The sequence below is a fragment of the Planococcus sp. SE5232 genome (genome assembly GCF_050686535.1).
Lineage (GTDB): Bacteria > Bacillota > Bacilli > Bacillales_A > Planococcaceae > Planococcus.
This window is the reverse complement of record NZ_JBOGCP010000001.1, coordinates 1153432-1268774: the sequence shown is the minus strand read 5'-3', so window position 1 is coordinate 1268774 and position 115343 is coordinate 1153432. Positions and strand designations below refer to the sequence as shown.

The 115343-nt window shown below is 44.7% G+C and carries 111 protein-coding genes, 1 riboswitch and 1 other annotated feature (2 of these 113 only partly in view); of the genes, 33 read left to right on the top strand and 78 right to left on the bottom strand.

What is annotated here, in order from left to right:
- From pepF to ACRC6Q_RS05830, 10 genes are all read right to left on the bottom strand, one after another.
- Window positions 1–157, bottom strand: partial view of an oligoendopeptidase F gene (gene pepF / locus ACRC6Q_RS05875; RefSeq protein WP_223633906.1) — the beginning only. 1652 nt of this gene lie to the left of the window's left edge; the window shows 157 of its 1809 coding nt (coding positions 1–157); the start codon lies at window positions 155–157; its stop codon lies off the left edge, out of view.
- Between the two features lie 45 nt (window positions 158–202).
- Window positions 203–1309, bottom strand: a complete 1107-nt coding sequence (locus ACRC6Q_RS05870; RefSeq protein ID WP_431466051.1) for a competence protein CoiA — start codon at window positions 1307–1309, stop codon at window positions 203–205.
- A 70-nt stretch (window positions 1310–1379) separates the two neighbouring features.
- Window positions 1380–2036, bottom strand: a complete 657-nt coding sequence (mecA, locus tag ACRC6Q_RS05865) for an adaptor protein MecA (RefSeq protein WP_223633912.1) — start codon at window positions 2034–2036, stop codon at window positions 1380–1382.
- Between the two features lie 245 nt (window positions 2037–2281).
- The gene (gene spxA, locus ACRC6Q_RS05860) at window positions 2282–2677 is read right to left on the bottom strand and encodes a transcriptional regulator SpxA (RefSeq protein ID WP_006829729.1); all 396 of its coding nucleotides are present in this window, start codon (window positions 2675–2677) and stop codon (window positions 2282–2284) included.
- Window positions 2678–3102: 425 nt separating this feature from the next.
- On the bottom strand, window positions 3103–4311 hold the full coding sequence (locus ACRC6Q_RS05855; RefSeq protein ID WP_223633914.1) for a putative glycoside hydrolase: 1209 nt from the start codon (window positions 4309–4311) through the stop codon (window positions 3103–3105).
- 311 nt (window positions 4312–4622) lie between these two features.
- On the bottom strand, window positions 4623–5561 hold the full coding sequence (locus ACRC6Q_RS05850) for an ABC transporter ATP-binding protein (RefSeq protein ID WP_223633916.1): 939 nt from the start codon (window positions 5559–5561) through the stop codon (window positions 4623–4625).
- Window positions 5561–6616, bottom strand: a complete 1056-nt coding sequence (locus ACRC6Q_RS05845) for an ABC transporter ATP-binding protein (protein ID WP_223633918.1) — start codon at window positions 6614–6616, stop codon at window positions 5561–5563. Before ACRC6Q_RS05845 ends, ACRC6Q_RS05850 begins: the two co-directional genes overlap by 1 nt.
- A 15-nt stretch (window positions 6617–6631) precedes the next feature.
- Complete coding sequence (gene opp3C, locus ACRC6Q_RS05840) at window positions 6632–7660, bottom strand: oligopeptide ABC transporter permease (RefSeq protein ID WP_223633920.1); 1029 nt, start codon at window positions 7658–7660, stop codon at window positions 6632–6634.
- Window positions 7660–8595, bottom strand: a complete 936-nt coding sequence (opp3b, locus tag ACRC6Q_RS05835; protein WP_223633922.1) for an oligopeptide ABC transporter permease — start codon at window positions 8593–8595, stop codon at window positions 7660–7662. Before opp3b ends, opp3C begins: the two co-directional genes overlap by 1 nt.
- Before the next feature lie 186 nt (window positions 8596–8781).
- On the bottom strand, window positions 8782–10485 hold the full coding sequence (locus ACRC6Q_RS05830) for a peptide ABC transporter substrate-binding protein (RefSeq protein WP_223633924.1): 1704 nt from the start codon (window positions 10483–10485) through the stop codon (window positions 8782–8784).
- Between the two features lie 243 nt (window positions 10486–10728).
- On the opposite strand from ACRC6Q_RS05830, the gene ACRC6Q_RS05825 reads away from it, so the two are divergent.
- Window positions 10729–11070, top strand: a complete 342-nt coding sequence (locus tag ACRC6Q_RS05825) for a DUF3899 domain-containing protein (protein ID WP_263298528.1) — start codon at window positions 10729–10731, stop codon at window positions 11068–11070.
- Between the two features lie 43 nt (window positions 11071–11113).
- Window positions 11114–11327, top strand: a binding site (T-box leader).
- A gap of 45 nt (window positions 11328–11372) precedes the next feature.
- The gene (trpS, locus tag ACRC6Q_RS05820) at window positions 11373–12362 is read left to right on the top strand and encodes a tryptophan--tRNA ligase (protein WP_223633929.1); all 990 of its coding nucleotides are present in this window, start codon (window positions 11373–11375) and stop codon (window positions 12360–12362) included.
- A 36-nt stretch (window positions 12363–12398) separates the two neighbouring features.
- Here the strand turns inward: trpS and ACRC6Q_RS05815 are convergent, their stop codons facing one another.
- The 8 genes from ACRC6Q_RS05815 to ACRC6Q_RS05780 all read right to left on the bottom strand — a co-directional run bounded on the left by ACRC6Q_RS05815 (window position 12399) and on the right by ACRC6Q_RS05780 (window position 22932).
- Window positions 12399–14129: a peptide ABC transporter substrate-binding protein gene (locus tag ACRC6Q_RS05815; protein ID WP_431466050.1), complete on the bottom strand. Its 1731-nt coding sequence runs from the start codon at window positions 14127–14129 to the stop codon at window positions 12399–12401.
- Window positions 14130–14377: 248 nt separating this feature from the next.
- Window positions 14378–16201, bottom strand: a complete 1824-nt coding sequence (opp4A, locus tag ACRC6Q_RS05810; RefSeq protein WP_431466049.1) for an oligopeptide ABC transporter substrate-binding protein — start codon at window positions 16199–16201, stop codon at window positions 14378–14380.
- A 119-nt stretch (window positions 16202–16320) separates the two neighbouring features.
- The gene (locus ACRC6Q_RS05805; protein WP_431466048.1) at window positions 16321–17232 is read right to left on the bottom strand and encodes an ABC transporter permease; all 912 of its coding nucleotides are present in this window, start codon (window positions 17230–17232) and stop codon (window positions 16321–16323) included.
- A 25-nt stretch (window positions 17233–17257) separates the two neighbouring features.
- A complete protein-coding gene (gene opp4B / locus ACRC6Q_RS05800) occupies window positions 17258–18220 on the bottom strand; it encodes an oligopeptide ABC transporter permease (protein WP_431466047.1) in 963 nt (320 codons plus the stop codon).
- A 5-nt stretch (window positions 18221–18225) separates the two neighbouring features.
- Window positions 18226–19161: an ABC transporter ATP-binding protein gene (locus ACRC6Q_RS05795; protein ID WP_263298529.1), complete on the bottom strand. Its 936-nt coding sequence runs from the start codon at window positions 19159–19161 to the stop codon at window positions 18226–18228.
- Window positions 19148–20164 carry an ABC transporter ATP-binding protein gene (locus ACRC6Q_RS05790; protein ID WP_431466046.1) on the bottom strand — a complete coding sequence of 339 codons (1017 nt, stop codon included), beginning with the start codon at window positions 20162–20164 and terminating at the stop codon, window positions 19148–19150. Before ACRC6Q_RS05790 ends, ACRC6Q_RS05795 begins: the two co-directional genes overlap by 14 nt.
- A 566-nt stretch (window positions 20165–20730) precedes the next feature.
- Window positions 20731–21966 (bottom strand): beta-ketoacyl-ACP synthase II, encoded by a 1236-nt coding sequence (fabF, locus tag ACRC6Q_RS05785; protein WP_431466045.1) that lies wholly within the window; start codon window positions 21964–21966, stop codon window positions 20731–20733.
- A gap of 27 nt (window positions 21967–21993) precedes the next feature.
- The gene (locus ACRC6Q_RS05780) at window positions 21994–22932 is read right to left on the bottom strand and encodes a beta-ketoacyl-ACP synthase III (protein WP_431466044.1); all 939 of its coding nucleotides are present in this window, start codon (window positions 22930–22932) and stop codon (window positions 21994–21996) included.
- A gap of 186 nt (window positions 22933–23118) precedes the next feature.
- Here ACRC6Q_RS05780 and ACRC6Q_RS05775 point away from each other — a divergent pair, with 186 nt between their 5' ends.
- Window positions 23119–23304, top strand: a complete 186-nt coding sequence (locus ACRC6Q_RS05775; protein ID WP_223633946.1) for a YjzD family protein — start codon at window positions 23119–23121, stop codon at window positions 23302–23304.
- 32 nt (window positions 23305–23336) lie between these two features.
- On the opposite strand, the gene ACRC6Q_RS05770 is transcribed toward ACRC6Q_RS05775, so the two are convergent.
- From ACRC6Q_RS05770 to ACRC6Q_RS05760, 3 genes are all read right to left on the bottom strand, one after another.
- On the bottom strand, window positions 23337–25478 hold the full coding sequence (locus ACRC6Q_RS05770; RefSeq protein WP_223633949.1) for an ATP-dependent Clp protease ATP-binding subunit: 2142 nt from the start codon (window positions 25476–25478) through the stop codon (window positions 23337–23339).
- A gap of 157 nt (window positions 25479–25635) precedes the next feature.
- Complete coding sequence (locus tag ACRC6Q_RS05765; RefSeq protein ID WP_223633952.1) at window positions 25636–25944, bottom strand: metal-sulfur cluster assembly factor; 309 nt, start codon at window positions 25942–25944, stop codon at window positions 25636–25638.
- 67 nt (window positions 25945–26011) lie between these two features.
- Window positions 26012–26779: a prolyl oligopeptidase family serine peptidase gene (locus ACRC6Q_RS05760; RefSeq protein WP_431466043.1), complete on the bottom strand. Its 768-nt coding sequence runs from the start codon at window positions 26777–26779 to the stop codon at window positions 26012–26014.
- Window positions 26780–26998: 219 nt separating this feature from the next.
- Between ACRC6Q_RS05760 and ACRC6Q_RS05755 the strand changes: the two genes are divergently transcribed.
- Genes ACRC6Q_RS05755 through ACRC6Q_RS05745 form a run of 3 tightly spaced genes read left to right on the top strand, consistent with a single transcriptional unit; the run spans window position 26999 to window position 30025 of the window.
- Window positions 26999–27805 (top strand): Cof-type HAD-IIB family hydrolase, encoded by an 807-nt coding sequence (locus ACRC6Q_RS05755; protein WP_223633958.1) that lies wholly within the window; start codon window positions 26999–27001, stop codon window positions 27803–27805.
- 19 nt (window positions 27806–27824) lie between these two features.
- Window positions 27825–28676 (top strand): DegV family protein, encoded by an 852-nt coding sequence (locus ACRC6Q_RS05750; RefSeq protein WP_223633961.1) that lies wholly within the window; start codon window positions 27825–27827, stop codon window positions 28674–28676.
- A 14-nt stretch (window positions 28677–28690) separates the two neighbouring features.
- Window positions 28691–30025, top strand: coding sequence for a CoA-disulfide reductase (locus ACRC6Q_RS05745; RefSeq protein ID WP_431466042.1), 1335 nt, complete (start codon window positions 28691–28693; stop codon window positions 30023–30025).
- Window positions 30026–30090: 65 nt separating this feature from the next.
- On the opposite strand, the gene ACRC6Q_RS05740 is transcribed toward ACRC6Q_RS05745, so the two are convergent.
- The 7 genes from ACRC6Q_RS05740 to ACRC6Q_RS05710 all read right to left on the bottom strand — a co-directional run bounded on the left by ACRC6Q_RS05740 (window position 30091) and on the right by ACRC6Q_RS05710 (window position 42637).
- A complete protein-coding gene (locus ACRC6Q_RS05740) occupies window positions 30091–31554 on the bottom strand; it encodes an alpha-amylase family glycosyl hydrolase (RefSeq protein ID WP_223633967.1) in 1464 nt (487 codons plus the stop codon).
- 742 nt (window positions 31555–32296) lie between these two features.
- The gene (locus tag ACRC6Q_RS05735; protein WP_223633969.1) at window positions 32297–32668 is read right to left on the bottom strand and encodes a YisL family protein; all 372 of its coding nucleotides are present in this window, start codon (window positions 32666–32668) and stop codon (window positions 32297–32299) included.
- Window positions 32669–32736: 68 nt separating this feature from the next.
- Complete coding sequence (locus tag ACRC6Q_RS05730) at window positions 32737–33636, bottom strand: fumarylacetoacetate hydrolase family protein (RefSeq protein WP_298826828.1); 900 nt, start codon at window positions 33634–33636, stop codon at window positions 32737–32739.
- A gap of 43 nt (window positions 33637–33679) precedes the next feature.
- The gene (locus ACRC6Q_RS05725) at window positions 33680–34858 is read right to left on the bottom strand and encodes a DUF418 domain-containing protein (protein WP_431466041.1); all 1179 of its coding nucleotides are present in this window, start codon (window positions 34856–34858) and stop codon (window positions 33680–33682) included.
- Window positions 34859–34868: 10 nt separating this feature from the next.
- Window positions 34869–38477 (bottom strand): helicase-exonuclease AddAB subunit AddA, encoded by a 3609-nt coding sequence (addA, locus tag ACRC6Q_RS05720; RefSeq protein ID WP_431466040.1) that lies wholly within the window; start codon window positions 38475–38477, stop codon window positions 34869–34871.
- On the bottom strand, window positions 38455–41931 hold the full coding sequence (gene addB / locus ACRC6Q_RS05715) for a helicase-exonuclease AddAB subunit AddB (protein ID WP_431466039.1): 3477 nt from the start codon (window positions 41929–41931) through the stop codon (window positions 38455–38457). The genes addA and addB overlap by 23 nt, the downstream gene beginning before the upstream one ends.
- Window positions 41932–42007: 76 nt before the next feature.
- Window positions 42008–42637 carry a TVP38/TMEM64 family protein gene (locus ACRC6Q_RS05710; protein ID WP_431466038.1) on the bottom strand — a complete coding sequence of 210 codons (630 nt, stop codon included), beginning with the start codon at window positions 42635–42637 and terminating at the stop codon, window positions 42008–42010.
- 138 nt (window positions 42638–42775) lie between these two features.
- Between ACRC6Q_RS05710 and ACRC6Q_RS05705 the strand changes: the two genes are divergently transcribed.
- On the top strand, window positions 42776–43468 hold the full coding sequence (locus ACRC6Q_RS05705) for an AzlC family ABC transporter permease (RefSeq protein ID WP_223633985.1): 693 nt from the start codon (window positions 42776–42778) through the stop codon (window positions 43466–43468).
- Window positions 43468–43773 (top strand): AzlD domain-containing protein, encoded by a 306-nt coding sequence (locus ACRC6Q_RS05700; protein WP_431466037.1) that lies wholly within the window; start codon window positions 43468–43470, stop codon window positions 43771–43773. The genes ACRC6Q_RS05705 and ACRC6Q_RS05700 overlap by 1 nt, the downstream gene beginning before the upstream one ends.
- 19 nt (window positions 43774–43792) lie before the next feature.
- Here the strand turns inward: ACRC6Q_RS05700 and ACRC6Q_RS05695 are convergent, their stop codons facing one another.
- From ACRC6Q_RS05695 to hpf, 12 genes are all read right to left on the bottom strand, one after another.
- Window positions 43793–44050 (bottom strand): CsbA family protein, encoded by a 258-nt coding sequence (locus ACRC6Q_RS05695; protein ID WP_223633991.1) that lies wholly within the window; start codon window positions 44048–44050, stop codon window positions 43793–43795.
- Window positions 44051–44062: 12 nt separating this feature from the next.
- Window positions 44063–45214: a PDZ domain-containing protein gene (locus ACRC6Q_RS05690; RefSeq protein ID WP_431466036.1), complete on the bottom strand. Its 1152-nt coding sequence runs from the start codon at window positions 45212–45214 to the stop codon at window positions 44063–44065.
- A gap of 90 nt (window positions 45215–45304) precedes the next feature.
- A complete protein-coding gene (locus tag ACRC6Q_RS05685) occupies window positions 45305–46411 on the bottom strand; it encodes a trans-sulfuration enzyme family protein (RefSeq protein ID WP_431466035.1) in 1107 nt (368 codons plus the stop codon).
- 11 nt (window positions 46412–46422) lie between these two features.
- A complete protein-coding gene (locus ACRC6Q_RS05680) occupies window positions 46423–47001 on the bottom strand; it encodes a redoxin domain-containing protein (protein ID WP_431466034.1) in 579 nt (192 codons plus the stop codon).
- Between the two features lie 132 nt (window positions 47002–47133).
- Complete coding sequence (locus tag ACRC6Q_RS05675) at window positions 47134–48582, bottom strand: murein hydrolase activator EnvC family protein (RefSeq protein WP_223634001.1); 1449 nt, start codon at window positions 48580–48582, stop codon at window positions 47134–47136.
- Window positions 48583–48699: 117 nt separating this feature from the next.
- A complete protein-coding gene (ftsX, locus tag ACRC6Q_RS05670; RefSeq protein WP_431466033.1) occupies window positions 48700–49584 on the bottom strand; it encodes a permease-like cell division protein FtsX in 885 nt (294 codons plus the stop codon).
- A complete protein-coding gene (gene ftsE / locus ACRC6Q_RS05665; protein ID WP_223634007.1) occupies window positions 49574–50260 on the bottom strand; it encodes a cell division ATP-binding protein FtsE in 687 nt (228 codons plus the stop codon). Before ftsE ends, ftsX begins: the two co-directional genes overlap by 11 nt.
- A gap of 269 nt (window positions 50261–50529) precedes the next feature.
- Window positions 50530–50880: a cytochrome c551 gene (gene cccB, locus ACRC6Q_RS05660; protein WP_223634009.1), complete on the bottom strand. Its 351-nt coding sequence runs from the start codon at window positions 50878–50880 to the stop codon at window positions 50530–50532.
- 49 nt (window positions 50881–50929) lie between these two features.
- On the bottom strand, window positions 50930–51802 hold the full coding sequence (locus ACRC6Q_RS05655) for a YitT family protein (protein WP_223634018.1): 873 nt from the start codon (window positions 51800–51802) through the stop codon (window positions 50930–50932).
- Between the two features lie 291 nt (window positions 51803–52093).
- Window positions 52094–53195, bottom strand: a protein-coding gene (prfB, locus tag ACRC6Q_RS05650) for a peptide chain release factor 2 (protein ID WP_431466324.1) whose coding sequence is annotated in 2 segments (ribosomal slippage) — window positions 52094–53122 and window positions 53124–53195 — 1101 coding nt in all. Because the reading frame shifts where the segments join, the coding sequence is not laid out codon by codon here.
- 64 nt (window positions 53196–53259) lie between these two features.
- Window positions 53260–55776 (bottom strand): preprotein translocase subunit SecA, encoded by a 2517-nt coding sequence (gene secA / locus ACRC6Q_RS05645; protein WP_431466032.1) that lies wholly within the window; start codon window positions 55774–55776, stop codon window positions 53260–53262.
- 337 nt (window positions 55777–56113) lie between these two features.
- Window positions 56114–56683 (bottom strand): ribosome hibernation-promoting factor, HPF/YfiA family, encoded by a 570-nt coding sequence (gene hpf, locus ACRC6Q_RS05640; RefSeq protein ID WP_298826876.1) that lies wholly within the window; start codon window positions 56681–56683, stop codon window positions 56114–56116.
- A gap of 126 nt (window positions 56684–56809) precedes the next feature.
- Here hpf and ACRC6Q_RS05635 point away from each other — a divergent pair, with 126 nt between their 5' ends.
- Entirely contained in the window at window positions 56810–57517 is a 708-nt protein-coding gene (locus ACRC6Q_RS05635) for an SDR family NAD(P)-dependent oxidoreductase (protein WP_431466031.1), read from the top strand.
- A 464-nt stretch (window positions 57518–57981) separates the two neighbouring features.
- Here the strand turns inward: ACRC6Q_RS05635 and ACRC6Q_RS05630 are convergent, their stop codons facing one another.
- The 5 genes from ACRC6Q_RS05630 to ACRC6Q_RS05610 form a co-directional block, all read right to left on the bottom strand.
- Window positions 57982–58341 (bottom strand): PilZ domain-containing protein, encoded by a 360-nt coding sequence (locus tag ACRC6Q_RS05630; protein WP_431466030.1) that lies wholly within the window; start codon window positions 58339–58341, stop codon window positions 57982–57984.
- Between the two features lie 41 nt (window positions 58342–58382).
- Window positions 58383–59039, bottom strand: a complete 657-nt coding sequence (locus ACRC6Q_RS05625; protein WP_431466029.1) for a ComF family protein — start codon at window positions 59037–59039, stop codon at window positions 58383–58385.
- Window positions 59036–60364, bottom strand: a complete 1329-nt coding sequence (locus ACRC6Q_RS05620; RefSeq protein WP_431466028.1) for a DEAD/DEAH box helicase — start codon at window positions 60362–60364, stop codon at window positions 59036–59038. Before ACRC6Q_RS05620 ends, ACRC6Q_RS05625 begins: the two co-directional genes overlap by 4 nt.
- A 39-nt stretch (window positions 60365–60403) precedes the next feature.
- On the bottom strand, window positions 60404–61237 hold the full coding sequence (locus ACRC6Q_RS05615) for a DegV family protein (RefSeq protein ID WP_431466027.1): 834 nt from the start codon (window positions 61235–61237) through the stop codon (window positions 60404–60406).
- Window positions 61238–61339: 102 nt separating this feature from the next.
- The gene (locus ACRC6Q_RS05610; protein ID WP_431466026.1) at window positions 61340–61909 is read right to left on the bottom strand and encodes a DUF4440 domain-containing protein; all 570 of its coding nucleotides are present in this window, start codon (window positions 61907–61909) and stop codon (window positions 61340–61342) included.
- Between the two features lie 131 nt (window positions 61910–62040).
- Here ACRC6Q_RS05610 and ACRC6Q_RS05605 point away from each other — a divergent pair, with 131 nt between their 5' ends.
- Window positions 62041–62649, top strand: a complete 609-nt coding sequence (locus ACRC6Q_RS05605) for a 3'-5' exonuclease (RefSeq protein WP_223634058.1) — start codon at window positions 62041–62043, stop codon at window positions 62647–62649.
- A gap of 652 nt (window positions 62650–63301) precedes the next feature.
- On the opposite strand, the gene ACRC6Q_RS05600 is transcribed toward ACRC6Q_RS05605, so the two are convergent.
- Both ACRC6Q_RS05600 and ACRC6Q_RS05595 read right to left on the bottom strand, forming a co-directional pair.
- Window positions 63302–63976, bottom strand: coding sequence for a response regulator transcription factor (locus tag ACRC6Q_RS05600; RefSeq protein ID WP_223634061.1), 675 nt, complete (start codon window positions 63974–63976; stop codon window positions 63302–63304).
- Between the two features lie 27 nt (window positions 63977–64003).
- On the bottom strand, window positions 64004–65149 hold the full coding sequence (locus tag ACRC6Q_RS05595) for a sensor histidine kinase (protein WP_223634064.1): 1146 nt from the start codon (window positions 65147–65149) through the stop codon (window positions 64004–64006).
- Between the two features lie 155 nt (window positions 65150–65304).
- Between ACRC6Q_RS05595 and ACRC6Q_RS05590 the strand changes: the two genes are divergently transcribed.
- Together ACRC6Q_RS05590 and ACRC6Q_RS05585 are read left to right on the top strand one after the other, a co-directional pair.
- Window positions 65305–65940, top strand: a complete 636-nt coding sequence (locus ACRC6Q_RS05590) for a YigZ family protein (RefSeq protein WP_223634067.1) — start codon at window positions 65305–65307, stop codon at window positions 65938–65940.
- A 164-nt stretch (window positions 65941–66104) separates the two neighbouring features.
- Entirely contained in the window at window positions 66105–67154 is a 1050-nt protein-coding gene (locus ACRC6Q_RS05585) for an LCP family protein (protein ID WP_223634070.1), read from the top strand.
- Window positions 67155–67271: 117 nt separating this feature from the next.
- Here the strand turns inward: ACRC6Q_RS05585 and ACRC6Q_RS05580 are convergent, their stop codons facing one another.
- Together ACRC6Q_RS05580 and ACRC6Q_RS05575 are read right to left on the bottom strand one after the other, a co-directional pair.
- Window positions 67272–68348: a glycosyltransferase family 4 protein gene (locus ACRC6Q_RS05580; RefSeq protein WP_223634087.1), complete on the bottom strand. Its 1077-nt coding sequence runs from the start codon at window positions 68346–68348 to the stop codon at window positions 67272–67274.
- A gap of 206 nt (window positions 68349–68554) precedes the next feature.
- Entirely contained in the window at window positions 68555–69517 is a 963-nt protein-coding gene (locus ACRC6Q_RS05575; protein WP_431466025.1) for an NAD-dependent epimerase/dehydratase family protein, read from the bottom strand.
- A gap of 101 nt (window positions 69518–69618) precedes the next feature.
- Here ACRC6Q_RS05575 and ACRC6Q_RS05570 point away from each other — a divergent pair, with 101 nt between their 5' ends.
- The 3 genes from ACRC6Q_RS05570 (at window position 69619) to brnQ (ending at window position 71614) form a co-directional block, all read left to right on the top strand.
- Window positions 69619–69912: a hypothetical protein gene (locus ACRC6Q_RS05570; protein WP_223634096.1), complete on the top strand. Its 294-nt coding sequence runs from the start codon at window positions 69619–69621 to the stop codon at window positions 69910–69912.
- Between the two features lie 72 nt (window positions 69913–69984).
- Window positions 69985–70170 carry a CsbD family protein gene (locus ACRC6Q_RS05565; RefSeq protein WP_223634099.1) on the top strand — a complete coding sequence of 62 codons (186 nt, stop codon included), beginning with the start codon at window positions 69985–69987 and terminating at the stop codon, window positions 70168–70170.
- A gap of 118 nt (window positions 70171–70288) precedes the next feature.
- Window positions 70289–71614, top strand: a complete 1326-nt coding sequence (brnQ, locus tag ACRC6Q_RS05560; protein WP_223634102.1) for a branched-chain amino acid transport system II carrier protein — start codon at window positions 70289–70291, stop codon at window positions 71612–71614.
- A gap of 36 nt (window positions 71615–71650) precedes the next feature.
- On the opposite strand, the gene ACRC6Q_RS05555 is transcribed toward brnQ, so the two are convergent.
- Together ACRC6Q_RS05555 and ACRC6Q_RS05550 are read right to left on the bottom strand one after the other, a co-directional pair.
- A complete protein-coding gene (locus tag ACRC6Q_RS05555; protein ID WP_223634105.1) occupies window positions 71651–72523 on the bottom strand; it encodes a general stress protein in 873 nt (290 codons plus the stop codon).
- A gap of 149 nt (window positions 72524–72672) precedes the next feature.
- Window positions 72673–73266 (bottom strand): general stress protein, encoded by a 594-nt coding sequence (locus ACRC6Q_RS05550; RefSeq protein ID WP_223634108.1) that lies wholly within the window; start codon window positions 73264–73266, stop codon window positions 72673–72675.
- A 367-nt stretch (window positions 73267–73633) separates the two neighbouring features.
- Here ACRC6Q_RS05550 and ACRC6Q_RS05545 point away from each other — a divergent pair, with 367 nt between their 5' ends.
- From ACRC6Q_RS05545 to ACRC6Q_RS05535, 3 genes are all read left to right on the top strand, one after another.
- Complete coding sequence (locus tag ACRC6Q_RS05545) at window positions 73634–75055, top strand: helix-turn-helix domain-containing protein (RefSeq protein ID WP_223634111.1); 1422 nt, start codon at window positions 73634–73636, stop codon at window positions 75053–75055.
- Between the two features lie 12 nt (window positions 75056–75067).
- Complete coding sequence (locus ACRC6Q_RS05540) at window positions 75068–75400, top strand: hypothetical protein (protein ID WP_223634113.1); 333 nt, start codon at window positions 75068–75070, stop codon at window positions 75398–75400.
- 84 nt (window positions 75401–75484) lie between these two features.
- Entirely contained in the window at window positions 75485–76078 is a 594-nt protein-coding gene (locus ACRC6Q_RS05535; protein WP_431466024.1) for a DUF3267 domain-containing protein, read from the top strand.
- Window positions 76079–76115: 37 nt separating this feature from the next.
- Here the strand turns inward: ACRC6Q_RS05535 and ACRC6Q_RS05530 are convergent, their stop codons facing one another.
- The 9 genes from ACRC6Q_RS05530 to ACRC6Q_RS05490 all read right to left on the bottom strand — a co-directional run bounded on the left by ACRC6Q_RS05530 (window position 76116) and on the right by ACRC6Q_RS05490 (window position 84314).
- Complete coding sequence (locus ACRC6Q_RS05530; protein WP_223634116.1) at window positions 76116–76850, bottom strand: gamma-glutamyl-gamma-aminobutyrate hydrolase family protein; 735 nt, start codon at window positions 76848–76850, stop codon at window positions 76116–76118.
- A gap of 197 nt (window positions 76851–77047) precedes the next feature.
- A complete protein-coding gene (locus ACRC6Q_RS05525; protein ID WP_223634120.1) occupies window positions 77048–77371 on the bottom strand; it encodes an MGMT family protein in 324 nt (107 codons plus the stop codon).
- A gap of 28 nt (window positions 77372–77399) precedes the next feature.
- On the bottom strand, window positions 77400–77876 hold the full coding sequence (locus ACRC6Q_RS05520) for a hypothetical protein (protein WP_431466023.1): 477 nt from the start codon (window positions 77874–77876) through the stop codon (window positions 77400–77402).
- A 53-nt stretch (window positions 77877–77929) separates the two neighbouring features.
- Window positions 77930–78940, bottom strand: coding sequence for a GNAT family N-acetyltransferase (locus ACRC6Q_RS05515; RefSeq protein ID WP_223634126.1), 1011 nt, complete (start codon window positions 78938–78940; stop codon window positions 77930–77932).
- A 28-nt stretch (window positions 78941–78968) separates the two neighbouring features.
- Window positions 78969–79607, bottom strand: coding sequence for a YveK family protein (locus tag ACRC6Q_RS05510; protein WP_431466022.1), 639 nt, complete (start codon window positions 79605–79607; stop codon window positions 78969–78971).
- Between the two features lie 427 nt (window positions 79608–80034).
- Entirely contained in the window at window positions 80035–80334 is a 300-nt protein-coding gene (locus tag ACRC6Q_RS05505; RefSeq protein WP_223634132.1) for a replication/maintenance protein RepL, read from the bottom strand.
- A gap of 252 nt (window positions 80335–80586) precedes the next feature.
- Window positions 80587–81888, bottom strand: coding sequence for a M20 family metallo-hydrolase (locus ACRC6Q_RS05500; RefSeq protein WP_431466323.1), 1302 nt, complete (start codon window positions 81886–81888; stop codon window positions 80587–80589).
- 32 nt (window positions 81889–81920) lie between these two features.
- Window positions 81921–83099, bottom strand: coding sequence for an amidohydrolase (locus ACRC6Q_RS05495; RefSeq protein ID WP_431466021.1), 1179 nt, complete (start codon window positions 83097–83099; stop codon window positions 81921–81923).
- An 18-nt stretch (window positions 83100–83117) separates the two neighbouring features.
- On the bottom strand, window positions 83118–84314 hold the full coding sequence (locus tag ACRC6Q_RS05490) for a hypothetical protein (RefSeq protein ID WP_223634138.1): 1197 nt from the start codon (window positions 84312–84314) through the stop codon (window positions 83118–83120).
- 329 nt (window positions 84315–84643) lie between these two features.
- Here ACRC6Q_RS05490 and ACRC6Q_RS05485 point away from each other — a divergent pair, with 329 nt between their 5' ends.
- Window positions 84644–86068, top strand: coding sequence for an NAD-dependent succinate-semialdehyde dehydrogenase (locus ACRC6Q_RS05485; RefSeq protein ID WP_223634141.1), 1425 nt, complete (start codon window positions 84644–84646; stop codon window positions 86066–86068).
- A gap of 65 nt (window positions 86069–86133) precedes the next feature.
- Here the strand turns inward: ACRC6Q_RS05485 and thrB are convergent, their stop codons facing one another.
- Genes thrB through ACRC6Q_RS05470 form a run of 3 tightly spaced genes read right to left on the bottom strand, consistent with a single transcriptional unit; the run spans window position 86134 to window position 89386 of the window.
- Window positions 86134–87039, bottom strand: coding sequence for a homoserine kinase (gene thrB, locus ACRC6Q_RS05480; protein ID WP_223634144.1), 906 nt, complete (start codon window positions 87037–87039; stop codon window positions 86134–86136).
- Window positions 87036–88097 carry a threonine synthase gene (gene thrC, locus ACRC6Q_RS05475; protein ID WP_223634147.1) on the bottom strand — a complete coding sequence of 354 codons (1062 nt, stop codon included), beginning with the start codon at window positions 88095–88097 and terminating at the stop codon, window positions 87036–87038. The genes thrB and thrC overlap by 4 nt, the downstream gene beginning before the upstream one ends.
- On the bottom strand, window positions 88094–89386 hold the full coding sequence (locus ACRC6Q_RS05470) for a homoserine dehydrogenase (RefSeq protein WP_223634150.1): 1293 nt from the start codon (window positions 89384–89386) through the stop codon (window positions 88094–88096). The genes thrC and ACRC6Q_RS05470 overlap by 4 nt, the downstream gene beginning before the upstream one ends.
- A gap of 127 nt (window positions 89387–89513) precedes the next feature.
- On the opposite strand from ACRC6Q_RS05470, the gene ACRC6Q_RS05465 reads away from it, so the two are divergent.
- Together ACRC6Q_RS05465 and ahlS are read left to right on the top strand one after the other, a co-directional pair.
- On the top strand, window positions 89514–90878 hold the full coding sequence (locus ACRC6Q_RS05465) for an aspartate kinase (RefSeq protein ID WP_431466020.1): 1365 nt from the start codon (window positions 89514–89516) through the stop codon (window positions 90876–90878).
- A 117-nt stretch (window positions 90879–90995) separates the two neighbouring features.
- A complete protein-coding gene (ahlS, locus tag ACRC6Q_RS05460) occupies window positions 90996–91844 on the top strand; it encodes an AhlS family quorum-quenching N-acyl homoserine lactonase (RefSeq protein ID WP_223634155.1) in 849 nt (282 codons plus the stop codon).
- A gap of 84 nt (window positions 91845–91928) precedes the next feature.
- On the opposite strand, the gene ACRC6Q_RS05455 is transcribed toward ahlS, so the two are convergent.
- The 7 genes from ACRC6Q_RS05455 to ACRC6Q_RS05425 all read right to left on the bottom strand — a co-directional run bounded on the left by ACRC6Q_RS05455 (window position 91929) and on the right by ACRC6Q_RS05425 (window position 98513).
- Window positions 91929–92423, bottom strand: coding sequence for a cupin domain-containing protein (locus tag ACRC6Q_RS05455; RefSeq protein WP_223634157.1), 495 nt, complete (start codon window positions 92421–92423; stop codon window positions 91929–91931).
- Between the two features lie 72 nt (window positions 92424–92495).
- Window positions 92496–93653 carry an aminotransferase class I/II-fold pyridoxal phosphate-dependent enzyme gene (locus tag ACRC6Q_RS05450; RefSeq protein WP_431466019.1) on the bottom strand — a complete coding sequence of 386 codons (1158 nt, stop codon included), beginning with the start codon at window positions 93651–93653 and terminating at the stop codon, window positions 92496–92498.
- A gap of 33 nt (window positions 93654–93686) precedes the next feature.
- On the bottom strand, window positions 93687–94976 hold the full coding sequence (locus ACRC6Q_RS05445) for a TRAP transporter large permease (protein ID WP_223634161.1): 1290 nt from the start codon (window positions 94974–94976) through the stop codon (window positions 93687–93689).
- The gene (locus ACRC6Q_RS05440) at window positions 94973–95467 is read right to left on the bottom strand and encodes a TRAP transporter small permease (protein ID WP_223634163.1); all 495 of its coding nucleotides are present in this window, start codon (window positions 95465–95467) and stop codon (window positions 94973–94975) included. The genes ACRC6Q_RS05445 and ACRC6Q_RS05440 overlap by 4 nt, the downstream gene beginning before the upstream one ends.
- A gap of 128 nt (window positions 95468–95595) precedes the next feature.
- The gene (locus ACRC6Q_RS05435) at window positions 95596–96624 is read right to left on the bottom strand and encodes a DctP family TRAP transporter solute-binding subunit (RefSeq protein ID WP_431466018.1); all 1029 of its coding nucleotides are present in this window, start codon (window positions 96622–96624) and stop codon (window positions 95596–95598) included.
- Window positions 96621–97286, bottom strand: coding sequence for a GntR family transcriptional regulator (locus ACRC6Q_RS05430; protein WP_431466017.1), 666 nt, complete (start codon window positions 97284–97286; stop codon window positions 96621–96623). Before ACRC6Q_RS05430 ends, ACRC6Q_RS05435 begins: the two co-directional genes overlap by 4 nt.
- Window positions 97287–97490: 204 nt before the next feature.
- Window positions 97491–98513: a DctP family TRAP transporter solute-binding subunit gene (locus ACRC6Q_RS05425; RefSeq protein WP_223634171.1), complete on the bottom strand. Its 1023-nt coding sequence runs from the start codon at window positions 98511–98513 to the stop codon at window positions 97491–97493.
- 101 nt (window positions 98514–98614) lie between these two features.
- On the opposite strand from ACRC6Q_RS05425, the gene ACRC6Q_RS05420 reads away from it, so the two are divergent.
- Entirely contained in the window at window positions 98615–99979 is a 1365-nt protein-coding gene (locus ACRC6Q_RS05420; RefSeq protein ID WP_223634173.1) for an FAD-binding oxidoreductase, read from the top strand.
- Window positions 99980–100033: 54 nt separating this feature from the next.
- On the opposite strand, the gene ACRC6Q_RS05415 is transcribed toward ACRC6Q_RS05420, so the two are convergent.
- A complete protein-coding gene (locus ACRC6Q_RS05415) occupies window positions 100034–100684 on the bottom strand; it encodes a LytTR family DNA-binding domain-containing protein (protein ID WP_431466016.1) in 651 nt (216 codons plus the stop codon).
- Between the two features lie 211 nt (window positions 100685–100895).
- Here ACRC6Q_RS05415 and aceB point away from each other — a divergent pair, with 211 nt between their 5' ends.
- Both aceB and ACRC6Q_RS05405 read left to right on the top strand, forming a co-directional pair.
- Window positions 100896–102497, top strand: coding sequence for a malate synthase A (gene aceB / locus ACRC6Q_RS05410; protein ID WP_431466015.1), 1602 nt, complete (start codon window positions 100896–100898; stop codon window positions 102495–102497).
- 19 nt (window positions 102498–102516) lie between these two features.
- The gene (locus ACRC6Q_RS05405; protein WP_431466014.1) at window positions 102517–102645 is read left to right on the top strand and encodes a protein YhfH; all 129 of its coding nucleotides are present in this window, start codon (window positions 102517–102519) and stop codon (window positions 102643–102645) included.
- Between the two features lie 167 nt (window positions 102646–102812).
- Here ACRC6Q_RS05405 and ACRC6Q_RS05400 read toward each other — a convergent pair whose 3' ends face one another.
- Entirely contained in the window at window positions 102813–103106 is a 294-nt protein-coding gene (locus tag ACRC6Q_RS05400) for a hypothetical protein (protein WP_431466013.1), read from the bottom strand.
- 154 nt (window positions 103107–103260) lie between these two features.
- Here ACRC6Q_RS05400 and ACRC6Q_RS05395 point away from each other — a divergent pair, with 154 nt between their 5' ends.
- Window positions 103261–103920, top strand: a complete 660-nt coding sequence (locus tag ACRC6Q_RS05395) for an HAD family hydrolase (protein WP_431466012.1) — start codon at window positions 103261–103263, stop codon at window positions 103918–103920.
- 424 nt (window positions 103921–104344) lie between these two features.
- Here ACRC6Q_RS05395 and ACRC6Q_RS05390 read toward each other — a convergent pair whose 3' ends face one another.
- The gene (locus ACRC6Q_RS05390; RefSeq protein WP_223634197.1) at window positions 104345–104953 is read right to left on the bottom strand and encodes a pyroglutamyl-peptidase I; all 609 of its coding nucleotides are present in this window, start codon (window positions 104951–104953) and stop codon (window positions 104345–104347) included.
- 200 nt (window positions 104954–105153) lie between these two features.
- Here ACRC6Q_RS05390 and ACRC6Q_RS05385 point away from each other — a divergent pair, with 200 nt between their 5' ends.
- From ACRC6Q_RS05385 to ACRC6Q_RS05365, 5 genes are all read left to right on the top strand, one after another.
- Window positions 105154–105930, top strand: coding sequence for an ABC transporter substrate-binding protein (locus tag ACRC6Q_RS05385; RefSeq protein WP_431466011.1), 777 nt, complete (start codon window positions 105154–105156; stop codon window positions 105928–105930).
- 28 nt (window positions 105931–105958) lie between these two features.
- Window positions 105959–106618, top strand: a complete 660-nt coding sequence (locus tag ACRC6Q_RS05380) for an amino acid ABC transporter permease (RefSeq protein ID WP_223634203.1) — start codon at window positions 105959–105961, stop codon at window positions 106616–106618.
- On the top strand, window positions 106611–107333 hold the full coding sequence (locus ACRC6Q_RS05375) for an amino acid ABC transporter ATP-binding protein (protein WP_223634205.1): 723 nt from the start codon (window positions 106611–106613) through the stop codon (window positions 107331–107333). Before ACRC6Q_RS05380 ends, ACRC6Q_RS05375 begins: the two co-directional genes overlap by 8 nt.
- 193 nt (window positions 107334–107526) lie before the next feature.
- Window positions 107527–108369, top strand: a complete 843-nt coding sequence (locus tag ACRC6Q_RS05370; protein WP_223634208.1) for a hypothetical protein — start codon at window positions 107527–107529, stop codon at window positions 108367–108369.
- Window positions 108370–108606: 237 nt separating this feature from the next.
- Complete coding sequence (locus ACRC6Q_RS05365) at window positions 108607–108777, top strand: hypothetical protein (protein WP_223634211.1); 171 nt, start codon at window positions 108607–108609, stop codon at window positions 108775–108777.
- Window positions 108778–108857: 80 nt separating this feature from the next.
- On the opposite strand, the gene ACRC6Q_RS05360 is transcribed toward ACRC6Q_RS05365, so the two are convergent.
- The 5 genes from ACRC6Q_RS05360 to ACRC6Q_RS05340 all read right to left on the bottom strand — a co-directional run bounded on the left by ACRC6Q_RS05360 (window position 108858) and on the right by ACRC6Q_RS05340 (window position 112090).
- Entirely contained in the window at window positions 108858–109865 is a 1008-nt protein-coding gene (locus tag ACRC6Q_RS05360; protein ID WP_223634213.1) for an LLM class flavin-dependent oxidoreductase, read from the bottom strand.
- Between the two features lie 151 nt (window positions 109866–110016).
- Window positions 110017–110784, bottom strand: a complete 768-nt coding sequence (locus ACRC6Q_RS05355) for an STAS domain-containing protein (protein ID WP_223634216.1) — start codon at window positions 110782–110784, stop codon at window positions 110017–110019.
- The gene (locus ACRC6Q_RS05350) at window positions 110762–111418 is read right to left on the bottom strand and encodes a cobalamin B12-binding domain-containing protein (protein ID WP_431466010.1); all 657 of its coding nucleotides are present in this window, start codon (window positions 111416–111418) and stop codon (window positions 110762–110764) included. The genes ACRC6Q_RS05355 and ACRC6Q_RS05350 overlap by 23 nt, the downstream gene beginning before the upstream one ends.
- A gap of 16 nt (window positions 111419–111434) precedes the next feature.
- Window positions 111435–111788 (bottom strand): hypothetical protein, encoded by a 354-nt coding sequence (locus ACRC6Q_RS05345; RefSeq protein WP_431466009.1) that lies wholly within the window; start codon window positions 111786–111788, stop codon window positions 111435–111437.
- Window positions 111785–112090 carry an antibiotic biosynthesis monooxygenase family protein gene (locus ACRC6Q_RS05340; protein WP_223634228.1) on the bottom strand — a complete coding sequence of 102 codons (306 nt, stop codon included), beginning with the start codon at window positions 112088–112090 and terminating at the stop codon, window positions 111785–111787. The genes ACRC6Q_RS05345 and ACRC6Q_RS05340 overlap by 4 nt, the downstream gene beginning before the upstream one ends.
- 252 nt (window positions 112091–112342) lie before the next feature.
- Window positions 112343–112446, top strand: a riboswitch (SAM riboswitch).
- Between the two features lie 75 nt (window positions 112447–112521).
- On the opposite strand from ACRC6Q_RS05340, the gene ACRC6Q_RS05335 reads away from it, so the two are divergent.
- The 3 genes in view from ACRC6Q_RS05335 to ACRC6Q_RS05325 are tightly spaced (at most 35 nt apart) and all read left to right on the top strand, a layout consistent with a single transcriptional unit that may run on beyond the window.
- Window positions 112522–113646, top strand: coding sequence for a methionine biosynthesis PLP-dependent protein (locus tag ACRC6Q_RS05335; RefSeq protein WP_223634231.1), 1125 nt, complete (start codon window positions 112522–112524; stop codon window positions 113644–113646).
- On the top strand, window positions 113639–114811 hold the full coding sequence (gene metC, locus ACRC6Q_RS05330) for a cystathionine beta-lyase (RefSeq protein WP_223634234.1): 1173 nt from the start codon (window positions 113639–113641) through the stop codon (window positions 114809–114811). The genes ACRC6Q_RS05335 and metC overlap by 8 nt, the downstream gene beginning before the upstream one ends.
- A gap of 35 nt (window positions 114812–114846) precedes the next feature.
- Window positions 114847–115343, top strand: partial view of a 5-methyltetrahydropteroyltriglutamate--homocysteine S-methyltransferase gene (locus ACRC6Q_RS05325; protein ID WP_431466008.1) — the beginning only. It continues 610 nt past the right edge of the window; only the first 497 of its 1107 coding nucleotides appear in the window; the start codon lies at window positions 114847–114849; its stop codon lies beyond the right edge, outside the window.

Here is a 115343-nt window from a genome sequence, read left to right as displayed (position 1 = left end):
TTTCTTGCAATTTCCCTTGATACGATTCCGCTTTATCTCCTAAAGCAGCGACTTCAACGAACTCTTTTTCCCAAAGCTCATCGGTTTCAAATATATCTTCTAATCTCCAAGTCAATTCTGTTGGAACTTCTTCTCTCGTCAATACTTTGTTAACCATTTAGCTTCCTCCTCTGTCCCGTTCTTTCGGGAAACGAACTACACCTTATTTTCTCAATTTTCTCAAGTTTTTGCAATAGATATCATAAGCGCTGTCCAAAAGCTTCGAATCGGTCGAATCCAGATTGTTGAACGACAAATATAGGCCCAGATACTCTGTCATGAGCGATGATGCCTGGCCTGTTACATCTGGATTCATTAGGGGCACTCTTCCGGAAGCGACCAGCGCTTCCATGGAGATGCCGTTCTCCCAAGCAGCGACAGTCTGCAATTGCCACACTAACGCTGGAGACTTCATACATTCAGCGCCCAACATCGGAATTCCAAACAAATCAGGCACATCCGCCACATCTATCCGCAGTTCATAGCACAAGCGGCAAAACTTGTTTTTGATCCGATTTTCTGTGTACAGCTGATTGCGGATATACCGGCGCTTTACATTCTGAAAAATTCCCATTACGCTCCTGAATTCTTCTTTGGTCAAACGTTTTGGAATCGCGAATGGAAAAACCTGCCGGGCTGACTGAATCGATTTGGTTTTCCCCACCCAACGATTCGGGCTGATATAAAACAAATTCGAATGATAATAAAACCGGTTTCCGGGCGGATGGAACAAAAGGATAAAGGACATCGGACCGCTCTGTTGCCGCATCGCAATTTCAAAGGATTTTAAAGGCACAATCCCAATTTCTTCACGGCAAGGCTGTTTTAAGCCCTTTATCCAGATTGGCTGCATACCAAGCAGCCGATAGCCTTCAGAACGCTGGTTAAGCTGTGTGGCTGGAATGGTGCTGCATTGAAACTCAATCGCATAGTGCCCGTCGACCAAAAGGTCTGCGCGTTGCCGGATCGCTGATAGATGTTTCTCTAATTCAACATTGAGGTCTAATTGTTGGAAGAAATGATAAAGATGAAGTTTTCCGTGTAGATGTAAAGAGGATTCAGGTTCGCTGAAATGGTCGCAGTCTGAAAGACTTTTATGTGCGAAATGAGGGATGTTGATTTCTCCGATTTTCAAAAGCAGCGGAGCTTGGCAGGAAGGGCAGAAAAACTGCTCGCGCGAACGAATTTCCCGAAGTTCTTTTCGTGCATACCTTCCGGTTAAATAAAACAATTCCTGTTGCTTTGTTTTGGCCACTAATATATTGTTCACTCTCCTTTCTTCCATTCTATGGAAGGAAAGAAGTTTTGGCAATAAAAAAAGACCTCCCGTAAAGGAGATCTCATCCAAAATAATGCAAGACATTTGAGAGCGCGTCTTCTTTGAAAATACGGTTGCCGTATTCTTCAAGACGGTGAACAGTGACAGGTGACATACGCAAATATTCAGTGATGATGCTGACATTGTTTTTGATGTCTTCTTCTGAATGAAGAATCTCATCAAAACTTGTGTAGAGGTAATACTTGTTCTCGAAATGGTAGACAGCTGATTCAATTGGCACGTACATTAAGCGGCGCGCAATCGGCAACAGTTCCTCCACTTCCGAGAAGACAAATGTATATTCAAGTTTCTTAACGTCAGGTTCATCAAAGACCGGTTCGAATTCATCAAACTCCGGCGTAACCGCATCTTCACTTGCAAACATTTTGCGGCGTTCTTCTATATCATCAGGCAAATCAAGCTTTTGCCCATCTTTAGTTAATTGAGCACGTGTTACGGTTACTTCAAGACCTTTATCCATCGCCTGGACTTGGATCCAAAGTGGACCTTCCATTACGAAATCGGCTTCTTCGTTGACTTCATCCATCATTTCCCAAAAAAGCTCTTCGCTCTTATCTCTGTTAAACCAGATTTCGTCACGGCTAAACCCTCGCTCTTCAACGTCGAGATAGGAAATGTAAAATTTAACTGTGTTGTCGTTGATACGTTCTATTTCCATTTTACACCTCTCCTTTACGGTTTGGACTAAGAGAACATTCCTCAGAGCCGTGCTGTATTACTTTAAACAAGTATAACTTCTTTCATAGATAAAGAAAAAGTTTATGCCTATCCCCTAAGACAAGTTACAAGTACATAGAGTTTAATTCACTTAACTGATTTATGCAACTAATTTAAGATAAAGAAAAGCTGCCCCAGGATCTCTTATGAAATACCATAAAGACCGGACAGCTAGTGTACTTATTGTTAGTTGACCATTCGCTGAGCTTCAAGCAATTGATATGCTCTAACTTTACGTGGTAGGAAGCGGCGGATTTCATCTTCGTTGTAGCCCACCTGCAGGCGTTTTTCGTCCATAATAATCGGACGGCGCAGTAATCCTGGATGCTCCTGGATTAGCTCATATAAACGCTGAAGCGGTAAACTTTCAACATCTACATTCAATTTTTGGAATATTTTAGAACGGGTAGAGATGATTTCATCTGTGCCGTCTTCAGTCATACGTAAGATTTCTTTAATTTCGCTGATTGTCAATGGTTCAGAGAAAATATTGCGTTCTGTATATGGAATTTCGTGTTCCTCAAGCCAAGCTTTTGCTTTTCTGCAAGATGTGCAGCTTGGAGAAGTAAATAATGTAACCATCATAGTGGAGCACTTCCTTTCGGATTCATGAAAACTTCGTGTAGTACTTTTCTCAAATTAGAATCATTATAGTTTAGAGGCTCTACATTCATTATACAATGTATGGGATCAATTTAATAGTGTATCTCAATAAAAAATTTAGAAAACGAGCTTTTTGTCACATATTAGCTATATATTCTTTATACTTTTATAGCTATACATTCTAAATTTACCCCTTTATCATCTGTCGTAAACTTCCAAACTAAAATTAATTATTCTCAGTTACTTCTTCTTTTTGAAAATAGTTAGTACACTTATATACTACGTTTCAGAATCAAAATAGTTTCATTAAGAACAACAATATAAACAGATGAATTATTTTCAATGGCTACATCGATTTCCGGATATCCCCAAGCCTTCTCTAAAGCGCATTCTTTGAGAAGCAATCAAGGTGTATAGTCTACGCCCTCTGTATAAGAATTGCCGGCGTTCCATAGAAGAAACTCCTCTATCCCCTGGTCATTCAAAGCTTTGATCTGTGCTTCCACTTCTGCTTTTCCATACCGCTTGTAATTGCCTGCCCCCAGGTAACTGGCTGTGAAATCCTGGAGCCACGGCCGTGAAACTGGCGGATTGTCTAAAGCGGCCAAGACCTGATTTTCCACCTTCGCATACTCAGCTACCAGATTATAGGGTTCCAAATCCGGTTTGGCAATTCCAAAATAAGAAGTCCAGTGGCTTGGATAGATCATGGATGAAATAACATCTACATTTTCAGAGATTTTGGAAAAGTTCTGGCCAATGCCCGGTGCTTCCGGCAAAGTGGCAGCATAGCCGAAAATGTCGACAGAGACTTCCACTCCATAGGGCTCTAATTGTTCTCTAGCATATGCCACAAAATCAGTCACCGCTTCCACTCTTCTCTGCACAGGATCAGCATCTGATTCTGCATAGTCGCCAAGCGAGTAGCTTAAATCATCCGCACGGTGTTCGAACCCTTCTGGGAAGCGGACGTAGTCAAATTGGATTTCCTTGAACCCTAGCTTCGCTGCTTCGATGGCAACTTGAACATTATGATCCCATACCTCTTGCAAAAATGGATTGACAAATGCATCTCCACCATTGTTTTTCCATACCTGGTCTCCGTCCATAAACGTCAACTCCGGATTTTGTTCCGCCAATACAGTATCTTTAAAAACCACCACACGGGCGATTGGATAGATCTCTTCTTCTTCTAATTTTTCCAACATTGCTCTTGGATCCTTTATGAAAGGTTGGCCTATATTAAGCTCTGCCAAGGCCGATCCTTCTTCAGGTATGTATGTCAGGTGGCCAACATCTTCTTTTATATCGATGACCATCGCATTCAGTTCTGTTTGATCAATAAGGTTGATCAACGAATCGAACCGTTCTCCTCCGGCAGAATGCGCTGTCACAAAAATCCCCCGAACAGCATCCGGATAGTTGAAGTCCAGACCAGAGTCGAATTTATATAGTTGCGAAGACGCCAGCACTTTCGAGTCAAGTTCAACTGTATGATAAGTCCGCGGTGTAAAATCCGGTGCCTTGTCCCCTTCGGCTGCATAACCATTTTCAGCACTCATCAAACTAAAGCTCACTGCACAAATCGCTGCCAATTTCCACGATTTCACCATTCCACTGCACCCCTTTATCCTGCTTTAACAGCCAAACTACTCCTCCGACTAGAAGAAGGATTACTGACCGTAAAAGCCCGATTTGATTGTTAACCCTCAAAGTGGTTCGAGAAGCTCCTTGACGGTGATTTTCATCATTCATTGTTCTTCCATTCTATCATTTATCTGACTAATTGAAATAAGAAAATCATAAGGGTGCGAAATAGTTTTGACTGTCATTCAACAAGCGAGGATAAATAGAATTCGACTTGCGACCGAGACCTTATTCAAGCTAAAAAAAGAACGATGCCCGTAAGGACATCGTTCTTTTATCATTTGGTCAAAGATGACGCTTTAATGGATTCGAATTCACGTTCTGAGCATTGTACGAAATGCCCTGGACTGATTTCTCTCATCCGAACATCATCAGCTTTATTATAATCATGAACGGCAGGGTCGTAAGATTTACGGACCCGGTTACGCTCATAGTTCGGATCCGGCAGCGGAATTGCCGACAATAAGGATTGCGTATAAGGATGCAATGGGTTATTGTACAATTCTTCAGCAGGAGCCAATTCCACTAACTTTCCGAAATACATAACACCAATGCGGTCTGAGATGTATTTAACCATCGACAGGTCATGGGCGATGAACAAGAAAGTCAATCCTTTTTCCTCTTGCAGTTCTTTCAGTAAATTGACGACCTGCGCCTGGATGGAAACGTCCAATGCAGAGATCGGCTCATCAGCGATGATGAAATCCGGATCTACAGCCAAAGCACGGGCGATTCCAAGACGCTGGCGCTGACCACCTGAGAACTCATGCGGATAGCGGTTGGCGTGCTCTTTGTTCAAGCCCACTGTCTCCAGCAGATCATAGACCATCTTTTTGCGTTCTGTCTGGTTTTTTGCCAAGCCATGGATATCGATGCCTTCAGCAATAATATCCATTACTTTCATGCGCTGGTTCAATGAAGCATATGGATCCTGGAAAATCATCTGCATTTTGCGGTTGAATTTCTTCAAATCCTGCTTGGACTTTTTGCCGTGGACATTTTCACCTTCATAGTAAACATCACCATCAGTTGCATCGTATAAACGGATGATGGAGCGGCCGGTTGTGGATTTACCACAGCCGGACTCGCCAACCAATCCGAGAGTTTCACCTTTGTAGATGTCAAAGCTGATATCATCCACCGCGCGGACTTCGTTTGCTTTACCGATATTGAAATACTGTTTAAGGTTTTTGATTTCCAGTAATTTTTCAGCCATTACACCGCGCCCCCTTCATAATATCTGCTTCCCGGGAATTTCTTCATTCGTTCAATGACAGTTACAGGCGGTTCCACCTGTGGCGCATCCGGATGCAGTAACCATGTAGCAGCCGAATGGGTATCACTGACTTTAAAGAATGGAGGATTTTGCTCCATATCAATGCTTAGTGCATATTCACTTCGAAGCGCAAAAGCATCCCCCTTCGGCGGGTCCAATAAATCAGGAGGAGTTCCAGGAATCGCATACAATTTCGCATCTTCCGTATCCAATGACGGCATCGAACTCAACAAGCCCCACGTATAAGGATGCTGTGGGTTGTAGAAGATTTCATCAACCGTGCCGATTTCAACGATTTTCCCACCGTACATCACCGCTACACGATCTGCTACGTTTGCAACGACACCTAGATCATGTGTGATGAAGATAATGGATGTATCAATTTTCTTCTGTAAGTCTTTCATCAATTCCAGAATTTGTGCTTGAATGGTAACATCAAGTGCAGTCGTCGGCTCATCTGCAATCAAGATTTTCGGATTGCAGGCAAGTGAGATAGCAATAACGATACGCTGGCGCTGACCGCCTGAGAATTGGTGTGGATATTGTTTCATACGCAATTCCGGTTTCGGCATACCGACCAGCCGCAGCAAATCGATCGCTACTTTTTTCGCTTCATTTTTGCTGATTTTCTGGTGCTTTAACAAAGGTTCTGTTAATTGACGGCCAATCGGCATTGTTGGATTCAAGGAAGTCATCGGATCTTGGAAAATCATCGAGATTTCTTTTCCACGGATTTTCTGCATTTCCTTGTCGCTCAACTTCGTCAGATCACGGCCGCCAAAAAGGATTTCGCCGTTTTTGAATTCAGCTGAACTTTCAGGCAACAAACGCATGATGGATTTTGTCGTAACAGATTTGCCTGAACCCGACTCTCCAACGATCGCTAAAGTTTCGCCTTTATATAGATCAAAGTTAACCCCTCGTATCGCTTTAACTTCCCCGGCTTGGGTGTTAAAAGAAAGCTCAAGGTCTTTTACTTGTAAGATTTTCTCCATTATCAACGTTCCTCCTTAATCTTTCATCTTCGGATCGAGGGCATCACGAAGTCCATCACCGATCAAGTTGAATGCAATCATGATTAAACTTAAAAGAATCGCCGGGAATGCTAAAATATGTGGTGAAAATTGAATCAACGCATAACCATCGTTAATCAATGTTCCAAGCGAAGCATCCGGCGCCTGAAGCCCCAGTCCGATAAAGCTTAAGAAAGCTTCAAAGAAAATTGCACTCGGAATAGTGAACATCGTATTGATGATGATTACACCTAAAACGTTCGGCATTAAATGTTTCCAAATGATGCGGCTGTCACTGGCACCTAATGTGCGGGCAGCCAACACAAACTCCTGGCTCTTATATTTAAGGACCTGACCACGGACGACCCGGGACATTCCCGTCCATCCGGTGATGGTCAAAGCGATAATGATGGCGAGTATCCCCGGATCCATGATGAGGATAAATAGGATAACCACAACCAGGTTAGGAATACCTGTCAAAATTTCAACGATCCGCTGCATAAAGTCATCGACGCGGCCGCCAAAATAGCCGGAGATTCCTCCATAGATAACGCCGATCAGCATATCAATTGCGGCTGCCACAAAGGCGATGAACAAGGACACTTGAGTTCCTTTCCAGACACGCGAGAACATGTCACGGCCAAGGCCGTCTGTTCCGAACCAATAATTGACTTCAACATTCTTCATTTCATATAAGTCGACTTCCTGTCCGCCTAAAGTTCCGACACCATCAAGAATCCCGAGATTTTCGATGACCGGAATTTTCGGCGGCAGGTTCGCATGAGTGATTGTTTGTGCATTCGGCTCATAAGGACTGATGATGGGCCCTAAAAATGCCATGATAACGATTAAGCCAAATAAGATCAGGCTGAACAAAGCACCTTTGTTTTTGCGGATACGGTACCACGCATCCTGCCAGAAGCTGACGCTCGGCTTGGTGATGCGTTCCGCCTGATGGGCATCCAATGTGATGCGCTCAAACGAGCCTTTCGGCAGTTCGGGAATTTTATCGATTTTTTGAGTCATTAACTTTTACCTCCTGAAAGACGGATACGAGGATCAATAACACCATATAGAATATCCACCAACAGGATGATCAAGATCAAGAACACTGAGAAGAAGATAGTAGTTCCCATGATGATGGAGAAATCACTGACGATAATCGATTTAACGAACTGTTCCCCGATGCCTGGAATTGCGAAAATCTGCTCCACTACAAGAGATCCTGTAAGAATGGATACAGCCATCGGCCCGAGAACCGTAACCAATGGAATCAACGCATTGCGGAATGCATGCTTGAATGCGATTTCAGATCCGCTTGCGCCTTTAGCTTTCGCTAACGTAATATAGTCTGAACCCAAGACTTCAATCATTTCAGTACGGATAAACCGTGCTGCTGTAGCAAGTGGGAACATTGCCAACGCGACGGATGGCAACACACTGGACATGAAGCCGTCCTTCCATAATGCCACCGGGAACAAGTCCCATTTCAAACCGAACCAATATTGCAGCAATGAAGCGAAAACGAAGGAAGGAATCGATATTCCGACAATCGCTACGAATGTACTGGTGTAATCAACCCAGGTATTCTGCCTTAGGGCGGCAATCATTCCTAAGAGGATTCCCAATACTGTTCCTAAAACCATACCTTGAAAACCAATTTGAGCAGAAGGACCCATTCGACTTAAAATAACATCCGTAACTTCCGCTCCTTTGAATTGGTTAATCGAAATTCCTAGGTCACCTTGCACTAGACCAAACATGTAATTGAAATACTGAACCGGAAGAGGGTCATTCAATCCATATCTAGCTTCTACGACTGCCCTTTGTTCTGGAGACAATTTATCTGCGGAAGCGACGGGGGATCCTGGTAAAACTTTCATAAGGAAAAAAGTGAAAGTAGCGATCAGCGCTAAAGTGATCACCATATAGATTAAACGCTTGCCAATATATTTCGCCATAGTGCACCTCCAAAATTAATTCTATTTGACAAGCCCTTAGCATAAGGATGCGGACTTGCAACATTCAAAAGTTAGCAGAAAATGGTCAATTTTCGGTTAATTCCTTTACATTAGAAAAGAGAGTATATCGACCTAAAAATGCGATATACTCTCTTTCTATTTTGTTTTCACAGTAGCGGGTTTATCTTATTCTTTACCCGAAATGTATGCCCACTTGTAGCTGAAATCTCCACCGAATGGGTGTTTGATAATGCCATTAACGTAAGGCTGTTGAAGTGCCATTGCTCCACGCTGGTAAATCGGCGCGATTGCAGCGTCATCTTCAAGAAGGATTTTTTCAGCCTGTGCCATTGCTTCCCAACGTGCAGCAGGATCTGTTGCCAATTCGCCTTTAGCTGATTCAACTAAAGCATCATACTCAGGGTTAGAGTAAGACATTTTGTTTTGTGCAGATCCAGTAACGAACAAGTCGATGAACGTCATAGGATCCTGATAATCCGGTCCCCATCCAGCAGTTTGGATGTCGTAGTCCTGAGCTTCATCAAGTTCTAAACGAACTCCAAAAGGTACTGCTTTAAGGTTGATGGTCAAGCCTTCAAGATTTGTTTCAAGTTGTTCTTTAAGGTAAGCATCCATGTTTTTAGCAGTTTCAGTGTCTCCACCTAGGATTTCAAGAGTAACTTCTTCCACTCCCAATTCTTCCATACCAGTTGCGAAAAGTTCTGCAGCTTCTTCAGCGTTGAACTCAATCAAATCTCCATTAACTTCACGGAAGTCTGCATTGCTTTCATCGAAAGCAAATTCAGTAGGTACTAAGAAGTTAGCAGGCAATGATCCGTTCGCTAAAACTACGTCCACTAGATCTTGCTTGTTGAAACCTTTTGCAATTGCCTGGCGGATATTAACGTTTTTAAGAGCATTTTCTTCGCCGTTACGCTCTTGGTTAAGTTTGAAGTAGAAAACAGTTGGTTCCAATTCAGTAACCAGGTTTTCATCATTTGCGTATTGCATTGCAAATTCTCCGCTCAAACCAGCGCGGTCTTTTTCTCCAGAGTTGTAAAGGTTAACTGCAGTAGCAGGTTCTTTTACAACATCAACGTTGATTGTTTCAAGTTGAACAGTTTCAGCATCCCAGTATTCAGGATTTTTTTGCATTTTCCAAGTCAAGCCAGTTCCGTCCCAGTCAGTAAGTGTGAATGGTCCGTTGAAAATCAAGTTTTCAGAGTTAGAAGCATAAGCGTCGCCTTTTTCAGTTACGAAAGCTTCGTTCTGTGGGTAGAAAGTTGGGAAAGACATTAATGACATGAAGTAAGGTACTGGACGTTCCAGTTGCACTTCAAGAGTGTTGTCGTCTACAGCAGTAACTCCAAGTTCAGTCGGTTCCATGTCTCCTGCAGCAATTTCAGTAGCATTAACAATCGAACCAGCCATCATGTAAGCTCCGTATGGAGAACCTGTAGCAGGATCAATTGAACGTTGCCAAGAGTATACGAAATCATTGGCAGTAACCGGTGTACCATCTGACCAGTTAGAGTCGCGCAATTTGAACGTGTAAGTCAAACCATCTTCGCTGACTTCAGGCTCGCCTTCAGCGAGTGCAGGTTCAGCAATGTTTTCTTGATTTAAGCGGAATAGGCCTTCATTAACATTATTGAAAATGTTGAATGCGACTGCATCCTCAGCTAATGAAATATCCATAGTTGGAATTTCAGCGCTTTCCATCAAGTTAAGGACTTGCTCTGAGTCTAAATCCCCAGCTGGTTCTGTACCTTCCGTGCCGTCTGTAGTTTCAGTACTTGTGTCAGTATCGTCTCCGCCGCCACATGCCGCTAGAAAAGCACTTAGTACTAGAACTAGGCTTAATAGCCAAAAAATCTTGCTGTTTCTCACTAAATTGACCCCCTCGAATTTTCTGAAAAATTGGTACAAGGCTAATTATACATAATATTTTTTTCTTGTACAGTTCTTTTTTTGGAAATTTTTACACTCTTGTAACAATTGCGTTACATTCACATTACACGAATCCGCAAGAATATTGGATTTGTAAGCGTTTTCGGCGTCTAAGATAAATGAAGATTTTTTTGATTTTTTTTTTAACTTCTTCTACAATTGATAAGAATCGAGGTGCGAAGTTTGAAGAAAATCGTTTTATCTTTAGGGATTATCCAAGTTTTGATCTTTATCACAATATTTTTTCGGACAGATGACCTGTCCCTGCTGTCTTATATTAATAATTCATTTGTTTACGGCGGGATCTTGTTATTTTTCGGATTATGGGTTTTTGTAGTGCGGACAGGTGTGTTTGATATATTCACCATCAGTATGAGAAAAGCATTTAAAATAAAGTCCACACTAGAAGATGAAGAAATGCGGCCGCCTTCTGAAGCTTTAGGTTTTTCCAGCTCGCTCCTGCTCATTACAGGAGCTGTCACTTTGCTGATCATGGGGATTTGTCTGGTGATTTATAACCTCTAGTATTGCTTCCCGAAACGCTTCTGTATTATAATAATAGGACATATTATGAGCGATGAAAAAGAAGAGTAAATGCAGTTCCTTCTATAAAAGAGAGTCTGTGGGTGGTGGAAACAGATGAAGTGCTGCATTGAATGGACTTTTGAGCTGAAGCGGTGAACGAACAAGTAGCCGGTTCCGTGTTCTTCACGTTATGAAGAAGAGTGGCCGGCGACGGCAACTAGGGTGGTACCGCGGAAAACACATCATTCGTCCCTTTTTTTAAGGGATGTGTGCTGTGTTTTTTACTTTGAGGAGGAATATTGATGAAGAAAATCTTTTCAGGCGTTCAGCCTACCGGTACGGTAACACTCGGAAATTACATAGGAGCGTTCAAGCAATTTACGGACCTGCAGGATGAGTATGACTGCATCTTCTGCATCGTTGACCAACATGCAATCACGATGCCGCAAGACCGTTTGGAGCTCCGGAAAAACATCCGTGCTTTAGCAGCCCTTTATCTGGCTGTCGGAATCGATCCCGAGAAAGTCACCCTGTTCATCCAATCGGAAGTTCCGGCGCACGCCCAGGCTGGATGGATGCTGCAATGCGTTTCGACCATCGGCGAACTTGAGCGGATGACCCAGTACAAAGACAAATCTGCTAAAAACGCATCTGTTCTTGCTGGATTGCTGACTTATCCCCCATTGATGGCAGCCGATATTCTTTTATATCAGACGGACATCGTACCTGTTGGAGACGACCAGAAACAGCATATCGAACTGACACGCGATCTGGCAGAAAGATTCAACCGGAAATACAACGATATCTTTACGATTCCTGACATCCGCGTCCCTAAAAATGGCGCGCGCATCATGTCGCTTCAGGACCCATCGAAAAAAATGAGTAAATCTGATACCAATAAGAAGGCGATCATCACGTTATTGGATGACCTGAAAACGATCGAAAAGAAAATCAAGAGTGCTGTAACCGATTCTGAAGGAGTGGTCAGCTACGATCCGGTCAACAAGCCTGGTGTCGCAAACCTGTTGACCATCGAAGCGGCCTTGACCGGTGAAAGCATCGACAGCCTGGTCGCCAAATACGAAGGCTCCGGCTACGGTGATTTCAAAGCTTCCGTTGCCAAAGCTGTCACCGAACATTTGGCACCGATCCAGGAACGCTATGCTGCGCTTCTAAACTCTGAGGAATTAGACAAAATCCTTGATGCCGGAGCTGAAAAAGCCAATCACCTGGCCAACAAAACCTTAAAGAAAATGGAAAACGCCATGGGTCTTGGACGTAAAAGAAAATAAACAAAAAAGGGCTGCTCTGATTGCAGCCCTTTATATTTACTCTTTTCCAGAAATATAGGTCCATTTAAGACTATAATCACTTCCAAATGGATGTTTCACGATATTTTTCACGTAAGGTTTCTTCAAGGACATAGTCCCCATCTGGAAGATAGGGGCAATGGCCACATCTTCTTCAAGCAGGATTCTTTCAGCTTCGGCCATAGCTTCCCACCGGGCAACCGGATCTTGTGCCAGCTCCCCTTTAGCAGATTCGATCAACGCATCATACTCTTCATTTGAATAGGACATCAAGTTGAGTGGAGAATCCGTCACAAATAGATCCAGGAATGTCATCGGATCCAAATAATCCGGTCCCCATCCTGTATGCAAAAGATCGTAATTCTGTGCGTCTTCAAGCGCCAGGAGTTCTTCAAACGGAACTGTTTTCAGTTCAACAGTCAGCCCTTCCAGATTTTCTTCCAAATGAACTTTCAACTCTTCATTCAGTTGAATAGCAACGTCATGATCCTCTCCCAAAAGTTCCAGCGTGAGTTCATCCAACCCTTCTGCTTGTAATCCCTGGCTCCATAATTCAGCTGCTGCTTCAGCATCAAACTCAAGCATTTCTCCGTTTATCGAACGAAAATCTTCGCCGTTTTCATTGACAGCGAATTCCGATGGCACTAGATAGTTTGCCGGCAATGAACCATCTGCTAAGACTTTCCCAACGATGTCCGCTTTATCGAAGGCTTGTGCCAGAGCTCTGCGAATGTCTTCATTTGCGAGAGCTGTTCTTTTCCCGTCACGCAGCTGGTTGAATTTAATGTAAAATACATTTGGACTCTGCCCTTCCATCACTTCTGGATCATCCGCATACTGCTCGGCGGCTTCACCTGCAAGAAATGCAATGTCTTTTTCACCGGAAGTGTATAAGTCAACAGCAGCCGCTGGATCTGTTACAACATCTACGTTGATCGTTTCAAGCACAACTGTTTCCGCATCCCAATATTCTTCATTTTTTTCCATCGTCCAGCTTGATCCCTCACTGCCATCCCATTCTGTCAATTTGAATGGCCCATTGTAAAGGACCTGATCTGCGTTTGTGGCATAAGCATCTCCAGCCCCTGCCACAAAGGCTTCATTTTGAGGATAGAAAGTTCCGAACGCCATCAGGGAAAGAAAATATGGGATGGGGCGCTCGAGTGTAACGGTCAATGTGCTGTCATCTGGTGCTACCACGCCTAACTCCGTAGGATCCATCTCACCTGCAGCAATAGCCTCAGCATTTGCGATAGTTCCCGCCATCATATAAGGTCCATAAGGCGACTCGGTGGCCGGGTCTATGGCGCGTTGCCAAGAATAGACGAAATCAGCTGAGGTAATCGGTGTCCCATCCGACCAATTAGCCTTCCGTAACGTGAATGTGTAAGTCAATCCATCTTCACTGACCTCCGGCTCTGCCGCAGCAAGCGCCGGAATCGCCTGGTTGTCTTCGTCCAGCCGGAAAAGTCCTTCATTAACGTTGTTCAGTACATTAAACGTACCCACGTCCTGAGCAAGTGCCGAATCCATCAATGTCAGTGGCCCCATCTCCATTAGGTTAAGAATTTGTTCGTCATCCTTCTTGGAATGATTTTCTCCGTCTCCACTCTCCTTTTCTTTTGTTTCTTCACCGCCGCTCTGTAGTGCATTCGTCTCTGTGGCCATGTCTTGTTCGCTGCAACCAGATACAATGACAATTGCCAGCAAAATCAATACCAGAAACACAAAAACTTTGGTGATCTTCACTTCTTCTCCTCCTTTGCTTTAAGTCTCTATGTATGGCTTCATTATACGCTGATTCCGTTAAATTTCTATCATTTATTTGATAATTCAGATAAATAAATCAAATGTTTATTAAAATAAAATCTTATAATTTTATCAGGATAGCAGTTTATACAGAGGAGTGAATTTGCATAAATGGACATGGATTACCAAGTTCACATGGATTCGTTCATCCATAAAAAAAAACAACCCGAGGGTTGCTTTTTCTTTTATTATTCTGCAGTAACTGGTGATTCTTGGTTTACAGCAAGGTCTGACAAGTAGACGCCAGTGCCGTCACCGATTGCGTAGTTTAATACACGGTTATTGACTGGGCTGAGTAAAGCACGGTAAAGAGTAGGGAATACCGGCACTTCATCGACCATCAATTGCTGCCATTCGTTGTAGATATCCTGGCGGTATGCAAGGTCAAATGCTTCTTCTGAACGGCCTGCTTCAAGGAGACGTTCGTTTTCTTCATTTTCCCAGCGTGCGAAGTTGTACAATGTATCAGCACTGTAGAGCCCTGAAGGATCTACATCGATTCCAACTCCCCAAGCCGCCTGATAGACATCCACTGATGGATCATCTTCTCCACCGTTACCGACACGGTCGTAGAATGAGTTGAATTCAACCATTTCCAAATTGACGTTTAAACCGACTGCTTCCCAAGACTGAACATAGTATTGTGCTAAAGGTTCAGCAATATCTCCGCTAGTCATTGAAATGAAGTTGATTTCCAGCGGTTGACCTTCCGGATTTTCGCGGAAACCGTCTCCATCTGTATCAGTGTATCCCGCATCATCCAACAGCTGTTTTGCCGCTTCCGGATCGTACTCTCTTCCTTCATTGTTTTCATCATGGAATTCCGGGTGGGATGGTGGAATCAATGTTGTTGCATTCCAGCGCAAACCATTATAGAAACGTTCACCGACAGCGGTATTGTCCACTGCATGCCACATTGCCTGGCGCAGTTCCACATCGCCCATTTTCGATTCCGGGTTGTAGTCAACACGGTTGTTTTCTGCATCCCATGTTCCTAGTTTGAAGCCGATATACGTATAGGCACGATCAATCGTTCCCAGGTATTCAACGTTCGACATTTCAGCATTATCCGGGAATTGTTCTACCGGGAATTCACTGACCAAGTCCACTCCGCCAGCTTCCAATTCCTGAACAACTGTTGAAGTACCGATTACTTTAATCGTTACTCCATCAAGGTTTGGTTCGCCGCGCCAGTAGTCTTCGTTTTTAGAAAGAGTCAAAGACTCTCCGGGTACGATGCTGTCCACTTTAAACGGCCCAAAACCAATTGGTTTCTCACGCACTTCAGGTGAAGAAGAAATATCAGCAACTGCCATGTCTCCAAAGATGTGTTTAGCCAATGGGTAAGTCCAAACGCCTCCTGTCAATAGAGACGGGGTTGACTTGATATACGTAATCGACAACGTTTTTTCGTCGATGACTTCAATACCTGAAATCGTATCAGCCGCTCCGCTGTTATACTCCTCCATTCCTTCAATGTTTGTGAAATCGGAGTTATAACGCGGACCGTCATAAGCAGGATCGCCGATTACTTCGTGCGCAAACAGCCAGTCTTCCGCAGTAACCGGTTCGCCATCATGCCAATTGACATTATCGCCGATTGTTAATGTGAACGTACGGCCATCTTCTGAAACTTCATATGTTGCTGCTCCATCATTTGTGTATACATAGTTTTCATCCCAAGTTAATAAGCCTTCATCAAACCACGTAAGGATGTCACCATCCGGTCCGCCAGAGTAAAAATTGAAGTTTAATGTTCCTTCAAAAACCGTGTCCGATACTAAACCGAATGTCACGGTGCCTCCATCAATGGCTTCGCCTTCATTTGTTTTTATATTGCTGAAGTCGTCGATTGAATACATGCCGTCGTTCTCAAATTCCTGTCCGCCGTCAGTATCTGTTTCTCCGCCGCCTTCTTCTGTAGACGTGTCATCACCAGTACATGCTGCCAAGACCATAACAAAAGACAACATCGGTAAGGCTAAATATTTGGTCCATTTGTTTTTCGCCATTCTCTGTTTCCTCCTCTTTTCTCTTGAATAAAGCTCTTTCGGACTACTGTTGTGCTTGAATGGAGTTGTTTCTTTCTGGTACCGAGAACCCTACTCCCCCTTTTCCCCTGCTTTTTTTGTTACCCTCTGCGCTGTCGGGCATCGGTAGCGCGTTTTAAAGCTTGCCCGACATTATTTATACTAAGCATCAAAACAAAAATCAGAATTGATGCAGGTAACCAGATCCACCATCTCAATTCCAGTGTTTGAGGGTTTCTAGCATAACTGATCAAGGTCCCCAAACTTGGAGTCGATTCCGGAAAGCCGAATCCTAAGAAGGACAGCCCAGACTCGATCCCGATATTGCCTGCCAAATTCAACGTCATCGTCACGATGATAATTGAACTGAGATTTGGAAGTACTTGGAAAAACATGATTTTGAAATCGGACGTACCTAAAGTCTTGGAAGCTTTAACATAATCCAATTCTTTTTCCTGCAATGCCTTGGAACGGATCAACCGTGCAATACCCATCCATAGGAAAGCCGTCATAATCAATGAAAAAGAGAGGATGCTGTATCCAGGTACAGCTGTTACGAATGCGATAACGATCATTAAAATCGGCAAAACCATGAAAAAGTCAACAAAGCGCATAAAGACATTATCCACCGTGCCGCCGTAATATCCGGAAATCAGTCCGACCAATATACCGATGATTCCCGTTAACAACGTGACCAATAAACCGATGGCTAATGAGTTGCGCGTTCCAATGATCAATTGGCCGAAGATATCCCTTCCCCCATAATCAGTGCCCAGCCAATAAGTAGCCGAAGGCGGTTCATATAGAGCAAAAAGATCGACTTTTATAATTTCAGATTGATCCATGATGATCGAAGTACCGAAGACACCGGCAATGATCAAGAACAGGAACAGGAGAGAGCCGAATGCAACTTTATCCCGTATCAGCTCTCTTAGTAATATACTAAATCCGGATGGGCTTTTGCCGAGATCCATATCCGGAACTTGTGTCCCACTGTCTTTATCAATTCTCATATTTACACCTCTACATTGTCATTTATTATTTAATCCGGATACGTGGATCAACTAAACTTAAGATGATATCGGATAACAATGCTCCGATGATTGCTGCTAAGCCGAATAACAGGACAAGCGCCGTCATTACGCTGTAATCACGCAAACTGATGGAAGAAAGGAACAATTCACCCATTCCCGGATAGCTGAAAATGTTTTCAATGAAAATGGTTCCACCGATCAATCCCGTAATTTCATAGCCAAAGAACGCTGCAATCGGAAGCAGGGAATTCCGCAAGACGTGGCGATTGTAGACACGCGATTCAGAAGAACCTTTAGCGCGGGCAGTTACGATAAAATCCTTTTGTTTTGTATCAATGATCTCACTTCTCAAATACTGGACTGTAGAAACGGTCGTGATCAATGCCATGGAAAGTGCCGGCAATAATAAATGATTCAGCTTGCTTATGAAATAGGCGAAAGTTCCAGGTTCTGTCCCTGGTGCTACACTTCCGCTTGTCGGGAACCAGCCCAGCTGGAATCCGAAAATGAACAGCATAACCAAAGCGAAAATGAATAATGGAGCTGCAAATCCGATATACGTATAGCCTGTGATCATACGGTCCAACCACGTGTCGTTAAAGCGGCCGCTGATGATGCCCAGTGGAATCGCGATCAAGTATGTCAAAATCAATGTTGCTAATGATAACCACAAAGTATTGATCATACGGTCGCCTATCAACTCGGAAACCGGCATCTTGAAGCGGAATGACTGCCCGAAATCACCTTGAAGCACTCCCTTGATCCAATCGAAATACTGTACATACCATGGGTTGTTCAACCCAAGGCGTTCGCGCATCGCTTCGATCGTCGCCGGGTCGATGTTCGGGTCGATCAAACCAGTCAAGGCATCTCCAGGCATTGCCTGGGCTAATATGAATACCAAAATACTCAAAATAATAATTTGCGGAATCGTTATAAGTGTTCTGCGTACAATTAATTTCCACATACCATTCAACCTCTCTCAGGCAACGCTACTTGATGGGTAGCTGAAATTGATTTTAACGAGAAAGGCAAACCTTCTTCATCAAAAAAGTCTTTTTCCAGCTTGTCATATTCGGCTTTCACTAACTTACGGTTTTCGTAATGCATCTCCCGATTGCGTGGATTGCTGTCTGGAATTGCCGCAATCAGCCGTTTCGTGTAAATATGCTGTGGATTCGTGAAAATTTCTTCGGATGTACCATGTTCAACATAACGGCCTTTATACATAATGCCGATATGATCGCACATGTGACGGATGATGCCCAAATCATGGCTGATGAATAAATACGTTAAGTTCAATTCTTTTTGAATTTCACGCATGAAATTCAAAACTTGAGCCTGCACGGAAACATCCAATGCAGAAACAGGCTCATCCGCGATAATCAATTTCGGGTTCAGCGCAATTGCCCGGGCAATCCCGATGCGCTGACGCTGGCCTCCGGAAAATTCGTGTGGATATTTATAAATGGCTTCAGGGCTCAGCCCGACCAATTCCATTAGCTCCTGAACACGGATCCGCTCTTCTTTAGCAGACAGGTTTTCGTAATTGCGAAGCGGTTCTGCCACAATGTCCGCCACTCGCTTTTTCGGGTTCAGTGAGGAAAATGGATCTTGGAAGATCATCTGGATATCTTTTCGGACATCTATATATTCTTTTTTGTTTATGGTCGACAAATCCTTGCCTTCAAACAGTACTTTTCCTGAAGTTATATCATTTAATCCAATAATCGCACGGCCTGTCGTCGTTTTCCCTGACCCTGATTCTCCTACAAGTCCATAAGTCTGGCCCTGTTCAATCGAAAACGAGACGCCATCTACTGCACGAACATGGTCTTTGACTGTCTGGAAGATACCTCCACGAACGGGAAAGTGGACTTTCAGGTTTTCAACTTCAATTAGCGACATAATTGCGCTCCTCCTCGGCTTGTTCTGGGAAGTAAAAGTCCTTATAGCATGTGCACCGCACATAATGCCCTGGACTGATTTCATGGAGTTCCGGTGAAGCTTCATGCGAAGATTCTTCGATCCAAGGAATTCTTGCAGCGAACCGGCATCCGGTTCTCGGCAAGTTCTGAAGCGATGGCACTACCCCCTGTATAACGTGAAGCTCTTCTTTTACTTCATTTAATGTCGGGATGGAGTTCAGGAGGGAACGTGTATACGGATGCTGGGGATTTTCCATTAAGGTATAAACATCAGCGATTTCTACAATCTGCCCTGCATACATGACGGCCACTCTATCGGCCATTTCCGCCACTACCCCTAAATCATGGGTGATAAGGATGATGCCGGCATGAATGGTTTCTTTCAGTTCTTTGATCAAATCGAGAATCTGCGATTGGATGGTCACATCCAGAGCCGTTGTCGGTTCGTCGGCAATCAGCAGCTCTGGCTGGTTTGAAATCGCCATGGCGATGACAATGCGCTGGCGCATTCCTCCCGATAGTTCATGGGGATACTGGTCATACGTTTTCTCAGGACGTGGAATACCCACTTGGTTCAATAAATTGATGACTTGTTTTTTCCGCAGGCTCTTGGAGCTTTTAGGATTGTGCAGTAAAATCGCTTCATCAATCTGTGCACCGACCACCATCAGGGGATTGAGTGCTGAAAGGGCATCTTGAAAAATCATCCCCATTTCATTGCCGCGCAATTTTTTCATTTGATTGGCATTTGCCTTTGCAAGATTGATGCCTTTATAATCTATCTCTCCTTCAATTTTGGCTCTTGTATGAAGTCCCATAATCGAAAATGCAAATGCACTTTTTCCAGAACCTGATTCGCCTACGATTGCCAACACTTCATTTTTTCTGACCGTTAATGAAACATCGTCGACCGCAGCATAATAATCATCCTTAATTCTAAAAGATGTTTTTAAATTTTTGATATTCAGCAAAACATCATTCACGTTTATCCTCCTCAAAATGAAGCTGTTTTATTATCACTTTTGTTTGCAGCTGATATCTTTACCGGAAAAGTTTCCAACATTCAGATTTATTACGCCAAAAAAAACATTTTAGAGATTGGTGCATCGTTCTTCCCACAAAATGGCAGACAATCCTTTAGTTCAATTGGACATTAGTTTCTATATTAATTTTATTACAATAAAATTACAAAGACAATATTATTTTTAATTTTGTGAATAATCGTATTATTTAAATTTTTTTTTGAAACTCTTGGTTCTCAATTCAAACCTTGCAGCATCCACACATTCAGCTGACCACTTATCCAAAAATTAATGAAAAGTTTCTGATTTTCTCAAAAGCAGTATATATTGTCTATATAAATTGAATCCGTCTCTAAAATAGTTAAATATTATTACATTTTTCTTTCACAATAAAGTAATGTTTAAAGTAATCGAGAATTTTTTTCAATTATTTTGAAGTTATGTACTTATTTTCTGACTCATTACAGGTAGAATATAAAAAATGGCAATCCGCAATAAATTGCGAATTGCCATTTTTTCAAGTTATTTTAAATTTTCTTGAACACCAGTGAAGCGTTATGTCCACCAAATCCCAGTGAATTGCTCATCGCAAAATTGAGATCTGCTTTACGCGCTTCGTTTGGAACATAATCCAAATCACATTCTTCATCAGGCGTTTCGTAATTAGTCGTTGGAGGCATAATTCCTTCCTGCAGCGCCAAAGCTGTGAAAATCGCTTCAACTCCGCCAGCAGCGCCAAGCAAATGACCTGTCATGGATTTCGTCGAACTCATGCCTAATTTATAGGCATGTTCACCGAATACCGTTTTAACAGCCATTGTTTCGTATAAATCATTATACGGTGTGCTTGTTCCATGGGCATTGATGTAACCAATTTCCGTCGTTTCAACACCTGCATCCGCCAGGGCTTGCGCCATTGCGCGAGCCGCGCCTTCCCCGCCTTCAGCAGGGGCTGTAATGTGATGGGCGTCGCCAGTAGAACCATAACCGACAACTTCCGCATATATTTTAGCACCTCGTGCTTTTGCATGTTCATATTCTTCAAGGATGACGATTCCTGCTCCTTCACCGATGACGAAGCCATCACGGTTTTTATCGAACGGGCGGGACGCTGTAGCTGCATCCGGATTTGTCGTCAATGCTGTGTTCGCTGTAAATCCAGCCACGGACAATTGCGTGATCGGCGCTTCCGCTCCGCCAGAGATCATAACATCTGCATCTCCACGCTGAATAACTTTAAAAGCGTCACCAATCGAGTTTGTCCCTGAAGCACAGGCAGTTACCGAACAGGAGTTGATGGCTTTGGCGCCAAAGTAGATTGATACCTGGCCTGATGCCATGTCCGGAATAATCATCGGAATCAAGAATGGGCTGATGCGTCGGACACCTCTTGTATTCAGTACGTTCATCTGATTTTCAATGGTCTCCATGCCGCCGATACCTGATCCAATCCATACCCCTGTCCGCAAAGCCGTCTTATCGTCCAATTCAAGAGCCGCATCTTTCATTGCCATGATGGAAGCAGCCAACGCATAATGCGTGAAACGGTCCATTTTCCGGGCATCTTTCTTTTCAATATAATTTTCTATCGAAAAATCATTCACTTCTGCTGCGATTTTCGCTGAATACAAATCTGCATCCAGCCTGGTTAAAGGACCAACACCGGACTTTCCGCTCTTTACAGCTTCCCATGTCGTTTCAATATTATTTCCCAATGGCGTTACAGCACCCATTCCTGTAATAACTACACGGCGATTTTCCATTCTATCTTCTTCCTTTCGCATACCTGATTATTTGCCCCACTTCATAGCAATTGCGCCCCAAGTCAAGCCACCTCCGAAACCGACCATGACGATGACATCATCATCTTTTACGCGGCCTTCTTCGATGTCTTCGACAAGAGAAATCGGAATTGTTGCTGCTGAAGTGTTGCCATATTTATGAATTGTTTTCGACATCTTTTCAAGCGGCAGACCCAGACGTTCCCTGGAAGCCTCCATAATGCGGATATTCGCTTGATGCGGAATCAGAAAATCGACATCTTCTTTTTTTAAGCCCGCTTTTTCGATAACGTTTATTGCTGATTCGCCCATTTGGCGTACAGCGAACTTGAACACTTCTCTGCCGTTCATCTGTAAATGGTCTTCTTCGTCCTGAAAAAGGTGTTTGCCTCCAGTACCATCGGCTCCGAGTTCAAAAGATAGAATCCCTCTGCCCTCTGAAACTTTTCCGATTACTGCAGCTCCTGCCCCATCTCCAAAAAGGACAGCTGTATTACGGTCTTCCCAGTTGGTGATCTTCGACAATTTCTCAACGCCAACAACGAGCACATATTTATAAACATCGGAATCGATGAATTGTTTTGCGGTAATGACTCCATACATGAATCCTGCACATGCAGCTGATATATCCATGGCGGCAGCATTGACAGCACCGATCTCCTGCTGAATCACACAAGCCATTGATGGGAAAGGCTGGTCCGGTGTCACAGTTGCCACTAAGATCAAACCGATTTCAGCCGGATCAATACCAGCATCTTCAATCGCTTTTTGCGCAGCTTCGCGTGCCATGTCAGAAGTATCCTGATCGTCTTTTGCAATTCGGCGTTCTTCAATGCCCGTCATCGTACGAATCCATTCGTCACTTGTATCCATGCGCTGCTCTAATTGAAAGTTCGTCAATTTATCTTCAGGCAAACATCTGCCCATACCGATTATTCCAGCATTCATTTATATCCCTCATTTCGATTATCATCATATATTAGTACCTGGTGTTAATAATACGTCATCTACACGCTTATTTCAACTAACTGACATATTTCCGACAAAAAATATTCTTTCTCTGGAATCTTTCTTTCTGTCTGTTACGCCTTATGCTATGATTAATCTAGATATTCTATGTAGAGGTGAAACTAGATGCAATATATTGGAACGTTCTTATGGTCATTCTTTTTGATTTCATTGGTCAACTATGTGGTAAGTGCAGTACAAAACGTGCCTTTCGACTTCATGATCGGCGTTTACATTTCAGTCGGAGTTTCAATCCTGATTTTCGTTATGGCAGCAGTTATTCCTAACGAACCTGCTCCTGAAAAGCATTAATAAAAAAAAGAAGCGTAAACCGGAACCTCGGTTTACGCTTCTTTTTTGTTGATGATGATCTGCTTGTTGTCATCCATGGTCAGTTCCAGTTCCGTATTGGCGACAATCCCACCTTTGATCAATTCACGGGCAATATTCGTTTCGATATTGCGCTGGATAAACCGTTTTAATGGACGGGCCCCGAACACTGGGTCGGTTCCTGCTTCTACAATATAGTTGATGACTGAATCATCTACAGTTAACTTGATTTGCTGCTGGCTGATGCGCGCCGCCAGTTCAGCTATCATTTTCTTGGCAATGCCGTAGAAATGTGTATTATTGAGCGCATGGAAAATGACGATATCATCGATGCGGTTCAACAGCTCAGGTTTGAAGTGTCTGCGCAATTCACTCATGACAATGTCTTCGATATCGTGTTCATTGCTGGTATCGCTGATATAGGCAGATCCAATATTTGACGTCATGATTACTACTGTATTCGAGAAGTTGACTAAGCGTCCCTGGCTGTCGGTAATTCGCCCATCATCCAGGATCTGCAGCAGGATATTGGCGACATCCGGATGCGCTTTTTCAATTTCATCAAGTAAGACAACCGAATACGGATTGCGGCGCACCGCTTCTGTCAGCTGGCCGCCTTCTTCGTAGCCGATATATCCGGGAGGCGCACCAACCAAACGGGATACACTATGTTTTTCCATGTACTCAGACATGTCAATCCGGATGAAGTGGTCTTCCGAATCAAACAGGTTGGCTGCCAATGACTTGGCCAATTCTGTTTTACCGACGCCTGTCGGTCCGAGGAAAATGAATGAACCAATCGGCTTCCGCTCATCCTTGATGCCCGCACGTGCTCTCCACACCGCTTCAGTGACCAGTTCGACTGCTTGATCCTGGCCGATTACCCGCTCCTTCAAGGTTTCGCCTAAGCGCAATAGTTTCTCCCGCTCACCTTCCACCAGTTTCGTGACTGGAATACCGGTCCATCTCGCCACAATTCCAGCAATTTCTTCTTCAGTTACTTCTTCACGCAACAAACGTTCTGTGCCGTCTTTTTCAAGATTGGCTTCGAGTGCCACTAATTCTTTTTCCAACTCAGGAATCTTGCCGTGCTGCAGGACAGCTGCGGCATTCAGATCATAGCGGTTTTCCGCATCTTCCAACTGGCGGCGGTATTGATCCAGTTGTTCGCGCTTTTCCTGAATTTTTTTCAAGGATTCTTTTTCTTCCGTCCATTGCTTCTTCATGTCAGCGGAAGAATCCCTCAGCTCTTTGATTTCTTCGCGTAAAGTTTCCAGCCGTGTTTTGCTTGCAGCATCTTTTTCTTTCATCAAAGCCTGTTCTTCGATTTCTAGCTGCATGAGACGTCGTGTCACTTCGTCGAGCTCCTGTGGCATCGAATCGATTTCCGTACGGATCATCGCGCAAGCCTCATCAATCAAATCGATGGCTTTATCCGGTAAAAAGCGCTCAGTTATATAGCGGTCCGACATGGCAGCAGCAGCTACAATCGCCCGGTCATGGATACGGACAGCATGGTGCAATTCAAAGCGTTCCTTCAAACCGCGTAAAATGGACACCGTATCTTCTACTGAAGGCTCCCGGACCATCACCTGTTGGAAGCGGCGCTCCAAGGCAGGGTCTTTTTCGATATGCATGCGGTACTCGTCCAATGTGGTCGCTCCGATACAGTACAATTCCCCCCGTGCAAGCATCGGCTTCAGCATATTTCCCGCGTCCATCGCGCCTTCAGTTTTACCTGCTCCAACGATGGTATGGATTTCATCAATGAACAGGATGATCTGGCCTTCACTGTCTTTAACTTGCTTTAAAACGCCTTTCAAGCGTTCTTCAAATTCTCCTCGGTACTTGGCCCCTGCAATCAACGCACTCATATCGAGTTCGTAAATGGTCCTGTTCTTCAACCCTTCCGGCACGTCGTTGCGGACGATGCGCTGCGCCAACCCTTCGACAATCGCCGTTTTTCCGACGCCCGGCTCCCCGATCAATACCGGGTTGTTTTTCGTTTTCCGTGATAGGATCCGGATAACATTCCGAATTTCCTGGTCCCGGCCGATGACCGGATCCATCTTCCCTGATTGTGCTTGTTCCACCATATTGCGGCCAAACTGTTCCAACGGGGATTTTTGCTCTGTGCTATTTGGGAATTGAACCATAAAAACCACACCTTCCAATTAGTTTGACTATCTTTGACTAATTAAATTATAATCATTTTTTCTGGAATTAGCAATTATTATAGACCTGATTTTACTGCTTTTATTAAAAGAAAAAAGCCTTCCCAGAAATATCCTGGAAAGGCTCTTGCTGATTCGATTATCTGACGCCAAGCGCCATTTTTGCGTAACGAGACATATGATCTTTGCCCCACACTGGTGTCCAGACGATTTTAACATCGACTTCTTCCACTTCAGGCAATTCATACAAAGCATTTTTGACCATTTCCACAATTTGAGGTCCCATTGGACATCCCATTGATGTTAAAGTCATTGTCACAACTGCAAATCCGTCTTCTGTCACCATTACATCGTATACAAGGCCCAGATTGACAATATCAACGCCCAATTCAGGGTCGATAACTGTTTCTAAGGCACCCATCATGCTGTCTTTCATATCTTGATCCATTCAGAATCCCTCCCTTTACTATTAGTACCATCTTAACAAACTTTCTGCGAAAATGAAATCTACACGCTTATTGTACCAGATGGCGGGCAAGCCATTCTGTTGCTTCCAGCATGCCGTTGCGGCTCACGGCGTGGCCCGCTTCTCTCTCCCGTTTGAAGACGATGTTCTCTGGCACAGCTTCATATTGTTTCTTCAACTCTTTAAAGAGCCGATGCGTCGGTTCAAACGGTACCGTGACATCCTGCTCGCCGTGCCAGAAATAAATCGGGCGGCCATTGAAATTCTCCATGTGATGGCTGCTGTCAAAAACAGCTAATGTCGAAAGCATCTTTTCACGTTCTTCTGCGCTTATCGGCAATTGAAAGCCTCTCGATTCATATTGAGCCATCTGCGCTTGAGCCAGTTCCACATAATTTCCTGCCCCCATCATAATCGCAGCAGCTTTGATCCAAGGATAAACTGTCAACGCGCCCATGGTTGTGATGCCCCCCATAGACGTGCCGCCTACTCCCGGTTCTCCCACCGCCAGACCTTGCTTATGTATTTCTTTATGCAGAAAGGCCAATTCTTCAATTGAGGTCAGTACGATTTCCCAAAACCGCAAGCTGATTTGAACATCATCCAATCCCTCGCTTCGTTCCCCGTGGAGATGTGCATCCGGCAAAATCACCCGAAGCCCTTTTTCAGCCAATTGGTACGCATAATGCAAATTATGCTCTTTGGCACTCATGTGGCCATGAAAAAAAACAACCGTCGGCAACGCCGTCTCCACTTCCTGCTCCGGAATTATATGAAGCAACGGGATATGCCCCCATACTTGCCTTTCGACTTTCATGTAAAATCACTTCCTTTATTAATAATCCTATCAATCTTCACAGTATCCAGCAAACACCAGTACACTTAATAGGTAACAGAAAATTCAATCAAAAGTCGGTTATTTATCTTCATATGACCATTAAAACAGGACTAAAGTATTTTGAATTCCTCAAGATTTTTTGACGAAACCCTTGTATTATCGCTACACTAGTAATATATAGAAAGGAGTCGGCTATTTATGAAGCAACATTTGATTGTTCTTGATTTGGATGGAACATTATTAACAGACCAAAAAGTTATTTCACCTAAAACGAAACTGACTTTAAATAAAGCACTTGAAGCAGGGCACCAGGTAATGATCGCGACTGGCCGGCCATATCGTTCCAGTGAAACTTATTACAGGGAATTGGGCTTGACAACACCTATCGTTAACTTTAACGGAGCATTTGTCCACCATCCCCAAAATCAACATTGGGGGATGCACCATACCCCAATCGGATTGGATGTCGTCCACGAAGTGGTGGAATCGATGCATGATTATGATTTCCATAATATTGTTGCTGAAGTATTAGACGATGTCTATGTTCATCATCATGATGAAAAGCTGATGGATATTTTCCGATTCGGCGATCCTACTATCACCACAGGCGACTTGCGCAATTACTTGAAGACAGATCCAACGTCCATTTTAATCCATGCGCCTTATGAACGGGTCCAGGAAATTCACGACCATCTGTCTTCGGTTCATGCTGAAGTGATCGACCATCGCCGCTGGGGAGCTCCTTGGCATGTCATCGAAATCGTTAAAAGCGGCATGAGCAAAGCTGTCGGGTTGGACCGCGTCTCCAAATCCCTTGGAATTTCACGGGAAAACATCATTGCGTTCGGAGATGAGGACAATGATCTCGAAATGATCGACTTTGCCGGAGTCGGGGTGGCTATGGGCAATGCCATCGATCCTTTAAAAAATATTGCCAATGAAATTACCTTAACTAATAATGACGACGGCATTGCCGAACTGCTGATCGACCGATTGAAACTATAAATCAAAAGGGGAATTCACTATGAGACTATTCGCTGACAGCGCATCAGATCTGCCAAAAGACTTTTTTGAAAAAGAAGACGTCGTTTTGTTTCCGCTCCGTGTCCATATCGGAGACCAGGACTATGAAGATATACGCGGCATTCAATCCATTAAAGTATTTGATACAATCCGTGCAGGCAACCATCCAAAAACATCCCAGGTTTCACCTGAGGAAATGCTGTCTTCTTTTGAGAAGCTGGCAAAGGACGGCGATGAGGGCTATTACATCGCTTTCTCTTCTGAACTTTCCGGCACTTACAGTACAGCTGTGATGGTAGCGGATCAAGTACGCGAAGAATACCCCGACCTGAAATTGACGATACTAGATTCGAAAGCCGCTTCGTTGGGCTACGGATTAATCGTAAAAGAAGCTGCAGCCATGCGAGCCACAGGACAGCCATTGGAAAAAATCATTGAGAAAACCCGTTTTATGGCCGACCACCTGGAAAGCCTCTTTACCGTTGAAGACCTGGATTATATGGCCAAAGGCGGACGCATCTCCAAAGGCAGTGCGTTTGTGGGCGGCTTATTGAACATTAAACCATTGCTTCATGTGGAGGATGGCAAATTGGTGCCGATTGAAAAACTCCGCGGACGCAAGAAAGTCATCAAGCGGATGATCGAATTGATGAAAGAACGCGGCACCCAATTAGATCAGCAAACAGTTGCCATCAGCCATGGCGATGACGAAGAGTTCGCCAATGTCCTGAAACAGGAAATCGAGGAGAACTTCCATCCGCAGAAGATTGAAGTCCATATGATCGGTTCTGTTATCGCAGCACATACCGGACCTGGAACTTTAGCATTATTCTTCTTCAATAAAATCAACTAGGAGCTGATCAGACTGTGAAGAAAATAGTCATCGTAGGCGCAGTGGGCGGCGGCGCAACAGCCGCTGGCCAAATCCGATTCTACGACTCCGAGGCACGCATCACTGTGTTCGACCGCGATTCTACGATGTCGTATGCGGCATGTGGAACACCGTACGTCATCGGCAATGTAATTGAAGACGAACGTTCGATCATCATGACGGACCCTGAGCAATTTAAGAAAAAGCGCGATGTCGACGTTAAATTGCGCCATGAAGTAATGGAAATCGATAGACAAGCTAAAACAGTGCTGGTTCACAATATGGAAACCGATGAACAATTCAGCGAACCCTACGACGCCTTGATCCTTGCTCCAGGGGGTTCTGCCATCGTTCCTGAAGTCGAAGGATTGGATACTTCAACGGTTTTCACTTTGCGCAATTATGAAGATATGCAGCGAATAGACCAATTCATCAAAACTCAACAACCGAAAACCTGCGTGGTTTCAGGTGGCGGTTTTATTGGTCTTGAAATGGCGGAAAATCTGAAAAACCTCGGTTTAGATGTTACGCTGGTGCATAAATCCCCTGCCATCATGTCTATATTAGATCTCGATATTTCCCTGATCATCGAGAAAGAATTGGCACTCCAAGGCGTTAAGTTGCTTACTGGAACTGCGATTGAAAAGTCCGAAGGCAAAAACATCACGTTGACGAACGGCATTGAACTGCAGGCCGATTTCATTATCATGAGCATTGGCTTGAAGCCCAACACCAAGCTTGCCATCAAAGCCGGACTGGACATCGGGGAAACCGGCGGCATCCGAACCAATGAATATATGCAGACAAACGACCCTTCGATTTACGCAATCGGTGATGCTTCAGAGAATTTTGATATGGTGACGGGAGATCCGAAGAGAGTTCCTCTTGCTTCTCCAGCGCATCGCCAGGCATTTATCACAGCACGGCACCTGACCGGGGACAAAATAGCGAAAAAAGGGTTGCTTGGCACTTCAGTATTGAAAATCTTCTCGTTGACCGCTGCCATGACGGGGTTAAACGAGCAGGCGATCAAAGACAAGAACCTGCCATCCGCTTCAGTAACCCATACAGGCAACTCGAATGCCGGCTATTACCCTGAGCATTCCAAAATCACCTTAAAGGTCCATTACAATCCACAGACCCGAAAGATCCTGGGAGCGCAGTGCATCGGTGGCAAAGGCGTCGATAAGCGAATCGATGTTATTGTTACAGCCATTTACGGCGGCTTGACCGTCGACGACTTACAGGCACTAGAGCTTTGTTATGCTCCTCCTTACTCTTCACCAAAAGATCCAATCAATATGATTGGCTATAAGGCCATCAATAAATGATGCCAAATTAAAAACAGGAAGAGAAAAGCATATTGCTTTCTCTTCCTGTTTTATTGTCCAAACGATTAGACAGTTTTTTCATTGGCTCTTTGTTTTGCTGCATCTGCTTTTCGTTGTTTGCCTTTGCGCCAAACAATCCAAAGGAACAGCATGAAGACGACATACATGATAGCAAGGGTCGCAATATAAGCTGAGTTGAGCTTTGTTTCTTCAGTCACATGGAACACTTCCGCTATTTCACGGTCCTGCGTCACCCGATAATCCCCATTGTCTTCCTGGCGGATAATATCGCTTTCAAATAGACCACGTAATTCCTTTCCATCCCCAATGGCTTCAGCAGACAAGTTGATGTTCTTTGTCGAAGAAGAGTCATTGATCGCGATGACCCATGTTTCTTCGTCATTTGAACGCTTGTAGACAAGCCAGCCATCTTCATCATGCAGGACTTCCAATTCCCCTGTCCGCAAAGCTTCAGATGAATTGCGCAATGAAGTCAAATCCGTGATATGGTCAACCAATTCTTTGTCTACCGCCATATCCAGAATTTGATGCGATTCAGGCAATTCCGTTCCATTCATCGCTGATTCCGAACCATACTGAATGACTGGAATACCGGGCATCGTCAATAATTGAGTCAATAACAACGTCCAGCGGGTTGGCGGAAATCCGTTAACGTCCACAATATCCGCTGTAAACCGCGAACCGAATATGGAGTCGACCTGAATCAGTTTTCCTTCGCTCTCGCCCATTAAAGCAGAAACGCCTGTTAAGTCCTGGTCAAAATTCTTATAGGCATCACGCAGCGTTTCTTCTACACCCGGAAGAACCACTGCATCCAATCCAGGCGCCTCTTCCATTTCCTGATCGCTTAAGATGTAGCTGTCCCGAACGTCTTTAATGGCTTCAGAAAAACCACTGATAAATGCAGGATCCAATTGATCTGAATTCTGCAGCCGGAAACCATCAACCTGATAGGTGTCACTGAAATCCGTGAATGTGGAAATCAGAGCTTCCTGAACTTCCGGATTTGCAGTATCCAGCGCTAGGCTGTCGTCTTCATTTTTTGTGAACCATTCTGGATTCTGAGCTGCCCACACATGGTTTTCACTCACCTGCTGCGTAGGGATATCCACTATCACTTTCATATCCTGGTCATGGATCTCAGCCACCAATTCGTTGAACTCCTCTTCGGTTCCAAAATGGCGTTCAAACTCCGTATAGTCCAATACTCTTTTTCCATCGTATGTAGCTGTCGAAAACACAGGTCCTATTGAAAGAGCAGTAAAGCCCATTTCTTTTACGAATAGAATTTCGCTTGCCATCCCATCAAAATCGCCTCCGTTAAAAACGGCTGGGTCTAAGGCATTTACTTCATAATCATTGTCGATCTTTTTGTTGAAATAACGATCAACCAGCGTATCATAGATGAGTTCGTCTTTAAGTTCGAGCTCTTCCTGAGCAGATACTGGATTAACCATTGTCACTATCAACACACTTGCTAACATGCTTGAAATCCATTTTGCCTTCAATCTAAAATCCTCCTTCAATGAGGTTGTTATTGCGTTCCACCCGGTTAATTTTATCAAACTCAGGCTACCGCCGCCATGTTAAGTTGGCAAATCGACAACGACTTCCCGGAGTTTCGTCTAAACTGTGAAAACCTAAAGAAAAGCGGAAGCGATCGTTAAGACCCGACAGGCATAAGGCGTGTTGACGAAGCGGCGTATGTTTGCCGCACAGTCGACGTGACTTATGACCCCGAGGGGCTGATCGCTGTAGCTGGACACTTAGAAAAGCGGAAGCGCCCGTGGAGCTCTGACGGGCATAAGACAGACCGGCGAAGTGGCATGTTTTCAGCCGCATAGCCGGGCTGGCTTATGACCCGAAGAGCTGGGCGCTGGAGTCTGGACAATAAGAAAAGCGGAAGCGCCCGTGGAGCTCTGACGGGCATAAGACAGCCCGGCGAAGTGGCATGTTTTCAGCCGCATAGCCGGGCTGGCTTATGACCCGAAGAGCTGGGCGCTGGAGTCTGGACAATAAGAAAAGCAGAAGCACCCGTTTAGCCCGACAAGCGCTGGAAGCCTTGCCGGTAATGGCGCTCTTTGCCATTTCTGGTAAGGCTGAAGCGACTCGAGGGGCTGGCTGCTGGAGTCTGGACAATCAAGAAAAGCCGAAGCAGCCATCAGCTTGTACACAAAATGAAAAGCCATAAATCAAACTTTCCCAAACCACGAAAAAAGACAGATGCTGGATGCATCTGCCCTGCTTTCATTAAAAGAAATCCAAACCGATCGGCAACATGAATCCGACAAACATCGTGGCAAATAAGAACAATGCAAACAAAGCCCAGAACATCGTAACCGGTTTTTGTTTTTTCGAACGGACCAAAACCATTTCCATCATTCCGATCGTCAATATACCCAATAGGAATTTGATGCCGTATACCATCGGATCTGATGAAGACCATTCGATGAATAAAGTAAGGCCAGTGATGATGATCAAAATGTAGAACAATCTCAAGACCATGTGTAGAATCTTGCGGCCTTTGCTGTCACGCTGCATGAATGCTGCAACTAGGAATAAAATGACGGCTACGACCCATGTAGTGATGTGCAAATGTGTAGTTTGTGTAAAAATGTCCAAAATCTCACCTCTTCTAATAAAGTCCTTTCCAGTTTATCACAAACCGGACGAGTAAAAGGGCTCAGATCTTATGACAAATGTGTGACGAGCGTTCCGATCGATTCGATTGAGACTTTGACGGTGTCTCCCGCCTTCAGGAATTTCGGCGGATTGAAGCCTTTACCGACTCCAGCTGGAGTTCCGGTCAGCAGAACATCACCGGGCTCCAATGCCACATACTTCGAGACTTCCGCTACAAGTTCGTCCACACGGCGGATCATGTTTTCTGTATTGCCATTCTGGCGAACTTCATCATTCACTTTTGTGACGATCGACAAATTCTGCGACTGTGGAATTTCGTCTTTGGTGACGATGTATGGTCCTAAAGGACATGAACCCGGGAAGCTTTTCCCAAGAAAATACTGTTGATGCTTGTCCTGTATATCGCGGGCAGTCAAATCATTAGCGATCGTATAACCGAAAACATAGTCATAAGCCATTTGTTTCGGGATCTTATGGCCTGCTTTTCCAATGATAACAGCAAGTTCCCCTTCGTAATCATAGGAATCGGTTAAATCAGCATGGACAGAAACGGTCTCACCATCTGCAGAAATGCAGGTAGGCGACTTCGTGAATACCACTAGATCTACAGGAGCTTCACTGCCCATTTCTTTTGCATGGTCTGCATAATTCTTTCCGATGCAGATAATATTTTTGGGTGTTCTTGAAATGGGAGCTAACCATTCAATTTCTGAAAAAGAGTGTTTGAATTCTTTAGAGCGGTCAGATTGGACAGCAGCTTCCGTCAATTTACGAATTTGTTCAACAAATTCCATGCCTTGCGGAATTCCTTCCACCAATTTCTCAGGAAACTCGGGTAAGACCTGCAACTGCTGTTGAATGGCAATCAGATCCCATACAGCTTCTTCCTTCTTAACTTTCGGTCCAAATCCTTCTTTTCCTTCGTAGCGAAATGATAACAGCTTCATTCGTCAAACACTCCTTTTCTTTGATTGAATTCATTATACACATTCAGCGTTTTGAATTGTTAGTTTTTTCGAAATTATTTCCGTATGTCCATTTTCTCCAAACCATTTCAAGCGGTCCCCGGGTGAATTTTTCGAACCAAAGTTCTGCGAAAATCAGCTGAACCACGAAAATACCGATGGCGATCAATGTTCCAGTCAACAAGTCAACCTGTCCATATAGACCGAAGCCGTAAGAATAATAGATCGTCGTCGCTAAAATGGATTGTGTAATATATGTCGTCAGAGACATCTGCCCTACTTTGGCGACCGGAGAAAATAACTTCTGCACGATTGTTTTTTGTGCGAGCAGTGCGATGATCGCTGCATAGCTGACAGCAAGAAGCGGGCCTCCAAAAATATCCTGCAAATAGACAAACGCGTAATTTGGCTCAAATAGGATGGGGCCGGATTTCAACAATAAACCGATCAGCAAGGGTCCAATGGCCAGGGCCAACCACAGCTTGTGCTTTTCCTGGGTCCGTTCAATCAGCCGCCATTTTGCCGCCGCCGCTCCGACCATCAGAAATGGCAGAATTGTCGCGATCAAGATGATGTAATTGGCCAAGTTATTGCTATAAGTCCAATCAGCCAATCGCTGGCTGAAGATTTCTGCAAAGCTTCCCGATTGGTAAGCTTGAATCGAGCTTTCAATTTCCATGTACCCCACATAAATATTCGGATCCGCTGCAGCCGCTATAAACATGATGCCGAGCAGCAGGAGATGTGGAATCGTATAGATGATGGCCGCAAAACCCATCAACCAACCTGAAGGCAGCCGAATCATGAAGATCAGAAGGAATCCCATGATGGCATAGGTGATCAGAATATCTCCATACCAGATCAAAAAGGCATGAAGGATACCGAACACCAACAAGATCACCAGGCGTTTGACGGCTAAGGGCATAAAGGGGCGCTTGCTGGCTTCTGCACGCATGTATTGCATCGCCAACCCATAGCCAAATAACATGGCAAATAAGGGGTAGAAGCTTGCCTGTATGAATATATCGATAAACCGGTATATTCCTTCATTCAACGTTCCATTGAACCATTTGTATGGATCGATATACAAAAATGGGGAATGGAAAGTCAGCATATTGATGATCAATATGCCAAAAAGCGAAAAACCTCTCATCAAATCAATCGCTTTTACTCGTTCATTTAGTGAAACGGGCTGTAAGTTCAAAATAATCCTCCTAAATAGTCACTTCTTGGCTTGCTGCAAACAAATACAGCAGACGCTCCTTGATCGGGATTCTGAGGATCGATTCAACCGCTTCCTGATAGACGGTCAACTGAACGCCATATCGCTCGGCCATCTCCGTATTGACATCGCTTATGTGCGATATCCGATCGGTCTTGTAATCCAGCAGAACCCAACCGTCCTGTTCTTCAAAGAGGCAATCGACGATTCCCTGGATAATCTGATGGTCTCCGTCCTCATCCGCTTTTGCGTAAGTAAAAGGAACTTCCCGTTTGATGTTTTTCGCCGAACGAAGACGTGCAGCAGTATCGCTTTCATAAAATCTTTCCAGTTCTTCGATCTTCACCGCTTTTCCCTCGTCGGGCGAAAGGATCTCCATCCCGACCAGCGTTTCGATGAACTCTTTTATTTCAGCGGCATCCATTGTGCGATCCAATGGAATGTGCTGCATGACCGCATGGACAGCAGTACCGACATCGGCCGCTGACAAGCGTTTGTCCATCATGAAATCAGGACGGTGCAACAACACTGTTCTTTCGGGCTTTGCCGTTTGGATAAAGGATTCTGGCTCATCCAGACGCTGCAGCATCTGCAGCCGTTTCATTTCCGTCACAGACTGCTTAGAACGTTTCTCAACCGCTTTTTGGTGCGGATATTGATAGTTGAAGCGATCATTGACCAGCTGCTGATAATTTTCATTGGAATCATCGCCTTCCAGCAGCTCTTCCAAATTCACAACTCCTGGGAGCAATGACTGGGACTCAATAATTTCAATATGGAAGCGGGAGGAATGATCAAGAACATTGCCATTGACATTCAATTGTTCAGCAGCATCCGGATGTCTGGCAAGAGCGGGGCCAATCCAGTCCAAATAACCTTTTGCACGTGACCGCATGAAATCGGGCAGCCGGACATCTTGTGTACCGACTTTCCATTTTTCAAAAAGCTTATCGATTTCCTTAACGGAAGCCGTCAAATACAGACGCTCTTTTGCCCGTGTCATCGCTACATACAAAACCCGCATTTCTTCCGCTTTCATCTGCAGCTGCTTCATTTCTCTGACCGCAAGGAACGGCAAGGATGTATATTCAATCCGCGTATCGGGATTGACCGCCTTAACAGCCAATCCATAATCCTGATCGAACAGGTAGGATTTTCTGAAATCCATTTCATTGAAAGAGCGGCCTGTACCGGCAAAGAATACTACTGGAAACTCAAGTCCCTTCGACTTGTGGACTGTCATGAGCCGAACGACATTTTCTTTTTCGCTGAGCGATTTCGCTGTACCCAAATCATCCCCACGTTCGCGCATGCGATCAATGAAGCGCAAAAAGCGGAACAGCCCGCGGAAAGAGGTTTTCTCATATTCCAACGCCCGGTCATGCAACGCACGCAAATTGGCCTGGCGCTGCTTGCCATTGGTCATGGCGCCTGCCATCTCGTAATAGTTCGTATCCAGGTAAACCTGCCAGATCAATTCCGCCAAAGAGCCTCTGCGGGCCTGGTTGCGCCACCCTTCCAGCTGAATGATAAAGCGTTGAAGCTTCACCGCTGTGCCACGATCAATTCCTGTACCGGCGCGCATGAAGGTTTTCAGCGCTTCATAAAACGAAGCCTGAGGCGCAGCTAAGCGGATCTCGGCCAACTCATTCTCTTTCAAGCCGATGAACGGTGCTCGCAAAACAGAAGCAAGCGGAATGTCCTGATATGGATTGTCGATGACGCGCAGTGTATTGAGCATGATCATTACTTCGAGTGCGTCAAAGTAGCCGCCTGTCAATTCAGCGTATAAAGGAATCCCCGCCATTTTAAATTCGTCCACAAAGTCTCCAGACCAAGTCATGGAGCGCATCAAAACAACGATATCCCGGTATTCAAGTTTTCGTTGCTGCTGGGTCCAGGGGTCATTGACGACCATTTCCTGGTCCATCATCTCTTTGATTTTTTTTGCGATATAACGCGCTTCCCACTGCGATTTCACCAGGTCCTCATCCATAACTTCCTCTTCTGTTTCCGGTTCATGGATCAGAGCCAGTTCAATCGGTACCTGCTGCTCGGGATAAGGTGCTTTCGCTTTTAGCGCCGCTGCTTCGTCATAGTCGATTTCCCCGACCCGCTCTCCCATGATCTGCGAGAATATATAATTGGTGCCATCCAATATTTCCTTACGGCTCCTGAAATTCGCATTCAAATCGATGCGCAGCCCAGCATCTTTTGCATCGTGGCGAAAACGGGAATATTTCCCCAGGAATAGCATCGGTTCAGCGAGCCTGAATCGGTAGATCGATTGTTTGACGTCGCCCACCATAAACAGATTGCCGTCTTGTTCAGCTCCTGACTTCACTAAATTCAAAATGGTTTCCTGCAGCAGATTGGTGTCCTGGTATTCATCCACCAGCACTTCCTTGAAACGATCCTGGTATTCTTTTGCAATGGCCGATGGTTTGCCATCATCCGATAAGATTTCAAGTGCATAATGCTCCAAGTCAGAGAAATCAACCAGTGCCCGGTCGATCTTGAGGGCTTTGTATTGATCCGCAAAAAGCTGCGTCAGTTCCACTAAGGTTTTCATCAAAGGCGCCATTTCACGCATTTCGTCGAGTAGGCGTTTAGGCGACCTCGTAAAATAGGCATCGAACAGGCCGTTGACGATTTTCTTCACTTCATTGCGCATCGCTTTCGCTTCGTCTGCAACTGCAGGGTCACAAGAATCTTTCTTGATACTGGCCGCTTTTTCGAATTTGAAGGACTTTGAAAAAGCATAAAGGCTGTCCCAAGAAGTCTCTAAAGCAGAAAGAGCCGATTGGATCACTTCTGTGTCTGTCTTGAAGGTATTTTCCAGGAGAGCGGGGCCATCCGGCTGTAAAGCCAATTGCAGTCCCTCCTGCGTCAGCTGCAGCGCTTCTTCTAATGCATGACGTATCGTTAGTTTCAAGTCACCGGTAAACGGCAATTCATCGATGCTGGCTGATTTCGGCACCTCGTATAATGCAGGTACTTGCTGCAGCCAGTCTACAGGATCAGGATGGACACGCGAATAATCATAGAGCTTGCTAAGCAGTACCTCCATCGCCTGGTCGCTGCGGTCGGAAGTAAAACTGTCCGCCAACCTATATACTGCCTCAGCCCCTTCCCCCTCATAAGCCGTTTCAAGAACAGCTTCCAGGACATCATCCCGCAGCAAAGCCGCTTCTGTCTCTCCTGCAATCCGGAACCCTGGATCAATTTCAAGCAAATAGGCATATTGTTTCACCACCTGCAGGCAAAATGAATGCAATGTGGAAATTTGTGCTTTATTGATTAGCCGCAATTGCTTACGCAAATGGGTTGAATCAGGGTTTTCTGCAACAGCTTTTTCTAATGCATTCGACATGCGGTGGCGCATTTCAGCAGCTGAGGCATTGGTGAAAGTAACGACCAAAAGTTCGTCCACTGAAATGGGATCTTCCTCGGCCAGCACCTTTTCAATCATCCGATTGATCAGGACAGCCGTTTTTCCTGAACCGGCTGCTGCTGAAACAAGCATGTCCTGTCCTGTTGCCCAAATTGCCAGCCATTGTTCATCCGTCCATGTGGCATCAGTCGGTTTTATCGGTATCATCTTCAGCGGTCTCCTTTCTGATCAACTCTACTGCTTTGTCCGGCGATAATGCCGGTAATTTCCGATAAGTCTGTGTTGGGTCCGCTGGGTCGAACTGGCAGACAGAGCGATAGGAACAGAATTGGCATGGCGTGTCTTCTTTGACCTTATAAGGGGTGATGCTCGTGTTGCCATCCAATATGCCATTACCGGCCTGTTGATGCTTACTGCGGACATATTGGCGGATGGCATGCATATCCTCTTTAGCAACTGTTTTCGACTGGGAAGCGGACACTTCACCGCTTTTATTGAGCCTTACGGGTATGACATTGGAATAGCCGTCAATCCCATCATCCATCGCCTGAATCACTTCCGGATCTTCGACGACCAAACCGTTCATTTTAAAAGATTTGGCCATTTCTTCTTCGAGTTCTTCTGTTGTCATGAGCTTCGTCAATTTCAACATCGGATTATGCATATGGAAATACAATACACCAGCGGGTTCTGCTTCATCTCCAAGCCACCGTTCGGAATGTGTCAGTGCCACATCGAGATATGTGAAAGTTTGCAAAGACAGGCCATGATAGACATTGCTGAGGTCGAGCCCTTGTTTGGACGATTTGTAATCGACGACACGCAAATACGGTTTGCCATGGATTTCAGTCGAATCGATACGGTCGATCCGGCCCCGGACATTCATTTTGCGTCCGTTTTTCAAAGGAATATCGAGGGGTGGAATCGTTTCTTGCGGACCGAATCCAACCTCCAGCGCAACCGGCACAAATCCAGATACTTTGGCATGCTTGCTGAGCATAAATGCTGTCTGCCGGATGATGCCTTCCAATTTATGCTGGATATAGCGATAGCGATGGGAACTGATCAGGATATGGTTGACGAAATAAGGCGATAGCTGCTCAATCGCTTCTTTCGCTAAGTTTTGGCATTGTGTCCGGGTCAGCGATGACCAGGAGACCCCAAGCCTTAGGACTTCGTCCGAGATCCACTTAATTGCCGCATGGAAAAGATCCCCCATAGCGGGAGCAGCCAGTTTGTAATGGCTGCGTTCTTCAAGGCGCAGCCCATATGCTGCATAATGCGCAAACGGACAGCCGTAATAGGTTTCAACCCGCGATACGCTGGACGAGATCGGCGTACCATATAAAGGTTCGGCGATGTCTTCTCGCAGTGGATCCGCTATATTCGGTTTGATCGGCGCTAAAATTCGTTTTATGACCGAAGACCACAACGGATCTTCCTCATAATAGTTCAAGACAGCACGCCATTCAGCTGACAATTTTCCGCCACGGATCTGTGAAGTCAAATAAGCCAGACTTGCCCTCGGGTGTGAAATATAAGCCATTGGAGAAACATCCAAAAGCTCTTCGGGATCGATGACTGCCGGAACGGTGTCAATCGACAGCATATCCTTCAACTTCTGGATATAGAGGGAAGGCAGCAAAGCTTTTCCTTCTTCATCTGCAATCGGGTACGAGACCGTCAACAGATCGGACGCCGACGTAAAGGCACGGTAAACCATATAAGTCTCATCCATCAGACGCATTTTCGAAGTAGGCGCCAGCTCAAATCCGACCTGCGCAAACCACTCGCGGTCCGTATCAGTCAAAAGCCCTTCCTGCTCGATGCGCTTCGGCAATACGCCGTCATTGGCGCCGATGACAAACACCGACTTGATATCCATCAGACGCGCCAAATCGATTTTAGAGACCGTGACCTGATCAAGAGAAGGCGGAATCCGTGAAAATTCAAGCGTTTCAAACCCTTCGTCAAGGATTTTGACTGCTGTCGCCAAGTCGATTTCCTTATCTCCGAACATCAAGACAAACTGATCCAGCACTCCGATCCACTGATTCCATGCCTGTTCGTGTTCAGTAGCTGCCAGTAAACGATGCTCGCTTTCTTCCCGTTCTTTCAAATCCTGGATTTTCGCATAAACGTCCATCTTTTCTATAAACAGAAAGAGAGCTTCTGCGATATCCCTACCTGTTTTGCTGAGCTTCAGCTGTTCCTTTAACTGCGCTAAAGGCTCTCTGATTAGATCGCGGACCGCATGAAGCTCCATTTGAGCCGCCAGTTCTTCATCCGTTTGGATGGATGTATGAAATTCCAGACCCCGGTATTTCTTATAGAACCAGCGCTTCTCTTCAAACCAACGTTCCCCGTAAATGCCATTGGCAATGACAAAGTTCTCCAGCAGATCGCTTCGTTCCCGCCATTTTGTAGCCGGTCCCTGCGGAAAGAACAAATCTGTTTTAACCGCCCGGAAAATGGATTCATAAGAATAATTGGAGACGGTCGCTTCAAGAACCGAACGGCTGAATTCAATCAACGGGTGATGCAGCATCGACTTTTTCTGGCTGATGAAATAAGGGATTTCATACTGTGGAAAAATAGTGTTGATCAGTTCATCATAGATTTCAGGCTGTCTGTACAGAATGGCCATTTCATTGTACCGAAAGCCTTTTCTGGCTTGGTCTCTGATCCTCCTTGCCACTGCGTGCATTTCTGCTCTCCTGTTCGATGCTTCAACAAGGGATACACGGCCCTGGCCTTGAATCTTTCTGGTCGGATAATCATCAAAATGCCGTTCGATGTGCTCCAGTTCAGGATGAGAAAATCTGCGCGGTACAAAAAGATGCACAGCACCATCAATTTCGACACCCTCTTTTGCAGCCTGTTCGCTTAATCGGCGGGCGGTATTGGCAGACTGATAGAACAGTGCCTGCTCGTCGTTCGGATCCGTCTCTTTATCCATCGGCAAGGCAATGGTCACAGATTTGGCGTGTTTCATCAATTCAAATAGAATTTCATATTCTCTTGCCGTAAACGTTACAAAACCATCGATATAGATCGTGGATGATTTGATCAGTTCCGAATATGGTATTTTTTCGCTCAGCAAAGCCAGGTGGCCTTCGGAATCTACGAACACTTTTCCTAAACGGTTTTCAATCTCTGTCAGGATCATTTCCAGATCTTCCGCTTTATCCAACAGCGTTTTCGGCGCTCCCACTTCAGTTAATGAAGAGCGGATTGAACTGAATTCTCCGCAATCCACACAATAGCGGGCAAATTCCTTCACCAATTGTTCTATTTGGTCGGTAAATCCCCTTTTGCCGGCAGCTCTGCGGAACAATTGGAATTCTTCCCGATGTTCTTCCAACAGACTGCGGATCAGCATCCGGTAACCGAAGGTATCCACTTCTTTCCTGCTGATCCCCCCCACTTCCTGCAGCACGCGCCAGGCAAGCCGTTTAAAGGTGACTGCCTGCGCCCGAATCATGCCATTCATGCCATATGCAGCAGAAAGGCGATATTCGGTAGAAAACGACATCTGATCCGGCACGATAAGAAAAATAGGATCCCCATCCGCCTGCCGTTTTAATTCCTCCACTATTTCATCTTGGACAAAACGGGTTTTCCCTGCTCCCGCCCTACCATATACAATGCGTAAAGACACATGATCACTCCCTCAAATAAGAACGTTTGTTCTAATTATACGACTATCCCAAGATGATTGCCAACACCAAAACCATTTATTGCTTCTGCTTTTTACGCTCTTCATTTGCCAGACGATATTCAGCTTCCACTTTTTTATTTAATCGTTTTTCAAGAATTTTACCGATTATATACAATAGAATAATGACAAGGATGACAACGGCAGTCCGAACCGGCTGGGTAAAAAGAGCACGCAGGTCATAACCGACAAATGAAATCGTGAAGACCATGACAAATTTCCCGGCCATGACCGTCAGCAGATAATAATATCTGCGGATGTTTGATAGGCCAGCTACGAGGTTGACCAGAGCAGACGGCGTAAAGGGAAGGCACAACAACAGGAACAGCGGTCCAAACCCGTTCCGCTCCACCCAATGAATGAGTTTTTGCACTTTTTCATGCCTCGTCATAAAGTTCATGAAACGTGCCCTTCCGTATTTGCGGATCAATAGGAACACTGCATAAGCACCTACAACAGAACCTCCCCACGACAATAGGAAACCAAACCATAATCCATAAGCTGTTGCATTGGCGAATACAAAGACAAACAAGGGCAAAAACGGCAGGAACGCTTCAATGAAAGGTAAAAGGAAGCCGATTACCGGACCAAAAGCCCGGTAGGATTGTGTCAATTCAACAATATTCTCCATGGAAAAAAAATCCGACATAAGCTCATTCCTTTTAAGTACCAAATTTTTAAAATGCTGATAATAAATTAAAAGCTTTTATGATATGCTATTATAATTACTTTACACTCTTTCAATGAGTTTGGAAAAGGAAATACTTATACATAAGGAGCGAGAAAAATGGATAGACGTGAGTTTGCTGCTGGGATAAAGGCTGGAACCAGTATAGCAATCGGCTATTTTCCAATAGCATTGACATTTGGTCTATTGGCCAAGACAACCGGCTTGTCGCTATGGGAAGCAACAGCGATGAGCATATTTGTTTTTGCAGGAGCTGCACAATATATTTCCCTTTCTCTCATCACAGCTGGGGTAGCCCCAGCTGTGATCGTTCTGAATACCTTTATCGTCAACATTCGGCATTTTCTAATGACGGCTGCGCTCAATGAAAAGATGCAGCCAGATGACCGGTGGAAAAAAGCTCTCTATGCTTTTGGCATCACAGATGAATCATTTTCTGTATTAGCCACACAAAAAGGCAATAAATTAAGTACCGCTTTCGCTGCCGGAGTCATCCTCATCGCTTATGGAAGCTGGATCATCTTCACTGCAATCGGCCACCTGATCGGCGCCAATTTGCCACAATTCCTACAGGCCTCCATGTCGATTGCCCTTTACGCTATGTTCGTCGGATTATTGGTGCCTTCGATGCGCGGTAATCGCAAAGTAATCAGCTTGGCCCTTATTGCAGGCTTGGTCAATTCCTTCTTCTATTTTACAGAATGGCTGTCCACAGGCTGGGCCATCATGGTCTCGACTTTGGCATCTGCCATTTTCATTGAATGGGTTTCCCGGAAAGAGGTGAAAGAATAATGGGGGCATGGTATTGGTGGATGATACTCGGCATGGCGGTTGTGACTTATATTCCCCGCGCCATTCCGCTGACTTTTCTGGAAGGCAGGGAACTGCCTGAATCGGTTCAAAACATTTTACGCAATATCCCATATGCCGTGTTGGGTGCGTTGATTTTCCCTGCTATCTTTTTTATCCAGGAAAATATTTGGTTTGGGATCATCGGTGCCATTGCTGCATTCGGAATCGCCTTTACAGGTGCGAATGTTATGATTGTCGTCCTTGGTTCCATCGCAGTGCTGGCAATTTACAGCATATTCATATAAAATTGCACAAAAAAAGCCGTTACTCATTTTCATGAGCTTCGGCTTTTTTTCTGCGATTGAACATATTAGTGGAATACCAGAATCCGACAGTAAGAGATGCCGCATTGGCGATGAACAGCAGCCATGTATGGGTATAACCCGCATAAACTGCTGCCGCCATAAGTGCCACAGTCAAAATCAATGCAACAATGTGGTTGAACGTGACTCTCGTAAACAAAATGACGAGCAGTCCCGGCACCAAAAGAGACAGGAAAAATTTCGTTATCATTGATTCCATTTAGTTAGCTCCTTAATTGACCACTAATAATCCCAGGCGATGATGGTCATGACGGAAAATAACATGTTGGCGCAAACGCACTTCCAGGTTATGGTCCAAAACTTCCAAGCGGCAGTGGGCGGCGTTGACCTGAATCGCTTCATACAGCTCCGATTCATTTGAAATGGCGATGCCATTTACTTTGCGGATCACTTCGCCGCGCAGCAAGCCCATCTTATCGGCAGGAGACCCCGGCAAAACATCGACAATCATAACGCCTTGGGACTGCGGTGTTACAGCATAATTGCCGCTGCGTTCCTTCAATGCGAAATGGATTGTGATGGCGATGCGTCCGATCACTCCGGCTGCGAGTGCAACAGCTGCCAGCGGCTGCCATAATAACGCGGCCAATCCGACAACAATGATGCCGATCCCTAAAGTGGAAACGGCTTTACCGACCAACGGATAAAGATATACCGGCAATGTCCGCTGCGAACGTCCCAGGAATCCGAAGACGAATGGGAAAAGAATCAGCGAAAAGCTGGTTTCACCAATCGGCAACTGAGGCCAGTAGGGTGCATACGAATCAATCACCGTACCTGGCACTACCAATAGAATCGGCAATAGCCATAAACGTTTCGATAGATAAGCTGCGGCTTTAAGGCCGCGTCCCGATTTATGCAAACGGGGTGAAGCAGCGTCTGCCGCTGCTTTGTTGATCATTTTTCCTTCTGCGAAGACCAGCGCCCCTGCAATAAGTGCGACAGGAACAAGCCATTCATAAGCAAAGGCCGTACCTTCGAATTCAAATAAGCCAAAATTCAATGACCAGCCATTGGCATTAACTAACCAACTGAGGCCCACTGCTGCTGCAGCCAAGTAGACAAATGACCCTGCCTGATAAAAAGTCGTAGCCATCAAAAGAATGGAGACGATGCTCAAAGCAATCAGCCAATCCACCGGTACAACCAATCCGATTCCGGCAAAAAGCACAGAAAAGACAAGGGCGTACAACCAGCCATCTTTCAACAGCCGTTTGAATTCGGTCAAGCCATAAACAATCCGAATCCTGAATATTCTTCGTTCCTTCTTTACTCGATAATATCCCAACAGCACTGCAGCAAGCAATGCTATGTATAAAACCGGATTTACAAAAAATCTACCAATCGCTAACATTAAATCCATTATCACTATACTTACACCATCCTATCACCGGCAATTGACGCTATCTCTCATTGTAACAAAGAAAACCGGCTTTCTGCATTTCTTTTTCAGTTAAATGAACGCTGAGCCCAATTGCTCCAAAATATCTTCAGTTCCTTCAATTCCAGCAGACAGCCGGATTACTCGGCGAGTTACGCCGATTCGTTCTTTTTCTTCCGCTGACAGCGCTCTGTGGGAAGTTCCGTATGGATACGAAACTGTGGTTTCCACGCCTGCCAGAGTCGGTACAATTTTTATCCAGCCAAGTGAGGAAAAGAACTTCGACACATCAACTGTTTCCGGCAATTCGAAAGATACGATCGCCCCTACGCCTGGATACCAGACACGTGCCTTGTCTTCCAGAAATGCAGCGATCGCCTGCGCATTTTCTGTTTGTGTCTTCATTCGAAGAGCCAGCGTCTTAATGCCGCGGATTGTCAGCCAAGCTTCGAAAGGACTTAAATTCAACCCCAAATTCACGACACGTTTCTCTGCAATGCCGATCAGCTCCGCGTCCCCTACCAAAACACCGGCAGTGACGTCGCTGTGGCCTCCAAGGTACTTGGTCGCACTGTGAGCAACTAAATCCGCGCCAAGCGAATAAGGTGTCATTGTATAAGGTGTAGCGAAGGTGTTGTCGATCATGACCCGGACATCGTAATGCTGCTTCAACTGGCAAAGAACTTCGATATCTTCCAGACGCAAAAACGGATTGGTGATCGATTCACTGAATATCAACTTGATTTCGGGAGTATCAATCAGGATTTGCTCGATTTTGCTGATATTCGAGAAATCGGCAAAATGAACTTGGATTCCCATGAGGACAAGTTCTTCCTTCAATAAATGAAATGTTCCACCATACACATCCTGCGCGGCAAGAACATGATCGCCTGTTTTAACAACCGACAGGATTCCGGCAAGAATCGCCGATGTTCCTGAAGATGCCGAAACGCCTTTCGGTGCAAGCTCCAAATCAGCTACAGTTTGTCCAAGTGCATCGGTATTCGGATTGGCTGTGCGTGAATACAGGTAGGTGCCATTTCCTTCATAATAGCCTTCAAGTTCTTCCAGAGAAGAAAAAGAAAATGCGGAAGTCTGGTAAAGCGGCATAACTTTCGATTGGATCGTCCGTTCCTTCATCGTCGCTGTGTGCACTGATTTCGTTTCAATTGACGCCATTAGTCCATCTCCTATTCCAATTCTGCAATTAGTTTTTCCATCATGGGTTCGTCCATGGGGCCTACCACTTTATTTTGGATGTGCCCATTCGTATCGATCATATAAGAGGTCGGGATGGATGCCGCTTGATAAGTCGAACCTATATCGCCATTTTCATCCATCGGAATCGGAAATTCCAATCCGAATTCTTCAACAAACTCCTCAATTTTCCCAAGGCCTTTATCTTTAGTCGTTAAATTGACTGCCAGGATTACAACATTTTCATCTTCAGCCTGTTCGTCATAATAAGTTTGCATATGCGGCATTTCCGCTCGGCACGGAGGACACCAGGTTGCCCAGAAATTCAGCATTACTTTTTTTCCTTGATAATCCGAAAGCTTAACTTTTTCGCCATCCAAGGTAGTCAACTGAAAATCCGGAGCTTTTTCTCCTATAGCCAACCCTTCATCTGTCGGCAAAAAATCCACATCGCTGCCAAGAGCCATGTTATCCAGTGCTTCGGATTCCGCTATATTATTCTGAACAGCACCGATGATGACGAGCGCCACCATAACAGCAAGCACCAATAAGCCGATTATCTTTTTAGGCATCTGTTATTCACTCCATTCAACTTTCATCATACGATAAATTGGACAGTTTGTTCCACTAAGATTGCTAAAAAATGTGACAGAATAACAGGGATTTAAAAAAACAGCCGACATTAGATGCCGGCTGTCCTAAACTTATAATGAAACATAGCTGGCTGGATTCACGGCATTTGTGCGTCCGCCGTTCCAAGGTCCAACATGGATTTCGAAATGCAGGTGATCGCCGAATGATCTTCCGGTATTCCCCATTCCACCTATGTTTTGTCCTTGTGAAACCTGCTGTCCAACTGACACGCCAATCGAATTCAGATGAGCGTACACAGTTGCATGCGTTTGGCCATTTATCGAATGGGTGATGATGACTACGTTGCCGTAGCCGCCCATTGAACCGGCGTAGGATACAAATCCGTTTGCAGCTGCCACGATCGTGGTGCCTTTGCTGTTGGCAATATCTACGCCCTGGTGAAACTCCGGACCAGAACCGATATCGCGCCAGCCGAATTTAGAAGTAAAACGTCCGGCTGCCGGACGGATAAAACCAGAACTTGCATTCACAGAAACTGCCGGTGCTGGCGCGCTGTATGCTGGTGCCGGCGCAGCGGCAACAGGAGCACTTGGTGCTTCAGGCTTGCTGGCCGCTTTTTGCGAAGCTGCCTTTGCCTTGTCTTCAGCGGCGCGTTCAGCTGCCGCTCGTTCTGCCGCTGCTCGTTCAGCTGCCGCTTTTTCTGCTGCGGCTTTTTCTGCTGCGGCGCGTTCTGCAGCTAACTTACGCAAGCGCTCTTCTTCAGCTTTTCTTGCCAATTCCGCAAGCCGCGCTTGTTCGTTGGCAATTTTTGTTTCAAGTTCCGCACTTACGTCAATCGCTTCTTCGCGTTGCTGGACAAGTGTGGTCTTTTCTTTTGCTAAACGCTCCTGTTCAGCTTTCAGGTCTTTCACATGGCCAGCTTGTTCAGCTTTCTGCCCGTCTAATGATTTCTTGAGGTCAACAAGTTCTGCACGGCGTTGTTCCTGCTCTGCAAGCTTTGTCTCAACTTGTGCTTTTTGTTCACCTAAAAGCTTTTTATCTTCAGCTTGTTCGTTCATGATTTCGCGATCTGCATCAATCAAGGTGTTCACTGCCGAAAAACGGTCAATGAAATCAACAAAGCTGTTTGCACCCAGCAATACGTCTATGTAATCCACAGAGCCGCCGCTCAATTGGATGGCACGTGCACGTTCTTGAAGCAACTCTGTCCGTTCAGCAATTTTTCTTTCCAGTTCTTCAATGGATTTTCTCAGGTCATCGATTTCAACAATTGTCTGATCAATTTCACCTTGAACTCCATTGATTTTTGACTGGGTTTCCTGCATTTGGTTCTCCAGCTCCTGGATTTTAGCCATGATGCTTTCCAGTGTGGATTGGTTTTGATTCATTTCAGTGGATTTTTCACTGATTCCAGAATTCAATTCATTTTCTTTTTGTTCTATTTTTTGCTGCTCTTGCTGCAATTCACTTAAAGTATCAGCGTTTGCTGTTGGAATCAACAAGGTAAGCGATAATACGGATGAAACACCAGTCAACAACCATTTCGACTTTGAGTTCAAGTTTGTGATCCCCTTTCGGCTTTACGCTCTTTTTCTATCTATCTCTAGTTTAAGCTATACCATTCAAACGGTCTGGAGTCTCTTTATAATACCTGCAGACCGTTCTTATATCTATAATTACACACGCAAAAATTTTCTGATTGACATAAAGCTTCCCCAGATACCGATAAATACGCCCATCAATAAGATCAAGGCACTTACCTGGTAGATGAATGGGGTGAACTCCAATAGCTGGAAGAGTTCACCACTTAAACGGGGGTGTGCAAATTCAGTTATTTTTTTGTAAAGCAATGCTACCAGGCCAATCGGAATGAGTGAGCCTAAGATTCCAAGCCACATGCCTTCCAAAATGAACGGAATACGCACGAACCAGTTTGTAGCACCTACTAATTTCATGATTTCGATTTCACGGCGTCTTGCGACAATCGTGATTCGAATCGTATTTGAAATAAGGAACATAGCAGTGAACAACAGCGCCAGGATTAAAATCAGTCCGACGTTCCGTCCGGCATTCAAAAAGTTAAAGAGCTTCTCTATCTTGCCTTCACCGTATTTGACGTCCTCTATACTTTCTAAAGCCGCAATCTCGGTTGCTACTGCTTCAGTTTGCTGTGGATCAAGTGCTTTTACATAAAAAACATCGAACAATGGATTGCTTTGTTCGAATAAACTCAACTCATCCCCGAAATCAAGGACCAAGTCGGTCAGTTCTTCTTCTTTTGTCGAAAAATCAGTAGATTCTACACCAGGCATTTTGACAATCTGAGATTCCAGATCCTCTATTGTCTCTTCTGTAGCATCTAAGGAAACAAATACTTTAATTTCAACATCATTTTCGAGATCGTCGGCCACTTTGTTCAGGTTCATCATAATAAGAACAAATACACCGACCAACAATAGCGTTACCGTCACTGCGCTTACAGACGCGAAAGTCATCCAGCTGTTGCGGCCAATGCTTTTGAAACTTTCCTTGAAATGGCGCATCATCGTTCTAGCCTTCATAACCGTAGTCACCTCCAGCTACATCACGGACAATTAAGCCGCCCTCTATTGCAATTACACGATGTCGCCGTGTATTCACGATTTGCTGATTGTGTGTTGCCATAATAATCGTCGTACCTGCTTTGTTGATGCGTTCGAACAGGTTCATGATATCCCAGGCTGTTTCAGGATCCAGATTTCCTGTCGGCTCATCTGCAATCATCACTTTCGGCATATTGACGATAGATCGCGCGATGGACACACGTTGCTGTTCGCCTCCGGACAATTCCGTCGGAAACATTTTAGCTTTATGTTTCAACCCGACCAGATCCAACACTTCCATGACCCGTTTTTTGATGGCCGCGGGCTTTTCTTCAATTACTTCCAACGCAAATGCTACATTTTCATAGACATTCAGTTTCGTCAGCAATTTAAAATCCTGAAATACGACGCCAATCTGGCGGCGCAGCATCGGGACTTTCCGGTTCTTTAATGTTGCTATGTCAATATCGTCAACGAACATCTGTCCTGAGGATGGACGCTCTTCACGATACATCATTTTGATGAATGTCGATTTACCTGCACCACTCGGGCCTACGATATATACGAATTCCCCTTGCTCAATTTCAACATTGAGACCGTTTAAGGCGACAATTCCATTCGGATACTTTTTGTAGACGTTCTTCATTTGAATCATTTTTATTACCCACCTAATATTAATTGGCATACGCCAACATTATTTCCTTGGAATTTTGCAGCAAACTTATTATAACACCTTAAACATATATTTTTATTACATTTCTGTATCATTTGGAATTCAAATTGAATAATCTGAACTATAAGAAAATTTAATTTTATAGATAGTAATCTATTAAAAAAATCCCATATTATACCTCTATAAGTGTAAAAAAGTATTAAAAACGCTTATATTTTAGCATAAAAAAATAAACCTGCTGTTCGGCAGGTTTATTCCATGTTCGCTAAGTATTCTGCAACCGCTACCGCTTCATCGCCTTCAATGATATTAGCCGGCATTGCACCTTTTCCATTTTCGATGACAGAAAGGATCTCTTCTTGTGATAAACGGGATCCCACGTCATTCAAGGACGGGAAGTTTCCTTGACCCTCCAGATTTTCACCATGACAGGAAATGCAATTTTGTTGAACCACTTGCTCGGCATCAACGGCCGTTGTTTCTCCTCCGCCATCTGCAGGCGCTTCTACAGGAGTTTCTACAGGTTCCGTCGTTTCTTCACCGCCACATGCGCCAAGTATGAGTGCCGTACCGAACAGCATCGCCATCAATTGCTTTTTCATTTGGTGACCTCCTCTTATGAATTCTTCTACATATTAGAGTATACCAAAGTTATGGCCTTTTAAAACCCTCGCCGAGAACTTCAGAAGCATCTGAAACGATTACAAAAGCGCTAGGGTCGATATATTTGACCAGTTGTTTTAGTCTCGTAAATTCTGTTTGAGGAATAACCACCATCAATAATGGCTTTTCCGTCCCTGAATAGCCCCCGGTCGCAGTCAGTTCCGTCACGCCGCGATCAACTTCTTCGTAAATGGCGTCCCGGATTTCCATCTGCTTGTTGGTGATGATATAGACCAGCTTCGATTGGCCGAATCCCACTTGGACCAAGTCGATGGTTTTCGTCGTAACATATAATCCGATCAAAGCGTATAGCCCTTTTTCAATATCGAAGACCAGCGCTGCTGCCAAAACGATAAAGCCGTCAATCATTGCGACACTCGTGCCAAGAGTCAAGCCCGTATACTTCGTGATGATTTGGGCAGCCAGGTCTGTTCCGCCTGTAGATGCTTTCCCACGGAAGACGATGCCCAGCCCAAGCCCAACCATAATCCCGCCGAATAAAGCGCCAAGTAAAGGATCTTGGGTCCAAGGCTCCCACGATTCCGTCAAAAATACGACAAAAGGCAAAAATACTGTCCCTACAGCCGTTTTAATCCCAAAATTCTTACCCAGTAAGATCAATCCTGCAATAAACAATGGAATATTGAAAGCCCATTGAACAAAAGCCGGCTTCCATTCGAATAATCCTTTCAAAATGGTACTGATGCCGCTTACGCCTCCCGAAGCCACTTCATTCGGCAATAAAAACACATTAAAGGAAATTGCCACAATCGCTGATCCAACGATTACACTAGCGTAATCCAGGAACAAGGTCAGCAATGGATGTGGATCTTTGCGGATACGTCGATTTTTTTTAGTCATCTGTTCTTCTTCCTCTTCTCTCTTCTGTTCGGTTAAACCCTGTCAGAGTATACCAAAGGCGCTAAGCTTTGTGAACTTCATCCAGGTAAAGCAAAATTCTGCCTTAGCAGCATGAGGTGTTGACAATTTAAATTGGCGCTATGTAATAGACGAGATGCCTGAACCCTACTAGGAAGGAGTTGAGCCGGAAATTGAGCAGTAAGCACAGGAAAACCACTGTTTATCAAAAAGTTTTCGACAGCAAAAAAAGCCCGAAAGCGGGTAGGCTTTCGGACTTTCTGCATATTTTTGTTAATCCATTTTCGAACGCAAGAGAGAGTTGATAAATCCATCAATGTCCCCGTCCATGACCGCGCCTAAATTACCGGTTTCATAATTGGTTCGGTGATCTTTAACCATTGAATATGGATGGAATACATAAGAACGGATCTGGCTTCCCCAGCCAATTTCCTTTTGTTCTCCACGAATTTCAAGAAGGCGTGCTTCTTCTTCTTCGATTTTTAAAGCATATAATTTCGCTTTCAACATTTGCATCGCTTTTTCACGGTTCTTGATTTGTGAACGTTCCTGCTGGCACGTCACCACAGCCCCTGTTGGAAGGTGCGTGATACGGACAGCGGAATCCGTAGTGTTGATATGCTGTCCACCCGCACCACTTGCCCGGTACGTATCGATTTTTAAATCTTCAGTGCGGATATCAATTTCAATCTCACCTGTGAATTCCGGCATCACTTCGCAGGAAACAAATGAAGTATGACGGCGCCCTGATGAATCGAAAGGCGAAATGCGGACTAAGCGGTGAACCCCTTTTTCAGCTTTCAGGTACCCGTAGGCATTATGGCCGCGAATTCCAAGCGTAACCGATTTGACTCCAGCCTCATCGCCAGCCTGGTAGTCCAGCGTCTCCACCTTGAAGCCGCGCTTTTCCGCCCATCGTGTATACATGCGCAATAACATGGAACACCAGTCCTGTGATTCTGTACCACCAGCACCTGGATGTAATTCCAAGATGGCATTGTTCTTATCATAAGGTTCGCTGAGCAGCATCGTTAATTCATAATCCGCCAGCTTGGAATTGAATTCCTTCATTTCATTATCGACGTCTTCATGCAGATCCTCATCATCTTCTTCTCTTAACAGTTCCAAGGACATTTCCATACTTTCCTGCGTTTCCACGAAACCGTAATAAGTATTCACAATTTCCTTTAATCCATTTAATTCCGTAATGACCGTTTGTGCTGAATCCTGATCATTCCAAAAAGCTGGATCCAACATCATTTCATCTAATTCCTGAATGCGGGCTTCTTTGTTTTCTAAGTCAAAGAGACCCCCTAAAGTCCGCCAGCTTACTGGCTGATTTGTCGAGCTGGTTACGAATGTCTGCTAATTCCATCATTATATGTTCCTCCTCAAAATAACACCGAAGAGCATAAGCTCTTCGGTATTTTCACACGCTCTTATGAAGCTGTTCCGTGGCAATTTTTGTATTTCTTGCCGCTGCCGCATGGGCAAAGATCATTGCGGCCGACTTCCATATCTTTGCGGACAGGAACCTTTTTCTTTTTCGGAGCTGGTCCGTCTTCTTTCGGATTGACTGCCTGGCCTTTCGCCACTTCCTCACGTTCAAGGTTGTTGCGTATTTCAGCCTTCATCGAATATTTCGCGACATCTTCTTCAATGGCTTCTACCATCGCCTCGAACATTGCAAAGCCTTCGCTTTGGTATTCACGAAGTGGATCGTTTTGTCCATAGGCACGCAAATGGATCCCCTGGCGCAGTTGATCCATCGCATCGATGTGATCAATCCACTTGGTATCAATCGAACGGAGAAGAACGACTTTTTCGAATTCGCGCATCCGGTCAGGCGTCATTTCAATCTCTTTTTCATCGTAATGCTTAGTAACAGCGGCTTTAATGAAGTCAATGAGCTCTTCCCGGGATTTCCCTTGAAGATCTGCTTCGGTCACTGTGTTTTCAGGAAGAAGGTTTGCTGAAATTAGTTCTGACAGTGTTTTCAGGTGCCAGTCATCCTGCTTTTCCTCTACAGTATGCGTGTAGACCATCCGCTCAATTGAACTGTTGATCATATTTTCAACCAATGCACGCATATTTTCAGTTTCGAGAACTTCCATACGTTCTTTATAGATGATTTCACGCTGTTGGCGAAGAACATCGTCGTATTGAAGCAGACGTTTCCGAGCATCGAAGTTATTGCCTTCCACTCGTTTTTGCGCTGATTCTACAGAACGCGTCACCATCTTCGATTGCAATGGCTGGGAATCATCCATTCCCAGTTTGCCCATCATATTGCGCATGGCATCCGATCCGAATCGGCGCATCAAATCGTCTTCAAGAGACAGATAGAATTGAGTGACACCCGGATCTCCCTGGCGGCCTGAACGTCCGCGCAGCTGATTGTCAATGCGGCGGGATTCATGGCGCTCTGTACCAATGACCGCCAGACCGCCGGCTTCGATGACACCCTCACCAAGCTTGATATCCGTGCCTCGTCCGGCCATATTGGTGGCAATGGTCACAGAACCTTTTTGGCCGGCATTTAAAATGATTTCCGCTTCGTGCGCGTGATTCTTCGCGTTCAATACGGAATGCTTGATGCCTTTTTTCGTCAAATACTCCGAAATGATTTCAGATGTCTCGATCGCTACAGTACCTACCAGCACCGGCTGGCCTTTGGCATTGCGCTCTGCAATGTCATCTCCTACTGCTTTGTATTTACCGGCAGTTGTGGAATAAATCAAATCAACATGGTCTTCACGGATGATCGGTTTATTCGTCGGAATTACAATGACATACATATTGTAGATATTGCGGAATTCTTCTTCCTCAGTCTTAGCTGTACCGGTCATACCAGACAACTTGTCATACATACGGAAATAGTTCTGGAAAGTTATTGTAGCCATTGTCATCGATTCATTTTGGATTTCCAGGCCTTCTTTAGCTTCGATTGCCTGGTGAAGACCATCCGAATACCGGCGCCCCTTCATCAGACGGCCTGTAAACTGATCGACAATGACCACTTCCCCTTCCTGTACCACATAATCCACATCTTTGTGCATCGTAACGTATGCCTTCAATGATTGATTGATTGTGTGGTTCAAGCGAACATGGCTGATATCGAAAAGGTTATCGATGCCAAATGCTTTCTCGACTTTCTCGATGCCTTCTTCCGTCAGAACGACACCTTTGGTTGTTTCATCGTACGTATAATCTGTATCTTTTCTCAATAGGCGCGCAAAAGCATTCGACTGCTGATACAATTGAGCCGCTTTAGCTGCCTGCCCAGAAATGATCAAAGGCGTCCGCGCTTCATCGATCAAGATGGAATCGACTTCATCGATTACTGCGTAATTTAATGGGCGCTGGACCATGTCTTCTTTGTAGAGCACCATATTGTCCCGCAGGTAGTCAAAGCCCAGTTCGTTATTGGTGCTATAAGTGACATCCGCCTGGTAAGCTGCCCGTTTTTCGTCTTTGGTCAACGAGTTTAAATTCAAGCCGACAGACAATCCAAGCCATTCATAAAGCTGGCCCATCTCCAAAGCATCACGGCTGGCCAAGTATTCGTTGACCGTTACCACGTGAACCCCTTTTTTACTGATAGCATTCAAGTAAACAGACAGTGTGGAAGTCAAAGTCTTACCTTCACCTGTCTTCATCTCTGAAATATTCCCTTCGTGCAAGGAAACAGCGCCCATAATCTGGACACGGAATGGGTAAAGTCCAAGCACGCGCTTTGATGCTTCCCGAATAGTTGCGAAAGCTTCAGGCAGCAAGTCATTCAGTGCTTCGCCTTTGGCATGGCGACCTATAAATTCTTCTGTTTTCGCTTGCAATGCTTCATCAGACAAAGCTGCAAAATCTGAAGCCAACGCCTCTACACGATCCGCTACTTTTTCCAATCGTTTCAAATCCCGTTTATTCGGATCAAATACTTTATTTAATACTCCTAGCATAATTATACCGCTCCCTGCGCAAGTGTCCGCCGGCATCTAACACACCGGATGATCGCTTTAGCTTTTATAGTGTCCTATTAAACATTTTGCTTAATGGGCATAGTTATCCAAATCATCTTCAGTCGATTCAAAAAAAATCTCACTATTCATTTTAACACTGCGCCCAAAAGCGTGCAAATAATGACGTCAGCTATTCTTTTGCCGTGATGGAAGAAACAGGATTGCCCGCTTTGAACACTGAGCAATCAGGATTTCAATAATTTACAGCAAACAAAAAAGCCTCTCGCTTGGAGAGGCTTTACTGTTCAACACAGTATAGTTTAAGGCTATTCAATTTTTATTGTGCAGAAGTTTCGATCAAGCCGTAGCTTCCATCTTTACGTTTATAGACGATATTTGTTTCATTGGATTCTGCGTCAGTGAAGACGAAGAAATTGTGTCCAAGCATATTCATCTGCAAAACCGCTTCTTCTTCATCCATCGGTTTCAAGTCAAACTGCTTAGTACGGACGATTGTGAAATCCTCGTCCTCTTCTTCAGCTTCGTTTTGGTTGCGAGTATCGTTCTCGGCAGTTGCAAATGCAAGTCCCATACCGTCACGCTCACGGAATTTACGATTTACTTTTGTTTTATACTTGCGAATTTGACGCTCCAGCTTGCTAACGATCAAATCTATTGCAGCGTACATATCATCATGCCGTTCTTCAGCACGTAAGGTCAGGTTTTTCATTGGTATTGTAACTTCCACTTTTGTTTGGCTGTGATTATATGATTTTAAGTTAACCATTGCGGTAGCATTAGCACCGTCTGTGAAATAGCGTTCAATCTTTTCGACTTTCTTTTCAATGTGGTCACGTATTGCGGGAGTTACCTCAATATTTTCGCCTCTGATGTTAAATTGCAACATGTTAACTCCTCCTTCTATTGTGCTACCTGTACACTTCTACATCTTCCCTTGTCTTTCCTTCTTAAAACCAAAAAAGTTTTAACAGTATTGATTACAGGTAAACATTATGACAAGGAGATGAAGTTTATGTTCACTAATAAAACAGTTATTGTTACAGGTGCATCCCAAGGCATCGGCAAGAGCATCGCAACACATTTTGCTGCAGAAAATGCACGCGTCATCGGATTGGATGTCCAACCCGTCGCACTGGAAGGGGTAGAATATCGGAAATGCGACGTCGGCAATTTTAATGAGGTTATAACCGTATTCAAGAAAATCAATGAAGATTACGGTGCTGTCCATACCTTGATCAACAATGCGGGAATTTCCACCTTCAAATCCATCTGGGATGTGGATGAACAGGAATGGGACCATGTCCTGGATACCAACCTGAAAAGCGTGTTCATCTGCAGCCGGGAAGCTGCACGCTATATGACAGACGATATCCGCTCCATCATCAACATGACCTCGACACGCGCATTCATGTCGGAGCCCAATACTGAAACTTATTCGGCATCAAAAGGCGGTATTTTTGCGTTAACCCATTCACTTGCTGCCACTTTCAGCGAAAAAGGAATTCGTGTCAACTCCATCGCTCCTGGCTGGATCCATACTGGGGACACAACAGAACTACGTGATGTCGATCATCAGCAGCATTGGAGCGGCCGCGTCGGTGAACCTGCCGACATAGCGCGGGCCTGCCTGTTCCTCAGCAACCCACAAAACTCATTCATCACAGGAGAATGCCTGAACATCGACGGCGGCATGACACGGAAAATGATTTATGAACATTAGAATAGAAAAGCGTAGGCAGCCAACAGCTGAAGCTAACCTAAGAACGCGACTTCCTGTCGCAACGGTTAGCTGACCCGCATCCTGCGGGCCTCCGACAAGTGCTGGAAGCCTTACCGGTAATGGCGTCCTTTGCCATTGCGGGTAAGGCTGAAGCGACTCGAGGAGCTGGCTGCCGGAGTCTGGACAATGAAAAGCGGAAGCAGCCATTTAAAGGAAAGTAAGCTAAAAGCGCGACTTCCTGTCGCAACGCTTACATGATCCGCATCCTGCGGACCTCCGACAGGCTTAAGGCGATTTGCCGAAGCGGCGTTTTGTGTCGCACAGGCAAATTGACTTAAGACCCCGAGGTTCTGGGCGCTGCAGCTGGACACTGAAAACCACAATCCCCACACCCCATCAAACAAAACTAAAAAACTAACATCCATTACTTCTTAGAACACAAAAAACCGGCCTTGGCCGGTTTTTTAATTCATTTCGATTTCTTTCAATTCTCTGATTTCATTTAAAATCAACATTTCCTTAATTGAATTGCGCTCAAAATCAGCACCGTAAATCCAGCCTTCCTCATACTGCTGTTTCCAGACGATCGTCGCACCTGCGGTGATCGTTTCATGATTCAGGACAAACTGCAGATTGACGTTTTCTTCTCCCGGCTTTAACTCTTTTTCGGAAAACAGTTTTGCTCCTTTAGGCGAAATATCAAGCAGTAGACAATATTTTTTCGGAGACACCGCTTGATTGCCGAGCGGATCCATCAATTGCAGACAAATTTCTGGCGGCGTGCCAAAAGTGTAACGAAAACTTTCTGACCGTTTATAGAACATGGCTGTCCCTCCTATTTGTCCCTCCAGTATAAACCACCTGGCTATGCACGGATAAGGGTAAGAATCTTAATTTCTTTCGCACCCTTTTCTTTCAGGACTTTAGCAGCCAGGCGCATCGTACTTCCTGTGGTATATAAATCATCGAACAGTAAGATTTTTTCAGGTACAGCTTGCCCATTCCACCAAAAGACGTCTTGCAGCGCCATTCTTTCGGACTTCGATTTTTCACCAAGACCGACTTCATTTTTCCCGAGGCAATGTGTATATGGGATAGAAGCTGCATCAAGCAGCCGATCAACTTGAGGGAAAGTCCGTTCTTTCAATTTGACATCATTCATCGGAATCGGAACAATCACCGAATTCTGTTTGCTGCATTCTTCTTTTAGAACCGAAGCGAAAACTTCCGACAACACCACGTCTTTCAAAAATTTATATTGATGAAGAAATTCTTTCATCGCGTGATTATAGCGGTATAAGCTCTTTCCAGAATCAATTACCCCAGCATACTCTGTAGTTTCCCACTGACTGCAATTGAGGCATTTCCCTTCTCCTGGGGCACTGCAGATTGGGCATCCTGCTGCGGTTCTTTCGAAGCCGGCACGACAGCGCAGACAAATCACCTCTTCCAATTCATTGAAAAAAATGCTTCGCCAGCTTACTTGGGGTAACATCATCCGATCACATAAATAGCAATTCAAATTCCAGCCCCCTCATTATAAGAAACGATCAACTTTTTCGCTTTATCCATCTGCCGGACAATGCCATTGTGAAAAAATACGATTTCTCCGTCAGGATGATCTTTAGATCTTCCCGTTCGCCCTGATATTTGAATCAATGCGGCAGCGTCAAAAATAGGTTGATCTGCGCCGACTACCGCAACTTGCACATTCGCAATCGTGATTCCGCGCTCCAAAATCGTCGAAGTCACTACGCCGGGAATTTGCCTTTGACGCAATTTCATGACTTTCTCTTTTCTGTCTTCGTCTTTGGAGTGGACCGCTTCGATGCTTGGATGTTTTTTCTGGAGTAAGACAATCGCCTGTTCAATCAGTTCAATCGTCGGAAAGAACAATAGGAACGGCTGCTCTTTCGCTATTTTGTCATCTACCCACGCCATTAATTTCGGCGGAATCCTGCCTTTGGCAAAATCTTTTTCGTAGCCCCATAAGGATCGGAATTCAGGAACAGGCAATGGGTGGCCATGAAATCGCTGAAATATCTTTGAAGTATTGGACACTTGCTTTACTAATTGAGCTGAAGGAGTCGCTGACACATAAATGATGGGCGCCTCCTTTTTCTTGGCCTTTATAACCGCCTTCTTCAGCGCTGGATCATAAGAGAAGGGAAAAGCGTCCGCCTCATCGACAATCATGACATCAAAGGCATCTTTGAATCGGTACAATTGGTGAGTAGTGGCAATGACCAATTGGGCAAAACCGGTTTCTTCTGGAGAATCCCCATATAGGCTATGGATGATCGTGTTCGGAAAAACGGAGCGCAATCGTGGAGAAAGCTCCAATACTACGTCCGTTCTGGGAGCAGCGATGCAAACACGCTGCCCTTTTTTCAATGCATCAAAGATGGGCGGAAACAACAGCTCGGTTTTTCCAGCTCCACACACCGCGTATACAAGGTGATCGTTTTTTTGTAAGAGGCTATTTTGAACTTCCAGTGAAGCTTTTTTCTGCAACGGGGTAAGGTTACCGTTCCAATGAAATGAATGGCTTTGAGGAGAGATGGTTGAAGGGAGCGCCCAGGTGATCAATTCCGTACAGGAACTGATGCGCCCCATTTTTATGCAGTGGCGGCAATAATAACAGATTCCATTGCACCTGGCACAGAAAAAAGGAATGATTTTTTGTGTGGATTTTTCCAGGCATCTGGCACATTGCCTTCCGTCGAGGATACCTTGACTGACAGTGATGGCTCCGGTGGATATGGCTTTGTCCACGAGCTCCTTTGGAAATGGAATGAAATTTCGCAGCCATATTCTGCCTGTTAAAAATTCTTCTAACTGCTTCATCTGCAACCACCTTTCGATAGAGAAAAAGCCCCAGCAGGTTTATTTTTTCACCCAACCAAGACCCATCGCTCCTTCTCCTAAATGTGTTCCAATAACCGGTCCAAAATAAGAAATTTCAAAATCCACTTCCGGACATGCAACTTCCAGTTCTGCTCGCCATTGCTTAGCTTCTTCAGGACGGTTTGCATGAATAACTGTCGCCTGCCGCTTCTGGCCATCTTTACTGTCTTCTTTCAATAAATCAACAATTCGATTCATCGCTTTTTTTCGTGTCCGAATTTTTTCAAAAGGAATAATGACTTTTTCCTGAAAATGCAAAATCGGTTTGATTTGTAGCATTCCTCCGACCAAGGCCTGAGCACTGGACAATCTTCCTCCACGCTGCAGATGCTTCAGGTCTTCTACCATAAAATAGGCGCGCAAAGAGGTTTTCATTTCATCCAATTCAGCCAAAATCGTTTGAGCATCCGCTCCCTCTTCAGCCATTTCCGCAGCTTTAACCGCGTAAAACCCTTGCAAAGCACAGGTAAGCTCTGTATCAAAAGAATAGACTTTCACGCCATCGACCATTTCAGCCGCCTGCTTCGAACCTGCGTAAGTCCCACTGATGCCACTGGACAAATGGATGGAGACGATTTCCTTGTAATCGGCTGAAAGCTTGTCATAAAGTGTGGTGAATTCTCCAAGTGGGGGCTGCGAAGTTTTCGGGAATTCCTCTTTAGCTTTATGATAAAATTCTTTTTCGGTCATTTCCGCTTCTTTAAAAGACTGGTTTCCGAATGTCACTTCCAGCGAAATCATATGAATATTCAAGGCTTTGCGTGTTTCTTCAGGTAAATAAGATGTACTGTCTGTTACAATTGCCGTTTTCATGTTTAATCAGCCTCCTCTGCTAGTTTACCAAAAAAAGACATAGAAAAGACATGAATGGAAAGGACATAATAAAAAAATTTCCCGCACATAGCGGGAAACCTTTTATTGATTACCGATAAAGTGAACGCTTGTTACTTTCCATCCATCATTCTCTTTTTCGAATACAACGACCTGCCGGCCAGATTGTTCAATCGCATCATCCGAGTTCGCGTCCTTCATCTTTACATTGAGTGTCGCAAAAACTTCCGCGCGGTCTTCTTCGTATTTTACAATCGTTTCATCACTTGTTTCATATTGACTGTCGTAAGCTTCGAAAGCTTGTGCTAATGCCGCTTTATCTTCCTCGCGATCAAAACCATCCGGATCCTGTGCGATGGTGTTCATATAACGGTCAATATCTTCCGCATTAAATGCTGCAATATACTCATCGTAAGCTGCCAATAATTCATTGGCCTGCTCTTCAGGCACTTCCGCTTCTATAACATTTCCTTCATCATCCACTGTAAAACCGACTTTTTCTTCCTTGTCTTCATCAATGCCGTGGTCGACTGCATTATTCTCATTAGCTGCATTGCCATCTTCGACCGTGTTTTCATTGACTGAAGGCTCTTCGGAATCTGAACAGGCAGCCAGTGTCAAAATAAGCCCTGCCGCAATAATCATTTTTTTCATCATGCATTCCTCCTGCGCTTCATTTTGCCATAGGCAGTTGGTGAATACAATGAAGAAACTGTGTCATCTATCAAAACGGAATTTTTTTCAGTTTTACGGTACACTAATAGGTATAAAAAAGGAGGGATCGCATGGAGAAAAGAGATGCGAGACAGATACTGGAACAAAAAATGAAAGAAACGCGCCCTCAATGGAGCCGTAAACAGCCTGCTCGCCCCAAGAAGTATAAATCGAGCATGAAAAAAGTCGAGAATTACGTAGTCCTGGATTTTGAAACCACCGGCCTGCGTGCAGGAAACGATAAAATCATCCAAATCGGCGCCGTCAAATTCATTGATCATGAACGTAAGGAAACCATGTATCTCATGGTCAATCCGGAATGCTTCATTTCCAGCACCATCACCCGAATTACTGGCATCACCAATAAAGATGTGGAAAACGCACCAACCATCGAAGAAGTTGCCCATGAATTGATTGCGTTTATCGGCGAATTGCCGATCATCGCTCATAATGCACCTTTTGATATGGGGTTCTTATATGCATTGGAAGAAATCACGCCAATTCCTGAATACACGGTAATCGATACAGTCAAACTGGCGAGAAAAGCCATTACCCAAACACCCAACCACAAACTGACCACATTAACAGCCTTTTTAAAACTCGAGCACGACGCCCACGACGCATTAGGCGATTGCCTGGCAACAGCAGCCATCTACCAATATTGTTATGACAGGTTGTAAAGAAAAGCGGAAGCGCCCATCTAGAACCGACAGGCTTAAGGCGATTTGCCGAAGCGGCGTTCCTTCAGCCGCACAGGCAAATTGACTTAAGACCCCGAGGTTCTGGGCGCTGCAGCTGGACAAAGAAAAGCGGAAGCAGCCGCTTAGCTCCGACAAGCGCTGGAAGCCTTACCGGTAATGGCGTTCTTTGCCATTGCGGGTAAGGCTGAAGCGACTCGAGGAGCTGGCTGCCGGAGTCTGGACAATGAAAAGCGGAAGCAGCCATTTAAAGGAAAGTAAGCTAAAAGCGCGACTTCCTGTCGCAACGCTTACATGATCCGCATCCTGCGGACCTCCGACAGGCATAAGACGCTCTGGCGAAGCGGCGTACTTGCCGCATAGCACAAAAAGTGAAAAGAGCCTGTTCAGCTCTGACAGACATAAGGCAGACTAGCAGAGTGGCGTTCTCTGTCACACAGCAGGGGTGACTTATGAGCCGAAGAGCTAGGTGCTTGCAACTGACATTAGAGCGGCTTATGACCCGAGGAGTTGGCCGTTGGAGCTAGACAATCAGAAAAGCGGAAGCGCCCAAAAGCAAAACAATTAATTCCTTACTAAACAAAAAAGACGGTGCATCTGCCAACCAGCAGATACACCGTCTTCGCTATTCGTATTATCTTACTTCAACCCAGCCATTTTTAATCGCGGTCACAACTGCTTGTGTCCGGTCATTTACCTGCATTTTTTGTAAGATGCTCGATACATGGTTTTTAACTGTTTTTTCCGAGATGAATAAAGTTTCTCCAATGACTCGATTGCTTTGGCCATCTGTCAATAATTGAAGGACTTCACTTTCCCGTTTTGTCAAAAGATGGTATGGACGACGAATTTCCGTTTGGTGGAAAGAGCCCTTGTTTTCACGTTCGCTCAAGCGACGGAATTCCATCACCAAATTACGGGTTACTTTCGGATGTAAATAAGATCCGCCTTTTGCTACTACTTTAATAGCCTGAATAATCGCATCTGCATCCATTTCTTTAAGCATATAACCTAAAGCACCTGTCTTCAATGCATGCGTTACATAAGATTCATCATCGTGAATGGACAGCATAATGACTTTTGCATCAGGGAATTTCTCAATCAATTCACCTGTTGCTTCTACACCATTTTTTTGCGGCATATTGATATCCATCAATACCACATCCGGCTGATTTTCTTCATATAATTTAACGACTTCGCTGCCATCTCCACCTTCAGCAACGACTTCAAACGAACTTTCAAAATCCAGAATTCTTTTTACACCTTCACGAAATAATTGGTGATCATCAATAATAATTATTTTTGTCATTATGTCGTCCTCCTCGAATACCCTATCTTACATACCCTTTTTAAAAGGTATATGAAACATTAAGATTGTACCGTTCCCAGGTGAGGAATTAATGAAAAAGTCACCTTCGACCAATTCAATTCTTTCTCTCATCCCGGCTAATCCGAATGACTGGTTTTTCACGATCCCTTGATCAAAACCAGTTCCGTTATCAGTTACCATGATTTTCACCTGGTCTTTCAACCATTCCATCTCAACTGTAATTTTAGTCGACTTTCCATGGCGGATTGCGTTTGAAATTCCTTCTTGGATAAGGCGGAAAATAGCAGTTTCGTATTTATTGGGTAACCGACCTTCTTTTCCATTTGACTGGAATTCCAATTTGATTCCCTTGTTGTACTCTTGAATGGTGTCGATGTATTTCTTTAAAGTCGGCACCAAACCAAGATCATCAAGCGCCATTGGCCGTAAATCGTAAATGATTCTTCTCACTTCAGTCAATGCCTGCCTAACCATATCCTTTAATGAAGTGATTTCCTGGAAAGCCAACTCAGGGCCTTTTTCACGGTAAGTCCTTTCAATCAAATCTGAACGGAGCAAGACGTTCGCCATCATTTGAGCCGGTCCATCATGGATTTCCCTCGAGAGGCGTTTTCTTTCTTCCTCTTGTGCTTCAATGATGCGCAGGCTATAATCCTGACTTGACTTATTCTTGCCGATAGCCTCATCCACATTCTCTAAATCTGAATTCAAGTAACTGCTGGCGACATTGATCTGATTGACTAGGCTTTCAGCCCGTTCTATCGTCTGAAGTAAAATTTGAAGCCTGCGCTGCAGTTTGTCCCGCTTTTGCCGATACTTTTTTTCCTCGTTACGATTTAGGGATAATTGTACTTGAAGGTCATTTGCCTGCTCATATACTTGGCGAACCTGACTTTCAGTAAAAGAATTGAAAAACTGAGATACTTCAGCTAAACGCCTCCTAGCAGCGCGCGTCTTCTCTTCCAAAAGATCTCCGGCTTCAATGACACGTGAAATATTCACTCGGACATCTTCCAGCTCATCTTTCATTTCTTCATAGCTTTGGCGACTTTCTTCGCTAATGACGAAAATATCTTGTTTTGCCTGTTCCATTCCTTCCAGCATTGCATTAAAAATAGAATCAGGTGATTTTCCACCGATTTTCTTTGCCATTTCAAAACCGCCTTAGCTATACTGACTGTATCCAGGTATATTCCTTGCTTCTTTATACCTTGTCGGTTGTATTAAGTATATCACTATATACGCAAGACCATATTAAATATACGTTACAAATTATCTGATTTCATTTTACAACAGGGGGAGTCAAATTGCGAGAAAATTACACAACTGTAGGCGATTCTGCCAGTGCAGAAATACTTATCCAAAAATCCAGGTTCATCGGACATGCCGCTCGAGCAGAAACCGAACAGCAAGCTATCGAATTTATCGATTCCATTAAATCCCTTCATCGGTCAGCTACACATAATTGTTCTGCCTACCTTATCGGAGAACACGACTCTGTGCAAAAAGCCAATGACGACGGGGAACCAAGTGGAACTGCCGGGTTTCCTATGCTGGAGGTCCTTAAGAAACAAGGCTTGAAAGATACAGTCGTTGTCGTCACTCGCTATTATGGCGGAATCAAGCTGGGCAGCGGCGGCTTGATACGGGCATATGGGAAAGCTGTATCTGCGTCGCTTGCTGCTGCCGGTATAGTCGAAAGAAAACTCCATCATGTGATGAAAACTTCGATAGACTATACCTGGCTTGGAAAACTGGAAAACGAAATCCGTCAATCTCCATATCCGCTGGATCATCTCGAATACACAGAAGGCGTGGATCTCTATATTCATGTTCCAGTTGAAAAAGAAGAAGAATTTATCAACTGGATAAATGAATTGACAAACGGCCAAGCAAAGACCAGTATAGTCACCAGTGAATTTTTGGAGTTTAAGGCACTGTAATTCTTTTTATTTACGCATTTCCAAAATCACTGTATAATATCAACAGCACAGGAAAATGAAAATATACTTAATTCCAAATTTTAACATATCTAATTTAAATAAAAGATTGGATTGTCCGAAATAGATACTCGGTTAGCCCATTCCTTATAGAGGAGAAACTAAACATGAACCGAAAAGTTTATCGGAAAACCAAAGCAGATAAGAAAAGGACAATTATCAAGATAATCGCCACTTTAGCCGTCTCATTACTTATTTGTGTATCTGCCTATGGTATTTATTTGGTGAAGAAGGCTGAGTTTGCAGCAGATGGGGCCTTTGATGACGGACTTGGCCTATCTGATTTACGCGACGAAAAAGTCGAACCGCTTACTGATAACATTTCTATTTTGTTTATAGGGGTGGATGACAGCGAAGTGCGAGATCAAAGCGATGACAATATCCGTTCGGATGCACTGATTTTAGCCACTTTGAACAACGAAGACAAGTCCATTAAATTGGTCAGTATTCCTCGTGACACCTACACCTATATTCCTGATGCAGGATACAAAGATAAAATTACGCACGCCTACTCTTATAATGGGCCAAGCTCGACCATTGAAAGTGTCGAAGAATTATTGGAAGTACCGGTGGATTATTATCTGCGCATGAATTTCGATGCTTTTATTGATACGATCGATGCTCTCGGTGGCATCAAAGTTGAAGTCCCTTATGATTTGACCGAGCAGGATGAAAACGATTCAAAAAATGCCATCGAATTGAAAGAAGGCATTCAATTTTTAAATGGCAGTGAAGCACTCGCACTTGCGAGAACTCGTCATTACGACAATGATATTGAGCGGGGCAAACGCCAACAGATGATTTTGGAATCCATTATGAACCGGACCTTGTCAGCCGGATCAATTACGAAATATGGGGATGTCATTGAAGCGGTGGGAGACAATATGAAAACGAGCATGAGTTTCAAGGACATGCAAGCATTTTTCGAATATGCGAAAAATGGAAAACCAGATGTAGAAACCATTACACTGGATGGCTACGATGATATGACCACTGGGATTTACTATTGGCAGCTTGAAGAAGAATCGCTGATGGAAGTACAAGATGTTCTGAAAAGCCACTTAGGTTTAAAGCCGGACACATCGAATTTAACGAATAGCGGAATTGAACAGGAATTAGCGGAATATCAAACGGAAGATGAAAAAACACCACAATAAAATGTGGTGTTTTTTTTGTGGTTTGTTACGTGCGTGGGTAAAACTTCGAAATAAGACCATCTTATTCCTTCACAAAAAAACTGAACCCAAAGCATTTAAGCTTCAAGTTCAGTTTCTTCATTTGCCGATCAGCCTCACCAAATTTAAAAGCGGACGGTAATTCTTTCCTGCCAATCCGACGACTTCCACGAAAAGTTCAATTGCTACCAGCATCACGCTGATGAGCAAAATCCCTCCCCATAAGGTCGCTTGGGAAAATAACAGTGCTGCAAGCCCGAATAAGGCTGCAATTCCATAAATGATCAAGACAGTTTGTCTATGAGAGAATCCTATATTCAATAAACAGTGATGCAAATGGGATTTATCGGCTTCCGAAATAGATTTTTTCTCACGTACTCGACGAACAATGGCGAAAAATGTATCCGAAATCGGAACACCCAACATGATGATTGGAATAATTAACGCAACCACCGTTACGTTTTTGAAGCCCATTAATGCCAGCACCGAAATCATAAATCCGAGAAACAATGCACCCGTATCCCCCATAAAGATTTTTGCGGGATGAAAGTTGTAGACCAAAAACCCTGAAGTGCTTGCTGCCAATAGAGCAGCTGTTGACATGACAAAGATATCGCCCATAATGAATGCCATAGCCGCTAAAGTCAATAAAGCAACCGTAGAAACACCAGCGGCCAATCCATCGAGGCCATCAATTAAATTAATTGCGTTTGTAATACCAACAATCCAAAGGATCGTCAGTGGAATACTCAAGTAACCAAAATCCAGTACTCCGCCAAATGGCAGATTGATGAAGGAAATTTCAAGTCCACCGCCGACCACTACAATTCCTGCGGCAACCAATTGTCCGATTAATTTAGCTTTCGCACTGATTTCGTATATATCATCCAAGACACCGGTAATGATGATCAATAAGGCTCCTATAATAATAGCCGTTTCAATAGAAATAAATGAAGCTTCTATAGCATTGGAAATCGGATCTTGGGGTTTCAATATAAAATATGCAATTAAAAATGAACCGAAAATGGCCAATCCGCCTAATCGCGGCATAATTCTCGCATGAACTTTTCGATAATTCGGACGGTCAACTGCGCCTACCCGAAAGGCGATGCGTTTGACAATCGGAGTCAGCACAATCGAAGCGATAAATGCCAAAACCATTGTAAGGTATAGCATATCTTTCCTCCTTAAAAACATTGATACATACATATCCATTTGTATTATAGCATGACTAAATTAGAAATAAAGAAAAATTTGCCTGTACTTAAGGCTCTTATAAATTGGACGACTTCATTCGGATAAAGTTTCAACAAGCACAAATTTTTATTTATTAAAACTATATTCGCCCCAAGAACAGTCAAAATAGTGAAACCACTGATTTCTTACTCTCCAAGTTTCTTCAATAATTCTTGCTCTCTTGTTGTGCTTATCCCTGCTGTCAATCGAAAATCCCCTTGTTTTTCAATCCATTCAAGTGTTTCTTTTGCAGATTGTTTCAGCGTACGAAAGGTCAAACCTGCACTTTTCGCTTTTTCATTATCCGCCAAAATAAAACCATCTGGAAATTCTTCTGAATAGGGAATCCAAAACGGCAGTTCAAAAGCTTCCACCCCTTCCTCTATTAAATACTGATCATCTGCCCAAATAGTTTTACATTCTCTATCGGATATTTGTTCAACAAACTCTTCCATAGAAACTGGATCAGCCACTACATTGAACACCCCCGTCACCTTTGCCTCCAATTGCATGACTGTGAATCGGGCTAAATCTCTGGCATCGATCCATTGGACCTTCCTTTCTTTACTTCCTGGAATTAAAACAGTATTTTCATCATTTAATTTCATTGCCCAGTAAGTAAACCGGTCTGTGGGGTCAAAAGGTCCAATCACGATGCCTGGGCGGATGATCAATGCCTTGTCTCCAGTCTCTTTTTTAATCAGCTGTTCACACATCACCTTGAAAGGACCATAGGTATCACTTGTAACCCGGTCACCTTTGACATTTTCTCGAAATACAGAAGAACTTTCTTTAACTGGCCCTGATGTGAAGTCATTATATACAGAAATCGTAGAAATGAATGTGTAATGATCAGTTCTGATATTTTCCATGATTGGCTGCAAATCTGCTGGTGTGTAAGCAGATGTATCCAATACAGCGTCCCATTTGCCATCTCTTAGTTTTGCAGCGTCTTTTCTTCTGTCCCCTCTAATTCTCTTTAGCTTCGGAAAGAGTCCAGTATTACTTTTCCCCCGATTGAACAAAACCACCTCATGTCCTTTAGCCACTAGTTCCTCTACCATATGTCTTCCTACGAAAGATGTGCCTCCAAGTACTAAAACTTTCATTTACCTGCTCCTTTATAAGTAGTTTTGATTACTTAAATAACTTATATATGATATATTAAATAAAATAGATTGAATTTTAACTTTTTAGGAGTGTTACTTAAATGGATAACTCTCTTCGACGCTATTCATTGAAGACGGACTGGACGCCTTGGGATGAAGCTGCTGTTTTGAAGATGGATTACGGATCCCGTGCAGAACTCGCGAAAATCATCAACTGCGAAGGATTGCTTGTTGATTTGTCGATGGATCAGCATACTGAAGTACGATTGGCCGTTGCCCAAAACCGTCATACGCCTCATCAGACATTAAAAAGATTAAGCGAAGAAGATTTATGTATTACTATTAAAGATACCGCTAAAAAAACCTTATTAAACCTCCCTGCCACGAGGAATTGACTTCTTGATGTTTAGCATCTGCCTATGAAGGTTATTATAGTAGTAAGCTAAATTTTGGAGGAGGAATAATTCATGAGCGACAATAAAGGCTTCTCAGATAAGTTAAAAGGTGCTGTGAACAAAGGCAAGGGCGAGCTCAAAGATCAAATCGGTAATGCCTCTGATGATCCTAAAAAGCAGAATGAAGGCAAAATGGATAAAGCCAAAGGGAATATCCAAGATAAGATCGGCGACTTCAAAAACAAAAATAATAACTAATCAAAAGTCCGGTTTCCGAACCGGGCTTTTTTTCTTGCATTTATAATGTTTTCAAAAATTAAAGAATTCGGTTATAATAAACATTCGTGCGCAAATGTTATTTATGAAGGAGCTTGTCATGCAAAAGAAGGCGCTTACAAAAATGGATATCCTCACCTTGGGACTGATGCTTTTTGCTTTGTTTCTTGGTGCTGGAAATATCATCTTCCCCCCCTATTTAGGGCAGCTTGCCGGCGACCAATTAGCAATCGCCATAACCGGATTTTTGCTGACAGGAGTCGGCCTTCCGTTATTGGGCATTCTGGCAATCGCAAAAGCAGGCGGTGACCTTCAGTCCATAGCCGGGCGTGTTCACCCTGTATTCGGCATTGTGTTTACAATGATTGTTTACTTAGCGATTGGTCCTTTCTTTGGGATTCCGCGTACCGCTACAGTTGCTTTTGAAATCGGAACAGCACCTTTTCTGCCAACTGACTTCGCTGAATCTTTCTGGTCTTTATCTATCTTTACTTTAATCTTCTTTACCATCACAGTTTTGTTTGCGATGAATCCCACGAAATTAGTCGATAGGATCGGTAAAGTTTTGACGCCTTTGCTAATACTGGTCATTGGATCACTGGCTATAAAAAGTTTTTTGACGCCGATGGGTTCTATCAATTCACCTGTTGGAAATTATGATACAGAAGCATTCTTTGAAAGCTTTCTGCAGGGTTACCTTACGATGGATGCTATCGCCGCTTTGGTCTTCGGGATTGTCATTATTCAGTCCGTCCGAAGCAAAGGTGTTTCGGATACAAGAACCATTCTAAAAGCGACCGCTTATGCCGGGTTTATTGCTGCCATCGGTTTATCTGCAGTATATTTATCGTTAAGCCACATTGGAGCTACAAGTGTAGAAGCTATCGGCCTGCAGGATAACGGAGGCATCATCATTGCGATGGCTTCACGTATTCTATATGGAGAAATTGGAGGCATTATCCTATCTGCTGCAATAAGCTTTGCTTGTTTGACTACTTCTATTGGATTGGTATCGGCCACTGCACAATTCTTTTATAAGATTTTTCCCAAATTTTCTTATATCACTTATGTCCTGTTTTTTGCATTCTTTTCCGCAATAATTGCAAATGTAGGCTTAACCCAGTTAATCGCCATATCACTCCCTGTATTGTTGGCAATCTATCCTGTGGCAATTGTTCTAGTCATACTGTCATTTTTTGATCGAGTTTTCTACCGAAAACCGTTCGTCTATATAATTGCCCTCTCAGTAACTGCAATCGTCAGTATTTTCGACGCCCTCCGTTCAGCCGGCATAGCCTTTGAACAGATCGATTCGATTTTAAGCCACCTGCTGTTTTTTGAACAGGGAATTGGCTGGGTCCTTCCGGCTGTTGTCGGAACGGCAATCGGAATAGCAGTTGCGCGATGGACCCATAAGAACAACTAAAGGAGCCTTCCCCTATCGGGAATGGCTCCTTTGCATTTAAAATAATCTCTGCGTTGGCGGTGGCGTATCCTCTTTGTTCTGTCTATCTCTTTCGTCATAATGATCGCGAGGGTTTCTACCCTTATCACTCTTATCCTTCCGCTCATCATTCAATAGATGCTCTTCTTCTGAATCGCGTCCAAACGGTGCAGGACCCAAATTCGGGTCTACTCCGGGCGAAGGTTCATCCTGGCGGCGGTTTACTCCATCTTCACGCAATAGATTATCTTCGCCTTCTTTTGTTTGAAGGCCTGGTTCATGGTCCAATTCCTTCTCGCGTACACTGCCTTCATCTTTCTTCAACCCATCTGTCGGATGAATTTCATCACCTTTCAGGCGCGAATCTTGCAAGCGGTCATTCTTACCTGCACGTGCATGCTGATCTTCTCTGGAAACTTCGCGCGCATATATCTCATCAGAGTTTCCGTGGTTAACGTCGTTGCGATGAATAACTTTGTTACCCGCTGTTTGTCCTGTGCTACCTTCCATATCCATTGGAGCATTTGAATCATCTAAAGAAGAAAAATGTTCATCTTCGGGTGATGCTGCATCTCCGTCTGTATATAGAAGTACAGCCCCTTTTTCAATTTCGCGTTCATAGTCATCTGTTCTGTCTTTATTCAAATTAAATCGATCCAGCTCTTTTCTGACGACATCTTTCCCTCCCAGAAATGATTTAAAGCGATTCGAAAAGGAATTGGCCTGATCTGCATGAACACCTGAATTTCCAGCAGTTTCCACCATTCTCTTATCATTAGCCATTACATGGATATCCTCTTCACGATAACCTTTTGCTTTTAAAGACTGGATGGCTGTTTCCATTTCTGATTTACTGTAGACAATTTCAAATTCACGATTTCCTGATCTCATTTTACAAAACCTCCTGTGTACTGTGTTACTTTTGTTTACCCTCTCCTATGGATCGCTAAAACCTACAGTGAGCAAAGACAAGTCCCCACTCTCCAACTGCCTATATTATCCTCAAGTCAAAAAAACTTTGCTGAACGTTCAGCAAAGTTTTACTTATACTTTTTGTCGCTTTGGGTATGCTTTTCAGCTTCACTCGAACCGCCACGTACTTTTTCAACATCAGGCTTTTTCTGTGTGGTAAACGAATTATGCTTTTCATCCTGCACTATAGTAGGCTCCTGCATAAATGTTTCACCACGGGCAAAACGGTCTTCCTGCTCATCAAAGTTATTATCAACTGAATTGATGAACTGCCTTCTTTCTCGATCATTCGGTTCTTCTTGCTCTGCCCTTACTTCATTGCTGGAAATTTCATCAAGGATTGTTTCATTCTCTTCGTCTTTGTAAAGCAGAATGCCACCTTTTGCAAGATCAGCTGTATAACGTTCTGTTTCTGTCTCCGAAAGGTTCAAGGATTTAACCCCTTCCCGTATACCACTTTCTCCAGAAATGAATCCTTTGAATTTATCAGCAAATGTATCAACTTCTTTTTTATCGACTTCGTAATCCTTAAAGTGGTCAGTATCTTTTGCCATTATATGAAGATCCTGTTCCTTATAACCTGAACTCTTTAGATCCTCAATCTTCTTCAATAAATCAGTGTCTGAAAATACTACCGCCAAGACTTTTTTGTGCGAACTCATACAAAAACCTCCATAGATTTGATAAAATATCTTATTGTATCTTTACCCATCACAGGACTAACCATAACCTTCTCTGTCAATTGAATGGGAAAATCTCTTATCCAGCACTTGTGATTCCACTACTGAAAGGCTGCTGATCCACACATTTTTTAGATTGAGGCGCAGGATTGGTTGTCAACCAATCTTTTCCAATACAATATACCTATAGATAAGTCTATTTCAAAAAAAATTTTATTCAACAATTACCGGAGTAAGCATATTTTACCTTTTTTCTCTTTTTCCATATTTCTAAAATAAAAAAGCAGTTTATTTTGAAAATTGATGATATCATGGATTAAAGATATGAACACAAAGTAAAAAAAAGGATATGGAGGCGGCAATTATCGTACTTGGCGATCTATTTTCTTCTTACTTTTCGGAAGATCCGACAAAGGCGGAAAACAACTCTCCTACATGGATGACAGAAGTACTGCCCTTGCAAAAGGAAAGGAGAGCAGTAATGGACACGGGAATGCGTTTAAAATACCATCGTTTAAAAAAGAGAATCAGCTTGGAAGATATAGCCTCTGGCATACTGTCTCCCCGGGAACTGAAAAAAATAGAAAACGGCAGTAAAGATCCGGCGTTGAAAGACTTGGAAGCATTATGCAAAAAATTGGCTATACCATTAGCTCCCAAAGATAATCCGATTGGAAAAGTACTCGTAAAGAATTTCAAAAACTCATTATTACATCCTCAAAACAAAGCTAAAATTATGGAGCAGTATGCAGACATACAAGGTCACCCTTTACTGCATGCTGATGAAGATGTGGAACTGGAATACTCCATTCAACAAATCAGGTACTTCATCATTACCGGAGATTTGGATAGTGCTGAAGAAAAAATTAAAGAAGTGGATCGATTCAGGGAATTTATGAACCAGGAACAGTTTTACCTGTTCCATAAATACAACGGCAACTACAACTACATCCTGAATGATTTCGAAAAAGCATTAAAGACCTATCTTGTTGCAGAAAAAATTGCCCCTAATACGATTTCTGCTTCTGAACTCGGAGATCTTTATTATTCAATTGGAATTTCCAGCACTAAATGCAGAGAAACAGAAATGGCGTACAAGTATTCGGAAATGGCGCTAAAAATTTACCAACAGGAATTTATACCTAAACGCATTGTCGAATGCCACTTAAATATCGCGATTACGCACCAGCATTTCGGCAATTTCAGAATGTCAATGGAACATTATAAAAATGCTTTGACGATAGGAAACAAGCTGGAAATTGATATTCTGCGTTTCACGACAGAATATAATATCGGTTATGCGTACTTCTTGTTTCAAAATTATGAGCAGGCAATTACACATACCGAAAGTTCATTAGACTATATCCATCCAGAATACCCTGCCGATATTCTAATAAGTTATTGTGTTTTAGTAAAATGTAATTATGAACTCGGAAATCAGGAAGCAGCAAAGGATTGGCTAAAAAAAGGACTCGATATAGTAGAGAATAAAAAAATAAGTCTTGATTCGCCAACAAACCAAGCCTTTAAGGAAGCTTATATTGAATTCATTTGTTTGGATCATCTAGTAAATGATAACTTCAAAGAATTTGAAGATTATGTTTTAAATCGACTAACCCCAAGCCTTGAAGCTACTGAAAATTACTTTGAGATGGGATATTTTTTAGGGCACTTGGGCGATGTCTTTTACAAACAAAAGAAATACAAAGAATCTGCAGAAATTATGAACAAAGCAAGAAAAGCATATAAGAATATAACAATTCTATTTTAGGGAGTGGAAGTAATGAAAAAAGGAATGACTATATTATTCTTTTCAGTTCTTGTATTAAGTACTTTGCCTTTTACTAATAATTCAACAAGCACTGAAACTGCTGCTCAGGCCCGTGTGCCTGAGCCTTGGTCGGTCGGAACAGAAGTTGCTGCCCAGGCCCGTGTACCTGAACCTTGGTCAGTTGGAACAGAAGTTGCTGCCCAGGCCCGCGTTCCTGAGCCTTGGTCGGTCGGAACAGAAGTTGCTGCCCAGGCCCGCGTTCCTGAGCCTTGGTCGGTCGGAACAGAAGTTGCTGCCCAGGCCCGTGTGCCTGAACCTTGGTCTGTTAAAAACCAACAAGCTTGATACATTTAATCATACTGGGTTGCCGCTTATATTTTAAAGCGGCAATTTTTTTACTTTCCTGACCTTATGGATGGAGGGATTTCTATGGATGGACAAGTTACAGGCACCTTGCCTACAGGCTACGAAGCTAAACGTACGTTTAACTTAGCTAAGGACAAGCACCTGAATGGGATAATTCAATTCTCTTTCGTATTCATCACCGGCGTCTTGATCAGTTTAGCTTTGTGGACTGGCTTGCCTTTGTCAACGGACTTGAACCTTTTTCTATCGTTTCTAGTCACTGTTTTGCTGGTTTTGATTTATATGGCCTTTCATGAACTTACTCACGCTCTTTTCATAAAGATCTTTTCGGGGAGTCGACCTTCCTTTCGAATTCGCTTCCCATTTCTTTCCGTCGGGAGCGAAGCAGTCTTTAACCGGAGCAATTTTATTGTCATCGCATTAGCTCCTGTACTATTATGGGGAACATTGCTTATTATCCTGTTGTTAGTCATTCCTGAGCGCTTCTTTCTCAGTATTTTTATAGTAATGATCGTAAATTTTGCTGGGTCGGGAGGCGACTATGTACAAGCCTCTATTGCTTTCAATTCGTCTGCACATACTTTGTTTCAGGACAATGGCAAAGAAACAACGCTGTTTGTCCCGTCAGAAAACGAAAAAGATCCAGGGAATAACTAATCCCTGGATCTTTTTCTATTCAATTGTGGTTTTGACTTTATTGATTTTGTTTTTTATCCACTAAACACTCATCGACAAAACGCTTGAAGATATTCATCGATGCCTCATCCCCTTGAAGGGCAAATTCTTCCGGATGCCATTGAATTCCCATCGCAAATTGGTGGTTTTTACTTTCCAGTGCTTCTACCAATCCGTCTGCCGCATAAGCTGCTACTGTCAATTGTTCTGAAACATCTTTAACTCCCTGATGGTGGAAGGAGTTTACATTGAACTTTTTCTCCTGCATGATGTCATATAATAAGCTTTCATCTTCTAAAGTTACTGAGTGGGTACGGTGAGTCCGCATTGCCATTTGCTTATGCTGATGTAAATCCCCTTCAAACTGGGACTCTAAATCCTGATAGTTAGTGCCGCCCAATGAAATATTGAACATCTGCAAACCCCTGCACATTCCAATGAAAGGCTTATCTAAATCAAGAAACTTCAAAATCAATTCTTTTTCATATTCATCACTGCCAGGATATACTGCTCCCAGGCGCAGATGTGGCTCTTCGCCGTATAGGGTAGGATTTATATCTCCTCCCCCAGTGACAATCAGCCCATCCAAACGCTCACATAACAAGGGGATATCTTCTTTATCTACGATAGGTACAATTAATGGTAAACCGCCAGCCTGCAAAATCGCTCTGCCATATACAGGATCCAGCGAGTATGTCTGATCTTCTTCCACGCGTGCTGTTATGCCAATTACCGGCTTATCTTTTACTGTCATGTTTATTTCCTCTTTTCCACTTAATCAGTTTGTCCATTGTTTTGTATACCCTAGAGCTCCAAACCAGTAAACATTTAACCTGCAAAATATTTTCTTTGCATTCTTTCCCTGAGAAGTTCTCACTTCTTCTTATTGTGCAGGCAGTTACAATTCCCACTACTTTATAACCAATAAAAAAAACCCTTGCTAAGGGTTTTTCAACACTGTCCATCCTTCTCTGGATCGAAGCGAAAACGATTTAAATCAATCTGATCATTCGCATCCACTTTCACACCTTCGGCCTGCAACGACTCTCTTTGGAAAGATCGGGATTCTTCATCTATAAGGGCAATACGGCCTTGAACGTTTACGATTCGGTGCCAAGGCAAGTTGTACTTGGCACTCATGCTGTGAAGGATCCTTGTCACTTGCCTGGCTGCCCGGGGACTTCCAGCAGCTGCAGCAACTTGTCCGTAAGTCATAATTCTGCCGGGAGGAATCTGCTTTATAATTGTCAATGCTCTTTCAGTAAAAGTCTGCATCCATTCCATCCATTCTGAAAATTTTCAATTACGCTTTTTTCTTCAGGTTTTCCACTTCGGCTAGTAAGCTGCCGGTTTTATACTCCTCAAGAAGTTCCTGTGCAAATTCATATAATGGCAACTTTCCTGCATCTATTGCAAGACCACCACTTTCAGCGTGTTTGCATTTATAATACTCTATCATATGGACAATCAATTCTTCAAGACCTTGAAGTGATTGTGCATTTTGATGCTGCAAGGGGCGAGATAAATCAATGCCTTTCGCTTCATTTAAATAAAGGAATTTCATTTGTTCCATATTATCGACTGCTTGGTCAAACAATTGCTGGTTCTTATCCAAACGATAGAAACTTCTCCAAAAAACAAAAATCTCTTTTGCAACTCCCAGCTTTTTTGCTCCCAGGGAAGCATTCAACCCTTCTACTACACAAATTTCATACATGATTTTTCTCAATGATTTTTTGTATTCTCTTTCTACCACACCTTTATACTGCATGTATCTCATTAGTATACCTCCCCGGAATAATCGCGATTTTTATGCTCTTCCATTCTGTACCATCAAATATTTCTATATCTTCGTATGATATCTTCGTCTTCAAAAGACCCCATATTGTGATAGGCCTGCAAGTCATGAATTTGCTGACCGATAGAAAAAACAGCAGGTTCACAATTAGCGATTCCTCTTTTTATCTGAGTATCTTTATTTGCTTCCCCTTGAAAGTCTCCACCTAAATGGAAGAAAGTATAATAATTTTCTTCTCCCCACTCAGCAATTTTCAGTAGAAGGGTTCTGAGCGTATTTTCACTTTCCACTTCGGACAAACTTCCCTCGAGATGGTAATAGATCGTATCTCCCATAGCAAGAACATAGCATGCTGAAACCAATTTGTTTTCGTGGTAAGCACCAAATAAATGGAGATTAGGACCCATGGAACTGATCAATGTCTCAAAATAATCATTGGTGAAAAAATAATAGCTGTCTGCCTCTTCCCTTCTTCTTGCTGCTGAATAATACAACACCAAGAATTCAAACATATGCCGAACCGTTCCAAGTTTTTTGACCACTAAATCCAAATCCTTATCAGCTTGTCCAGTGGGCGACTGTTTTTTTGTGTTGGAAATGAAATAATCTTTCAGTTTGATTGTAAAAGTTTCATACAATGGAGAGAGTTTCAGGTGATCTTTGAAAAACTGGGCATTCTCTTTGAGAGGATGAAAACGTATATATTCAGCAATAATCTTTTCACTCTGACAATACTCAACAAAAGCTTTCCGAAAGTTGGCGGCCAGTTTGGAATGATTTTTCCCTGCTTTTACTATAGGACCTCCATAACCGAAGGGAGTCGTAACGTCAAAATAAGGGGTGTTTTCATCGCTTATACGCCTTTTGATGAAAGGATAGGCAACCTCGCCATCTTCATCCTTGTAATAGAAAAGCAAAGCTTCTCCCGGATCTAATTTCAAAGCCCCTAGAAAATATTGGCTCGTATAGTAAATATCCGATATTTTCAAAATATCAAGAATCCGTTGCCAACGACTATGTTCTTGTATTGATATTAGCTCGTACATGCTTTCCACCCCTGCTTCACCTAGAAAATCACTTAAACACTGTCTGCAACTGATTCTCTTTTTTTCGTAACTTTCTTTTTTTTGCATTGGCACCTGTTTTTAATGCCGCGATGCCAATTGCTGAAAAAATGCTGAAAACTAATCCACAAACCGCTGCTATCACCAGAGCAGACAGCAGGTCGTTTCCACTTGGATTTATACTTCCATCCTGTGAAGATGCCAACGAAATAATTGTGACATTGTCCGCTTTTAATGAATTCTTTACCGCATTCTGAAAAGTGAATGCCAATGCATCAGCAATTTCAATTGCCTGTTGGGTACTGCCAGAAGAAACAAGGATTGTTAAAACCGGTGAATGACCGGAAAAACTTACCTCCACTCGCTCCCGAAGTTGGGAGATGGACATTTTTAATCCGAGGTTTCCCCGTACCCGCTCCAGTACTTCTGGACTTTCGACAAAGGCTGCATATGCTTCTAAAGTTTGAAAGTCTACCTGGTTTTTTTCTGCAGCCAGGTGTGGGATCGCTGGTACTGATTCTTGGATAAGCAATTGGCTGGATACTTGGTGTTCAGGTTCGATAATAAAAACAAAAACAGCCCATACTGCCAGCATCAAAAGAAGGATGAGTCCAATTGTGAAGCGAATTTGTTTTTTCAAGTTCATCAATAAGGACAAAATAACTTGCTTATTCTTCACAAAACTCTCCTCCTTCGCTTAAAACAGACGGTTTTTTTGTAATTATTTCTAAAAATTCAGATTATTATAGTTCATTTATATCATAAATCATTGGTTCAATCTACACTTTTAAGGATATTTTTTAAATTATTCAGAAAAAATATAAGCACTTAGACTATCTAGTTAAATTATTTTATATTTATATCATTATGATTAGGCATTTTTACCCTAATACATGAGTGGGAATACTGATTCTTAAGACTTGTTCTTCTCATAACAAATAAGTAGTTGGAGCTTTTAATCTACAATGGAAAGAGTCTTTCTACTCGAAACTTATTGAACAATCTTTTCCATGCGTTCTTTATTTTTAACCAATAAAAAAAGCATCTCTCAATAAATTGAGAGATGCTTTTCGCCGTTAATCTTTCCACAAACCGATAATGCCGTTTCTCCGGTAAATGATTTGCTTCGATTCGAGCGTTTTTAAGACTTTCGTTAAAGTTTGATGTGAAATAGTAATGTCTGTTGTAATTTCTTTGATGGTTTTGAAAAGCACACCTTCTGAAGACGCGTTCTTTAAAAAATAGCGTATAAACCTTTCACCAATTTCTGCTGTTTTTTCAGTTTCGGATGAAAAATATTCACGGCATTCGTTTAAAATCTTTTCCTCCGAAAAATTTCTGGTTCTATTAGGCACTCGATTTTCCATTACTTTCATCTAACCACCTCCAAAAATTGCAGCCCTTTGATAGGTACTTATTCTTCCTATACCCTTTCCCTTTAAAAATAGTCACTCTATTTCAATTAATACTGATAATTCCAAATTTAATTTTAATTATCCATTATAAGGATTTAACTTTCGGATAAAAATTAAGCATAGAACCTACTTTAAAATCTTTTGAAGGCAGCAAAAAACAGGAAAAGAGTATTTCTTTTCCTGTTTCGTTTAAATGCAACGCACAATCCTATTTTAACGATTCATCGCGTCTTCAACAAAATCCTTGAGTACATGGATGCCGGTGACGCAGTCATTCAGAGATGACCATTCTTTCGGATTATGGCTAATGCCATCCTTGCTTCTGACAAAGAGCATAGCCACCGGAATAAAACGGCCCAAATTCATAGCATCGTGTCCCGCTCCACTTGGAATATAGGTCGGAGAAATTCCGAACTTTTCCAGGGAAGCCGCCAAACGCTTTTGGAGGTCTTCAACAATCGGTACTGGTTGGATGCGTGTATTCAACTTACTGTTCACCTGAATATTGTTTTTTGCCGCAATCTTTTCTGCCTGCTCGATCAACTGATCGATGAGGCGGTCTCTCGGTTCTTCATTTATATCCCGAATATCGACAAGCAGTTTCACTTTTTCAGGGATGACATTCGCCCCATTAGGAAAAACGTCTAATTTCCCGACCGTCGCTACTGCAGTATCACTGACCGTTTTTGGAAATTCAGGGATCGATTGCAGGAATTTTGCTGCTGTTACCAATGAGTCTTTTCTTCCAATCATAGGCGTGTTCCCTGCGTGTCCTGCTTCTCCGACAAATTCCACTTCGAGCCAAGCGGGACCTGCAATTCCATTTACAATCCCTACTGGCTGATCTGCCTTTTCCAACTTTTTGCCTTGTTCAATATGAACTTCCACAAATAGTTCCAATTCACTTAAATCCCGTTTAGCCGTTTTAAAAGCATCCAAGGAACTGCCATAATGCGCCAGTACCTGTTCCAGGGTTTCCCCGTTATAGTCCCTGAGCTGAGCCATCTCCTGCTCAGTGATTGCACCTGTCATTGCCTGACTGCCCGTTAATCCGCTATTAAAGCGGGATCCTTCTTCATCCGAGAAGACGATGACTTCATAAGGCTTTTCAGGAATATAGCCCGTTTCTTTCCATGATGCTGCAACTTCCAAAGCAGACAGAACGCCCAGAGGACCGTCAAAATTCCCTCCATTTGGAACACTGTCCACATGGGAGCCGGATGCAATCGCCGCTCCGTTAGATTTGCCTTCCAGCCTTGCCATGATATTGCCGGCTCCGTCTTCCTTCACCAACAATCCCGCTTCAGCCATCCATTTTTTCACAAGCTCTTTTGCCGCTTTTTCTTCATCCGAAAATCCTGGTCTTTTTACGCCTCCAATCTGTACGAATCCGATTTGGGACAATTCATAAAGCCGTTTTGCAATTCGCTCTCCATTGATTCCTGAATGGTCGAGCGTAGTATCATAGTCTTTCATTAACTCTTCGTATAAAGGATTATCATTTTTCACGGGTATGATTTCCTCCTTTTTTATTGTGCTTCGCAACTTCATTGCTTGGTTAAAAATGACCAGGCATATTGTGCATAGAGTTCTGCGCCTGTTGCCATTGCATCTTCATCAATATTGAATTTGCCATGATGATGTGCCCATTGTGTATCTTTATCAGGATTTCCGCTGCCCACCAATGCAAAGCTACCGGGAACTTCATCCAGATAAAACGAAAAGTCTTCTCCGCCCATTGTCGGTTTTTCATCATATATGGAATTTTCACCGAATGCTTCACTGGCCACTTGCTGAACCAACTGTGCACTTTCTGCTCCGTTGATGACCGCCTGTGTCCCTCTTATATACTCGACTTCAGCAGAACCTCCGTAAATGGCAGCCGTGTTGTCAGCATAGACTTGAAGCTGATTTTCGATATGGTCACGGGTCGCCGGGTCAAAACATCTTACCGTGCCTTCAATCTCCGCATTTTCTGCAATGATATTAAAGCGGGTTCCGACGACCATCTTTCCGACAGTCACGACCGCTGCTTGCTGGGGGTCGATGGTACGCGATACGACAGACTGCAAATTCATGACAAAAGAAGAAGCGATAATGGCTGCATCGATACAGGCTTGCGGAATCGCTCCATGCCCGCCTTGCCCTTTGAAATGCACTTTGAAAATATCTGCTGAAGCAAATGAAGCGCCTAGGTTGCAGGCAACAGTGTTAGATGGGCTTTGAGACCAGATATGGATACCGAACACATCGTCAACACCTGCTACTGCCCCTTGTTCGACCATTGCTTTCGCACCAGTCGCCACTTCTTCTGCCGGTTGAAAAATAAACCGGACATTTCCTGGAATCTCCGCTTTTACACTTGCCAAAGCTTTAGCAGCTGCCAAGAGCATGGATGTATGCGCATCATGACCACATGCGTGCATTTTCCCAAGTTCTTTTGACTTGTAAGGCAGATCCACATTCAACTCTTCCACAGACAAAGCATCCATGTCAGCTCGCAATGCGACGGTCTTGCCTTCTTTTCCGCCTTTCAGCTCTCCGATTACGCCAGTCGGTTCTGTCTTACGCGCTTCAATGCCAAGTTCTGTTAAGTAATCATAGACAAATTGGGAAGTTTGAAACTCCTCCCATGACAGTTCCGGCTCGCTGTGGAGCTGGCGGCGGATCTGAATCATTTCTTCGTTGTTATCTTTGATGGCATTTTTTATGGTTTGGTTAATCATGGTGAATTTCCTCCAATTCTATAGGAAGCCGACAAATATGCCTGCCAATATAACCGAAACAATCGTAACGGTGATGAACCCTGCGACCAGCATCGGCGGCAGCATATGGCTGGTCAGCACTTCACGTTCTTCCTCGTCTTTCGTCAATGAATTGATGACTTCCACGGTGATGATATAATCGGCCGGGAAACCGTACAGAGCTGTCAGGGAAACCGCAAATGCCATTTCCTTGCTGACTTTAAGCAGTTTGCCGATGATGAATGAAAAGATATACATCCCTGCAACACCAATAACGATACAGCCGATAAGCGGGTATAGGATTTCCAGCATCATGCTCGGAGTGGCATTTTTCAAGCCGTCGAAAATATAAAGCAGCAGCCCCATGATCGCAAACCCGAATCCGTTTGCTTTTTGCAACGGGTGGCGTTCCAGGAAACCGATGCTGCGCCCGATGACACCGAACAGTAGACATAGGACAAACGGGCTGATTTCCACTACCGGTGCTGCAAGGACAGATGTCAGATACGCAAGGTAACCGACCAATGCCAGACGGAAAAATTTGAAGAAGTCGGTGTTGTATTTATCCGGCATGTTGGCAAACATGCGCGGCTCTTTTACGGTCTTACCCGTCGTCCCTTTTTGTTCACCAGGCAATTGCTTTGCAGTCAATTCATTATTTCTGTATTTGGCCAACAGATTTTGGCCTTCTTTTTTCAGCATGATCGAAGTCAGCGGGTAACCTGCAAATCCTTGGACCACATATATGACAATCGCAAAAACAGCCAGAGTCGGGAGCCCCGCAGCAGTTGCCCCTTCCGACATGATCAGCGCAGAAACCAGTCCGCCAACCAACGGCGGAATCGCAACCACGACTGTTTCAAAGTCGAACAGCAGGATTCCGATGCTGAATAAGGCAGCGATAATTCCTAAAATACCGGATATGGCAATCAGGATAGTTCTCCATTGATTTTTTAATTCTTCCAGCGACAAAAGTGTTCCCATGTTGGTGATCAATAGATAAATGAGCATTACTGCTACTGCAGGTGGAATACCTGCAATCGCCACAATCTCAGGAGGAAAGAACGTCCAGTATCCCAGCAGGAACAGGACTCCACTGATAAATATCGAAGGAATCCACGCTTTGGTGCGGGTTGAAACCGCTTCGCCAATAAACAATACAAAAATCAAAATCGTTAACGCCAGCATTTGAGCCATTTCCATGTCCTCCCTTTTTTTCCTGATTACTAATAAGCTATTGAAATCAAAGCTTTACAAAGAGTATTTTTTTAATGATGCAATAGTAGCACACTATCGGAGGCTAATAAATAGAATAAAACGACTATTTCGAAATAATATTAAATTGAATAATGATTCATATTTTATGAAAACGATTCCAAAGCCTATATATTGCATATCAATCTACACTTTCTGAAATATGTCCATTTTACGAACTGCCGACCCTCCAATTGATTCTCAACGTTTACCTATCATCCATTAGAGGTATTTATTAGGATAAGCGAAAATCAAAAGGAGGATTCGAACAAATGGAAGGTAGACATTATATTAACGGCGAGTGGACCAATACAGGTGACGGAAAAATAGACGTGACGAACCCCGCAACAGGTGAAGTCGTAGGTTCAGTGCCCAACGGTGGTGAACAGGAAGCTACTGAAGCAATCGAAGCAGCGGCTGCTGCTTTCCCGGAATGGGCGAAGACAACGGCCTATCACCGTGCTGAACTTCTGATGAAATGGCATGATCTATTGCTTGAGCATAAAGAGGAGATCGGGGAAATCCTGACGAAGGAGATGGGGAAACCTTTGGCTGAAGCCATTGGCGAAATCGAATATTCGGCTTCATTCGTCTCCTGGTTTGCCGAAGAAGGAAAGCGTGTATATGGGCGCACAATTCCGGCCAGTAAAGAAGGCAAACGGATTCAGGTCAACAAACAGCCTGTTGGCGTTGTGGTCTCCATTACACCTTGGAACTTCCCGGCAGCCATGATGGCCAGAAAAATGGCTCCTGCCCTTGCTGCGGGATGCACATTTGTAGCCAAACCGGCAAAAATGACGCCGTTGACTGCAGTCAAAATGTACGAGCTTGCCATTGAGGCAGGATTTCCTAAAGGTGTCATCAACCTAGTGACCGGCAGTGCCAGCAAGATCGGAAAAGTTTTCACCAGCCATCCGGACGTCCGCAAACTGACGTTTACAGGCTCTACTGAAATAGGCAAGGAATTGATGAAGCAGGCTTCTGAAACTATGTTGAATTTATCTCTTGAACTCGGAGGCCACGCACCGATCATCGTTTTGGAGGATGCCGATATGGACCTGGCGGTTGAAGGCGTTATGGCATCGAAGTTCCGAAACGCCGGGCAGACCTGTGTCTGCGGCAACCGGATTTACGTCCAGCGAAGCATCGTTGAGGAGTTTTCTCAGAAACTCCAACAGGCTGCCGGCAACCTGAAAGTCGGCAATGGACTGGATGAAGGTGTCCAGATTGGGCCATTGGTTGATAAAGACGGCTATGAAAAGGTCGAGAAGCACGTCAATGACGCTGTTGAAAAAGGCGCCAAAGTTTTGGTTGGCGGTGATGGCCGCTCAGAAAACAATGCATACTTCTTTAACCCGACAGTACTGGTCGATGCCACTTCAGACATGTTGGTTATGAACGAGGAAACATTCGGCCCTGTAGCTCCCATCATGTCTTTTGAAACAGATGAAGAAGCGGTCAAACTGGCAAATGACACGCGTTTTGGTTTAGCAGCCTACTTCTTCACCGAAAGCATGTCCCGCGGCACTTACCTATCCGAAAACCTGGACTACGGAATTGTCGGCTGGAATGATGGAGCCCCTTCAACAGCCCAAGCTCCATTCGGCGGTATGAAAGAAAGTGGTGTAGGCCGCGAAGGCGGACAGGAAGGCTTAGAAGCATTCCTGGAAACCAAATACATTTCGATAAAGCTTTAAAATACAGATTGCACATTAAAACAATAAAAAAAGCGATCCGGAAAATCCGGATCGCTTTTTCTTGTTCATACAACTGTTTCGCCAATTTTAACCCCATTGGAAGAGGGCCTTGTAACCATGCATTCATAAAGTGGGAACTTCTCCGCCAATTGGGCGGCTACCTCTTTTTCCCTGCCTTTTTCTACCGCGATGAACAAAGATGGGCCTGCGCCGCTGATAGCCGAACCAAAGACATCAAGCTCGAGGCAACTTTGTTGAATCGCATTAAAATCAGGAAATCTGTCTTTCCGGTAGGGTTCATGAAAAACATCTTTCTGCATCATCCGGCCTGCAGTCCGCCAGTCGCCTCTTGCTAAAGCAGCTGACACAACATTTCCGGCAGCGCTGCCGCGTATAGCTGTTTTGTGGGCTAAGGCTTCCGGAAGCAGATTCCGTGATTCTGCAGTCAGAAATTCTGTAGGAGGAACCAAGATCACCACGCCGATTTCCACTTCCGGAACATGGACGACTTCAAGATTATCTTCATCGAAATAGGAAATGGTCAAACCGCCCAGAAGTGATGCCGAAATATTGTCCGGATGGCCTTCCATTTCCGTTCCGATTCTCAATTTCTCTTTCATCGGCAGTTTTAATCCGATTAAACGATCCGCAATTTCAATTCCTGCAGCAATTGCAGATGCACTGCTTCCAAGCCCTCTGCTCAACGGAATCTCTGTCTCCACGACCAATTTAGCGGTCGGTAGTGGTTGGCCGTATTTATCCGCAACTGCCTGCGCAGTGGCAACGATCAAATTGTCGATGCCATTTGCAATCTGCTGGTAGCCTTGATCTTTGTATTCGACCAGCCATTCTTCAGCCGGCAAAACATGGACGAACATATGAAGGTCCAACGCCAAGCCGATCGAATCAAATCCAGGACCCAGATTGGCCGTTGAAGCAGGAACGGTCACCGAAAATTCTTTCCAGCTCATATCTTCACTCCTTTTTTAAGATCCTCCCAAAAACGTTCCATGTCTTCCGGAACAAGAAGTGCTTTATGCTGATTAACCGAAATCGCCGTTTCAGGATCTTTCAATCCGTTGCCTGTCAGGACAGCAACCACTTTCGAACCTTTCGGCAACATGCCATTCTCTACCTGTTTTTTGATGCCCGCGATAGAAGCGCATGATGCAGGTTCAGCGAATACCCCTTCAGTTGAAGCCAGTAGCTGGTATGCTTCCAGGATTTCTTCATCTGTTGCCGCTAGAATCGTGCCGTTTGACTGGTCTAAGGCATTAAGAGCCAACTGCCAGCTTGCCGGGTTGCCGATGCGGATGGCTGTTGCCACCGTTTCCGGATTTTCCACAACTTTATTGTTGACAATCGGTGCTGCTCCAGCTGCCTGTACACCCAAAAGAGTTGGCCGTTTTTCGCCTGTACGTTCAGCATATTCGGTAAAGCCTTTCCAGGATGCCGAAATGTTGCCGGCATTGCCGACCGGCAAAGCGAAGATATCCGGTACTTGGCCCAATTGGTCGATCACTTCAAATGCGATGGTTTTCTGGCCTTCAAGGCGGTAAGGGTTGACGGAATTCACTAGCGCGATGCCAGCTTCCTGACCAACTTCACGCACCATCTGCAGCGCTTCGTCAAAGTTCCCTTTGATTTCAAGAATTTCCGCTCCATACATTTTGGCTTGCGCCAATTTCCCAAGTGCGATGCGCCCTTCCGGAATGACAACGATGGTTCGCATACCCGCTCTTGCACCATAAGCTGCTGCTGAAGCGGAGGTATTGCCGGTTGAAGCACAAATCAATACGGTCTTTCCTTCTTCTTTGGCCTTGGCGACAGCCATTACCATTCCTCGGTCTTTAAAAGAACCGGTCGGATTCGCACCTTCCAGTTTTACATAGAGGTCAATTCCCCATTCTTTTGACAGTTTCTCCAAATGCACCAAAGGCGTATTGCCTTCCTGCAACGTCAGGGAAGGGGTGTTTTCTGTAACGGGAAGCCACTCTTTATGTTCTTCGATCAATCCTTGCCATCTCATGCTGTTTCCTCTCCTTCTATGCGGTAATGGCTGATGACGCTCGCCGTTCCTTCTAATTCACTTAATACATCCAAATGCTGCTGTCGGGAAATCTGATGCGTCAGTAATACCAATTCGGCTTTTCCATCATCCTGTGCCGGCGATTGCATGACCGATTGGATGCTTGCTCCGTGTTTGCTGTAGATGGAAGTCATTTTTGATAAAACACCGACTTCATCATTTACCAACAAGCGGTGGCAGTATTTTGCAAACCGTTTCGATTCCGGTTTCATGACACGTTCGTGTTGTGCGGCATGTGCACGTTTTCCGTTGACGCCAAGCTGCAGGTTACGGCAGGCTGCGATAATGTCGGAGACCACTGAAGTGGCCGTCGGCAAAGATCCTGCTCCCGGACCATACAGCATCGTTTCTCCTACAGCATCACCGTATATGTACACGGCGTTGAATTCATTGTTAACAGAAGCCAGCGGATGTGAGTTTGCCAGGAAAATCGGTTCTACCGAAACTTCGATTCCGTCATCGTCTTTAGTTGAAGAACCGACCATTTTCATGGTATAACCGAACTTATTCGCAAGCTCCAAATCGCCATCGCGAATTTCCTTCATGCCTCTGACCAGAACGTCATCCAAGTGGACTTCTGTCGAAAATGCCAGAGAAGACAAGATGACCATTTTCCGTGCTGCATCGATGCCATCGACATCGGATGACGGGTCTGCCTCAGCATAGCCAAGTGCAGTCGCTTCAGCCAATGCGTCGTCATAAGTCATATTCTCTTGTTTCATTTTTGTCATGATGAAGTTGGTTGTACCATTGACGATTCCCATCAAACTGGAGATTCGGTCTGATGCCAGACCATCTTCCAATGTGCGGATGATCGGCACTCCGCCGGCGACACTTGCTTCATAGAAAAGATCACATTTTTCGGCATCCGCAAGTTTCAATAGATCATGGCCATATTCCGCCATCACGTCTTTATTGGCGGTAACGACCTGCTTGCCGGATTTGAGCGCTTTTTCGATGGCTGATTTCGCACCGTCTATGCCGCCCATCACCTCAACGATGATATCGAGAGAAGAATCATTCAATATTTCTTCTATATCCGTCGTGAAAACACTCGGATCTAAACTGGAAAGCCGGTCCTTGTTGGCATTTCTGACCAGTACTTTCCGGATTGAAACCTGGGCACCTAATTTATGATGCAAATCCTGCTGATGCTGCTGGATGATTTTAGCAACTCCGCTGCCCACTGTTCCAAGGCCTAATAATCCGATTGAAATTTCATTTTTCATTGACGATTCCTCCCATGGTGTGTACACTGTGAAAAAACAGCTGTTTTTGTCATAGGGACATTATAGTATTATATCTTACTTAAAACAACCCTTTTACAGACTATTAAAAAAGATGGGACTTGATTGGATGAAAGTTAGCAAATTTGGCGGTACCTCAGTAGCTAGTGCACAACAGATAAAAAAAGTGGCAGAAATCGTTAAAGCAGAGCCTTCGCGCAGGATTGTCGTCGTTTCTGCTCCAGGAAAAAGATACGATGGTGACGTAAAAGTCACTGATTTGCTCATCCAATTGTCAGCAGCAGCACTTCGTGAAGAATCGACTGTTGCCGCTCTTGCCAAGGTCGTGGGAAGATATTCGGAAATCGCTGATGGATTAGGGTTGGGCAATGATATCATTGAAGTCATCGAAACTGACCTCTTGAATCGCCTTCAAGCAGATAAAAGTTCTCCCCCTCTTTTTGCGGACTCGATTAAAGCGAGCGGTGAAGACAACTCTGCAAAATTGATTGCCGCTTACCTGACCTCCATCGGTCTTCCTGCCGAATACGTCAACCCGTTTGATGCCGGGTTATTTGTAAATGGATTGCCGGAGCGTGCCCAAGCTCTTCCGGAAGCTTATGAACGTTTGGCAGATCTGCGCAATAAAGAAACCATCACCGTCTTCCCCGGATTTTTCGGCTATACAAAAGAAGGCGTCCTTCGGACTTTCGAGCGCGGCGGCTCAGACATCACCGGCTCCATTCTGGCAGCTGCAATTAAAGCGGAGCTATACGAAAACTTCACCGATGTCGACTGTGTATTTGCGGCCAATCCGCGTGTCGTCGACAACCCAGTCGAAATCGAACAGATGACTTACCGGGAAATGCGCGAGCTTTCGTATGCCGGATTTGCTGTTTTGCATGACGAAGCACTTATGCCGGTCTTCAAAGCGGCTGTTCCGCTATGCATCCGCAACACCAATAATCCAGCAGCACCCGGTACAATGATCGTTGCAGAGCGCGATCATTCGCTGCGTCCGGTAACAGGAATCTCAGCAGATAGCGGCTTCTCGACATTGTACGTCAGTAAATACTTGATGAACCGCGAAATCGGTTTCGGACGCAGACTGCTTCAAATACTGGAAGATGAAGAAATTTCTTATGAACATATCCCATCCGGCATCGATAACCTGTCTGTCATTTTGCGCAGCCATCAGCTGTCCACTGAAAAGGAACAGCGCATTGTGGACCGTGTAAAGTCGGAGCTCCAAGCCGACGACGTCCATATCCGCAGCGATTTTTCCATGATTGTTTTGGTTGGAGAAGGCATGAATAATACAAAAGGCCTTACTGCCCGCGCAGCAAATGCATTTGCCAGAACCGGCGTCAATATCGAAATGATCAACCAGGGATCTTCTGAGGTCAGCTTAGTCTTCGGCATCCTGAAGGAAGATGAACAAAGGATATTGAATGAATTATACAAGGAATTCTTTGAGCCCGCCATGGTTCATTAATCAACAAACCCCATCTTTTAACTCTTGAGCTCAAACGCTCAGGAGTTTTTTTGTGCAGCTGGTGTTATTTTCTGAAAATTGTGATATTATGGAATTATTCTGAGAGGGGGAAAATTGATGACGGGTATTATCAAGCCGAATCCAAAGCTGTATGTAATGGATAATGGCACATTAAGCATGGATAAGAACTACATGATTTCAATGCACAACCCGGCGAGTGTACAGAATCCAAATCCACCAAGTGAGATGGTGACCTTTCCGGTCTATACGGTATTGATCGACCATCCCGAGGGCAAGATCCTGTTCGACACGGCCTGCAATCCAAATTCAATGGGTGCGGAAGGCCGCTGGGGGAAAGTGACACAATCCCTGTTTCCGATAGACATGCCGGAGGAGTGTTATTTGCATCATCGTCTGGAGGAATTGAACGTTCGTCCAGAAGATATCAAATATGTGGTTGCTTCCCATCTGCATTTGGATCATGCAGGCTGTCTCGAGCTGTTCACTAATGCGACCATCATCGTCCACGAAGATGAACTGAACGGTGCACTGCAGACATACGCCCGGAATATGAAGGAAGGCGCCTACATCTGGGGGGACATTGATGCCTGGATCAAGAACAACCTCCAATGGCAGACCGTCAAACGGACTGAAGATGGCTTGCAGCTTGCCGAAGGCATCAAAATCCTGAATTTCGGAAGCGGCCATGCTTGGGGGATGCTGGGGCTGCAAATCGAGCTTCCTGAAACAGGTGGAATCATCCTTGCTTCCGATGCCATTTACACAGCAGAAAGCTATGGCCCTCCGATCAAACCGCCTGGCATTCTTTATGATTCCGTCGGCTATACTTCTGCCGTTGAAAAAATCCGCAGAATCTCGAAAGAAACCAATTCAGACGTTTGGTTCGGCCATGATGCCAATCAGTTCAAGACATTCCGCAAATCGACTGAAGGCTACTATGAGTAATTCAAGCACAATAGAGTTTTGATGCGCGAATCGCCAAAACTCAAAAGCCCTTCGCCAGGGACTGGCAAAGGGCTTTTATCTGTTTTACGTCCATTTCTCAATAACAGGTCCCTGATTGCCATAGACAGGATCCATTTTCGGCAATGGTGTGTTTTGGATATCTTCCAGCACATAAGGCCGTTCGCCTGGCTCGCCGGTCTTCATGTTATAGGCGACACCGCCAGGGTAGGCACCCACTATCTCGAAGTCATCACTGGCTTCCAGCTTTTTATGCCCCGTTCCTGCCGGGAGCAGCAATACGTCCCCTGCTGCCACCTTTAAGGCCTCGCCTTGCTCGCCGCCGATCTGCAACGTTGCAGAACCGCTGCGCACTCCCAATACTTCGTGTGTATTGCTGTGGTAATGGTGATACTCGAAAACACCGCCGGTCCAGCTGTTTGTCCACTCATGGCTGTTAAAGACCTTTTCAATCCCCTCCGGATCTTCTTGGAAAGCAGCCGGATACACAATCACTTCAAGCGACGGGTTATTCGGAATTGCCCCATCGTCTTCAAATCGATAAAATCGTGGATTTTCCATGCTGTTCAGCTCCTTTTCGTTTAAGGAACTTTACCCGGTTGAGGGCAGATTAATCATCTATCCAGTGTGTAATTACTCCAGCGTATTGATGAATTTCTCCAAGCGGTCCATGCCTTCTTCGAGCACATTCATGCTATAGGCATAAGAAATGCGCACAAAGCCTTCCCCATACTTCGTGAATGCAGAGCCAGGCACTGCAGCCACTCCCCCTTCTTTCAATAAACGCGTAGCGAATTCAAAAGAAGTCATGCCGAATTTCTCGATGGACGGAAAGATATAAAAGGCACCTTTCGGCAAAACCACATCAATGCCCATCGCTGTCAAACGGCCGTAGACAAAATCCCGGCGCTGAATATATTCTTTATTCATTTCGGCAGGAATATGGCGCTGGTTCTTCACCGCTTCAAGTGCAGCGAATTGGCTTGGGACAGAAGCGCAGATGGCGTTGTACTGATGGACTTTCAAGACATGCTTCATATACATTTCCGGACCCAGCACAAAGCCGATTCTCCAGCCGGTCATCGAATGTGACTTCGACAGCCCATGGACCAAAAATGTCCGATTTTTCAACTTTTCAAAACGGGCAAAAGTAGAATGCTTTTCGCCATACGAATTTTCACTGTAAATTTCATCCGTTACAATGAAAACTTCATGCTTCTCCAGCACAGCAGCTACCTTTTCAAGCTGGACAGACTCCATCGTGACACCTGTCGGATTCGAAGGGAAGTTCATCAAGACCGCTTTGGTGCGCTCGGTGATCAAGTTTTCCAGACGCTGCGGATCCGGTTGGAAGCCCGTATCCGACGTGTCCAGATAAACAACTTTTCCTCCGCATAGCTTTATGATGGGTTCATACCCCGGGTAAGCCGGCGCAGGCAGGATGACTTCATCGCCTTCCTCCAAAATTGCCCGGAAAAGGGAATCCAGTCCTTCGCTTGCCCCATTGGTGACGATGATTTCGGTTTTATGGTCGAAGTCCAATTCATATGAATCCCTGAAAAAAGAGGCGATTTCCGCCCGCAGTTCAAGTGAGCCCGCATTATGTGTATAGCTGGTTTGATCGTTTCTGATTGCTTCGATACCGGCTTGTTTGACAGCCTCTGGTGTTGGGAAATCAGGCTGGCCGATTGTAAGGTTAATAGCTTCCGGATGATCGATCAACTGATTTGAAAACTGGCGGATGCCTGAAATTTGAATCGACTCAATCAGGCTGTTGATTGAAATGCTCATGAGTGACAACCTTTCTCTATTTATAAATCTTCGTTATTCATAAAGTCCCGGCAGCCATAAAGACAAGGCCGGAATGAATGTGATGATCAACAAACAAACGATCATCGACAACAGGAAAGGCAAAACGGCATAGGCGATGCGCTCAAAGCGTACTCCGCCCACACTTGAAGCCACAAACAGATTGACACCGAGCGGTGGTGTCACGAAGCCGATTGCCAGGTTGGCTACCAGGATGACACCGAAATGAACCGGATCCACACCCACAGTCACCACAATCGGCAGAAGAATCGGCGTGAGGACGACCAATGCCGAAATGGTATCGATGAACATTCCCACCACCAGCAACAGTAGGTTGATGGCCAGCAAAATCACCAATGGGTTGGTCGACAAGGCCGTCAAGTAATCGGAGATTTCTCCAGGAATCTGTTCGATGGTCATAAAGTACGCAAATGACACCGATAAACCGATGATGATCATCGTGGTGGCGTTGATGACGATTGCTTCCCTGAAGCTTTCATAAAGTCCTTTCCAGGACAATTCCTTATAAACGAATTTGCCGATAATTATAGCATACACTACCGCTACTACAGCTGCTTCAGTAGGCGAAAAGATGCCTCCGTATATCCCACCGAGGATAATAACCGGAATCAGCAATGCCCATTTCGCATCCCAGAAGGTTTTCAAGACATCTTTAAATACAATGGATGTTGCTTCTCCAGGCTCCGGTTTGTAGCCGCGTATTTTAGAGATGATATATGCTGTGAGCAACAGGCCGGATCCAATGATCAATCCAGGTATGATGCCTGCCAGGAACATGCTGCCGACAGAGACCCCTCCGATGACACCATACAGGACAAAGGGTATGCTCGGCGGAATGATCACGCCGATGGATCCCGCAGAAGCCGAAACAGCAGATGCAAATCCACCATCATAATTGCGCGCAATCATTGCCGGAATCATAAAGCCCCCGATCGCGGCAACTGTCGCCGGGCCTGAACCTGAAATCGCGGCAAAAAACATACAAGCCACGATGGTCACCATGCTCAAGCCGCCGGTCATCCAACCGACCAAGGCAGAAGCGAACGCCAGCAAACGCTTGGAAACGCCCCCTTTGCCCATAAGAATTCCCGCAAGCATGAAAAATGGAATCGCCAGCAATGGAAATGAATCCAATGAAGTGAATGCTTTTTGAGTGATGATGCTCAGCGGCAGGGTCGTGCCGAAATAGATGGCAGTCAAGGCAGAGACACCTAAAGCAATTGCAATCGGTACACCGATCAATAGACAGATAAATAAAGTTCCGAATAATAGAGCTATCGTCATGCCGGAAGGTCCCCTTCCTTATGCATCTCGTAGTCGCCTTTCCAGATTTTGAACAATTGCTGGATAAGTCTGATGCACATCCCAATGCCGCCAAGTGGGATTGCTAAAAACGGAATCCACATCGGCAGCTGCATTGCAGGAGTGACCTGTCCATTGGCTATACTGCTCAAGACAAGGTCTGTTCCAAAATACGCCAAAAACAGCGCCATCCCAAACCAAATTGCCAAAGTGATGGTTTCCAAAACTTTTCTCGGCAACCCTTTAAACCGGGTGATGAAAGCTTCCACTCGTATATGCTCCCGCAGTTTTACGGCATAACTCGCTCCTATCCACACTTGGAAAATATGTATATAGCGAGCCATCTCTTCTGTCCAGCTGGGTGCATTGGAAAAAACATAGCGGCCAACGACCTGGCCGAAGATCAACGCCACCATCACCACTAAAGTCAGGACTAAAAATGCTTCTTCCGCCTTTTCGAATTTCTTGATCATTGATGCACTTCCTTTCCTAAAGAGAAAGTTTATCCACTCGCCTATTTTTCTCTTTCACTGATTGCCGAATCAGCTGAAAATGAAAAATCAAGGAATTTCTTCCTTGATTCTTCAACTGTCATTTTCACTTATTCTTCATTTGCCGCCAACGCTTGATCGATGACATCTCTGCCAATCTGGTCTTCGTATTTCGTATAAACAGACTCAGCCGCTTCACGGAATTGGTTGCGCTGCTCATCCGTCAAGTCGTTGATCTGCATGCCTTCCGCTTCCAGCTGATCCAAGAATTCTCCATCCTGTTGCTGAGCCAACTCGCGCTGTTCCGTCCGGAATTCTTCAGCAGCTTCCATCATCAGTTCCTGAAGATCTTCCGGGAGGCCATTATAGAAATCATTGTTCACCAATAACGCAGTAGCTGCGTATACATGGCCTGTCAATGTCAGGTAATCCTGTACTTCATAGAATTTGTTTGTGTAATAAAGGGAAATCGGGCAATCCATTGCATCGTACGTGCCTTGTTGGAGTGCTGTGTAAAGTTCCCCAAATGCGAACGGAGAAGCGTTTGCTCCAAAAGCATTGAACGTATCCGTATGCAACGGGCTTTCCAATGTCCGCATTTTGAGTCCCTCCATATCTTCCGGGGTTTCAATCGGCCCTCTGTTATTGGAGACATGGCGGAATCCATTTTCGCCGAAGACCAGGCCTTTCATGCCGTTGTTTTCAAGATCCGCCATCAGTTCCTGACCGAGATCTCCATCCAACGCACGATAAGCAGCTTCGTTGTTATTGAATAGGAAAGGCAGATCAAACACTTGGAATTTTTCGTTGAATGAAGCCATTGCTGCTACAGCTGGAATCGTCATTTCAACATTGCCCAGTTGAACTGCTTCAATCGCTTCCCGGTCTGATCCGTACAATTGGCCATTCGGATACAGTTCAACCGTTAGGCGGCCGTCTGACTCCGCTTCCAGTTTTTCCTTAAAGGCCACTGCTGCGATATGTGAAGATTGTTCCTCAGGCACCAGGTGGGCAAGACGGATTGTATAAGTATCTTCACCCGTTTCCCCTTCTTCAGTTGTCGTTGTTCCGCTGTCCGGTCTTCCGCAGGCTGATAGGAAAATTAATGTGATAAAAAGTAGTCCGAGTAGTTTTTTCATAGTTCCTCCTGTGTAATGTATTTCAGCAGCCGATTTTCGATATTGTCCAAATGGATTGCCAGCTGCTGCTTGGCTTTGCCCATATCTCCTTCTTCAATTGCCTGAATAATGGATAGATGTTCACCATACGCTTTTTTTGCACTGTCGGCTGCCGTATCAGATAACAGCAAAAATGCTCTGCTGCCGCCGCTATTGATGCCTTTGATCATTTCTTTCAAGCGATTATTGCCATGGTTCTGGTATAAGAAAGAATGGAATTCCTGGTCCAGATCCATAAATTCTACGACATTTTGCGTCTTCACTGCCTGAAACTGGCGTTTGATGTTTTTTTTCATTTCCTGCATGACAGGCTGTTGATCTGCTTTCGACAAATTTTCAAGTCCGTAGATTTCCAACAGTCTGCGAAGCTCCATAATTTCTTTTACATCCTGGAAAGTAAAGGCCGCCACTATTGCCGGCCTTGGCTTCCTCAACTCGATAAGCGCATCAACAGCCAGTCTTTTCATTGCTTCCCGCAATGGCGTCCGACTGATTCCCAGCTCCAGAGCCAGTTTTTCTTCAGGCAATTCCTGTCCCGGTTTCAGTTTTCCAGTAATGATCATCTTCTTAATATACTCATATGCCTGATCTGCCAGCGTGGCTTGTTTTATAATTTTCTCCATAATTCCTCCCCTCTACATATTTAGTTCATACAGTGTATACTGTATACAGAAAGTATAGAATAGACAGATTCGTTTGTATAGTAAGAATTACAATTTTCTAACAACTTCATGCGTTATTTTTGCTATATGCTGATTACGTTTGTGGAGAATAAAGAGACGAAACTGACAAAAAACCAGGAACTGATTCCTGGTTTAAATCCTTGCTTATTCATTTGCCGCTAATGCACGGTCGATCAGATCTTTTCCGATTTGGCTTTCGTATTTATCATAAACAGACTGCGCAGCCTGGCGGAATGCGTTGCGCTGTTCGGCTGTCAGGTCGTTTACCTGCATGCCTTCAACTTTCAGCTGCTCCAGAAATTCCACATCCTGCTGCTGCGCAAGTATACGCTGTTCATCCCGGAATTCCTCGGAAGCTTCCAAGACCAATTCCTGAAGATCTGACGGCAGACTGTCGTAGAAATCATTATTGGCCAGAACGATTGCAGCTGCATAGACATGGCCGGTCAAGGTCAAATAATCCTGGACTTCGTAAAATTTGTTTGTGTAGTACAGGGAGATCGGGCATTCCATGGCATCGTAAGTTCCCTGTTGCAGGGCTGTATACAACTCGCCGAAAGCAAATGGTGAGGCATTTGCGCCGAATGCCTTAAACGTATCCGTATGCAGCGGATTTTCTAAAGTACGCAATTTCAGCCCTTCCATATCTGCAGGCGTTTCAATCGGCTGTTCGTTATTGGATACGTGCCGAAATCCGTTTTCGCCGAATACCAGACCTTTTAAATCGCTGTCTTCCAAACTGTCCAATAATTCCTGTCCCAGTTCACCGTCCAACGCACGATAAGCTGCTTCATAGTCATTAAACAGAAACGGCAAATCGAAAACCAGAAACTTGTCATTGAATGATGCCAGTGGAGCCACTGCTGGAATGGTCATTTCCAAGTTCCCCAGCTGCACAGCTTCAATCGCTTCACGGTCCGATCCGTATAATTGGCCATTTGGATACAGCTCAACGATCAGCCGTCCGCCAGACTCCTCTTCCAGTTTTTCTTTGAACTTCAAGGATTGGATGTGGGCGGAATGCTCTTCAGGCACCAGATAAGCCATTCGGATGGTGTACGTTTCTTCCCCTTCCCCTTGCTCCGTCGAAGTGGATTGATCATCGGGCCGTCCGCAGGCTGCCAGCAGAATCAGTAGAATCAATGCAAAAACAATTGGTTTTTTCATAGCTACCCCCTGTTAGCGTTTTAACTTCTTTACCCGCATTCGAATTTAGGCTAAACCTGCAGATATCAGTTCGTATTTTTAGATAAAGGAGTTCTTTCTACATGACAAATCACTGGATTATCCAATTGCAAAACACCTTAAAAGCAGATCAATATTCAACCAGCGTCAGTGAATTATACAGACATAGCCACGATGAATCCGAACATACGCCTGTAGAGCCTCAAATGGTCTGTTTCCCGGAATCGACAGAAGACGTAGTGGCCATTATGGAAATTGCACGTGGGTCCGCCATCCCCATCACGCCATTCGGCATCGGTTCTGGACTGGAAGGCCAAGCGATACCTGTAATGGGGGGAATCTCCCTCAACTTCGAACGGATGAATCAGGTGGTGAAATTTTCACCGGAAGATTTATTGGTCACCGTTCAGCCGGGCATCACGCGCCTGCAGTTGAACAGCATCATCAACCGGCATGGCCTGCAATTTCCAGTCGATCCCGGTGCAGATGCCTCCATCGGCGGAATGGTCGCCAATAATGCCAGCGGAACCACCGCTGTCCGCTATGGCGTCATGCGCGATCAAATCGTTGATTTAGAAGTGGTGTTGGCAGACGGCACGCTGCTACATACTGGAACAAAGGCGAAGAAATCTTCTTCTGGCTATCATTTAACTGGTTTGTTCACCGGGTCTGAAGGAACGCTCGGCCTTATTACGGAAATCACCTTAAAGCTTCACGGGATTCCGGAACATACGATCGCTGCCAGCTGCACCTTTGAAACGCCTCACGAATGTGCAGAAGCAGCCCATATGATCCTTCTGAGCGGCATTCCCGTACAGCGCATGGAATTTGTGGACGCCTACAGCATCGGAAAAGTGAATGCCTACGGAAATTATGGATTGCCGGAAAAACATTCCCTCTTTTTTGAATTTGCCGGCATGAAGAATGCCGTCGAGGAAGAAGCCGCTTTGGCACAGGAGCTGCTTCACGATATGAATGCTGAAAACTGGCGTGTTGCGGCCGATTCAGAAGAGCGGGCGTTGATTTGGAAAGCCCGCCATGAAATGGCTTACGCTTTCAGGCACCAAGCCGGGATGACGATCACCGGCGGCGATGTCTGCGTACCGATTTCAAAACTTCCCGAACTGATTGATTTCGCGCTTGAGCTTATTGCAGAAAGCGGACTCGAAGGCGGCGCTTTAGGACATATCGGAGACGGCAATTTCCATACGACAATTTCTTACGATGCCAAAGATCCCGTTCAAAAACTAGCTGCAGAAAAGATCAACGAAAAACTCGCCTACCGCGCCATTGAACTGGAAGGAACGTGCACAGGTGAACACGGGGTCGGCCTCGGCAAAATGAAATACCAAGATGCAGAACACGGTGCGGCGATAGCCGTTATGAAAAACATGAAGCGCATGCTGGATCCAGATAACCTGTTGAACCCAGGAAAAATATTTAAATAAAAGCCAGCTGAGGAGTAGAAACCTCAGCTGGCTTTTATGTATCTGATAAAAATTTTAAAATCCAAGCCGCTCCCTGACACTCGCCGTATAGTTTTGGCTGACCGGCAAAATCGAGCCGTCCCTAAGCGTCAGTTGATAATTCGATGCAATGTCCCGGGAGATCTCTTCTATATAATTGATATTTACGATATAGGAACGATGGACCGGCAGGAAGCTGTCGGGCAATTGATGCTTCAAATTTTTCAGCGTATGGATGGAGCAGTAGGTTTCGTTATCCGTATAAAACCAGGTTTTCTTTTGGCTGCTTTCAATATGGGAAACCATATCCACCGGAACCGGCCGCCATGCTTCATCGATTTTGCCTGTCAGAAACCGGATCGGCTGTTTCTTGCGGACCAGATAATCGGGCGGCAAGATGATCACCAACACCCCTTCTTTATCACCAAGCCTGATGGGATAACCGATACCATAATAGGCTGTGCCCAAAATCGACTCCTCGACGAACATTTCGATCCGCTGCCCTTCCTTTTTAGCACGCGCTGCGATACTGCCAGGAAGCACCGGTTGGCCTTCCAGAATCTGCAGGTCGTGCACCCCCGCTTTATAGTAGGTGTAGCTGCCTTCAACCGCGATCGCAATCGATGCTTCTTTCGGAATCCAATCCCCAATGATAAACCCCATCTGCTCCAACATACTGTTCTCCATCCCCGACTCCCCTTCCAAATGTGTTGTTCTCCTATACAGATCAGCGGCGGATAACTCTACCTTTGAGCTTTATCGCCAAATAACTGTCTTTGTCGCTGAATACTCCTTTTCGTCCTGTTTGCAAGACAGTTAGAATTTTCTGTTATATATTAATATACATCAAAACAAACTGTATTAATACAGTTGCTTGAAACTTTTTTCTCAGAAAGGGATGATTTGTTTGTTGACAAAATCGACTGTGACTATAAAAGGTGAAGAAGTACCGGGAATGGAGACTATTTTAACTCCTGAAGCCTTGGACTTCATTGAAAAATTGCATAATAATTTCGATCAGCGCCGAGTCAAACTTCTGGAAAAGCGCCAAGCACGCCAAAAGGAAATCGATGGAGGAAAGAAACTCGACTTCCTGCCTGAGACGAAGCATATCCGAAAAAATAACTGGACCATCGCACCTCTTCCGGAGGACATGAAAGACAGACGCGTGGAAATTACGGGCCCGACCAACCGAAAAATGTTGATCAATGCCTTGAATTCGGGAGCTAAAATGTTTATGGCAGACCTGGAAGATGCCACTGCACCCAATTGGTTCAACGTCATTGACGGTCAGGTGAACTTACGTGATGCAGTTCGCCGCCAAATTGACTTTGAAGCTCCAGAAACCGGCAAAAAATATGCGTTGAATGAAAAGACTGCTGTCCTCATGGTTCGCCCACGCGGATGGCATCTGATGGAAAAGAATATCCACATTAACGGACAGCCAATTTCCGGAAGTCTCGTCGACTTCGGATTATACTTCTTCCATAACGCGAAGGAATTGATTGCCCGTGGAACTGGTCCCTATTTCTACCTCCCTAAACTGGAAAGCCATTTGGAAGCACGCCTTTGGAACGATGTTTTCATCTTTGCACAAGATGAACTGGAAATTCCACAAGGTACGATTCGTGCAACAGTGTTGATCGAAACCATCCTGGCTGCATTTGAAATGGATGAAATCCTTTACGAATTGCGTGATCATTCTGCCGGCCTCAATTGCGGTCGCTGGGATTATATTTTCAGTGTCATCAAACGAATGCGCAACCTGCCGGAATACATTTTCCCGGATCGCTCACAGGTGACGATGACCGTTCCATTCATGCGAGCCTACACACAGCTGTGCATCAAGACCTGCCATAAGCGCAATGCACCAGCACTCGGCGGCATGGCTGCTCAGATTCCGGTAAAAGGAAACGACGAAGCCAACGCTGCAGCGTTCCAAAAAGTTGCGGAAGACAAACGCCGGGAAGCGGTTGACGGCCACGACGGCACTTGGGTTGCACATCCTGGAATGGTTGCGATCGCTATGGAACAATTTGACGAACATATGCCGACTCCTAACCAAATCGATAAGAAACGGGAAGATGTCCAGGTAACTGCTGAGCAATTGGTTGAAGTTCCAACGGGTACGATCACCGAAGACGGCCTTCGCTCTAATATTTCAGTAGGCATCCAATATATCGCTTCCTGGTTGTCAGGCAACGGTGCCGCTCCCATCAATAACCTGATGGAAGACGCTGCGACTGCTGAAATTTCACGCTCTCAAGTGTGGCAATGGATTCGCCATCCGAAAGGAATTTTGAATGATGGCCGAAAAATCGATATTTCGTTATTCCATGAAGTCATCGAAGAAGAAGCCGCCAAGATCCAACAAGCGGTTGGCGAAGAAAGATACTCATCCGGAAATTACGCGGAAGCCCGCGAGTTGTTTACAAACCTTACCTTGCAAAGTGATTTTGCTGAATTCCTGACACTGCCTGGGTACGAAATACTAAACTAACCTATTGGAGGAGATCATGATGAAAAACACACAAACTTACGAAACTCGTTCAAAAAAGGAATGCCGGGAATGCGGATGCGAAATCAAAGAGCAACGCGAGTCAATCATCTATGAATGCGAACGCTGCATCGGAAACACAGAAGAATAGAGTTGAAGAAAGGATGACCCGTTATGGGTTGTCCTTTTTTATTGATCGGAGAAATGCTTAATATTTCAGGGAATTAATGATCGAGTGCAGACAAATGATCAAAAAATTCCCCATCAGGACATTGATCCATAACAAAACCGCCCGAGTCACAACTTGGGCGGTTGAATTTATTCCTGATTAGATGATTTGAAACGGTAACGGGTATCCTCTTCGAGTTTATTGAAAACCTCGATATAACGCGTGCCGCCTTGTTCGGGCTCATCGGTTGCTTCGTCTCCATCGAGGATTTCGTCGAGCGGACGTGCTTCGGGTTCAATAATCACGGAATCGTAATTATCCATCAATCCCTGAAGCTCTTTATAGTTTTCAATATCTTTGTCTTTCTTTACTTCTTCGAATAGCCGGTCCGACTCTTCCTGTGTCAATTCGACGTAGCCCACTGTGATGCGCTGCTTTTCCATTCTAAAACCTCCAGTAACTTAATCATTCACTTCTGCTTCTATACCCTGCAGAGGAAAATCCATAAACCTGCATTTGCCATTCGCTGGAAGAAGGCCTTAATTTCCGCTATGATGGAAACAGCAGAAAAAAATTCAGAAACCGGAGTTGATCGCCTTGCGTGTAGCCATATTTGATTTTGATGGAACTTTGTATTCGAAGGAAACTTTCCAGCTGATGATGGATCATTTGAAGAACCATCCCGAGCACAGTAAACGCTACCGCCAATTTTACCGGGCTATCATGCCGCCCTATATCGGCCACAAGCTGAAAATCTATCCGGAGCGAAAGATGCGCGAACGCTCTGTTCAGGCTTACCTGTCTGCGCTGGAGACGTTCACACAACCTGAGCTTGAACAGTACTTCGGTGAGATTGCGGATCGGATGCACGGCGATATGAACCCGAATGTCGTCGAGCGCCTAAAAAACCACGTAGCCAACAACGATTACGTCATGCTCGTATCCGGCGCTTTCACCCCGCTGCTTCACGCGGTCACGAAACAATTGCCGATCAAGACCATCATCGGGACGGAGATCCTCTATAAAAACAATATTCTGGATCACCGGACGCCCGTCTCCCATATTCAAGGTCCTTTGAAAACAATCAAAATCAAAGAAGCCTTAGAAGGTCAGGACATCGACTGGGCCAACAGCTATGCCTACGGTGACAGCCACTCGGACTTGCCTGTGCTCGAACTCGTCGGACATCCGGTAGCCGTGCAGCCTGAACCTCGGCTGCGGACCGTCGCCGCACAGCGCAACTGGGAAATCATTTAGTATGTTAAAAAGTCTTCTTACTACATTTCGCTATAGGCGGACGCGTTCCAGGGGCACGGCTTCTGCCGCTTCTGCCGCTTCTGCCACTCTGCTCAGTCCAGTGGCTCCAGCTCGCGTTGGAAGCGAGTCGGGCTTTGCCTGGCTCGTTTGCGACGAAGCTAGCGTAGCGATGCAGGAGCACATCTTTGCCCTTCGCCGCCTTCCGCTACATTCAAAGAAGAAAGAGTTCATAAAGTGGTTTAGAGAAGCGTCCGCTCGACTCCTGCGGGAAAGCGAGACGGCCGAGACCCCGCAGAGAGCAAAGCGAACGAGGAGGCTTGGATGCGAGCCCGCGGAAAGCGAGCGGTAAGCTTCGGAAAACAACGGCTTGTTAGAAGTTTCTCGACAGCCTGAAAAAGCGAATCGCCTATGCGATTCGCTTTTTTCATTCCTCGTCTAAAGCTTCAATACAGATTTGAACGCCTTTCACCAAATCTTCATGGGACCAGCTCGGAATTCGTCCATGCTGGATTGCCAGCTCATGTGATGCCGGGATATGGATAAAACCTGAAGGCAGTCCGGGTTTATCCATATGAGCGTAATGCAGGCCTTCATACATCACGTTATTGCATAGATATGCACCCGCCGTATTGGAAATCGTCGCAGGCAGACCATTTGCAAGCAGGCTCTCGACCATTTTCCGGATGGGCAGCGTAGACAGGTATGCCGGCTCCCCTTCTTCGCAAATCGGTTCGTCGACTGGTTTATTGCCTTCGTTATCGACTGCCCCGTCCTTGACGTTGATCGCAATACGCTCTGGCGTAATCTTATAGCGCCCTGCTGCAAGTCCAAGAGAAATTATTGCATCGGGATTCTCTTCCTCAATAAAACCAAGCAATGCTGCTCCCGAGGAATTGAAGTCCACCGCCATAATCCGCCCGACAATATGGTAGTTGCCGATTACAGCACCATCCAGCTCTTCGACTATTTTCATCGTCGGATTGACTGTATAATCCAAAAATGGTTCAAAGCCCGTCAATAATAATTTCTTCATCCCATCACTCCTTACTGCTCCATTATAAACAACTCTTTTGCTGTTTCCTATCATCCATGCCCAAAGCGGCTGAAGCATAGGATGAACTATCTGAAAATATAAACTTTTTCCTTATTATGAAAAAAACTTCTCAAAGTCTTATCACTGTGTTAAAATTCATTCTAATGAATAAACATACATAACTTAGGGGGGAAACATATATGATTAAGAAAAAACCATTCATCGCTTTATTCGCATCATCTGCATTATTATTGGGAGCTTGCGGCAGTGACAGCGCGAGTGAAGGATCTTCAGAAGAAAAAGAAGTGTTGAAAATGGGCACATCCGCAGAATTCCCTCCATTTGAATCACGTAATCCAGAAGGCGAGATTGTCGGATTCGACATTGACCTGGCCAATCACATTGCAGATGAACTCGGCTATGAACTTGAAATTACGGACATGAAATTTGACGGCTTGGTCGGCGCTTTGCAGAATGACCGAGTCGATATGGTCATTGCCGGTATGTCCGCAACTGACTCCCGTAGAGAAAATGTTGATTTCTCCACAGAATACAACCATTCTGGCGAAATGTTCCTGACAGCTAAAGGCTCAGAGCTTACTACACTTGAATCACTGGAAGGCAAATCCGTCGGCGTCCAGCTTGGGACGATCCAAGAGGAAGGCGCGAAAAGCATTATTTCAGATGAAGGCATCGATTTTGAATTGAAAGCACTGGACGATTCTGGTGCATTGATCCAGGAAATCCTTTCTGGCCGCATCGATGCTGCATACATGGACAAGCAAGTTGCTATGGGCTATATCGAAGCACAGGATCTTGGCGCATTCGATGATCCTACCACTTCTTCACCAGGCATGGCTGTCGCTTTCCCGAAAGGCAGTGACCTTGTCGAAGACATTAACGGCGTACTTGCCGAAATGGAAGAAAACGGCGAGTTGGATGCGTTGAAGGAAGAATGGCTGACTGACGAAGAGTAAACTTACCTTTAGAAAAGAGATGTAATAGATGAACCTGGATTTCTCACAAATCATTCCTTATATCCCTTTCATGCTGGAAGGGATATGGGCTACTTTAAAATTTGTATTTTTTGCGATCATTCTCGGAGCCATTCTTGGAACTCTGCTGGCTCTGTTTAAAATAGGCAGCATCAAACCGTTGCGATGGTTTGCCGGCGCTTATACGTCCATCTTCCGTGGAACACCGCTGATCCTCCAATTGATGATCATCTACTATTCCACTCCTCAGCTGACTGGATATGATATCTCGGCATTTCTATCCGCCATCTTGGCTTTTGGACTGAATTCATCCGCTTATATTTCGGAAATTATCCGTGCCGGCATCCAGGCAGTCGATAAAGGGCAGATGGAAGCGGCGCAAGCTCTTGGTGTCCCTTACCGTTCCATGATGAAAGACATCATTTTGCCTCAGGCTCTGAAAAATATCCTGCCAGCTTTGATGAATGAGTTCATCACCTTAACAAAAGAATCCGCCATCGTCTCAACCATCGGTTATCTCGATTTGATGAGACGCGCGCAAGTCGTTGGCTCGGACTTGTTCCGCAACTTCGAACCCCTGTTATTTGTCGGTCTTATTTATTGGTGCATGGTAATGGGCTTGACGATGATCGGCAGAGTTTTCGAACGGAGGCTGAAACAAAGTGATTGATGTAAAAAACTTGTATAAGAAATTTGGCACCAATGAAGTACTCAGTGACATCTCTACTGCCGTCACGAAAGGTGAAGTGGTATCGATCATCGGCCCTTCCGGTTCAGGAAAGTCGACTTTCCTGCGCTGCTTGAATCTGCTGGAAACCCCGACTTCCGGCACAATCGAAATCAACGGCAAGAGCTTGACGGCTTCAAAAAACAATATCCATAAAATCCGCCAGCAAATCGGCATGGTGTTTCAGCATTTTCATTTATTCCCACATTTGACGGTACTTGAAAACCTGACGTATGCACCGATGAAAGCGAAAGGCGTCAAAAAAGCGGTGGCGGAAACAAAAGCCCGGATCCTGCTGGAACGCGTTGGACTGTCCGAAAAAGAAGAAGCTTATCCGAACAGCCTGTCCGGCGGCCAGAAACAGCGCGTCGCAATTGCGCGCGCCTTGGCGATGGAACCGGAACTCATGCTGTTTGATGAACCGACATCGGCACTCGACCCCGAAATGGTCAAAGAAGTATTGGATGTCATGAAAGATTTGGCGAAATCCGGCATGACGATGGTTGTGGTGACGCATGAAATGGGCTTTGCCCGTGAAGTCGCAGACCGTGTCCTGTTCCTGGACCACGGTGTACTGGTCGAAGAAGGCCAGCCAGCCGAGTTCTTCAGCAATCCGAAAACCGAACGCGCCAAAGATTTTCTGGATAAAGTCTTGTAGCAGGTGTCCTAAGGGATGCCTGTTTTTTATGGATAGGCATTTCTCCACACTTGGATTTGTTCATTTGATGCTCAAATATGGACAGTCTGCTCCCTATCCTGCCATGTTATAATCAAATTTGGCATACATGCAGAAAACAGAGGTGGACAATGTGTTTAGAAAAATCATAATTTTACTCGGAGTCATATTTTTCATGTCGCTGATCGTCTTTACAGCCGTCATGTTCTTAAAAAATGAAGTTGAACTTTACTCAGAAAACAATGTGTCGTTAACTGTTGAAAAACCGACTTTCATTACACTCAGCGAACCTGAAGTCAGTGAGAGTGGTGCGGACCATACACAGGTTTATAATATGACCTTTCTTGGACTCGACGTTGGAACCTATACATTGGTTGATCGGTCGCTCCAAAACGGCACATCCATCATTTTTGAAGAAATCAAAAATACCGGCTGGATCCCTTATACATTTTCGATGAACGTCAACAATCTGGAAGACGCCGACTTTAAGTCCTGGAATCCAGAACCGGCCGTCAGACTTGATGAAGCAATTTACGGTTCAGATCCTACCACCAATCCTTATGGAGTCTTCACAACGGAAAACAGCGAAATTCTGATCGGCAATGTCTATGTATCCCGCAGCCTGCAACTCGGCAACGGTGAATGGGTACGGGAACTGCGCCATGAGATTTCGGAATTTGCAGCAGAAGAAGGGGTATTGTCGAAAAACCTGTGGCTGCCTCCTAAACACTCGAGCCAGACATGGCTGATGGCCGCACAGGAGCCTTTATTTGAAACAGAAGAAACTGAAGATGAGTGGATCGGATTTTCACTTGAAAACCGGCTGTCCCAATTAAACTGGCTGACGCCGGAAGGGCCGTACGTCAAGCTAGAATTGACGGACGACCCACGAACCGAACTTGCATATGGCTATATTGATAAGCGAACGGCAGATCTCACTTCCCTTGAATGGAATGAAACCTCGCCTTCCCCGTTCTTTGAATCCATGATGTTGAATGCAGAAGTCACTCAGCAATGAGACTGAAAAAAACCGTTGGAGCACCAGCACCAACGGTTTTTGCATGCAGGCAAAAGAATGGACATTTCACTCCAACCGAACACTTTAAGCTAAGGGCATGATTCATGCAAATGGCCATCAGAATTCCGAGCACCTTCCCTTTTCTTTTAACAGAATAATCTGTATACTGTAAGTAAGAAAGATTCCGTCTTTATTGCCATATGGCTGCTTAGTATAAATAGAAGGAGGTTGGTCATAATGGAACGCAAAGTACTCGATCCACGAGAAGCTGAACTTCGTTTAGACGACGATTTCAATGCGGTTCTGAATATGATTGGCGAAGGTGCACCTGATTATGCAGCCTATGAAGAAGACGAGGTTCCAAAAGAACGGCAGCGTGAAGAAGACAAGGCGAAAGATCTTCATTGATGCCGGATGATCACCGCTCCTCATGGGAGAGGTGATTTTTTTATGCAAGAAAACCCCCGCTCTGAGAACGGGGGTTTTCTTTAGTCCATCATTTCAGCCACGTAATCGTACGACCGCAGGCGATCTTCCTGATGGAAAATCGGCGAGTTGACGATGACTTCGTTGGCCCTTGTTTTTTGGATAAAGTTTTTCAGTTTTTGTTTAACGACATCCGGTGTTCCGACAATCATAGATTCAGAATCCAATTTGTCACGGAAAATCGCAATTTCACGATCCGTCCAAACTTCTTCCAGGTTATCGATCGGTGCCTGGAATGTCGTCGGCTCCCCTCTCATCAACGAAAACATCTGCTGCTGAGAAGAAGTCGCAAGCCATTCAGCCCGCTCCTGTGTTTCTGACACAATGATATTGACGCCCAGCATCGCGTAAGGCGCCGCCAAAGCCGGAGATGGTTTAAAGTTCTGATGATACAGCTGAAGCGCCTGCATCATATAATCCGGCGCAAAATGGCTGGCGAATGAAAACGGCAGACCTTTGAGTGCCGCAAGCTGTGCACTGAACCCACTTGATCCCAGCAGCCAAAGTGGAATCTTCAAGTTGGTTCCGGGATAAGCCCGGACACGCCCTACCGGATTTTCTGAGAAGTAGTTTTCCAGCTCGGCCACCTGCTGAGGGAAATCATCTCCACTGCTCTGCAAGTTACGGCGGAGTGCATAGGCGGTCGCCTGATCACTGCCTGGCGCACGGCCTAATCCTAAATCGATGCGTCCCGGATAGATGGTTTCAAGCGTCCCAAATTGCTCCGCAATGACAAGTGGGGCATGATTCGGCAGCATGATGCCGCCGGAACCCACACGGATCGATTCCGTTGCCCCAGCAATATGTCCGATAAGGACCGATGTTGCTGAACTGCCGATGCCCGGCATATTGTGGTGTTCAGCCAACCAGTAACGGTTGAACCCTAATTTTTCAACGTGCTGAGCCAATTCCACACTGTTTTTAAACGCCTGCGCTGTTTCTGAACCTTCATTGATCGGTGCCAAATCCAGCACAGCCAATGGTATATTTTCAAATTTCTTAATTGCCATGTTTACTTCCACTCCTATCCTTTCCATTGTATCGATATTTAACTGAACCGTCCTTTTTTCTGCTCATCAACGAAAAGCGCAAGCGCCACTAGCAGATGCTAACCTAGCCACAAAAAAAGCCGAAGCAATCCGCTTCGGCTTCTAACTCGTTCTATTGAAGAAGCTTCCGTGAAGCCAAAACCGTCTGCAGAGAAGAGACAAAATGCAGGTCGAGTCCTGTCTTCAAATGGTGAAGCTGTTGGGCGTGCTGTGGTTTTATTCCTGTTACGATCCCATGGATACCCATGATCTGGAAAGTCTGCATCAGAGATTTCAAATAATCGACGCCCTCCTGCTCAAGCTTGTCCATGGCAGTGAAATCCATGATGACTGTTTCAGCATCTGTTTCATAAATCTGGTTCAATATATGGAAACGGATCACTTCAATTTTGCGGGGGTCCAGATCACCGAACAGCGGAATCAGCACATGCTTCTTTCCAAGGTTGATGCAAGGAGCGGATAGCTGCCGTACCTGCAGCAGCAGTTCTTCGGTCCGCTCCTTTTCAAGAAGCAGATCATAATTAGTTTCCTGCAGCCGTGTACGAAGACTCAGCAACTGGCCGGCTATTTCAAGGAGCCGATTGTCCTTCGGCACCAGCACAAGGTTCAAGCAGAAATCGCTGGCCCATTTGCTGTAGACATCCCCCAGAAATAATTTCTTGTCCGCAGAAACAAAATTCAATTCAAGCGGTTCAGCAGACTGATTGCTGGAAAGGAAGTTGCGTGCCTTATCCTTGCTGCCCTCATCAAGCAAATCGAGGAACGCGGAACAGTCGCCAAATAACTTCCTGGCTTCTTCAGAACATTCCACAATTGACAGTTTGCTGTTCAATTTAAAAGCGGGCAGCGGCCATTCATCAAATCGAGATACTGAAGTCATTGTCAGGTTCCTTTCCAGTCTGGATCCATTTTTTCAATTGATCCAATTCTTTTACGATGATTGTCCCTTCAGGTTCGGAAGCTGGCCAATTTGCCAGTGAAACAGCCCGTCCTCCTAAGATGATAGTCGGCTTAAAATCAAGAGCTCTGAAAGCTACAGCATATTCCTTTAAAATAGGCAGTCGATACGCGAGTGCTGCTGATAATGCGATAACTTCAGGTTGCCAGCGGTTTGCAGAGTCGATTGCGGCATCGAGCGGTAAATTCGGTCCCAAGTATTGGACCTCCCACCCGTTTTCCTTAAATAAGGAAGACACCATCTTCAACCCGATATAATGGTCTTCGCCTTCCGGCCCCAGAACCATCACTTTCTTTTTATGCGAATTTAAAGCTGGCCGACGAACTTCCGTTACCGACACAACAAAATCGCAGATGGCAGTTGCTAAATGTTCGTCCGCCACAGTAATGATATTTTTTTCCCATAGTTCTCCGATCCAATACATGGCAGGCGTCAGAACCAATTGGTAAAGCTCATCTTTAGTATGGTTCTCCAAATATGTTTGGACTAATTGCACGGCCTGCTTTTCATCGCCAGCCAGGAATAGATCGGCCAGTTCTTTTGATTTACTGTTCATGTCACCCTCCTTAACTTTATGAAGGCCTCAACACCGCAATGGCATTCGTTAAACATCCCGTCATAAAGATCTCTTCATTCTTATCTATATTCCCCGGAAGAATCTCCAGTAAGCGCTCAAAATTATCGATAATTAATGCGGTTTCTACATTTCTGCTTGTCAGGACCGTTTCCAGCCAGATTGTGTAATCGATGAAGACCTTTTCATCGTTCAAGGAGAAAGCTGTCTCTAGGTGATCCAGGTGGTGGTGATTATCTTTTTCCGTATGTTCAAAGCCCCGATCGCCAAAACGGTCCCACAGCGTGGGATATGCTTTATATATACTTTCAGCTGTCTCGGAAGCAATTTTATTTTTGATGTCTTTATTCATTCGGCTACCACTTCGTACTGCCGTACGGTGGGAATGATTTTCGCCAGTTCCTGATCTGGGTAGTTCTTTTCCAAATCATGGATTTCCTTGAATTCCTGGCTCTTCACCCATGCCATGTAGGCAGCTTTCGTGTGCCACTCCATATGGACGGTCAATTCGTTTTTCTTCTTGGTGTTTTGGATGAGTCTGAATAAATGAAAGCCCTCCGCCAAATCCACACGGCGTGAACGCTTTTGGTATATCCCAATGACTTCCTGCGTTTTTTCAGGTGGAACAACCACTGTTGAGGTGACAATATACATTCGCTTTCCCCTTTGCATACAAATTTCATTCAATCAGTATATCACTTCGGAAAGCGAATTAAAAGAATAGCGCGGTTCTTTACAGCTACAGCCGAAGGGTTCAGCGAAGTCATCTCAGCAACCATCAGTACTGCGTCTCCCATCTATTATCTTTTTATTTCAACTATTTAAAATTTCATCCTTGCTTTCTATTGCTTAATGATTTATGATTAGAAACATCGAACCAGAAACAACATAAACTTCATAAGATATTTCTTATCTAGAGAGACGGAGGGATTTGGCCCTGTGAAGTCTCAGCAACCAGTCTGATGAAGACACGGTGCTAATTCCAATAGGCTACGCCTAACAGATGAGAAGAATGCATTTCCAGTCAGGGGCTTTCTTCTTTTTTGAAGAAAAGCCCCTGTTTTATTGTTGAGAGGATGAGTGGAATGACAAAACACAGCTTGGAAACTTTATTGGTTCAAATAGGCAATCGCAGCGACGCTGCTACAGGAGCGGTAAATCCGCCCATCTACTTATCAACGGCTTATGAGCATCAGGGACTTGGACAATCGACCGGCTACGATTACACCCGAACAAAAAACCCGACACGCTCTGTTCTTGAAGAAGGTTTTGCTGAACTGGAAGGCGCAGATGCCGCATTTGCCTGTAGCTCTGGAATGGCTGCCATCCAACTGATTTTGTCGCTGTTCCGTCCGGGAGATGAGATATTGGTGCCGGAAGACATTTATGGCGGAACTTATCGCCTGCTGGACCATTTCGCCTCCGCCTATAATATTCATCCAAAATATGCTGAATTTAAAGATGTACAGGATACAGAAGAAAAAATAACGTTGAATACACGGGCGCTCTTCATTGAAACGCCGACTAATCCGCTTATGCAGGAAATTGATCTGATCGCCTATGCAGCGTTAGCGAAAAAGCATAATCTTCTATTGATTGTCGACAATACATTTCTGACACCCTTCTTCCAGCAGCCAATCGAGCTGGGAGCGGATATTGTCATCCATAGCGCCACTAAGTATATCGGCGGCCATAATGATGTGCTTGCCGGATTGGTTGCCGCAAAAGGTGAAAGCATCTGCGAGCGGCTGTCATTCTTCCACAACTCAGTGGGGGCAGTGTTGTCCCCCTTCGACTCCTGGCTGTTGGTACGCGGATTAAAAACCTTGCCGTTGCGCATGAGACAGCATGAAGCAAATGCAAAAGCCATCGCGGAATTCCTGTCGCAGCAAGCAGAGATTTCAGATGTGCTGTATCCCGGAAAAGGCGGCATGTTGTCGTTCCGTCTACAGGAAGAGGAATGGGTCGGGCCTTTCCTGGAAAATATCAAACTCATCACCTTTGCTGAGAGTTTAGGTGGAGTTGAAAGCTTCATCACCTATCCCGCCACCCAGACCCATGCAGATATTCCTTTTGAAGAACGCACTAAACGCGGCGTTTGCAACCGGCTATTACGATTTTCGGTCGGCGTTGAACTCGCTGAAGATTTAATCGCTGATCTGACACAGGCATTTTCGAAATTGAAGAAGGAGGTTGTTGAATATGACTGATCGCATAGAAACCAAGTTTATTCACTCTACCGGAGTTGATCCATTGACGGGTGCTGTAAATGTACCGATTTATTTGTCCTCAACATTCCACCAGAAAAGTTTAGATTCATTCGGTCCCTTCGATTACAGCCGTTCCGGAAATCCGACGCGTCTGGCATTGGAAGAAACCATCGCAAATCTTGAAGGCGGCAAGCGCGGCTTCGCTTTTTCTTCAGGAATGGCCGCCATCTCTTCCGCTTTCATGCTCCTGTCTTCAGGCGATCATGTCCTGGTGTCAGAAGATGTCTACGGAGGTACGTACCGTTTCATCACGGAGGTTTTGGATAAATTCAATATCGAGTATACGTTCGTCAACATGACTGACCTGAATGAAATGGCCAATGCGATCCAGCCGAACACCAAAGTGGTCTACTTGGAAACACCTTCGAATCCGACAATGAACATCACAGATATCGAGATTGCAGCAAAACTGGCAAAAGCCAATGGTTGCCTAACTTTCGTCGATAATACATTCATGACGCCGCTTTATCAGAACCCATTGGCTCTTGGCGCAGATATCGTTCTTCATAGCGCGACGAAATTCCTGTCAGGACATAGCGATGTCGTCGCGGGGCTTGCCGTCACAAAAGATGAAGAGCTCGGAAACCGCCTCGGCTTTATTCAAAACACGTTTGGTTCGGTGTTAGGGGCACAGGATTCCTACCTGCTGATCCAGGGCATCAAAACTCTAGGTGCCCGCCTTGGCCAGTCATCCGAGTCGGCTCGTACCATTGCTGAGTACTTGCACAACCACCCATTGATCGAAGAAGTCTATTACCCAGGATTTTCATTCCATCCCGGCAACCCGATCCACGAACGCCAGGCAAAAAGTGCAGGTGCTGTCCTGTCTTTCCGTCTAAAAGATAAAAAATCAGCCCGCGTCTTTGTGGAACACCTGCGGATTCCGGTATTTGCAGTCAGCCTGGGCGCTGTCGAGTCGATCTTGTCGTATCCGGCAACCATGTCCCATGGCTCTATGCCTGTTGAAGAACGTGAGAAACGCGGCATCACGGATGGCTTGCTCCGTTATTCGGTCGGCCTTGAACATCCCGATGATCTCGTGCAGGATCTTACACAGGCACTGGCTCAAGTAGCCCGCCGCAACGGCTTGAGCATCGCTAACTAGATAAAAATCCTTAGAGAGAAAGAAGGAAAAATCATATGACAACGACTCAAACGGTCACAGCACCATTCAAGGCAGATCACGTCGGAAGCCTGCTTCGGCCGGCTTCCTTACATAAAGCAAGAGAAGATTACAAAGCTGGAGCAATTTCAGCAGAGGAACTTCGGGAAATCGAAACGAAGGAAATCAAACATATCGTCGAGAAACAAATCGAGGTCGGCTTAAAAGCGGTCACAGACGGCGAATTTAGACGATCGTGGTGGCATTTGGATTTCATGGAGCATATCAATGGCTTTGAAGGTTATGTGCCAGAATCCGGTTATCAATTTGCCGGCGAAGAAACAGAGCGTTATGATGTCCGGAACACCGGTAAAATCTCCTTTGATGACAGCCATCCGTTCATCAGGGATTTCCTTGAACTCAAAGACATCGTTGATGGCAGAGCAGTTCCGAAGTTAACGATTCCAAGCCCCAACCAATTTTTCAACGCCGGCATCCGCGATAATTCAATTTATCCGGACATTGAAGAATACGC

Excerpts from the sequence above, each read along its gene's own strand:
- mecA (WP_223633912.1), bottom strand. The coding sequence starts at position 2,036 with ATGGAAATAGAACGTATCAACGACAACACAGTTAAATTTTACATTTCC.
- spxA (WP_006829729.1), bottom strand. The coding sequence starts at position 2,677 with ATGGTTACATTATTTACTTCTCCAAGCTGCACATCTTGCAGAAAAGCA.
- ACRC6Q_RS05855 (WP_223633914.1), bottom strand. The coding sequence starts at position 4,311 with ATGGTGAAATCGTGGAAATTGGCAGCGATTTGTGCAGTGAGCTTTAGT.
- ACRC6Q_RS05850 (WP_223633916.1), bottom strand. The coding sequence starts at position 5,561 with ATGGCTGAAAAATTACTGGAAATCAAAAACCTTAAACAGTATTTCAAT.
- ACRC6Q_RS05845 (WP_223633918.1), bottom strand. The coding sequence starts at position 6,616 with ATGGAGAAAATCTTACAAGTAAAAGACCTTGAGCTTTCTTTTAACACC.
- opp3C (WP_223633920.1), bottom strand. The coding sequence starts at position 7,660 with ATGACTCAAAAAATCGATAAAATTCCCGAACTGCCGAAAGGCTCGTTT.
- opp3b (WP_223633922.1), bottom strand. The coding sequence starts at position 8,595 with ATGGCGAAATATATTGGCAAGCGTTTAATCTATATGGTGATCACTTTA.
- trpS (WP_223633929.1), top strand. The coding sequence starts at position 11,373 with ATGAAGAAAATCTTTTCAGGCGTTCAGCCTACCGGTACGGTAACACTC.
- opp4A (WP_431466049.1), bottom strand. The coding sequence starts at position 16,201 with ATGGCGAAAAACAAATGGACCAAATATTTAGCCTTACCGATGTTGTCT.
- ACRC6Q_RS05805 (WP_431466048.1), bottom strand. The coding sequence starts at position 17,232 with ATGAGAATTGATAAAGACAGTGGGACACAAGTTCCGGATATGGATCTC.
- opp4B (WP_431466047.1), bottom strand. The coding sequence starts at position 18,220 with ATGTGGAAATTAATTGTACGCAGAACACTTATAACGATTCCGCAAATT.
- ACRC6Q_RS05795 (WP_263298529.1), bottom strand. The coding sequence starts at position 19,161 with ATGTCGCTAATTGAAGTTGAAAACCTGAAAGTCCACTTTCCCGTTCGT.
- fabF (WP_431466045.1), bottom strand. The coding sequence starts at position 21,966 with ATGGAAAATCGCCGTGTAGTTATTACAGGAATGGGTGCTGTAACGCCA.
- ACRC6Q_RS05780 (WP_431466044.1), bottom strand. The coding sequence starts at position 22,932 with ATGAATGCTGGAATAATCGGTATGGGCAGATGTTTGCCTGAAGATAAA.
- ACRC6Q_RS05775 (WP_223633946.1), top strand. The coding sequence starts at position 23,119 with ATGCAATATATTGGAACGTTCTTATGGTCATTCTTTTTGATTTCATTG.
- ACRC6Q_RS05770 (WP_223633949.1), bottom strand. The coding sequence starts at position 25,478 with ATGGTTCAATTCCCAAATAGCACAGAGCAAAAATCCCCGTTGGAACAG.
- ACRC6Q_RS05765 (WP_223633952.1), bottom strand. The coding sequence starts at position 25,944 with ATGGATCAAGATATGAAAGACAGCATGATGGGTGCCTTAGAAACAGTT.
- ACRC6Q_RS05760 (WP_431466043.1), bottom strand. The coding sequence starts at position 26,779 with ATGAAAGTCGAAAGGCAAGTATGGGGGCATATCCCGTTGCTTCATATA.
- ACRC6Q_RS05755 (WP_223633958.1), top strand. The coding sequence starts at position 26,999 with ATGAAGCAACATTTGATTGTTCTTGATTTGGATGGAACATTATTAACA.
- ACRC6Q_RS05750 (WP_223633961.1), top strand. The coding sequence starts at position 27,825 with ATGAGACTATTCGCTGACAGCGCATCAGATCTGCCAAAAGACTTTTTT.
- ACRC6Q_RS05730 (WP_298826828.1), bottom strand. The coding sequence starts at position 33,636 with ATGAAGCTGTTATCATTTCGCTACGAAGGAAAAGAAGGATTTGGACCG.
- addA (WP_431466040.1), bottom strand. The coding sequence starts at position 38,477 with ATGATACCGATAAAACCGACTGATGCCACATGGACGGATGAACAATGG.
- ACRC6Q_RS05710 (WP_431466038.1), bottom strand. The coding sequence starts at position 42,637 with ATGTCGGATTTTTTTTCCATGGAGAATATTGTTGAATTGACACAATCC.
- ACRC6Q_RS05705 (WP_223633985.1), top strand. The coding sequence starts at position 42,776 with ATGGATAGACGTGAGTTTGCTGCTGGGATAAAGGCTGGAACCAGTATA.
- ACRC6Q_RS05700 (WP_431466037.1), top strand. The coding sequence starts at position 43,468 with ATGGGGGCATGGTATTGGTGGATGATACTCGGCATGGCGGTTGTGACT.
- ACRC6Q_RS05695 (WP_223633991.1), bottom strand. The coding sequence starts at position 44,050 with ATGGAATCAATGATAACGAAATTTTTCCTGTCTCTTTTGGTGCCGGGA.
- ACRC6Q_RS05690 (WP_431466036.1), bottom strand. The coding sequence starts at position 45,214 with ATGGATTTAATGTTAGCGATTGGTAGATTTTTTGTAAATCCGGTTTTA.
- ACRC6Q_RS05685 (WP_431466035.1), bottom strand. The coding sequence starts at position 46,411 with ATGGCGTCAATTGAAACGAAATCAGTGCACACAGCGACGATGAAGGAA.
- ACRC6Q_RS05680 (WP_431466034.1), bottom strand. The coding sequence starts at position 47,001 with ATGCCTAAAAAGATAATCGGCTTATTGGTGCTTGCTGTTATGGTGGCG.
- ftsX (WP_431466033.1), bottom strand. The coding sequence starts at position 49,584 with ATGAAGGCTAGAACGATGATGCGCCATTTCAAGGAAAGTTTCAAAAGC.
- ftsE (WP_223634007.1), bottom strand. The coding sequence starts at position 50,260 with ATGATTCAAATGAAGAACGTCTACAAAAAGTATCCGAATGGAATTGTC.
- cccB (WP_223634009.1), bottom strand. The coding sequence starts at position 50,880 with ATGAAAAAGCAATTGATGGCGATGCTGTTCGGTACGGCACTCATACTT.
- ACRC6Q_RS05655 (WP_223634018.1), bottom strand. The coding sequence starts at position 51,802 with ATGACTAAAAAAAATCGACGTATCCGCAAAGATCCACATCCATTGCTG.
- secA (WP_431466032.1), bottom strand. The coding sequence starts at position 55,776 with ATGCTAGGAGTATTAAATAAAGTATTTGATCCGAATAAACGGGATTTG.
- hpf (WP_298826876.1), bottom strand. The coding sequence starts at position 56,683 with ATGTTGCAATTTAACATCAGAGGCGAAAATATTGAGGTAACTCCCGCA.
- ACRC6Q_RS05635 (WP_431466031.1), top strand. The coding sequence starts at position 56,810 with ATGTTCACTAATAAAACAGTTATTGTTACAGGTGCATCCCAAGGCATC.
- ACRC6Q_RS05630 (WP_431466030.1), bottom strand. The coding sequence starts at position 58,341 with ATGTTCTATAAACGGTCAGAAAGTTTTCGTTACACTTTTGGCACGCCG.
- ACRC6Q_RS05620 (WP_431466028.1), bottom strand. The coding sequence starts at position 60,364 with ATGAAGCAGTTAGAAGAATTTTTAACAGGCAGAATATGGCTGCGAAAT.
- ACRC6Q_RS05615 (WP_431466027.1), bottom strand. The coding sequence starts at position 61,237 with ATGAAAACGGCAATTGTAACAGACAGTACATCTTATTTACCTGAAGAA.
- ACRC6Q_RS05610 (WP_431466026.1), bottom strand. The coding sequence starts at position 61,909 with ATGAAAAAAATGATTATTGCGGCAGGGCTTATTTTGACACTGGCTGCC.
- ACRC6Q_RS05605 (WP_223634058.1), top strand. The coding sequence starts at position 62,041 with ATGGAGAAAAGAGATGCGAGACAGATACTGGAACAAAAAATGAAAGAA.
- ACRC6Q_RS05600 (WP_223634061.1), bottom strand. The coding sequence starts at position 63,976 with ATGACAAAAATAATTATTATTGATGATCACCAATTATTTCGTGAAGGT.
- ACRC6Q_RS05595 (WP_223634064.1), bottom strand. The coding sequence starts at position 65,149 with ATGGCAAAGAAAATCGGTGGAAAATCACCTGATTCTATTTTTAATGCA.
- ACRC6Q_RS05585 (WP_223634070.1), top strand. The coding sequence starts at position 66,105 with ATGAACCGAAAAGTTTATCGGAAAACCAAAGCAGATAAGAAAAGGACA.
- ACRC6Q_RS05580 (WP_223634087.1), bottom strand. The coding sequence starts at position 68,348 with ATGCTATACCTTACAATGGTTTTGGCATTTATCGCTTCGATTGTGCTG.
- ACRC6Q_RS05575 (WP_431466025.1), bottom strand. The coding sequence starts at position 69,517 with ATGAAAGTTTTAGTACTTGGAGGCACATCTTTCGTAGGAAGACATATG.
- ACRC6Q_RS05570 (WP_223634096.1), top strand. The coding sequence starts at position 69,619 with ATGGATAACTCTCTTCGACGCTATTCATTGAAGACGGACTGGACGCCT.
- ACRC6Q_RS05565 (WP_223634099.1), top strand. The coding sequence starts at position 69,985 with ATGAGCGACAATAAAGGCTTCTCAGATAAGTTAAAAGGTGCTGTGAAC.
- brnQ (WP_223634102.1), top strand. The coding sequence starts at position 70,289 with ATGCAAAAGAAGGCGCTTACAAAAATGGATATCCTCACCTTGGGACTG.
- ACRC6Q_RS05555 (WP_223634105.1), bottom strand. The coding sequence starts at position 72,523 with ATGAGATCAGGAAATCGTGAATTTGAAATTGTCTACAGTAAATCAGAA.
- ACRC6Q_RS05550 (WP_223634108.1), bottom strand. The coding sequence starts at position 73,266 with ATGAGTTCGCACAAAAAAGTCTTGGCGGTAGTATTTTCAGACACTGAT.
- ACRC6Q_RS05545 (WP_223634111.1), top strand. The coding sequence starts at position 73,634 with ATGGAGGCGGCAATTATCGTACTTGGCGATCTATTTTCTTCTTACTTT.
- ACRC6Q_RS05540 (WP_223634113.1), top strand. The coding sequence starts at position 75,068 with ATGAAAAAAGGAATGACTATATTATTCTTTTCAGTTCTTGTATTAAGT.
- ACRC6Q_RS05535 (WP_431466024.1), top strand. The coding sequence starts at position 75,485 with ATGGATGGACAAGTTACAGGCACCTTGCCTACAGGCTACGAAGCTAAA.
- ACRC6Q_RS05530 (WP_223634116.1), bottom strand. The coding sequence starts at position 76,850 with ATGACAGTAAAAGATAAGCCGGTAATTGGCATAACAGCACGCGTGGAA.
- ACRC6Q_RS05525 (WP_223634120.1), bottom strand. The coding sequence starts at position 77,371 with ATGCAGACTTTTACTGAAAGAGCATTGACAATTATAAAGCAGATTCCT.
- ACRC6Q_RS05520 (WP_431466023.1), bottom strand. The coding sequence starts at position 77,876 with ATGAGATACATGCAGTATAAAGGTGTGGTAGAAAGAGAATACAAAAAA.
- ACRC6Q_RS05515 (WP_223634126.1), bottom strand. The coding sequence starts at position 78,940 with ATGTACGAGCTAATATCAATACAAGAACATAGTCGTTGGCAACGGATT.
- ACRC6Q_RS05505 (WP_223634132.1), bottom strand. The coding sequence starts at position 80,334 with ATGAAAGTAATGGAAAATCGAGTGCCTAATAGAACCAGAAATTTTTCG.
- ACRC6Q_RS05495 (WP_431466021.1), bottom strand. The coding sequence starts at position 83,099 with ATGATTAACCAAACCATAAAAAATGCCATCAAAGATAACAACGAAGAA.
- ACRC6Q_RS05490 (WP_223634138.1), bottom strand. The coding sequence starts at position 84,314 with ATGGCTCAAATGCTGGCGTTAACGATTTTGATTTTTGTATTGTTTATT.
- ACRC6Q_RS05485 (WP_223634141.1), top strand. The coding sequence starts at position 84,644 with ATGGAAGGTAGACATTATATTAACGGCGAGTGGACCAATACAGGTGAC.
- thrB (WP_223634144.1), bottom strand. The coding sequence starts at position 87,039 with ATGAGCTGGAAAGAATTTTCGGTGACCGTTCCTGCTTCAACGGCCAAT.
- thrC (WP_223634147.1), bottom strand. The coding sequence starts at position 88,097 with ATGAGATGGCAAGGATTGATCGAAGAACATAAAGAGTGGCTTCCCGTT.
- ACRC6Q_RS05470 (WP_223634150.1), bottom strand. The coding sequence starts at position 89,386 with ATGAAAAATGAAATTTCAATCGGATTATTAGGCCTTGGAACAGTGGGC.
- ACRC6Q_RS05465 (WP_431466020.1), top strand. The coding sequence starts at position 89,514 with ATGAAAGTTAGCAAATTTGGCGGTACCTCAGTAGCTAGTGCACAACAG.
- ahlS (WP_223634155.1), top strand. The coding sequence starts at position 90,996 with ATGACGGGTATTATCAAGCCGAATCCAAAGCTGTATGTAATGGATAAT.
- ACRC6Q_RS05455 (WP_223634157.1), bottom strand. The coding sequence starts at position 92,423 with ATGGAAAATCCACGATTTTATCGATTTGAAGACGATGGGGCAATTCCG.
- ACRC6Q_RS05450 (WP_431466019.1), bottom strand. The coding sequence starts at position 93,653 with ATGAGCATTTCAATCAACAGCCTGATTGAGTCGATTCAAATTTCAGGC.
- ACRC6Q_RS05445 (WP_223634161.1), bottom strand. The coding sequence starts at position 94,976 with ATGACGATAGCTCTATTATTCGGAACTTTATTTATCTGTCTATTGATC.
- ACRC6Q_RS05440 (WP_223634163.1), bottom strand. The coding sequence starts at position 95,467 with ATGATCAAGAAATTCGAAAAGGCGGAAGAAGCATTTTTAGTCCTGACT.
- ACRC6Q_RS05435 (WP_431466018.1), bottom strand. The coding sequence starts at position 96,624 with ATGAAAAAACTACTCGGACTACTTTTTATCACATTAATTTTCCTATCA.
- ACRC6Q_RS05430 (WP_431466017.1), bottom strand. The coding sequence starts at position 97,286 with ATGGAGAAAATTATAAAACAAGCCACGCTGGCAGATCAGGCATATGAG.
- ACRC6Q_RS05425 (WP_223634171.1), bottom strand. The coding sequence starts at position 98,513 with ATGAAAAAACCAATTGTTTTTGCATTGATTCTACTGATTCTGCTGGCA.
- ACRC6Q_RS05420 (WP_223634173.1), top strand. The coding sequence starts at position 98,615 with ATGACAAATCACTGGATTATCCAATTGCAAAACACCTTAAAAGCAGAT.
- ACRC6Q_RS05415 (WP_431466016.1), bottom strand. The coding sequence starts at position 100,684 with ATGGAGAACAGTATGTTGGAGCAGATGGGGTTTATCATTGGGGATTGG.
- aceB (WP_431466015.1), top strand. The coding sequence starts at position 100,896 with ATGATTTGTTTGTTGACAAAATCGACTGTGACTATAAAAGGTGAAGAA.
- ACRC6Q_RS05405 (WP_431466014.1), top strand. The coding sequence starts at position 102,517 with ATGAAAAACACACAAACTTACGAAACTCGTTCAAAAAAGGAATGCCGG.
- ACRC6Q_RS05400 (WP_431466013.1), bottom strand. The coding sequence starts at position 103,106 with ATGGAAAAGCAGCGCATCACAGTGGGCTACGTCGAATTGACACAGGAA.
- ACRC6Q_RS05390 (WP_223634197.1), bottom strand. The coding sequence starts at position 104,953 with ATGAAGAAATTATTATTGACGGGCTTTGAACCATTTTTGGATTATACA.
- ACRC6Q_RS05385 (WP_431466011.1), top strand. The coding sequence starts at position 105,154 with ATGATTAAGAAAAAACCATTCATCGCTTTATTCGCATCATCTGCATTA.
- ACRC6Q_RS05380 (WP_223634203.1), top strand. The coding sequence starts at position 105,959 with ATGAACCTGGATTTCTCACAAATCATTCCTTATATCCCTTTCATGCTG.
- ACRC6Q_RS05370 (WP_223634208.1), top strand. The coding sequence starts at position 107,527 with ATGTCGCTGATCGTCTTTACAGCCGTCATGTTCTTAAAAAATGAAGTT.
- ACRC6Q_RS05365 (WP_223634211.1), top strand. The coding sequence starts at position 108,607 with ATGGAACGCAAAGTACTCGATCCACGAGAAGCTGAACTTCGTTTAGAC.
- ACRC6Q_RS05360 (WP_223634213.1), bottom strand. The coding sequence starts at position 109,865 with ATGGCAATTAAGAAATTTGAAAATATACCATTGGCTGTGCTGGATTTG.
- ACRC6Q_RS05355 (WP_223634216.1), bottom strand. The coding sequence starts at position 110,784 with ATGACTTCAGTATCTCGATTTGATGAATGGCCGCTGCCCGCTTTTAAA.
- ACRC6Q_RS05350 (WP_431466010.1), bottom strand. The coding sequence starts at position 111,418 with ATGAACAGTAAATCAAAAGAACTGGCCGATCTATTCCTGGCTGGCGAT.
- ACRC6Q_RS05345 (WP_431466009.1), bottom strand. The coding sequence starts at position 111,788 with ATGAATAAAGACATCAAAAATAAAATTGCTTCCGAGACAGCTGAAAGT.
- ACRC6Q_RS05340 (WP_223634228.1), bottom strand. The coding sequence starts at position 112,090 with ATGTATATTGTCACCTCAACAGTGGTTGTTCCACCTGAAAAAACGCAG.
- ACRC6Q_RS05335 (WP_223634231.1), top strand. The coding sequence starts at position 112,522 with ATGACAAAACACAGCTTGGAAACTTTATTGGTTCAAATAGGCAATCGC.
- metC (WP_223634234.1), top strand. The coding sequence starts at position 113,639 with ATGACTGATCGCATAGAAACCAAGTTTATTCACTCTACCGGAGTTGAT.